The sequence below is a fragment of the Candidatus Flexicrinis affinis genome (genome assembly GCA_016716525.1).
In the GTDB taxonomy this organism is placed as follows: domain Bacteria; phylum Chloroflexota; class Anaerolineae; order Aggregatilineales; family Phototrophicaceae; genus Flexicrinis; species Flexicrinis affinis.
In genome coordinates, this window is sequence record JADJWE010000010.1 from 1 (window position 1) to 115,343 (window position 115,343).

At 64.3% G+C, this 115,343-nt stretch carries 96 protein-coding genes, 1 tRNA gene and 2 pseudogenes (1 of these 99 running past the window's edge); 51 read left to right on the plus strand and 48 right to left on the minus strand.

Annotation, left to right across the window (positions count from 1 at the left end; all coding sequences use genetic code 11):
* The 7 genes and pseudogenes from IPM16_22210 to IPM16_22240 all read left to right on the plus strand — a co-directional run.
* Positions 1-1,227: hypothetical protein (locus IPM16_22210; GenBank protein ID MBK9125821.1), on the plus strand; the 1,227-nt coding region annotated here is incomplete at its 5' end.
* A 257-nt stretch (positions 1,228-1,484) separates the two neighbouring features.
* Positions 1,485-3,448 (plus strand): annotated as a pseudogene (gene cadA, locus IPM16_22215) (cadmium-translocating P-type ATPase).
* A 228-nt stretch (positions 3,449-3,676) separates the two neighbouring features.
* On the plus strand, positions 3,677-4,138 hold the full coding sequence (locus IPM16_22220) for a hypothetical protein (protein ID MBK9125822.1): 462 nt from the start codon (positions 3,677-3,679) through the stop codon (positions 4,136-4,138).
* A 50-nt stretch (positions 4,139-4,188) separates the two neighbouring features.
* Positions 4,189-5,289: a hypothetical protein gene (locus IPM16_22225; protein MBK9125823.1), complete on the plus strand. Its 1,101-nt coding sequence runs from the start codon at positions 4,189-4,191 to the stop codon at positions 5,287-5,289.
* Positions 5,290-5,381: 92 nt separating this feature from the next.
* Positions 5,382-7,643 carry a peptidoglycan DD-metalloendopeptidase family protein gene (locus IPM16_22230; GenBank protein MBK9125824.1) on the plus strand — a complete coding sequence of 754 codons (2,262 nt, stop codon included), beginning with the start codon at positions 5,382-5,384 and terminating at the stop codon, positions 7,641-7,643.
* A 143-nt stretch (positions 7,644-7,786) separates the two neighbouring features.
* On the plus strand, positions 7,787-8,566 hold the full coding sequence (locus IPM16_22235; protein MBK9125825.1) for a hypothetical protein: 780 nt from the start codon (positions 7,787-7,789) through the stop codon (positions 8,564-8,566).
* Positions 8,567-9,237: 671 nt separating this feature from the next.
* Positions 9,238-10,521 carry a GAF domain-containing sensor histidine kinase gene (locus tag IPM16_22240; protein ID MBK9125826.1) on the plus strand — a complete coding sequence of 428 codons (1,284 nt, stop codon included), beginning with the start codon at positions 9,238-9,240 and terminating at the stop codon, positions 10,519-10,521.
* 257 nt (positions 10,522-10,778) lie between these two features.
* On the opposite strand, the gene IPM16_22245 is transcribed toward IPM16_22240, so the two are convergent.
* From IPM16_22245 to IPM16_22255, 3 genes are read right to left on the minus strand one after another with little or no spacing between them, the layout of a single operon-like run.
* Positions 10,779-12,044: an ABC transporter permease gene (locus IPM16_22245; protein ID MBK9125827.1), complete on the minus strand. Its 1,266-nt coding sequence runs from the start codon at positions 12,042-12,044 to the stop codon at positions 10,779-10,781.
* 2 nt (positions 12,045-12,046) lie between these two features.
* On the minus strand, positions 12,047-13,303 hold the full coding sequence (locus tag IPM16_22250) for an ABC transporter permease (protein MBK9125828.1): 1,257 nt from the start codon (positions 13,301-13,303) through the stop codon (positions 12,047-12,049).
* On the minus strand, positions 13,290-14,216 hold the full coding sequence (locus tag IPM16_22255; GenBank protein MBK9125829.1) for an ATP-binding cassette domain-containing protein: 927 nt from the start codon (positions 14,214-14,216) through the stop codon (positions 13,290-13,292). Before IPM16_22255 ends, IPM16_22250 begins: the two co-directional genes overlap by 14 nt.
* 430 nt (positions 14,217-14,646) lie before the next feature.
* On the opposite strand from IPM16_22255, the gene IPM16_22260 reads away from it, so the two are divergent.
* Positions 14,647-15,030, plus strand: coding sequence for a response regulator (locus IPM16_22260; GenBank protein MBK9125830.1), 384 nt, complete (start codon positions 14,647-14,649; stop codon positions 15,028-15,030).
* 160 nt (positions 15,031-15,190) lie between these two features.
* Here the strand turns inward: IPM16_22260 and IPM16_22265 are convergent, their stop codons facing one another.
* From IPM16_22265 to IPM16_22285, 5 genes are all read right to left on the minus strand, one after another.
* Positions 15,191-16,174, minus strand: coding sequence for a hypothetical protein (locus IPM16_22265; protein ID MBK9125831.1), 984 nt, complete (start codon positions 16,172-16,174; stop codon positions 15,191-15,193).
* Between the two features lie 206 nt (positions 16,175-16,380).
* A complete protein-coding gene (locus IPM16_22270) occupies positions 16,381-17,115 on the minus strand; it encodes a 1-acyl-sn-glycerol-3-phosphate acyltransferase (GenBank protein MBK9125832.1) in 735 nt (244 codons plus the stop codon).
* 220 nt (positions 17,116-17,335) lie between these two features.
* The gene (locus IPM16_22275) at positions 17,336-18,901 is read right to left on the minus strand and encodes a CotH kinase family protein (protein MBK9125833.1); all 1,566 of its coding nucleotides are present in this window, start codon (positions 18,899-18,901) and stop codon (positions 17,336-17,338) included.
* 39 nt (positions 18,902-18,940) lie between these two features.
* Entirely contained in the window at positions 18,941-19,576 is a 636-nt protein-coding gene (locus IPM16_22280; protein MBK9125834.1) for a DUF4956 domain-containing protein, read from the minus strand.
* On the minus strand, positions 19,560-20,366 hold the full coding sequence (locus tag IPM16_22285) for a polyphosphate polymerase domain-containing protein (GenBank protein MBK9125835.1): 807 nt from the start codon (positions 20,364-20,366) through the stop codon (positions 19,560-19,562). Before IPM16_22285 ends, IPM16_22280 begins: the two co-directional genes overlap by 17 nt.
* Before the next feature lie 195 nt (positions 20,367-20,561).
* Between IPM16_22285 and mgrA the strand changes: the two genes are divergently transcribed.
* A complete protein-coding gene (gene mgrA / locus IPM16_22290) occupies positions 20,562-21,557 on the plus strand; it encodes an L-glyceraldehyde 3-phosphate reductase (protein MBK9125836.1) in 996 nt (331 codons plus the stop codon).
* A 95-nt stretch (positions 21,558-21,652) separates the two neighbouring features.
* Here mgrA and IPM16_22295 read toward each other — a convergent pair.
* Positions 21,653-21,760 (minus strand): annotated as a pseudogene (locus IPM16_22295) (carbohydrate ABC transporter permease).
* Between IPM16_22295 and IPM16_22300 the strand changes: the two are divergent.
* Entirely contained in the window at positions 21,750-21,995 is a 246-nt protein-coding gene (locus tag IPM16_22300) for a substrate-binding domain-containing protein (GenBank protein ID MBK9125837.1), read from the plus strand. The pseudogene IPM16_22295 and the gene IPM16_22300 overlap by 11 nt on opposite strands.
* 5 nt (positions 21,996-22,000) lie before the next feature.
* Here IPM16_22300 and IPM16_22305 read toward each other — a convergent pair whose 3' ends face one another.
* From IPM16_22305 to IPM16_22315, 3 genes are all read right to left on the minus strand, one after another.
* Positions 22,001-23,158 carry an acyltransferase gene (locus IPM16_22305; GenBank protein MBK9125838.1) on the minus strand — a complete coding sequence of 386 codons (1,158 nt, stop codon included), beginning with the start codon at positions 23,156-23,158 and terminating at the stop codon, positions 22,001-22,003.
* Between the two features lie 133 nt (positions 23,159-23,291).
* Positions 23,292-23,747 carry a peroxiredoxin gene (locus tag IPM16_22310; protein ID MBK9125839.1) on the minus strand — a complete coding sequence of 152 codons (456 nt, stop codon included), beginning with the start codon at positions 23,745-23,747 and terminating at the stop codon, positions 23,292-23,294.
* 65 nt (positions 23,748-23,812) lie between these two features.
* Positions 23,813-26,764, minus strand: a complete 2,952-nt coding sequence (locus IPM16_22315; protein MBK9125840.1) for a cation-translocating P-type ATPase — start codon at positions 26,762-26,764, stop codon at positions 23,813-23,815.
* Positions 26,765-27,129: 365 nt separating this feature from the next.
* Between IPM16_22315 and IPM16_22320 the strand changes: the two genes are divergently transcribed.
* The gene (locus IPM16_22320; protein ID MBK9125841.1) at positions 27,130-28,128 is read left to right on the plus strand and encodes an SGNH/GDSL hydrolase family protein; all 999 of its coding nucleotides are present in this window, start codon (positions 27,130-27,132) and stop codon (positions 28,126-28,128) included.
* 1,024 nt (positions 28,129-29,152) lie between these two features.
* On the opposite strand, the gene IPM16_22325 is transcribed toward IPM16_22320, so the two are convergent.
* The 7 genes from IPM16_22325 to IPM16_22355 all read right to left on the minus strand — a co-directional run bounded on the left by IPM16_22325 (position 29,153) and on the right by IPM16_22355 (position 37,356).
* Positions 29,153-30,001 carry an NAD(P)-dependent oxidoreductase gene (locus IPM16_22325; protein ID MBK9125842.1) on the minus strand — a complete coding sequence of 283 codons (849 nt, stop codon included), beginning with the start codon at positions 29,999-30,001 and terminating at the stop codon, positions 29,153-29,155.
* A 34-nt stretch (positions 30,002-30,035) separates the two neighbouring features.
* The gene (locus tag IPM16_22330) at positions 30,036-31,070 is read right to left on the minus strand and encodes an SIS domain-containing protein (GenBank protein ID MBK9125843.1); all 1,035 of its coding nucleotides are present in this window, start codon (positions 31,068-31,070) and stop codon (positions 30,036-30,038) included.
* Positions 31,071-31,277: 207 nt separating this feature from the next.
* On the minus strand, positions 31,278-32,477 hold the full coding sequence (locus tag IPM16_22335) for a Gfo/Idh/MocA family oxidoreductase (protein MBK9125844.1): 1,200 nt from the start codon (positions 32,475-32,477) through the stop codon (positions 31,278-31,280).
* A gap of 188 nt (positions 32,478-32,665) precedes the next feature.
* Positions 32,666-33,625 carry an ABC transporter permease gene (locus tag IPM16_22340; GenBank protein MBK9125845.1) on the minus strand — a complete coding sequence of 320 codons (960 nt, stop codon included), beginning with the start codon at positions 33,623-33,625 and terminating at the stop codon, positions 32,666-32,668.
* Positions 33,622-34,641, minus strand: a complete 1,020-nt coding sequence (locus IPM16_22345) for an ABC transporter permease (GenBank protein MBK9125846.1) — start codon at positions 34,639-34,641, stop codon at positions 33,622-33,624. The genes IPM16_22340 and IPM16_22345 overlap by 4 nt, the downstream gene beginning before the upstream one ends.
* Before the next feature lie 23 nt (positions 34,642-34,664).
* Complete coding sequence (locus IPM16_22350) at positions 34,665-36,176, minus strand: sugar ABC transporter ATP-binding protein (protein ID MBK9125847.1); 1,512 nt, start codon at positions 36,174-36,176, stop codon at positions 34,665-34,667.
* A 4-nt stretch (positions 36,177-36,180) separates the two neighbouring features.
* Positions 36,181-37,356 carry a substrate-binding domain-containing protein gene (locus tag IPM16_22355; protein MBK9125848.1) on the minus strand — a complete coding sequence of 392 codons (1,176 nt, stop codon included), beginning with the start codon at positions 37,354-37,356 and terminating at the stop codon, positions 36,181-36,183.
* A 208-nt stretch (positions 37,357-37,564) separates the two neighbouring features.
* On the opposite strand from IPM16_22355, the gene IPM16_22360 reads away from it, so the two are divergent.
* The gene (locus tag IPM16_22360; GenBank protein ID MBK9125849.1) at positions 37,565-38,329 is read left to right on the plus strand and encodes a GntR family transcriptional regulator; all 765 of its coding nucleotides are present in this window, start codon (positions 37,565-37,567) and stop codon (positions 38,327-38,329) included.
* 26 nt (positions 38,330-38,355) lie between these two features.
* The gene (locus IPM16_22365; protein MBK9125850.1) at positions 38,356-39,480 is read left to right on the plus strand and encodes an aminopeptidase P family protein; all 1,125 of its coding nucleotides are present in this window, start codon (positions 38,356-38,358) and stop codon (positions 39,478-39,480) included.
* Between the two features lie 125 nt (positions 39,481-39,605).
* Here the strand turns inward: IPM16_22365 and IPM16_22370 are convergent, their stop codons facing one another.
* The 5 genes from IPM16_22370 to IPM16_22390 all read right to left on the minus strand — a co-directional run bounded on the left by IPM16_22370 (position 39,606) and on the right by IPM16_22390 (position 43,676).
* Entirely contained in the window at positions 39,606-39,935 is a 330-nt protein-coding gene (locus IPM16_22370; GenBank protein MBK9125851.1) for a hypothetical protein, read from the minus strand.
* Positions 39,936-40,033: 98 nt separating this feature from the next.
* On the minus strand, positions 40,034-41,224 hold the full coding sequence (locus IPM16_22375) for a tetratricopeptide repeat protein (GenBank protein ID MBK9125852.1): 1,191 nt from the start codon (positions 41,222-41,224) through the stop codon (positions 40,034-40,036).
* 144 nt (positions 41,225-41,368) lie between these two features.
* Positions 41,369-42,001, minus strand: a complete 633-nt coding sequence (locus IPM16_22380; protein MBK9125853.1) for a CoA pyrophosphatase — start codon at positions 41,999-42,001, stop codon at positions 41,369-41,371.
* A gap of 14 nt (positions 42,002-42,015) precedes the next feature.
* Entirely contained in the window at positions 42,016-42,663 is a 648-nt protein-coding gene (locus IPM16_22385) for a response regulator transcription factor (GenBank protein MBK9125854.1), read from the minus strand.
* On the minus strand, positions 42,660-43,676 hold the full coding sequence (locus tag IPM16_22390) for a response regulator (GenBank protein MBK9125855.1): 1,017 nt from the start codon (positions 43,674-43,676) through the stop codon (positions 42,660-42,662). The genes IPM16_22385 and IPM16_22390 overlap by 4 nt, the downstream gene beginning before the upstream one ends.
* Before the next feature lie 152 nt (positions 43,677-43,828).
* Between IPM16_22390 and IPM16_22395 the strand changes: the two genes are divergently transcribed.
* A complete protein-coding gene (locus IPM16_22395; protein MBK9125856.1) occupies positions 43,829-44,581 on the plus strand; it encodes an SDR family oxidoreductase in 753 nt (250 codons plus the stop codon).
* 203 nt (positions 44,582-44,784) lie between these two features.
* The gene (locus IPM16_22400; protein MBK9125857.1) at positions 44,785-45,366 is read left to right on the plus strand and encodes a hypothetical protein; all 582 of its coding nucleotides are present in this window, start codon (positions 44,785-44,787) and stop codon (positions 45,364-45,366) included.
* A gap of 168 nt (positions 45,367-45,534) precedes the next feature.
* On the opposite strand, the gene IPM16_22405 is transcribed toward IPM16_22400, so the two are convergent.
* Together IPM16_22405 and IPM16_22410 are read right to left on the minus strand one after the other, a co-directional pair.
* On the minus strand, positions 45,535-46,476 hold the full coding sequence (locus IPM16_22405; protein MBK9125858.1) for an NAD(P)-dependent alcohol dehydrogenase: 942 nt from the start codon (positions 46,474-46,476) through the stop codon (positions 45,535-45,537).
* A 203-nt stretch (positions 46,477-46,679) separates the two neighbouring features.
* Positions 46,680-48,995 carry a tetratricopeptide repeat protein gene (locus IPM16_22410; protein MBK9125859.1) on the minus strand — a complete coding sequence of 772 codons (2,316 nt, stop codon included), beginning with the start codon at positions 48,993-48,995 and terminating at the stop codon, positions 46,680-46,682.
* Between the two features lie 165 nt (positions 48,996-49,160).
* Between IPM16_22410 and IPM16_22415 the strand changes: the two genes are divergently transcribed.
* The 5 genes from IPM16_22415 (at position 49,161) to IPM16_22435 (ending at position 54,550) form a co-directional block, all read left to right on the plus strand.
* Complete coding sequence (locus IPM16_22415; protein ID MBK9125860.1) at positions 49,161-49,412, plus strand: hypothetical protein; 252 nt, start codon at positions 49,161-49,163, stop codon at positions 49,410-49,412.
* Positions 49,413-49,840: 428 nt separating this feature from the next.
* Positions 49,841-51,289: a circularly permuted type 2 ATP-grasp protein gene (locus IPM16_22420; GenBank protein MBK9125861.1), complete on the plus strand. Its 1,449-nt coding sequence runs from the start codon at positions 49,841-49,843 to the stop codon at positions 51,287-51,289.
* A gap of 10 nt (positions 51,290-51,299) precedes the next feature.
* Positions 51,300-52,244: an alpha-E domain-containing protein gene (locus IPM16_22425; protein ID MBK9125862.1), complete on the plus strand. Its 945-nt coding sequence runs from the start codon at positions 51,300-51,302 to the stop codon at positions 52,242-52,244.
* Positions 52,245-52,252: 8 nt separating this feature from the next.
* Entirely contained in the window at positions 52,253-53,209 is a 957-nt protein-coding gene (locus IPM16_22430) for a transglutaminase family protein (protein MBK9125863.1), read from the plus strand.
* 156 nt (positions 53,210-53,365) lie between these two features.
* Entirely contained in the window at positions 53,366-54,550 is a 1,185-nt protein-coding gene (locus tag IPM16_22435) for an amidohydrolase (protein ID MBK9125864.1), read from the plus strand.
* Between the two features lie 81 nt (positions 54,551-54,631).
* Here the strand turns inward: IPM16_22435 and IPM16_22440 are convergent, their stop codons facing one another.
* Together IPM16_22440 and IPM16_22445 are read right to left on the minus strand one after the other, a co-directional pair.
* Positions 54,632-54,982, minus strand: a complete 351-nt coding sequence (locus IPM16_22440) for a DUF86 domain-containing protein (GenBank protein ID MBK9125865.1) — start codon at positions 54,980-54,982, stop codon at positions 54,632-54,634.
* Positions 54,979-55,290: a nucleotidyltransferase family protein gene (locus IPM16_22445; GenBank protein ID MBK9125866.1), complete on the minus strand. Its 312-nt coding sequence runs from the start codon at positions 55,288-55,290 to the stop codon at positions 54,979-54,981. Before IPM16_22445 ends, IPM16_22440 begins: the two co-directional genes overlap by 4 nt.
* 94 nt (positions 55,291-55,384) lie before the next feature.
* On the opposite strand from IPM16_22445, the gene IPM16_22450 reads away from it, so the two are divergent.
* The 7 genes from IPM16_22450 (at position 55,385) to IPM16_22480 (ending at position 62,764) form a co-directional block, all read left to right on the plus strand.
* Positions 55,385-55,852 (plus strand): isoprenylcysteine carboxylmethyltransferase family protein, encoded by a 468-nt coding sequence (locus tag IPM16_22450; GenBank protein ID MBK9125867.1) that lies wholly within the window; start codon positions 55,385-55,387, stop codon positions 55,850-55,852.
* A 107-nt stretch (positions 55,853-55,959) separates the two neighbouring features.
* Positions 55,960-57,468, plus strand: coding sequence for an NAD(P)/FAD-dependent oxidoreductase (locus IPM16_22455; protein MBK9125868.1), 1,509 nt, complete (start codon positions 55,960-55,962; stop codon positions 57,466-57,468).
* Between the two features lie 284 nt (positions 57,469-57,752).
* Positions 57,753-58,589 (plus strand): GNAT family N-acetyltransferase, encoded by an 837-nt coding sequence (locus tag IPM16_22460; GenBank protein MBK9125869.1) that lies wholly within the window; start codon positions 57,753-57,755, stop codon positions 58,587-58,589.
* A gap of 148 nt (positions 58,590-58,737) precedes the next feature.
* Entirely contained in the window at positions 58,738-60,408 is a 1,671-nt protein-coding gene (locus IPM16_22465) for a HAMP domain-containing protein (GenBank protein ID MBK9125870.1), read from the plus strand.
* Positions 60,398-61,069 carry a response regulator transcription factor gene (locus tag IPM16_22470; GenBank protein ID MBK9125871.1) on the plus strand — a complete coding sequence of 224 codons (672 nt, stop codon included), beginning with the start codon at positions 60,398-60,400 and terminating at the stop codon, positions 61,067-61,069. Before IPM16_22465 ends, IPM16_22470 begins: the two co-directional genes overlap by 11 nt.
* Complete coding sequence (locus IPM16_22475) at positions 61,066-61,398, plus strand: hypothetical protein (protein MBK9125872.1); 333 nt, start codon at positions 61,066-61,068, stop codon at positions 61,396-61,398. Before IPM16_22470 ends, IPM16_22475 begins: the two co-directional genes overlap by 4 nt.
* On the plus strand, positions 61,376-62,764 hold the full coding sequence (locus tag IPM16_22480; GenBank protein ID MBK9125873.1) for a reductive dehalogenase: 1,389 nt from the start codon (positions 61,376-61,378) through the stop codon (positions 62,762-62,764). Before IPM16_22475 ends, IPM16_22480 begins: the two co-directional genes overlap by 23 nt.
* Before the next feature lie 38 nt (positions 62,765-62,802).
* Here IPM16_22480 and IPM16_22485 read toward each other — a convergent pair whose 3' ends face one another.
* Together IPM16_22485 and IPM16_22490 are read right to left on the minus strand one after the other, a co-directional pair.
* Positions 62,803-63,288: a formylglycine-generating enzyme family protein gene (locus tag IPM16_22485; protein ID MBK9125874.1), complete on the minus strand. Its 486-nt coding sequence runs from the start codon at positions 63,286-63,288 to the stop codon at positions 62,803-62,805.
* Complete coding sequence (locus tag IPM16_22490) at positions 63,261-64,049, minus strand: TIR domain-containing protein (protein ID MBK9125875.1); 789 nt, start codon at positions 64,047-64,049, stop codon at positions 63,261-63,263. The genes IPM16_22485 and IPM16_22490 overlap by 28 nt, the downstream gene beginning before the upstream one ends.
* Positions 64,050-64,469: 420 nt before the next feature.
* On the opposite strand from IPM16_22490, the gene IPM16_22495 reads away from it, so the two are divergent.
* From IPM16_22495 to IPM16_22520, 6 genes are all read left to right on the plus strand, one after another.
* On the plus strand, positions 64,470-66,338 hold the full coding sequence (locus IPM16_22495; GenBank protein MBK9125876.1) for an alpha/beta fold hydrolase: 1,869 nt from the start codon (positions 64,470-64,472) through the stop codon (positions 66,336-66,338).
* Positions 66,339-66,379: 41 nt separating this feature from the next.
* Positions 66,380-67,117: a bifunctional 4-hydroxy-2-oxoglutarate aldolase/2-dehydro-3-deoxy-phosphogluconate aldolase gene (locus IPM16_22500; GenBank protein MBK9125877.1), complete on the plus strand. Its 738-nt coding sequence runs from the start codon at positions 66,380-66,382 to the stop codon at positions 67,115-67,117.
* A gap of 2 nt (positions 67,118-67,119) precedes the next feature.
* Entirely contained in the window at positions 67,120-67,497 is a 378-nt protein-coding gene (locus IPM16_22505; GenBank protein MBK9125878.1) for a VOC family protein, read from the plus strand.
* A 188-nt stretch (positions 67,498-67,685) separates the two neighbouring features.
* Positions 67,686-69,011, plus strand: a complete 1,326-nt coding sequence (locus tag IPM16_22510) for a M20/M25/M40 family metallo-hydrolase (GenBank protein MBK9125879.1) — start codon at positions 67,686-67,688, stop codon at positions 69,009-69,011.
* A 373-nt stretch (positions 69,012-69,384) separates the two neighbouring features.
* Positions 69,385-70,026 (plus strand): histidine phosphatase family protein, encoded by a 642-nt coding sequence (locus IPM16_22515; GenBank protein MBK9125880.1) that lies wholly within the window; start codon positions 69,385-69,387, stop codon positions 70,024-70,026.
* 116 nt (positions 70,027-70,142) lie between these two features.
* Entirely contained in the window at positions 70,143-71,006 is an 864-nt protein-coding gene (locus IPM16_22520; GenBank protein ID MBK9125881.1) for a hypothetical protein, read from the plus strand.
* A 108-nt stretch (positions 71,007-71,114) separates the two neighbouring features.
* On the opposite strand, the gene IPM16_22525 is transcribed toward IPM16_22520, so the two are convergent.
* Entirely contained in the window at positions 71,115-73,184 is a 2,070-nt protein-coding gene (locus tag IPM16_22525; GenBank protein MBK9125882.1) for a CSLREA domain-containing protein, read from the minus strand.
* 152 nt (positions 73,185-73,336) lie between these two features.
* Between IPM16_22525 and IPM16_22530 the strand changes: the two genes are divergently transcribed.
* Positions 73,337-74,818: an SUMF1/EgtB/PvdO family nonheme iron enzyme gene (locus IPM16_22530; protein ID MBK9125883.1), complete on the plus strand. Its 1,482-nt coding sequence runs from the start codon at positions 73,337-73,339 to the stop codon at positions 74,816-74,818.
* Here IPM16_22530 and IPM16_22535 read toward each other — a convergent pair.
* Positions 74,815-75,714: a carbohydrate kinase family protein gene (locus tag IPM16_22535; protein ID MBK9125884.1), complete on the minus strand. Its 900-nt coding sequence runs from the start codon at positions 75,712-75,714 to the stop codon at positions 74,815-74,817. The two genes, IPM16_22530 and IPM16_22535, sit on opposite strands and share 4 nt — an antisense overlap.
* A 708-nt stretch (positions 75,715-76,422) precedes the next feature.
* On the opposite strand from IPM16_22535, the gene IPM16_22540 reads away from it, so the two are divergent.
* Together IPM16_22540 and IPM16_22545 are read left to right on the plus strand one after the other, a co-directional pair.
* Entirely contained in the window at positions 76,423-77,286 is an 864-nt protein-coding gene (locus IPM16_22540) for a serine/threonine protein kinase (GenBank protein ID MBK9125885.1), read from the plus strand.
* A gap of 3 nt (positions 77,287-77,289) precedes the next feature.
* Positions 77,290-78,432: a hypothetical protein gene (locus IPM16_22545; protein ID MBK9125886.1), complete on the plus strand. Its 1,143-nt coding sequence runs from the start codon at positions 77,290-77,292 to the stop codon at positions 78,430-78,432.
* 285 nt (positions 78,433-78,717) lie between these two features.
* Here IPM16_22545 and IPM16_22550 read toward each other — a convergent pair whose 3' ends face one another.
* The 10 genes from IPM16_22550 to rocD all read right to left on the minus strand — a co-directional run bounded on the left by IPM16_22550 (position 78,718) and on the right by rocD (position 91,511).
* On the minus strand, positions 78,718-80,181 hold the full coding sequence (locus tag IPM16_22550; protein MBK9125887.1) for an SUMF1/EgtB/PvdO family nonheme iron enzyme: 1,464 nt from the start codon (positions 80,179-80,181) through the stop codon (positions 78,718-78,720).
* Positions 80,182-80,254: 73 nt separating this feature from the next.
* Entirely contained in the window at positions 80,255-82,132 is a 1,878-nt protein-coding gene (locus IPM16_22555) for a cyclic nucleotide-binding domain-containing protein (protein MBK9125888.1), read from the minus strand.
* A 46-nt stretch (positions 82,133-82,178) separates the two neighbouring features.
* Positions 82,179-82,589 carry a DUF1917 domain-containing protein gene (locus IPM16_22560; protein ID MBK9125889.1) on the minus strand — a complete coding sequence of 137 codons (411 nt, stop codon included), beginning with the start codon at positions 82,587-82,589 and terminating at the stop codon, positions 82,179-82,181.
* 32 nt (positions 82,590-82,621) lie between these two features.
* Positions 82,622-83,479, minus strand: a complete 858-nt coding sequence (gene mutM, locus IPM16_22565; protein MBK9125890.1) for a bifunctional DNA-formamidopyrimidine glycosylase/DNA-(apurinic or apyrimidinic site) lyase — start codon at positions 83,477-83,479, stop codon at positions 82,622-82,624.
* Positions 83,480-83,626: 147 nt separating this feature from the next.
* Positions 83,627-84,493 (minus strand): J domain-containing protein, encoded by an 867-nt coding sequence (locus IPM16_22570; protein ID MBK9125891.1) that lies wholly within the window; start codon positions 84,491-84,493, stop codon positions 83,627-83,629.
* Positions 84,494-84,656: 163 nt separating this feature from the next.
* The gene (locus IPM16_22575) at positions 84,657-85,211 is read right to left on the minus strand and encodes a helix-turn-helix domain-containing protein (protein ID MBK9125892.1); all 555 of its coding nucleotides are present in this window, start codon (positions 85,209-85,211) and stop codon (positions 84,657-84,659) included.
* 70 nt (positions 85,212-85,281) lie between these two features.
* Positions 85,282-85,845 (minus strand): hypothetical protein, encoded by a 564-nt coding sequence (locus IPM16_22580; GenBank protein ID MBK9125893.1) that lies wholly within the window; start codon positions 85,843-85,845, stop codon positions 85,282-85,284.
* On the minus strand, positions 85,835-86,992 hold the full coding sequence (locus IPM16_22585) for an alpha/beta hydrolase (protein MBK9125894.1): 1,158 nt from the start codon (positions 86,990-86,992) through the stop codon (positions 85,835-85,837). The genes IPM16_22580 and IPM16_22585 overlap by 11 nt, the downstream gene beginning before the upstream one ends.
* Positions 86,993-87,286: 294 nt before the next feature.
* Entirely contained in the window at positions 87,287-89,986 is a 2,700-nt protein-coding gene (locus IPM16_22590) for a tetratricopeptide repeat protein (GenBank protein MBK9125895.1), read from the minus strand.
* A gap of 256 nt (positions 89,987-90,242) precedes the next feature.
* Positions 90,243-91,511 carry an ornithine--oxo-acid transaminase gene (rocD, locus tag IPM16_22595; protein MBK9125896.1) on the minus strand — a complete coding sequence of 423 codons (1,269 nt, stop codon included), beginning with the start codon at positions 91,509-91,511 and terminating at the stop codon, positions 90,243-90,245.
* Positions 91,512-91,599: 88 nt separating this feature from the next.
* Between rocD and IPM16_22600 the strand changes: the two genes are divergently transcribed.
* Together IPM16_22600 and IPM16_22605 are read left to right on the plus strand one after the other, a co-directional pair.
* Positions 91,600-91,684 (plus strand) — tRNA-Ser (locus IPM16_22600).
* Between the two features lie 190 nt (positions 91,685-91,874).
* Positions 91,875-92,513 (plus strand): TetR/AcrR family transcriptional regulator C-terminal domain-containing protein, encoded by a 639-nt coding sequence (locus IPM16_22605; protein ID MBK9125897.1) that lies wholly within the window; start codon positions 91,875-91,877, stop codon positions 92,511-92,513.
* Between the two features lie 4 nt (positions 92,514-92,517).
* Here the strand turns inward: IPM16_22605 and IPM16_22610 are convergent, their stop codons facing one another.
* Entirely contained in the window at positions 92,518-93,045 is a 528-nt protein-coding gene (locus IPM16_22610) for a tetratricopeptide repeat protein (GenBank protein ID MBK9125898.1), read from the minus strand.
* A gap of 97 nt (positions 93,046-93,142) precedes the next feature.
* On the opposite strand from IPM16_22610, the gene IPM16_22615 reads away from it, so the two are divergent.
* Positions 93,143-94,318 carry a glycine C-acetyltransferase gene (locus IPM16_22615; protein ID MBK9125899.1) on the plus strand — a complete coding sequence of 392 codons (1,176 nt, stop codon included), beginning with the start codon at positions 93,143-93,145 and terminating at the stop codon, positions 94,316-94,318.
* Between the two features lie 384 nt (positions 94,319-94,702).
* On the opposite strand, the gene carB is transcribed toward IPM16_22615, so the two are convergent.
* Positions 94,703-97,903: a carbamoyl-phosphate synthase large subunit gene (gene carB / locus IPM16_22620; GenBank protein ID MBK9125900.1), complete on the minus strand. Its 3,201-nt coding sequence runs from the start codon at positions 97,901-97,903 to the stop codon at positions 94,703-94,705.
* A gap of 659 nt (positions 97,904-98,562) precedes the next feature.
* On the opposite strand from carB, the gene IPM16_22625 reads away from it, so the two are divergent.
* Positions 98,563-99,345, plus strand: a complete 783-nt coding sequence (locus tag IPM16_22625) for a class I SAM-dependent methyltransferase (protein MBK9125901.1) — start codon at positions 98,563-98,565, stop codon at positions 99,343-99,345.
* Positions 99,346-99,439: 94 nt separating this feature from the next.
* On the opposite strand, the gene IPM16_22630 is transcribed toward IPM16_22625, so the two are convergent.
* Positions 99,440-100,309: an alpha/beta hydrolase gene (locus IPM16_22630; protein MBK9125902.1), complete on the minus strand. Its 870-nt coding sequence runs from the start codon at positions 100,307-100,309 to the stop codon at positions 99,440-99,442.
* Positions 100,310-100,400: 91 nt separating this feature from the next.
* On the opposite strand from IPM16_22630, the gene IPM16_22635 reads away from it, so the two are divergent.
* The 11 genes from IPM16_22635 (at position 100,401) to IPM16_22685 (ending at position 113,238) form a co-directional block, all read left to right on the plus strand.
* Positions 100,401-101,018: a TetR/AcrR family transcriptional regulator gene (locus IPM16_22635; GenBank protein MBK9125903.1), complete on the plus strand. Its 618-nt coding sequence runs from the start codon at positions 100,401-100,403 to the stop codon at positions 101,016-101,018.
* Positions 101,019-101,543: 525 nt separating this feature from the next.
* Positions 101,544-102,236, plus strand: a complete 693-nt coding sequence (locus tag IPM16_22640) for a hypothetical protein (GenBank protein ID MBK9125904.1) — start codon at positions 101,544-101,546, stop codon at positions 102,234-102,236.
* A complete protein-coding gene (locus IPM16_22645; GenBank protein ID MBK9125905.1) occupies positions 102,233-103,429 on the plus strand; it encodes a hypothetical protein in 1,197 nt (398 codons plus the stop codon). Before IPM16_22640 ends, IPM16_22645 begins: the two co-directional genes overlap by 4 nt.
* Entirely contained in the window at positions 103,426-103,677 is a 252-nt protein-coding gene (locus tag IPM16_22650) for a hypothetical protein (GenBank protein ID MBK9125906.1), read from the plus strand. The genes IPM16_22645 and IPM16_22650 overlap by 4 nt, the downstream gene beginning before the upstream one ends.
* Positions 103,678-103,893: 216 nt before the next feature.
* Positions 103,894-106,935: an error-prone DNA polymerase gene (locus IPM16_22655; protein ID MBK9125907.1), complete on the plus strand. Its 3,042-nt coding sequence runs from the start codon at positions 103,894-103,896 to the stop codon at positions 106,933-106,935.
* Between the two features lie 355 nt (positions 106,936-107,290).
* On the plus strand, positions 107,291-108,220 hold the full coding sequence (locus IPM16_22660) for an AEC family transporter (protein ID MBK9125908.1): 930 nt from the start codon (positions 107,291-107,293) through the stop codon (positions 108,218-108,220).
* A gap of 4 nt (positions 108,221-108,224) precedes the next feature.
* On the plus strand, positions 108,225-109,799 hold the full coding sequence (locus tag IPM16_22665; protein MBK9125909.1) for a c-type cytochrome: 1,575 nt from the start codon (positions 108,225-108,227) through the stop codon (positions 109,797-109,799).
* Positions 109,796-110,515 (plus strand): heme ABC exporter ATP-binding protein CcmA, encoded by a 720-nt coding sequence (gene ccmA / locus IPM16_22670; GenBank protein MBK9125910.1) that lies wholly within the window; start codon positions 109,796-109,798, stop codon positions 110,513-110,515. Before IPM16_22665 ends, ccmA begins: the two co-directional genes overlap by 4 nt.
* A gap of 64 nt (positions 110,516-110,579) precedes the next feature.
* Positions 110,580-110,930 carry a ribosome silencing factor gene (gene rsfS, locus IPM16_22675; GenBank protein MBK9125911.1) on the plus strand — a complete coding sequence of 117 codons (351 nt, stop codon included), beginning with the start codon at positions 110,580-110,582 and terminating at the stop codon, positions 110,928-110,930.
* Positions 110,931-110,981: 51 nt separating this feature from the next.
* Positions 110,982-112,139, plus strand: coding sequence for an FAD-binding oxidoreductase (locus IPM16_22680; protein ID MBK9125912.1), 1,158 nt, complete (start codon positions 110,982-110,984; stop codon positions 112,137-112,139).
* A gap of 289 nt (positions 112,140-112,428) precedes the next feature.
* A complete protein-coding gene (locus IPM16_22685; GenBank protein ID MBK9125913.1) occupies positions 112,429-113,238 on the plus strand; it encodes a MerR family transcriptional regulator in 810 nt (269 codons plus the stop codon).
* 197 nt (positions 113,239-113,435) lie between these two features.
* Here the strand turns inward: IPM16_22685 and IPM16_22690 are convergent, their stop codons facing one another.
* The 3 genes from IPM16_22690 to IPM16_22700 form a co-directional block, all read right to left on the minus strand.
* Complete coding sequence (locus tag IPM16_22690) at positions 113,436-114,122, minus strand: DUF2807 domain-containing protein (GenBank protein MBK9125914.1); 687 nt, start codon at positions 114,120-114,122, stop codon at positions 113,436-113,438.
* Positions 114,123-114,211: 89 nt separating this feature from the next.
* Complete coding sequence (locus IPM16_22695) at positions 114,212-114,886, minus strand: GntR family transcriptional regulator (protein ID MBK9125915.1); 675 nt, start codon at positions 114,884-114,886, stop codon at positions 114,212-114,214.
* Positions 114,874-115,343 carry the 3' end of a protein kinase gene (locus tag IPM16_22700; GenBank protein ID MBK9125916.1) on the minus strand. It continues 1,624 nt past the right edge of the window, so the window shows 470 of its 2,094 coding nt (coding positions 1,625-2,094); its start codon lies beyond the right edge, outside the window — the gene reads right to left on this strand; it ends in the stop codon at positions 114,874-114,876. Before IPM16_22700 ends, IPM16_22695 begins: the two co-directional genes overlap by 13 nt.

Genomic DNA, 115,343 nt, shown 5'->3' on the forward strand with positions numbered 1-115,343 from the left:
GAGACGGACTGGAGCAGTTGGTATCGGGTGTTCAGTCAAAGGCGGTTCCGCTACGAGGCAGCCAGTGAGGTGATGTTTGAGCAGACGCTGAGAGCGGTGTCGGCAGAGGAGCCGTATGTGGTGGCGGTGGATGGGACGCAGACGCCGCGCAGCAGCCGGAAACTGGAAGGGAGCGGGTGGTTACGCAACCTGCGCACCCCGCCGTTCAAGGTCGGGATCCACGCGGCCCAGCGTTGGTTCAATGGCAGTTGGCTGATGCCGGCTGAGGGTGGCTACAGTCGCGCGCTGCCGATCCGCTGGTTACCGGCCTTCACGGCCAAGTCACAGCCGCGGGTCCATGAAGCGAAGACCGAGAGTGAGGCGGCATACGACTTCTTGGTCTGGCTGCGGCAGGCGCTGACGCACTGTGGGCGGGCACGGCAGCAGGTGCTGTGTGTGGGAGATGGCACGTATGACAACGCGGCGTTGTGGCAGCGGCTGCCCGCAGGCGTGACGCTCCTGGCCCGCAGCGCCAGAAACCGGGTGCTGCACCACCTGCCGACCCCGCGTGAGCGCGGACGCGGACGGCAACCTCAGTATGGGCCGCGGGCGGCAACGCCGCAGGCGCTGTGGCGGCAACGGCGAGGGTGGCAGAAACTCACCTTGGATGTGCGTGGGCGGCAGCGCCACTTGCAGGTCAAAGTGCAAGGTGTCGTGCTGCGTCGCGGTGCCCCCGACTGTCCGCTGTTCCTGATTGTGGTGCGCGGCAAGGCCAATGCCCGCACCCAGCGCGACCCGCTGCCGTTTCTGGTCAATGCCCAGTGCGCCGCCGATGGGTCTTGGCACCTCCCGTTTCCGCTCGCCACGCTGCTGTTCTGGGCGTGGCAACGCTGGGAGATTGAGGTGTGCCACCGCGAGCTCAAGTCCAGTTTCGGGCTGGGTAACAAGCAGTGCTTCAATCCATATGCGGCCGTCGCTTCCGTCCAGTGGTCGGCCTGGGCTTATGCCGTGCTGCTGTTGGCAGGCTACCGGACCTTGGGCTTGACCCGTGCCAGCACCGTTCCCACCCGCTGGTGGCGCGGGTCCCAACGCTGGTCGCTGACCACGCTCTGGCGAACCTACCGCGCCGCCTTCTGGCAAACGCACGTTTTTCACCCCGTGATCTCCTCGACACCGCCTAACTCGCGTGAAAAACAGCACCTCGCACGCGCTTTACGCAACGCGGTCTTTGCCGCCGCCCGATCTTGACCCGATTGTTCCACCTTTTCGGGCCCGCTTCCCACAAAATAGCCGCTGTCTACCGACAACGACTCTCTTCAAAGTGCCAAAGTCAGGCCCCGGCCATGTTGGCCGGGGCGCTTTGATTCTCCCCAGTTTTGGGGTGGCAGTTGGCCTGCTTGGTTATATTGACAGACCGTTATAGCGTGAGTTAAACTAGGTTAAATTACGTTTTATCTTATTGATTGTCGTGTTTAACTCTGGTTAAAAGGTTCCACCGCATGATTATGGCCGAAGCACAACGGACAACCGATGCGCCCAGTTCGGCGCGCCCCGTGTGGCTCACTGCTGAATGGATTGAGCCGCGCCTCGTCGTCGTCACCCTCATTGCGCTGATCGTCGGCAGCATCCTTGAACGGACCGACGTCTCACACCTGCTCATCACGGTCGTCGCCGTGATCGCCTATCTGGCCGGCGGATGGTTCGGCACCCTCGGCGCGATTCGCAGCCTGCGCGAGCGGCGCATCGACGTCGACATGCTGATGATCCTCGCGGCGCTGGGCGCGGCAACGGTCGGGGCATGGATTGAGGGCGCGACGCTGCTGTTCCTGTTCTCTCTCTCCAACGTGCTGCAGGATTACGCCATCGGCCGCAGCAGGAAGGCGATCACCAGTCTATTCAAGCTGTACCCCGAGCAAGCGACGGTCGTACGCAACGGAAGCAAAGAAGTCGTCGGGCTGGACGCGCTTCGCATTGGCGACCTCGTGCTGATCGAGCCGGGCGAGCGTATCCCGGTCGATGGCGTCGTGCGCGACGGACGTTCCTCGGTCGATCAATCGCCGATCACCGGCGAGTCGATCCCCGTCGACAAGCTGCCGGGCGACACGGTATTTGCGGGGACCCTCAACAAGCAGGGGTGCTCGATGTCGAAGTCACCGCGCTGGCGTCGCAAAGCACACTGTCGCGCATCGTCCACATGGTCGAGCAGGCCAACGAGAATAAGGCACAGACCGAACGCTTCCTCGACAAGTTCGAAGAACGCCATGCGGTCGCGATCCTCGGCTTCATTGCACTGCTGATCGTCGTGCCGCCGCTGCTGGGCGCCGATTTCGGCGATAACTTCTACCGCGCCATGGTGGTGATGACCGTGGCCAGCCCGTGCGCGCTGGCGATCAGTGTACCGGCGTCGTTCATCGCGGCGATTGCGTCGGCGGCGCGCTCCGGCGTGCTGTTCAAGGGCGGTGCCTACCTCGAGCAGTTGGCGGACATTAAGGCAGTCGCATTTGACAAGACCGGCACCCTGACCGCCGGCAAGCCCGCCGTCACGGATATCGTGCCGCTGAACGGCGTAGATCGCGCCGACGTGCTCGCGATTGCTGGGGCCGTCGAAGCGCGCTCCGAGCACCCGTTGGCGAAGGCGATCACCGAAGCGGCCGACCCGGAAGTCACTGCGCGCATCACCGTGACCGATTTCGAGGCTGTACCCGGCCAAGGCTTGCATGCCGTCGCCGATGGGCAGGACATCTGGATCGGCAGCCCGCAGGCGATGGCCAAGCAGCTTCACGTGCCGGCCGAAGTTCACGCCGAGACGATGCGCCTTGAGGGCGAAGGCAAGACGGTTGTCGGGATTACTTGGGACGGGCACTGGCGCGGCCTGATCGCGCTGGCCGATCAACTGCGCCCTGAGGCCAAACACGCGGTCGACTCGCTGCGCAGCAGGGGGCTCACGACCGTGATGTTGACCGGTGACAACCCGCGTGTTGCGAACCTGATCGCCAAACAAGTCGGGATCGACGCGGTACATGCCGGGCTAATGCCGCAGGACAAGGCGTCGATTATCGAGACGCTGCGTGCGCAGTACGGCCCCATCGCGATGGTCGGTGACGGCGTCAACGATGCACCCGCTCTGGCGATTGCCGACCTCGGCGTGGCCATGGGCGCCGCGGGGACCGACGTTGCGCTCGAGACCGCCGACCTCGTGCTGATGGGTGACAAGGTCGAGCGCCTCGCCATCGCCATCGACCTGAGCCGCCGCGCGCGCCGTGTCGTATGGCAGAACATCATCTTCTCACTGTCAGTGATGGTCGGCCTCGTTATCGCCGCCTTCACCGTCGGTCTGGCGCTGCCGCTCGGTGTACTCGGCCACGAAGGCAGCACTGTGATCGTCGTCACCAACGGACTGGTGCAGCTTCTGCTGCTCCCCACCCTAAAGTCAGCCCAGGCCGGAACCCGCATGCCTGCTGCGTCGTGAATTGAGGCGCTGCCCCAAACCCCGGCAGGAGTCTGCACTTGCACCTCTTACTCGCGGAGTTGAGCCGCGTGCGGCTCAACCCGCAGATAAGGGGAGTCCAGTGGGCGCAAGCCCTTTGGAGGGGGTGAGGTAGATGCGAAGCCTCCGCAGCAATGACAAACCGCCGCTTGCTCGACTGGGTATGGATGTGCCTGTAACCGCGGCGTGCGATCGGGTAGGATTGTGCGCATGATCCATCGACCGTTCCGCCGACCACTCGCGATCTTGGCCGCCGTAATGCTGTGCGGGTGTACCTTGTCACAGGCGGCACCCACCGCCGTCCCGACGGCAACGACCTTCCAAGCGCAGATCGCGCTGGGGTCCCCGGTGCCGACACTCGCCCGCCCGGGCACGCCGTCGACCGCGACCAGCACCCCCGAGTCGACCGATGCACAGGCGACCGAGGCGGTCACGCCTGCCGCGGATGACACTACGCCCGACGGCTCGGACGTGACGCTTGGCGCGTTGGGCTGCGAGGTCCCCGACGACGCGCCGGCCACTGCCCACACCGTGTCTGCGACGATCGACTATGGCGAACGGGCCATCGAAGCGCGCCACCTCGTGCGGCACGTCAACCGCACCGGGACGGCCTCACAGCGATTTGGTCTTCAACATCGAGCCGAACTACTGGCTGAACGCGTTTCAGCCTGACGCCGTCAGCGGGGCAAGCGACTACGGGCCTGACCGGCCGGCGGCTGACGGTGCAGCTTGGCGAATCGCTTGAACCGGGCTGCGCGGTTCAGGTCGAGCTGACGTACAGCATGACCGTCCCGCCCATCGGCACCGGCGCGGCAAGCTTCCGCGGCTATTTCAGTTCGGGCGACCGGCAGATCAACCTCGGCCATTGGCTTCCGACGTTGGCGCTACGCGTGAGCGATGCGTGGATCACCCGTGAGGCGTTCTTCGCCGGCGAACAGAACGTGCTGGACATCGCAGACTGGGATGTCACGATCACGCTCACCAATGCCGACGACGTCATAGTCGCGGCGCCGGGCGATGTCGAGGACCTCGGCGACGGGCGCTATCGTGGGACACTGCAGCGCGCCCGTGACTACTCGCTCAGCTTGAGCGATCGGTTCGTGGTGGCCGAGCAGGAGTCGGTGACAGGCGTACAGGTCGCGCTGTACACGCTGGGCGACACCGAAATCCAGACGGCCGATGGGCCGGTCGACGCGGCGTATCATGCGCTGGCGATGGCAACGCGCAGCCTCGAACTGTTCACCGAACGCTTCGGGCCGTATCCGTACGATCGCTTCCTCGTGATACAGGGCGATTTCCCCGACGGCATGGAGTTTAGCGGGCTCGTGTTCGTCAGTTCGACGTGGTTCGAGCGTTACACCGGCAAGCCGGACGGCTACCTCACGCTGATCACCGTGCACGAAGTGGCACACCAGTGGTGGTATACGCGGGTCGGCAGCGACGCGGCGCTGTCGCCGTGGCTGGACGAGGCCCTTTCGACCTACAGCGAACACATCTTCCTCGAACAGTTCTATCCGAACCTGACGGACTGGTGGTGGCAGTTCCGCGTCGAGGATTACGCCCCGACCGGCTTTGTCGACAGCACGGTCTACGAGTTCACGTCGATCCGCGAATACATCAACGCGGTGTATCTCAACGGCGTGCGGATGCTCGGGCAGCTCCGCCGCGATTTGGGCGATGCGGCGTTCTTCGACCTGCTGGCGCGCTACGCCGCAACGTACGACGGGCAGGTGGTCGGGTCGAACGCGTTCTGGAGCCTGATGTCACCCGAGCAGCTCGAGGTGACACGCCAGACCCGCCAGCAGTTCCTACGCCGACCCTGACCGGCGGGTTCCCCGCGCCTTTCGCCGTGCCCGCCGGGTGACGGTATAATCCGCTAATCGTCACGTACGCATCAGCACTCTCAGGGGCGGTTATGGCACGCCAGTTCATGCAAGTTGTCGACGGTCCGCTCAACGTTCGCAGCGAGCCGGATACCGCAGCCCGCCGCTTGGGCGAGCTGGCGACCGGTGCGATTGTCGAGGTCGTGGCGGATAAGCGCCTCGAAGCGGACGGGTTCATTTGGGTGAAGCACCGCTTCGGCTGGTCGGTCGAGCGCAGCCTCGAAGAACACGCCGTCTTCATGCAGCTTGCTGCCGAGACCCTTGCGCTCAATGACCCCAGCGTCGTGCTGCTCCCCGCCGATGAGCCGGCCCCGTCCACGCAGCCGCAGTATTTCGAGGTCGTCGGCGGGCCGCTGGCGGTCCGGGCCGAGCCGAGCATCCACGCGGCGCGCGCCGGCGAACTGCCGCAAAACGCCGTGATCGCTGTCGATCCGGCAAGCCGCACGTTGGCCGATGGATTCGTGTGGTGGAAGCACGCCGCGGGCTGGACCGCCGACAGCGCCGACGGCGGTGGCGAAGTCACCCTCAAGCCGGTGGCTCCGCCCGCGCCCGACGAACCGACCGTGACCGAAGAAGAAGCCGAGTCGCAGACGATCGACGCGGTGCCCGACCCGATCGCGGTCGAACTGCCTGCGCTGGCCGAGTCGACCACTGTTCGCACCATGCAGGTTGTGCGTGGGCCGGTCTCCGTGCGCGAACGCCCCGACGTCACCAGCCGCAAACTGAGTGAACTGCCGCAAGGCGTCACGATCGAGGTCATCCCCGGTTCGCGCACGATCAACGGCGATTACGTGTACTGGCAGCACAGCGGCGGCTGGAGCGCGGAAGGCACGCTGGACGGCTCGCAGGTGTTTATGAAGGTCGTGAACCAGTCAGCGCCGCCGGTGGAAGTGCCGAAGCCTGACAACCCCGCGGTCGTGCCCAACGAAAACCGCTTCCTGAAGGTCGTTGACGGCCCGGTCAGCATCCGGTCGTACCCCGACCCGACCAGCCAGTGGCTCGGCGAGATAGCCAACGAGATGGTGATCGAGGTCGCGCCGGGATCGCGCACAATCGGCGGCGGTTATGCATATTACCGCCACAGCCGGGGCTGGTCGGCCGTCGGCACCGCAGACGGCAGCGAAGTCTACATGATCCCCAGCGACGTGATGATGCCAGATGTGGTCGTCACGATGCCGGATGTGCCTGTCGGCATCTTCAAGGTCGTCGCCGGTCCGATCACCATCCGTACCCATCCGTCCGCGTCGAGCGAAAAGATCGGCGAACTGCCGGAGAACGTCACCATCGAGGTCGACCCGAAGTCGATGACCATCGCCGACGAGTTCGTGTGGTGGCGCCATCACCTCGGCTGGTCGGTCGAGCGCCGCGTGGACAACCGCGGGCTGTTTATGGCGCGCGTCCCCGCGATGCTCAACCCGCCGCTGCCGCAGCCCGGCACATGGCCGGACGGCACGCCGTATCGCTTCTTCGAGGTTATCGACGGGCCAATTACCATCCGCAAGGATCCCGACGTCGCCGCCGAGCGCACCGGCACGCTGTTCAACGGCGAGCAGATCGTGATCGAGCCGGCGTCGCGGCAGGCGCGTGGCGGTATGGTGTGGTGGAAACACCCGCAGGGCTGGTCGGTCGAGCGCCCGATCGGCGGCACACGCATCTTCATGCAGCCGCTCAAAGCCCTCACGCGCAAGCCGTCCACCGGCGGTTTCAACCCGCTGCCGATCTTCACCCGTCACCCGCTTGCCCTCAGCGATACGCAGTGGATCCAGTACTTCGGCAACACGCGCTTCGCCTACAACCTGCGCATGCGCAAGTTGTACTGGTACAACTACTGTCAGGGACTGCACGGCGGGTTCGATTATGGCACCAACCGCGCGCTGCCAGTCGTCGCCGGCGTGCAGGGCACCGTGATCGACGTGCGTACCGACACGCAGGTATACGCGCCGAACTTCTGCCGTGTGCGCGTCGGTCCATTCATGGTGATCTACGGCCATTTGGCCGATCCGGTCCAGTTCGATCCGGGCGCGACCGTCCATCCGGATACCGTGCTGGGACGGATCGAAGCCGGCGGACAAAACCACGTCCATCTCGAGGTGCGCTACCGCAATCAGATCGTCAATCCGATGCTGCTGATGCCGGACGAAATGCGCAACCAGATCCTTGGACGCTGGAAGGACTACACGAAGCATTTCTACAGCAGTGTCGCGTGGGATCAGTGGAAGACGCCGTTCGATCAGCCGATTCTCGAGCTTCAGCAAAAGGGCCGCGAACAGCTCATCGGTCCGCACGCTACGTAGGTTGGGGCGCTGCCCCAAACCCCGCCAGAAGGCTTTCGCCCTCTGGACTCCCGATCCGCAGAGATGGGGTCAAAGGGTTTACACCCCTAGCGGAGGTCTGAAGGCGGAGCCTCCACAATCTGAGCCAAGGAGATGTCGCCGTGATGCCCATGCCCGAACTGAACGAGTGGACGGACACGAAGGACGCGCTTCATCGTGCGACGCAGGTGGTCGGGCTGTTTCGGAAGGCGGTCATGCCCAAGCTGCCCAACGCGCTGCATCTTCCGTTGTTCGTGCGCGAATTCGGCCTATCGACCGGTATCCTGTCGTTTGGCGCGCTGGAGCTGCACATCGAGCAAGCGGAAGTACGCTATGCTGCCGGCCAGCACTTGTGGGTGATTGAGCTTGCCGGGATGTCGCCGTCCGCCCTGCGCGCCAAGCTGCTCGACTTGATGCGGGAGGCTGGCCACGCGCTCGACGACTCGGTCGCGGCGGTCGAAGACGATGCGCCGCTCGCGTTCGACCTTACGTTGTGCGGCGAATACCGTGAGGCGCTGTGGCGGATCGCCGTGGCGATGATGCAGCTTCGCGCCGACTGGTTCGGGGCGGTGACGCCGCTGGTGGTGTGGCCGCACGGGTTCGACCTGTCTCAGTTGTTCTTTCCCAATCACACGCCGGACGAGCACAGCGAGCGCCATCTCAATTTCGGCTTTTCGCCGGGGAGCGCGGGGCTTCCACGGCCGTACGTCTACGCGTACGCGCACCCGATGCCGGACGGATTGCTGGGCGCGCCGCTGCCGTCGCTGGCGCATTGGCATACCGAAGGATGGACGGGCGTCGTGATCGACTACGACCAGCTCGTCGCGCGCGATTTTCCGGACGAGGACTTGCTCGAGACACTGCGCGGCGTGTTCCACACGCTGGAGCCGCAGCTCAAGGGGTGAGTCGGGCAGGGCGGAATCGCAAACGCGATTTCCCAAACGGCCGCGAGTCAAGAGTCGCTGCGCTTAACGTGCCGTTAAATTGAGGGCGCGCGTTAAGGCTTTATTTCCCAAACTGCGGGGTTTTCCCAATTTTCTTCCCGTGGCATATCCCAATGCCGTTTGGGATATTGCGTTATCTGCGAAATATATCGCAGAATCGGGGTCGGTTTATCCCAAGTCGAGTAGGGGAATTAGCGGCGGAAGTTGTCGACATGTCGACAACTCTGTCGATAACATGTCGATTGCTGTTGATAGGCTGTCGATACGACTCTGGGGCTGTGTCGACAACTTGACCGCAGCAGCACCGGTTGTCTACAGTCTGTCGAGAGTTGGCATGTCAGCCGACATGCGCTGTCGACAGATTTTCCCAAACCCACATGCCCGACTCTGCCGTCATTAGGGAAAAACCCTGTCGATAACCGGGGATAACTTGCGGGTTCTGTGATAACTGGTGATATATATCGCAGGGAAAAACGACCTGCGCTAAAGTTGTCGACATGTCGACAGTGCCTACTACGTACTACTAAAAGAAAACAAGATAAATTGCCTGAAGATGATATGGAATAACAAAGCGCATGTGATGCTGCACGATACACGCTAGAATTACGGCTTGAAGGACGGGCAGCTCCCAGATGGCATCCAATCCGAGCGATCTTGAAAATGAAGTGAAACGGCTGCGGACGCAGGTTGCATCGCTGCGTCAGCTGCTGGACGTAACGACATGGCTGAACGACACACTTCTCAGTCCCGATCCACAGCCCGAGCGTCTGCTGTCAACGATCATGGATGCGGCCGCGGGATTGACGGGCTGCGAATCCGCCGCGGTGCTGCTGTGGGATGAAAACCGCAACGAACTGTATTTCGCAAGTACCAACAGCAATAACCCAAATGCACCAACGTTGATCGGAACGGTCGTGCCGATGGAGAGCATCGCCGGAACCATATTCCAGACTCGGCTTCCGCATCGAGTCGACAATGTGGCTGGCGACATCCGGCATTACAAAGATGTCGACAAAGACATCGGGTTTCAAACGCGATCGTTGATGGGCGTCCCGATGATTGCGCGCGGTCGCGTGATCGGCGTGCTGGAAGTTGTCAACAAGAAACGGCCGCCATTCAGCCCGCGCGACGAACAAGTCTTGATGATGTTGGCGCAAGAGGCCGCGGTCGCCATCGAGGTGGCACGTCTGCTGATGGCACTCAGCACCGCCAACCGCGAGCTGTCTGAAGTCGACCGGCTCAAAGACACGTTTATCAGCATCGCAAGCCACGAACTTCGCACCCCGTTAGGTATTATCATTGGTTACGCAACATTTCTAAAAGAAGATGCGTCGAATTCAGAAACGGCCGAATACGCCGATACGGTCATGGGCAGTGCGCTGCATCTGCGGTCGATCCTGGACAGCATGGCGACGCTGCGCTATATGACCACCAACATCGCCGACATGAACCTCGAACCGATCGATCTGGCGACGCTGCGGCATGACCTTGCTGCCGAAGTTGCCTCAATGCCCGCTGCGGCGGTCCATGATGTCAAGCTGTACGAGCCCGTCGACGGCTTAGCGATCAAGGCCGATCGGGCCCGCCTGATGCTGGCGCTGAGCAACGTGCTCGACAACGCGGTGCGGTTCACCCCGGCGCCGGGCACAATCACCATCGACGCCAAGCCGCGCTCGCACGAAGTATGGATCAGCGTGCAAGACACCGGCGTGGGAATCACCGCCGAAAACATCGAGCGTGTGTTCGACGAGTTCTTTCAGGTCGAAGACCACATGACGCGCGCGCACGGCGGGTTGGGCATCGGTCTGAGCGTGGCGCGCACCGTCATCAAACTGTGCGGCGGGCGCATCTGGGCAGAAAGCCAAGGGCTGGGCCGCGGCTCGACACTCACGATCGCGCTGCCGCAGGCCACGTAAACGCTGAGTTGAGAGTGATGGGTGCTGAGTGATGAGAATCTGTCAGTTCCATCGCTCGTTGAACGCTGCTAAGCCATAGAAAGCGTGCGTGTCGACATTCGGGCTTGAGGGCAGGTTCGTTCCCTAGGGTGCTGCTCCATACCCCGCCAAAGGGCTTTCGCCATCTGGACTCCGGATCCGCGAAAACGGCACGTACACGTGCCGTTTTCGCGGTCTCAGGGTCAATGGGTGTAAACCCCTTGAAGTGATCTGGCGTACTACGCCCGGCCGAAGACGAGCCGAGGGATTTCGCGCAGCTTCGGCGTACGACCTGCAAGCAGGGTCTGCACGCGGAAGAAGCGCCCGGCCAGCCAGTAAATCCCAACCAGCGAGACGACGAGCAGGCCAATACTCAGCACAACTTCCAAGAACGGGACGTTGGTGAGCAGCATGCGCATCGGCATCCCCAGCGGCGCGGTGATCGGGAACAAGCTGCAGATCACCGCTACAGCGCTGTTCGGGTCGGCGAGGAACGCCGGCGCCGCAAACAGGGGGATCATCACCGGGATAATGATGACCGACGCGAGCTGCGGACCTTCCGTGGCCGAGTTGCTCAAGGCACCGACCATGCCGAAGAACGCCGCGAGCATGAAGTACCCGAGGAAGAAGTACACCAGCAGAATCGGAAGTGCTTCGACAGGGATCACGATTCCGGCGAGGAACCCTAGGTTCTGACGCAGGAAGTCGCCCTGCAGCATGAACAGGATGAGGCCCATTCCGATCCAGACAGCGATTTGCATCAGCGCCATGACCGCCTGTGCGAGCACCTTGCCGGCGAGCAGCTGACTGGCGCGTACGGACGTGATCAGCACCTCGATGACGCGCGTCTCCTTCTCCTCGATGACGCTCTGCATCAGGTAACCGCTGCCGGTAAAGATCGTGATGATGAACAGCATGGCGAATACGTAGATCACCGCGAAGTTCGCTTCTTCACGTTCTTCGGCCGACAAGTCCGACTGTGCGTTGCTGCCGCCGTTCTCGAGTTCGGTGAGGTTAATCTGCGTGATGACGCTCGGCTGACGTATGCGGTCGATTACGGCGGGATCAAGCTCGCCTTGCAGTTCCAGCACCGCCAACGAGCGCAGCGGCCCGGCACTGATTCCGTCCAGCGAGATGGTCGGGATGATCTGGCGCGCCATGCCGGTTTCCGCATAGTCTGCCGGCACGATGTACACGGTATCGAATTCGCCGGCATCCAGCGCGGCCCGGGCTTCTTCTTCGGTGGCGATGTACGTCACCTCGTCGATCTGGACATCGCTGAGCTGCCCGCTGAGGTCGACGACAGCAACACGCTCCGGACCGTCAAACTGAGCAGCGATCTGCTGGGTCTGGCGCACGATATCCGCCGGTGTCGGGGCGAGAAACTGCCAGAATTGCGAGAGCGCAAACAGGATCAGCGGCAGGCCGAACGTGCTGAATAGAAAGCCCTTGCGGCGCAGCGTGCGCCACATCTCGTAACGCATGACACGGAAGATGTTGGTCATGGCTAGGCGACCTCCGCTTTCGGCTGGCTCGGTGCAGGCGCGGGAGCGCGACCGAGGATGATTTGAACGATTCGACGCAAGTTCGGCATCTTGTTGGTGCTGAGCACGCCCCAGCGGAACATACGTGCCGAGAGCCACAACACGAACGCGTTAACGACGATCAAGCCGGCGATGCTCACGAGAATCTGCCACAGCGGAACAGTCGTGATGCCGACGCGCATCAGCACGGCCATAGGCGCGGTGACCGGGATCAACGACAGTGCCACCGGCAGCGCCCCGTTGGGATCCATCAGGAACGTGAAGAACGCCAAGTACGGGATCATCACCGGTAGGATGATGATGGCCGACAACTGACGCGACTCCTGTTCCGAGCCGACAATCGCGCCGATGCAGATGCTGATAGCGGCCAGCAGCACGTACGAGAGGAAGTAGTACACCAGCGCCAACACAGCCAAGTCGGGCGGCAGTTCGAAGCCGCTGAGTATGTTCTGCTGGTTGGCGATGCTGATACCCACGTAAGCGGCCACCAGCAGCGTTACGACTTGCAGCAGGCCCAGCACGCACATTCCGATCAGCTTGCCGACCAGCAGTTCCATCGGTTTCACCGACGTCACCAGAATCTCCATGATCCGGTTCGTCTTCTCCTCAACCAGCCCACTCATCAAGAAGCTGCTGGTCGTGACCGACGACAGGACGAGGAAGAAGCCGAAGATGATCGGCAGGAACGAGACGAAGAATATGCTGTCGCGGCTAAAGGTGCGATTACCGTCCAGCACCGTGACGTTGAAGTCGGGAGCCTGACGCACGAGGCTCAAGGCGGTCGGATTCGTCACACCGGCGGTCAAATGCGCAAGCATCAGCGAGTCGACGGCGTCGTACAGCGCATCCGGCGCGTTGAGACGTGTGTACAGGTTGATTCGCCCGGTCTGCATGTACAGCGGCGTGACTTCGATGAACGACTTGATCGTGCCGTTTTCCATGCCTTGATCGGCGGTGGTGCGGTCATCCAGATACACGAACGTGTCCGGGTTGTCTTCGAGCGTCAGGCGCGCGGCAAGGATCTGCGCGTCGGACGCGTCCACGACGCCAACGGGCGTGAAGGCCGAGATGTCGTTCTCGTTGCTGGTCAGACCAATGCTGAGAACCAACGAGATCGCGACGATCAGTGGCGTCCCGAACACAGCGAATAGGAACGCTGGCCGGCGTACGTTGTGGATGAACTCGCGCCGCGCGATCAGCAGGATCTTATTGATGTTCACGGCCGACCCCCATCTCCTCCACCACCTGAATGAAGATGTCGTTCAGGCGCGGCACGGCCAACGCGAACTTCTCGACGTTGACGCCCGGCGTTGCGGCCAGAGCCGCCAGCATATCGTTGGGCGTAACGTTCGGCTTCAGGTGCAGCGTGGCACCGCGACCGTTGCCGTTGTGGTCAATGCTGGCGACGCCCGGGACCGCGCTCCAGTCGCCGGTGCCTTCGATGTCGATGGCGTTGTCTGCGTACCGACGGCGGATTTCCTCGACCTCGCCGTACAGCGCCAATTCGCCTTTGTTGATCATCAGCAGGCGTTCGCACAGCTCCTCGACCTGTGACATCTGGTGCGTGCTCATCACGACGGTCGTCCCTTGATTGCGCATTTCACGCACGAGGTCCATCAGTACGCGTGTGTTGAGCGGATCGAGGCCGCTGAACGGCTCGTCCACGATCATCAGCTCGGGCCGGTGAATCACCGTCACGGCGAACTGGATCTTCTGGTGCATGCCCTTGCTCAGCTCGCTCACCTTCTTCTTGGCGACTTCGGACATCTCGAGGTGTTCGAGCAGTTCGAGCGCGCGCGCCTTCGCGTCGTGCGTCGACATCCCCTTGAGGCGACCGAGGTATGTCATCATCTCGAGCACACGCACATTGCGATACAGGCCGCGGTCTTCCGGCAGGTAGCCGATGCGATCTTTGGCCTTGTCCGTGAGCGGGTGGCCGAACACGCTGATGCTGCCGTTGTCCGGCTTGATGATGTCGAGAATCATGCGCATGGTCGTGGACTTGCCGGCGCCGTTGGGCCCAAGCATGGCGAAAATCTCGCCGCGCTTGACCTCGAACGTCAGGTCCGAAACGGCCCTGAACGTCCCGTACGACTTGAAAACGCGCTCTACACCAATAACGCTGTCCGTCATGAGATGTCCCTTTCGCTAGACCCCCACTCAGGGATGCAGGGCGACTGCTGCCCTGCCCCTTCTTCACGTGCAATCGCGCTAACCTAGGCTATACCCGGGCTGCGACGGTTGTCAAAATTGAACTGCGAGCTTGTGGCGCTGTCCCGACCCGTGCTTCGAACCTCACCTCTGCCTGTATGCACATCTCCATCCCGGAGAGAATGCGGAGGAGTCGAGGTCGTTGAGGGACGCTTGAATGTGCGCACCGCGCAGACATTCGCAGTTAGTAAGAATTGCGCTAAACTAAACCATCGACGCATCCCCAGCAGAAACGCCTGATTCTTATACTAGTTTCGAGGCGTTAGGGTTTCGTTGGGATTGAGCGAAATTGGTGGCCTGATCCCCAATCTGTGAGGGTTGGGATGGCCGGTGAACCACGAAGGACTCGCGCGTGACGGAACGACCGACGGTCTTGATCGTTGATGACGACTACAGCGCGCTTTCGCTGCTGGGCATCATGCTCGAACGCGAAGGCTTCGAACCAGTAAAGGTCTACGACGCCCACGAGGCCCTTGCCGCGCTGGGCCTGCGAACGCCGGACTTGATCATCCTCGATCTGATGATGCCGGGGATTGACGGCGTAAGGCTGGCGACGATCCTGCGCCAGCGGCGAGACACCTCGCGCACACCGATCCTCATGCTGTCATCGATGGCCGATCAGGACAACATCCGGCGCGGCCTTGACGCCGGCGCCAACGATTACCTCATCAAGCCCGTGCTCCACGCCGATTTGATCGCCAAAGTGCGCGCGTTGATCAAGGCTGCACGGTCCTAACGCCTAACGGTTTCCCGTCGGGGCGCTGCCCCAAGCCCCGGCAGGAGTTTGCACTCCTGCACCTCCTTACACGCGGATTGATGACGCGATTGCCATCAATTCGCAGTTATGGGAGTCCAGAAGGCGGTAGCCCTTTGGAAAAGAGCCCGGTTACGCCGGTCTATGGCGAGGTCGGCGTCGGAATGATGCCGAGGTCGCCGGGGTTGTCCCCGCTCGGCAGCGGCGTGATCTCCGGCGTTGGCGTCCACATCGGCGCCTGCGTCAGTATCCCTGCACGGTAATCCGCATACGATCCGTCCCAGAAGGGTGCCTGCGCCGGCGAGGCGAACTCGGCCGTCGCGTTGACCGTCTCCGGCCCGCCAGCGGTATACACCAGCGGCCTGAGCGCCTCGTCCAGCAGCGGTATGCCGCCTGCCGGGACGATGCCGGTGTCAAGCGGCACGTTGTCCTCCGGGATGGGGGCGGTGAGCAGGTCGAGCGGGTAATTCAGGCCGGCGGTGCGGCTGAAACCCGGCCACGGGCGCACACTGAAGGCGTTCTGCGCCAGTAGATCGGGCTGCCCGCCGCCCAGCACGTCACCGGCCAAGGCGAACGCCTCGCCCCAGTTCTGCGGCAGGTTGTAGAGCGCCACGGCCAGCGGCTCGAACATGAGCTGCAAGCTGCGCGCGACATCGTAGAGCTGCGTTTCCTTGAGCGGGATGACCGCGCGCACGTCGAGCGACACCGGCAGCGTGTCGTCCACCGTCACCGGCAGGTCGAGGGAGACAGGGAGCTGCAGCCCGACCGGCAGCGACAGTGAGACGCGCGCGTTGCTGAGCGTCAGGCTGGGCGCCTGAATTTGCGCGACGACCGTCAGCGGCACGGCCTCGGTGAGCGTGACGACGGTGTTCTGATTGATCGGGATGTCGAGGTTGACCGGCACGTCGGCGCGCACCGGGATCGTCCAGTCGATCGTCGCGTCCTCAAGGCCGACGAACGCGCTGTACAACCCACCCACCAGCGGCTCGGCGATGTTGTGTTTGATGTCGAACAGTGTCGTCGCCAGCACCAGCACGACCGCCACCAACACCAGATTGACGATGAAGCTGAAGATCACCATGAAGCGCCAGAACGAGCGCCCCATAAAGCGCAGAAACTTCCGCATATGCGTGTCCTCGACGGTATCTGCGAGCGTTTAGGTCAACCGGTCAGGATACGGCTAACGAGTCGATCCTGATTGACGGTCTAACGATACATCGGCCCGCGCAGGGCACGCAAAAAGAACCGCAGTCCGGCACGCCTCCACGTCTTTACCAAAGGGCTTACGCTGCTCCGGACTCCTGCCGGGTTTGGGGCAGCGCCCCATTCGTGTTACATCGCCTGCGGGTCGACGAACTCGAGCGTCTCAGTGGTGGCGGGCATATCGGCGTAGGCGCCGCGCAGGGTCGGGTCACGGATGGCGAGCGCGAGCTGAATCATCGACTCGCGGGTCATCATCGACAGTTCGTCGCGGGGGATGCGCGCCCGCCCGCCGGTCTTGAAGCGGAATGGGCGTCCGAAGTGAAGCTGCACGGGCGTACGCCGAGGAAAGTGGCGTTTGAAGTGCTGCGCTCCGCTGATGCCGGTGGGCAGGATGATCGCATCGGCTTTGGTCGCCACGTACGTCATACCGTCCTTGGGCTCCTGCAATCCGTGTGGAGAGCGCGTGCCCTCCGGGGCAATCAGGATCATCAGCCCGCTCTTGAGCAAGGCGATCGAGTTCATCAACGCCTCGCGGTCGACCTCGCCACGGCGCACCTTGTAAGCGCCGTACCACCACAGAAACGGCCCCCAGATGGGCGAACGAAAATTCTCGATCTTGCTCATCGGCACGACGTGGCGCGTCCGCACCGCCGCCATGCACAGCCCGGGGTCGATCCCGCTGATGTGATTCATCATCAGGATGGTCGGGCCGCGCGGCGGGATGTTCTCGATGCCCGTCACGTCGAAGTCGATCAGCACGCGCACGAGCAGGCGCAGCAGTCCGTTGAATGCCGTCCGGCGCCAGCCGAGGCTGGGCTGACGGGCGATGTAGTCGCGTACGGCAGGGGAAAGGGAGGAGTCCACAGCCAACCCGCTACTCCGTTGGGTGCAAGTCGTCCGGCGACAAGTGTAGCGCGTCTGAAGGTGAATGCAGAGGCTTCGCCTCCGTACCTTTACCAAAGGGCTTTCACCCTCTGGACTCCCTAATCTGCGATTATGTGCCGTGTGCGGCACATAATCGCGAGTAAGGAGGTGCAGGAGTGCAAACTCCTGCCGGGGTTTGGGGCAGCGCCCCAACGAGGCGTTAGTCTGCCGTGCGCTCCGCGGCCACGTACTCCTGAGCGAGCGTGAAGCGGGTTTGCGCGTGCTGGATCAACTGGTCGAGCGCAGCCGAGAACGCGTCGGACGAACTGAGATTAGAGTAGCCGGCCCGTTCGCCGTTCTCACCGACGACGTAGGGGGCGATCAACGCGTGCAGCGCCTCGTAAGTGGCCTGCATCTTGACCGGTTCGAAGGCACCCGTGCTGACCTGATCGACGTATTCGACATAGGTGTTGTGATACATCGGATCGTCCATCAGGAAGCGGATCAACGGCCACTGCTCGGTCACACCAGTCTTCTCGAATGACGCTGCGCCGTCGGCGGTGACGAGGCCGGGGCCGGCAGCGCGGAGCACCCGCCCTTCGCCGCCTTGATTGCCGGGAAATCCACCGCGGCCGCCACCCATGCCATCTCCCAGCGCCATGTTGTTATCCCACGGAATCCACGTGAGCAGGCCGGTGGCCGGGTCATTGTAGAGGTAGTAGTTGTGCGACATCTGGCCGTAGGTGTCCCAGTTCTGCGCGACGGTGTTGGCGGCCATCCACAGCAGGAAGCCGTCGACGTCGAACACCGCCTCCAACCCGGCGCGCCACGCCGCCGGGTCGCTCTGTCGTGTATCGGCGTGCAGCGCGTCGTACAGCGCGAGGATGTCGCTGTAGTCGGCTTCTTCCTCGTTCGTCTCCTTGTCGAAGCTGTCTTCGTCGAACGTGCCGGCGGCGAAGGTCGCGCCAGTACCTTCCGGCTTATAGACGTTGCCGTCGTTGTCCTCGAACTGCGTGTCGATAACGGTGTCTTCAATCACCTCGACGGCGGTATACAGGCCGAAGTAGACCGGGCCTTCGCCATAGTCGATATACACGGCGTAGAAGGCGGTCTGGGCGGCGGGTACGCCGGCCTCGCGGAAGACGTCGGCGGTGACCTTCTCGCGCAGCAGGGAATCGTCGCTCCAATTGCTGGAGAAGCTCAACTGCTTGAAGCCATAGAACCGCTGGTTATCGATCTCGGGATAGTCGTCCTCGAATTCATCGAAATCGAGCTTGAATGGCAGCTTGTAGATCCCACTGCCCCACGTGCTGGCAAGGCTGGAATTGCCCTTGAAGCGCATGCCGACGTTTGTCCACGTCTGGCCGTTATACTCGAGATTCACAGCAACCCATATTGGGTTCTCGTCAGCGAACGACATGCCGCGCACGCCGAAACCTCCGCCCGGGTCTTGCGGGCGCTGGACGTTGTCGGCCGGGGGTTGGCCGCCGGGTGGCTCACCCGGCTGAGCGCGATCGATCCTCGGACCGCCGACCTGCTGCCGCGCGCCGAACTCGCCGTACAACCCGGTCATGTCATCGAGCATGGCCTGCCACGTGTCGGGGTCGATCGTGATGGTGATCGTATTGACCGCGTCTTGCGGGAAGACCACCGCGTAGTCCGGATCGGTGTCATTGCTGTGAGAGTAGTCGTCCCAGCCTTCGGGCCGTTCGACATCCTGAGCCGCTGCGGGCACTGCCAAAACAGCGAGCGCGAGCAGGGCAGCGGCGGCGGTCTTTACGAGCATGGTCCTTCTCCTTCAGGTTCGATTGTTCAGGCGAACGTGTTAATCGTCGTCGGCGAAGTCGCCGTTGCGGCGGCTCGAAACGCGCACCTCGGACGTTTCAAGCTGGCGTGGATCGTAGTAGAGATAGATATCGGCGGTGTCGCGCAGAAAATTGAGGCGGCCGATCTCAATGCGTGTGATGGGTAGGCCGGTACGCTGCTGGATGTCCTCGATGAGCGCAGACCAGTTCTCGGGCCGGATCATTTCAATGCGCTCGTAGGTGATCTTCTTGTGCGCCTCGTAGCGGAAGCCCCACCCCTGCTCGAGAATATAGAGCACGCCCATCACCGCGAGGTTCGACACCACGAACGGGCCGAACGCCTGCTGCGCGATCAGAATCGAGTTCAGGACCGGCAGCGCGATCAGCACGAACAGGTACGTCATGTCATGAATGGGGATGGTATCGGTGCGGTAGCGTAGGATCGAAAAGATTGCGAACAACCCGAACCCGACGCCGAGGCTGAGTTCCGCACTGGCGAGCAGCCCCATGACGAAGTAGACGACCGTGTTCAGCGCGAAGAACGTAAACACGTACGTCTTTTCGCGGTGGTTGGGGAAGTAGATCACGCGGACGATGATGAATGCGATGAGCAGATTCAGCGCAAATCCTGCCGCCGATTCAAGCAACGCTGGCATTACGGCCTCCTTGTGCGAGCTTCTCGATGCGGCGAAGCATCGGTTTGAAGTTGTTCGATTTGACGTTGGGATACAGGCGCGCGACACCCGTGCAGTATTTGCTCATCGACGCGGGCCGCACGCCCAACCGGCGCATCTGCTGAATGAACGGCGACATGCGCGAGATGCGGGGCTGCTTGACCTCGGCGATGACGATGCCGTCGAGCAGCGTGCGCGAGGTACCCCACGCGAAGGCCACGTTCAGGTCGAGCGTCACGCGCTCGACGTGGCGCAAGCCGACCAGCGTGATGCGCAGGTAGTCGTTCCACAGCTTCGGTTCGAGGTCGCAGGCGTGATACAGCGAGTGTGAGTCCAGAAAGCTGTCCGCCGTGCCGTCCAGCGCATCGTCCACGTCGCCCAGCGGGATGCGCGACTTGATCGTGCGGTTGCGATTGGTGCGGTGCTTGATTTCAAAGAACGCCACATTCGTATCGACGTAGCGACGCGCGCGCACCTTGTAGCGATCCGACCAGCCGTTGTGATGCTGCATATAAATGTCAAAATCCGGTGTGTCGAAGTAGACGGTGCTGTATTGGCAGATGCGCGTCCCGTCGATGCTCAATACCCGGTAGTCGGACATCAAGCGGGCAAGCACGCTGTCCAGTTGATCGACGGTCATCGTGAACTTGGTGTCCACACGATCAAGCAGGGCGGCAGCGGTCATCTCGGCGAGAGAAACCGGCGCAAAGCGCTCGACGGCGGCGCGGACGCCGGTTAACGGAATGAAGGAGAGGCGGTCGGTGCTGTCCATGACGATGCTCAGTGTGGTTAACGTAACATGCCCATACTTTAAGAGCAGTTTATGAAGAACTTGTTCAGATCGTGTTGAAAGGCGTGCCCAACTGGCATGCGTGCTTCCGGCTCGTCGCTCGTGGGCTGATGTGGCCTTTGTGCAGCGCGCTACACTCTGTTGTTGAGTCGTCCTACACAGGCAAAGGGGCCAGCGATGAGCGCATACCGCGCGGATGAACAGCGTTACGAGAGGATCGGCTACCGGCGGACAGGCCGCAGTGGCATACGGCTTCCGCTGATCTCGCTGGGGCTGTGGCATAACTTCGGCGGGGTCGATATGTACGAGAACGGGCGGGCGATGGTGCTGCGTGCGTTCGATCTCGGTATTACGCACTTCGACCTCGCCAACAATTACGGTCCTCCACCCGGCTCGGCCGAGGAGAACTTCGGGCGCATGTTGGCGCGCGACCTCAAGCCGTACCGCGACGAGCTGATCATCTCGACCAAGGCGGGCTACCTGATGTGGCCGGGGCCGTACGGCGAGTGGGGCTCGCGCAAGTATTTGATCGCCAGCCTCGACCAAAGCCTCAAGCGCATGGGGCTCGACTACGTCGACATCTTCTACAGCCACCGCCCTGACCCGGACACGCCGTTCGAGGAAACCATGAGCGCGCTGGACTTCGCCGTGCGCTCCGGGCGCGCGCTATATGTCGGCCTGAGTAACTACAGCGCCGAGCAGACCCGCGCCGCCGCGCGCATCCTGAAAGACCTCGGCACGCCGTGCCTGATCCATCAGCCGCGCTACAACATGTTCGATCGCTGGGTCGAGGGTGGCCTGATCGACGTGCTAGATGACGAAGGAATCGGGGCGATTCCGTTCTCGCCGCTGGCGCAGGGCCTGCTCACGAACCGGTATCTGAACGGCATCCCGGCAGATTCGCGGGCGGCTAGCGACACGTCGCCGTTCCTGTCTGCGCGCGATGTCGACGCGACGCTCGTCAAGGTGCGTCGTCTCAACGAGATCGCCCATTCGCGCGGGCAGAACTTGTCGCAGATGGCTGTCAATTGGCTACTGCGCCTGCCGACGATCACATCGGTGCTGATCGGCGCGAGCAAAGTGTCGCAGGTCGAGGACATCGTCGGCGGGCTGTCCAACGCGCAGTTCAGCGTGCAGGAACTCAACGAGATCGAGCACGTGCTGGCGATGTAAGCGGATTGACGGCTGCGCTCGCCCCCACGACCAAGAATCGCGACAGCCCGGCGGGTTCCCCCAGACCGGGCTGTCAATCTACGCATCTCCGAAGGCTACTTGAGCCCGGTCGACGCGATACTGGCGATGAATGCCCGCTGCAGCGCCAGATATAAGATCAGCACGGGTATCGTGATGGCCGTCAGATAGGCCATGATCTCCCCGCAGGCCGCGATCAATGCGCGCGGCCTGCGCATTCCGGACGACGTAGCAGTGGTCGGTTTCGACAACATCCTCGACATTTCCGAGGGGTTGTGGCCGCAGCTCACGACCATCCAACTGCCGCACTTCGAGATGGGCCGCTTCGCGGTCGAAGACTTGTTCAGCAGCAAGCCCGGCCATCACGTGCCTATCCACCACAAGGTCGACTGCCCGCTGGTGATTCGCGCGTCGACTTGAATCGGTCATTGCGGCCGTCGACGCGGCGCGGTCATGAACGGCTTCTCCACAATGAAATGCAGCAGATACGCCGAAATCAGGGCGATTGCGGCCCCGACCGGAATCCACCCGGGATGCCGTGGCAGCGTGCCGTCGCCCGATTGAGCCATCAACCACGCTCCCATCAGCACGAATATCGGGAAGTGAATGACATATAGCGTGTAAGAGCTGTCGCCCAGAGGCTTCAGCCAGTGCCAGATTCGCCAATCGGCAATGCGATCCTGTCCATGGAGCAGCCACGCCAGCAAGCCGACAAATCCGCACGCCCACGCGATATCCAGCAGCGGCTCACCAATCACAGGTGCCAGCGGCGAGAGCTGCAGTATAGGCAGACCTGCAAGCAGGATAGCGAGCCAGCGCATACGTGCTAAAGGAATTGCCAGACGTCCGACGTAGCTTTCCGCGAGCAGCGCCCCGGCCCACCACGACGGCAGCGCGATGAATACCGCGCGAATCACGCCTCCCCCCTTGAAGACAAACGCATCCGCCAGAAAGGCAAGGGCGACGACGAGCGCCGTGAGGACGATATGGCGTCTCGCAAGCAGCCAAAGAATCGGATACAACGCGTAGAACCAGATTTCCAACCGAAGCGACCACAATGGTGTATTGGTGCCCCACGTTTGCAGCCCCGAACCCAGCAGGAAGTATCCGAGGCCCCGTCCCAGATCGTGGTCGTTAAAGATCAGCGCATTGATGTCGCTGTAGGGTGATGCCTTCGCGTAGAGCGCATAGGCCTGACTCGTCCCGATCAAATCGAGCGCCAGCGTGAGGACAAACGCCAGAATCAGGGCTGGGCCAAGCCGCCGAATGCGCCTGTAGTAGAAGCGGCCAACGTCGAGCCGGGCTTCGTCCTGCGACTCGTGCAGCGACCGCGCATAGCGCAGGTGGATGACGAACCCCGACAACACGAAAAAGAGGACGACCGCTTGATGCGCAAACGACAGCGAGATCGACGTGTAGGCAATTGTCCGCGAGAACGGATCCATTGCCTCGGCCGTCGCGCCGTTGTGAAATCCTTCAAACAGCAGTTCACGGGCGTGGTACAACATGACGTACAAGGCCGCGACGCCGCGTACGGCGTCCAAGAATTCTAGGCGCGACCTTTGCGATGATCCCGACGACATGCCCGTTTCTCCATGGGAATCTGAACGGCGTGAACTGTAACCTTCGATGGCTTCATTTCCCATATGCGGGCTATAACAAACGCGGCCGGGGAACCAGTCCCGGCCGCGCCATTCGCTGCTCGTTGTCTCGGCGTTAGCCGAGCAGGTCGTACGCCTTCTGGACGCTGTCTTCCGGCGTGATCTTGATCTGTTCGTCGAGGACGTTGCCGTTCTCGTCGATCACCCAGTGCGAGCGCACGATGCCCCAGTATTTCTTGCCGTACATCGACTTCTCCTGCCACACGCCGAGCGCTTCAAGATACGCGTGGTCGAGGTCGCTCAGCAGATCGTACTGCAAGCCTTCCTGATCCTTCCACTTCTTGAGGTCATTCTGCGGGTCGGCACTAATGCCGAACACCGTCGCGTTCTTGGTCAGGATATTGGCGAAACGGTCGCGGAACCCGCACGCCTGCGTGGTGCATCCGCTCGTGTTGGCCTTGGGGAAGGCGAACAACACCACGCGCTTGCCGCGCAGGTCGCTCAGCTTGACGACCTGCCCATCTTGATTGGGCAGTTCAAATTCGGGCATCGGTTGGCCTTTGGCCGGCATGACGTGCTCCTTGCGTGTAGATGACGGCGATCCCGCTAGGTTAGCAGAGTCCGCTGAGACATGGGTTAGGATTGTGCCTTCACGCCATTGGCTGGCTTATTGCGGCGGACGATAAAGACCTTGTCCATCTCGACGAACGCGTATGTGACGACCGCGAGGAACACGCAGATGACAAAGTCGATCGGCGGCAGCGGCACCGTCCCGAAGAAGTCCTGCAGGAACGGCACGTACAGCAGGCCGAGCTGCAAGGCGACCGTCAGGCCGATGGCGCCGATCACCGCCTTGTTGGTGCCATAGCCGATCTTCCAGATCGGGTAACGCTCGCTGCGGACGGCCAGCGCATGGCCCATCTGCACAAAGACCAGCGCGGTGAAGACCATCGTGCTCCACAGCGCGCTGCCGTACTCGGACGGCGCAGCGACCGCGAAACCCTGCGATGTCTGAACGAACTGACCGAAGTACGAGATGACCGTGCCGTCTACGCGCTGGACCGGCACAAGCGTGACCACCGCAAGGCCGAGCATACCGATCACGACACCGACGCGGATCAGGTACCAGCCCAAGCCGCGGCTGAAGATGCTCTCGCGCGGGTCGTGCGGCGGGCGCTGCATAGCGTCGGCCTCGCCCTTCTCAACGCTGAGCGCGAGCGCCGGCAGACCGTCGGTGACCAGGTTCATCCACAGGATTTGCAGCGTGTTGAGCGGCAGCGGCAGGCGCAGCAATTGGGTGACGAAAAGCACGCCGACCTCGCCGATGTTGCTGCCGAGGATGTACTTGATGAACTTGCGCACGTTGTCATAGATCGTGCGGCCTTCCTCGGCCGCGGCCACGATCGTGGCGAAGTTGTCGTCGAGGATGACCATCGACGAGGCTTCCTTACTGACCGCCGTGCCGGTGATGCCCATCGCCACGCCGATGTCGGCCTTCTTGAGCGCCGGCGCGTCATTGACGCCGTCACCGGTCATGCTCACGATGTGATTCTGTTCCTGCAGCGCCTGTACGATGTTGAGCTTGTGTTCCGGCGAGACACGGGCAAATACGGACGCGCGCTTGACCGCATCGCGCAGCTGGTCTTCGCTCATGATCGAGATTTCGCGGCCCGTGTAGATGTGTCCGGCCTTCTTGGCCGTCTCGTAGTCCGGGGCGTTGATGATCTGGAGTTCCTTGCCGATGGCGAAGGCTGTCGCCGGGTGGTCGCCGGTGATCATCACCGGGCGAATGCCGGCGGTGATGCAGCGCGCGACGGCGTCCATGACCTCGGGGCGCGGCGGGTCGATCATTGCCACGAAGCCGAGGAACGTGAAGCCGTGCTCGACCTGCTCGACATCGACCTTCTTCGGCAGCGTGTCGAGGTTCTTGTAGGCGATACCCAGCACACGCAGCCCTTCGGAGGCCTTTTCGGCATCCTTGGCGAGCACACGCTCGCGATAGGTCAGTCCGTCGGGGTTGTGCTCCGGATGCACGTGCACGGTGTCCATGCTGAAGATGTCGTTGTGGACGCGGATCGCGTCGCACACTTCTATCATCTGCTCGACGGCGCCCTTCATGAACGCCACGTACGGCGGGAATTGGCTGCCATCGTAGACCGGTATGACGCTGGTCTCGTACGGGTTGGCGTTATGTTCGACGGTCGCAAACGGCACCTTGCCGTTCACCGCATGAATCGTGGTCATGCGCTTACGCTCGGACGAGAACGGGACTTCCGCGATACGCGGCATGTGTTTTTCAAGCTCGGCCTTCAACAATCCGTGTACGCCGGCGGCGGCCAGCAGCGCCGCTTCGGTCGGATCGCCGAGGATGTGGAACGCGTTCTCGCTGGAGAACTGCGGAAGGGCATCGTTGCACAGGGCCGCGCCGGTCAGCAGCGTCGCCTCGACGTTCTCGCGCACGGGGCGGTAGTTGTACATCTTGCGGTCGGTGTCTAGGCGGAAGATGCTCGCGCCTTGCTGACGCAAGTTGACATCGATGACGTTGTCGCGGCCTTCTGCGAAGTAGATCGACTTGACCGTCATCAGGTTCTGTGTGAGCGTGCCCGTCTTATCCGAGCAGATAGTGGTCACCGAGCCGAGCGTTTCGACGGCGGGCAGCTTGCGGATGAGCGCACGGCGGCGCAGCATCCGCTGAGCGCCCAGCGCCAGCGCGATCGTGACGACTGCCGGCAGACCTTCCGGCACGACCGCCACAGCCATCGCCACACCATTGAGGAACGTCTCTTGAATCGTGCCGCCGTTGATGAGGCCGAGGATCGTGCCGATAGCGACAATGCCGAGCGAGAAGAAGAACAGCGCCTTGCCCAATTCCGCCATGCGGCGCTGCAGCGGGGTCGGTTCGGATTCGACGGTGGCGATCAGGTTTGCGATATGGCCCAGTTCGGTATGCATGCCCGTCGAAGTGATGACGGCGATGCCACGCCCGTAGGTGACCGACGTGCCCATGTACACCATGTTGTGCCGATCGCCGATGGGCGTAGTCGGGTTGACCAGCGCATCGGTGTTCTTTTCCACCGCCAGCGACTCGCCGGTGAGCGATGCCTCTTGCACGCTCATGTTTACCGATTCGATCACACGGCCGTCGGCGGGCACAATACTGCCGGCCTCAAGCACGACGATATCGCCCGGCACAAGCGTAGTCGGTGGTATCTCGCCTTCACGGCCATCGCGCCGGACGCGCACATTCGGTGCGCTCATCTTTTGCAGCGCGGCGATGGCCTGCTCTGCGCGGTACTCCTGCGACACGCCGAGCGCCGCGTTTGCGATAACGATCAAGGCGATCGCGATCACGCTCTTGGTTTCGCCCAGCAAAGCCGACACGACCGCCGCGCCGATCAGGATCATGACCAACGGATCGGTGAGCTGTGCCAGCAGGATCTTGAGCGGCGATTCGACGCCTTTTTCGGTAAGTGCGTTGGGGCCGTACTTGGCAGCGCGCTTCTCCGCTTCGGCCGTCGTCAGGCCGTAGGCCGGATCGACCGCGAGGCGGCCCAAGACGGTTTCTTTTTCGTGTAACCACGCTGCCAAGTCATCGGGTGCGACAGGGTGCTTCGATGCCTTGTCGTGTGGGGCGAGGTCTGTCTTGGCTAGTTCCACAGGTCAGAGATTCCTTGCTCAACGTACGGTATGAGAGGCAAGTCTAAGGAGTGATTTCCGCGTAGCGACCCTACAAATTGGGGGTCGCCCATCGGATCGCGCCCAACCCCCAATAGTTAGGGGCTGAACCTGATAATCCGGTGAGTGTGGGCGTACTGACGACTTATGGTTGTGCTGTGCAATCCGGCGTCTGTGTTCCCTTAGCGGTCCCTCGCTTGCCGCCTCAAACGCACTCGATCTTGTCACAGTGTACCGTTAGGCGGACAATGTCGCACGTCAATTCTGGGACGGGGAACATGCTGCCGGTTGTCGGACTCTACCTTGTCATTGGGGCTGGACTGCTGCTGATAAATCGGCGGGGGCATGGGCGCGCCGCGGCGGTTGCCAGCGGATTGATCGTGACATGGCTGACGGTCGGCGTGCTGGTCGGCGGGGCGGAACTGGCGCTGCGCTGCTGCTACGCGGCCAGCGATACCCCGATGCAGTGGACTCGCGCGGGCGAGAATTGGATCCGGCGCTATATGGCGTTCAACAGCCTCGGTTACCGTGATCGCGAGTGGACGGCCGAGGATTTCGCCGGCAAGACCGTGATCTTCGCTGTGGGCGACTCGTTCACCGAAGGCTGGGGCATCGAAGACCCCGCCCTGCGCTTCCCCGACCTGCTGCAAGCCCGACTCGGCAGCGACTACGCGGTCGTCAACCTTGGCCGCGGCGGGACGTCTACCCTGCACCAAACCCAAGCAGTAATCGACTATCCCTACGCCAAGCCGGACATCATCCTGTGGCAGTACCTGCTCAACGACATCGATGTTGCCGCCGTGAGCAATGGGCTTGGGTGGGAGTCGCCCATTCCGCTCGAACGCCCCGCGTTGATCGAGGAATCACACTTCGCCAACTTCATCTATTGGCGGCTGTTTCGGCAGGGCATGTTCCTCTCTCCGCAAGGCATCTCGCAGTGGGCATGGCTGTACGGCGCCTTCGACGACTCATACATCTGGTCGATCCACGCGCAGGAGATTGATCGCATGGCCGCGTATGCCGACTCGATCGGCGCGCGCTTGATCACAGTAATCTTCCCGAACATGGAAGATCCGGTCAGCAGCATCGCCTACGTCGACCGCGTGCAGCAGCACCTTGAGTCGCTCGGCCATCCCGACATCGTCAAGATGACCGATGCCGCCGCAGCCATGCCGATCGAGGAGCGCGTCGTCAGCCGCGCCGACGCCCATCCCTCCGCCGCGTTCAACGCCGCCGCCGCCGATCTCCTCTACCCCTTGCTCGCCGGCGAACCGTAAACATAAGCGTCTCCAAAGGGCTCGCCGCTCGGTGGCAAAAAGAGGGGGGGGGGCCAGGGAGGGGGGGGGGGGGGGGGGGGGGGGGGGGGGGGGGGGGGGGGCGCGGCGGGGGGGGGGGGGGGGGGGGGGGGGGGGGGGGTGGGGCCGGGTGGGGGGGGGGAGCGGGGGGACCGCCCCCCCCGCCCGCCGGGGGCGCAAAAGGGGGGGGGGGGGGCGGCCCCCCCCCCCCCGCCCCCCAGACCGGGCCGGGGGGGGGGGGGGGGGGGGGGGGGGGGGGGGGGGGGGGGGGGGGGGGGGGGGGGGGGGGGGGACCCCAGCCCCCCCCCACCCACAACAAAAAACCACACCCCCACCCCCCCCCCCCCCCCCCCCCCGGGGGGCGGGGGCGGGGGGGGGGGGGGGGAACCCCCGGGGCCGGCCCCCCCCCCCCGCACCCCCCCCCAAAACAAACGCGGACGGAGGCCCACCAGGGGGCCCCCGAGGGGGGCCGGGCAAGGGGGGGCGGGGGGGGGCGGGGGGGGGGGGGGGGGGGGGGGGGCGGGGGGGGGGGGGGGGGGGGGCCCCCCCCCCACCCCCCCCCCCCCCCCCCCCCGCCCGGGGGGGCGCCCCCCCCCCCCGCCCGCCAGGGGGGGGGGGGGGGGGGGGGGGGGGGGGGGGGGGGGGGGGGGGGGGGCCCGCGCACCCCCCCGGGCGCCCCCCCCCACCCCCCGGGGCCCCGGCAACCCCCGCCCGGGGGGGCGGGGGGGGGAGGGAGGGGGGGGGGCCGGGGACCCCCGAAGGCGGGGGGGGGGCGGGGGGCGCCCCGGGGGGGGGGGGGGGGGGCCGGGGCGGGGGGGGGGCCCCCGGCCCCCCCCCCCCCGCCCGGGCAAGGGGGAGGAGGCACCCCCCCGGGGACCCCCCCCCGCAGCTTTCGCCCTCTGGACTCCCGTTTCTGCGGTTTGATGCCGCGCGCGGCATCAAACCGCGAGTAACGAGGTGCAGGAGTGCAAACTCCTGCCGGGGTTTGGGGCAGCGCCCCAATTGCCTAGTGTGAAGCGAGGGTTTGAATCAGCGCGTCGAGGTCGCCGTGGGGAGCGTAGCCGAAAGCGGCGCGCGCCTTGTCGATGCTGACGTCCCAGTGGTTGGCTTCTTCGGGGTCGGGCTGCCCGCTGTACGTGACGTGCGAGCGTGAGCCGGTCAAGGCGATGCATCGCTCGGCCAGTTCGCGGTTGCTGATGCTGATGCCGGAGCCGAGGTTGAACACACCGGTGGGTTTCTGCGCGATGCAGCGCGCCACGGCGTCGGCGATGTCATCGACGTGTACATAATCCTGCCGCCTGCCGCCTTCGCCCGCGATCGTCAACGGTTCGCCTGCGGCGGCGCGGCGCGCAAACACAGGCAGGATCCGGTTGGCCGGCATGTCGACGCCGACCGGCGCGGTGAGCCGGAGCGCGCAGGCCCGCGCGGTGTTGAGGACAACGTGTTCGCCGAACAGCTTGGCAGCGTGATAAGTCGTGCGCGGGTGGGTCGGGTGATCTTCGGTGATCGGGTGGTGGTGCGGCGTTCCGATGACTTGAATGCTCGACAGGTATACGACGTACGCGCCCCACGTTTCCGCCCAGCGGGCGACGGTCTGCGCGCCGAGCGCGTTGACCCGCACGACGGCCGGATCGAACGGCGTCATGGCGATATGCGCGGCGGCGTGGACGATGACCTCGCAGGGGACGAGGTCGGACAGCGCCGCGTCGCAGGCGTCCGGATCGGCGAGGTCGAGGCGTAAGCCTCGCGCCGAATCGACCGAGCGCGCTGCCGGCACGACCGCATGCGCTGACCCGAGCGCGACGAACAGCGCCCTGCCGACGAAACCGGTGGCGCCGGTCAGCAGAACGCGCATGAACCGTTACCCCTGTTCCCTTTAACCTGTTCCCTCATTCTGCCATGGTGACCTTTTTGGAATAGCGGAACACGCCGGGCGTGAAGCCGCGTTTGGCGGCGAGGTGTGCTCCGAACAACTGCATCGGCACGATCTCGGCAATGGGCTGCACGAATGGATCGAGGCCTGCGGGCAGCGGAACACTGAGCATCCCGTCCGGGGCCGGCTCATGATCGACGAGCGCCACGCGTGCGCCGTATCCGCGCAGGTCGTTCGCCAGCGCGAGGGTCAGCGCCCGTTGCGGATCGCTCCCGGCGAACAGCACCGCGCCGATGCGCTCGTCCACCATCTCGATCGGGCCGTGGCGCACCTGCGCGGCGTTCATGCCCTCGGCGGGGAACTTGGCCGATTCTTTGACGACCAGCGCGCCGGTCAGGGCCGAGGCCAGCGACGCCCCGCGCCCCAGCACGAGGATCGATTGGGCGTCGTTCATCTGCTCGACCATCGCGCCTGCTGCCGAATTCCACACTGGCAGACCCGCCTCGATGGCATCGGCCGCGGCGGTCAACGCGGCGATATCCGGCGTGCTGCCGGCCAATACGCGGGCGACGGCATGCAGCGCGGCCAACGTGCAGGTGTACGTCTTGGACGAGACGGTCGCCTCGGCGCCAGCGTGGATGCGCACATGGACCGTGCTGCGCTGCGCCAGCGGACTATCGTCGCTGTTGCTAATGCCGAGAATGGGGACGCGCTTGGCAAGCAGGTCGAGCAGCTTGACGATCTCGACTGAATGGCCCGACTGCGACACCAGCACCAGCATCGTGCGCGCGTCGAACAGCCCCTGCTGATAGTGCAGCAGGTCGCTGGCCTCGACACAGTGCGCGACCAAGCCGAGGCGAATCAACATTTGCTGCGCGGGATGAGTCGCGAAGAACGACGCGCCCATGCCGCTCAGGATCACGCGCCGGATCGGGCCGCTGCGCAGTTGATCGGACAACTCGCGCACGCCGCCCATTTGCGCGGGCAGCGCGTCGCAGGTCGCTCGCAGCACCGCCGGCTGTTCGCCAATCTCGCTCAGGAATCCGTTCATGGGGTGATTTGCTCCCGCCGCCGATAAACATTCGCGTGCTGTCATCATACGCGAGTTCGGGCTGATACGCATACCGGGGAAGTCACGAAACCTTTCCCCCGCGCCCACGACCACCGGGAGCACCGAAGGTCAGGAGAGGGAAATACACACGCACGGGTTCGGAAGCCCCTCTCCTTGGGAGAGGGGTTTGGGGTGAGGTTGCGCCGCTTAGCCCGCTTCGATCACCTTCTGGACGATCTTGCCGCCGACCTTCTCCTTGAGCATGACCTTGAGCCGTCCGTCCGGCATCTTCTCCTCCTTGATGAGGAAGTGGTCGGCGTCGTAGTCGGTCATGAACATCTCCGACTCGACGTCCTCCTTGCCGCGCCACACCTCGAGCTGCACCGGCTCCCACTGCTTGCTCGCGGCGCTCTTGTAGGCGGCATCGAGGATCGCGTTGACCACGTATCCGTCGTAGAAATCTTCCTTGGGCTTCTCGCCGCGGTCGATGCTGTTGAACATGTCGTTGAACATCTCGGTGTAGCCCAGCCCGCCGACCTCGTCACCGACCGGGAACAGCCAACCTGTATTGCCCTCGGCCTTCTCGGACACGTAGCCGCCTTCGCCGACCGCCGTGAACATCTCGATGCCGGTGCGCAGCCAGTGGTTCAACCAGATCGTACCTTCGGTGCCGGTGATCTCGTCACGCAGGTCCATGCCGCCTCGGAACGTCCAGCTCACTTCGAACTGGCCGATCGCGCCGTTGGCATAGCGCACGAGGCCGATCGCGTGGTCTTCCGCGTCGATCGGGTGCACCTGCGTATCCGCCCAGCACATCACCTCGACGGGCCGGATGTCCTTGCCGATGAACACGCGCGCGATTTCGACGCAGTGACAGCCCAGATCGATGATCGCGCCGCCGCCGGACATCTCCTTGTCCCAGAACCACGAGCTGTGCGGGCCGGGGTGTGTCTCGCGCGAGCGCGCCCACAGCACCTTGCCGAGCGCGCCGTTGGCGACCGAATTCAGCGCCTTGAGCGTCTTGGGCGTGTATACGAGGTCTTCCAGATAACCGTGGAACACACCGGCCTTCTCGACCGCGTCGAGGATGCGCTTAGCTTCAGCCGCGGTGCGCGCCAGCGGCTTGGTGCACAACACGTTCTTGCCGGCCTGCGCCGCCATGATGCACGCTTCCTCGTGCAGGTTGTTCGGCAGGCCGACCACCACCGTATCCGTGTCTGGGTCCTCAATCGCCTTGCGCAGGTCGGTCGTGTAGCGCGGGATGTTCCAGTCCTTGGCGAACTTGCTGCCGCGCTCGTCGCTGCGCGAATACACGACCTCAACCTTGTCCCGGCTGCGGTTGCCGTGAATGGTCATCGTATAGAACAGACCGATCAGGCCTGTGCCTAACATCGTCACCTTGTGCATACCCTGTCCTCCTAGAACAACACGCGATCTTGTTATGCTTTTGCTGAGGCTTCGCCTCCGCACCTCCACAAGGGGTTTGCACCCCTTGACCCCGTCTCTGCCGATTTGGCCCGCTTGCGGGCCAAATCGGCGGGAAGGGAGTCCAGAGGGCGAAAGCCTTCTGGTGAGGTTCGGGGCAGCGCCCCGCGTCATTGTCGCAAGCGGCGCTGTCGGCCATAGATCGACAGCAGCGCGAGCAAGATACCGCCGAGGATCATGAGCTGGTAGGCTTCGGGGAGGTCCGCCGCGCGCAGCAGGCTGTTGATGAGCGTCAGCACCAGCGCGCCGGACATCGTGCCCCAATAGCTGCCCTTGCCGCCGGCCAGCACCGTACCGCCGACGACCACCGCCGCGATCGACGGGAACAGGTATTCGCCGCCGAGGTTGAGAAACACAGTCTGCGTGAATCCCAACAGCACCACGCCGCCCAGCGCCGACAGCATCCCGCTCATGGCGTAGGTGGCGATGACGACGCGCGGAACCTGCACGCCGGAGAGGCGCGCGGTGGTGCGGTTGACGCCGACGGCGAACAACTGCTTTCCGTACGTCGTGCGTTCGAGCAGGAGCCACATCAATCCGCCGAGCGCCAGCCACAAGAACACCACGCCGGGGATGCCAAGAATCAGCGGCTGCGAAATCAACTGCGACATGATTGGCGGTGTCGAGCCGATGAGCTGCCCCTGCGTGACAACCAGAATCGTGCCTTGGATGACGCCGGTCATGCCGAGCGTCATCACGAGCGGCGGGATGCCGACGGCGATCACGCCCAAACCGTTGATCACGCCGATGAGCGTGCCAGCGCCGAGCGCCAGCGCACCGGCGGGGATCAGCCCCAGCGCCTCGCCGCCGGAGAAGCGGAAGACGAGGATCGCCGCCAGCGTCACGACACCGCCGACGGACAGGTCGATGCCTTCGCCGCCGCTGATGATCACCAGTGTTTGGCCGGCCGCGATGATGCCGAGGAACGCCGCGAGGCGCACAATGTTGATGGCCTGATTGGTGTTGACGAAATCCGGGTTGATCAGCCCGCCGGCGAAGAACAGCGCGATTGCCAGCAGCAGCGCGAGCAGGGCGGGGTTCAGCCGCGTGAGTCGGCGCAGAAGAGTCATCGGCCGCTCCTTCGCGCCTGAATTGCGCGGATGATGCCCGGCGCGGCCAGCGCCACGAGGATGATCAGCGCGTTGACCAGCGTCTGCCACCACGAGGGGACGTTTGCAAACGAGACGATGTTCCCGAACAGCCTGAGGATGACGACGCCGATGATCGTACCGATCACGCCGCCCTGCCCGCCCGCAAGCCGCGTGCCTCCCAGCACGACGGCGACGACCGTCGGAAGGGTCATTTCATCGCCGCTGCGGGGGCTGCCGCTGCCGGTCAGCATGGTGTAGGCCAACGCCGCCGCTGCCGCGAACAGACCGCACAGCACGTAGGTCGAGAAGCGAATGCGGTTGACCGGCACGCCGGTCGTATACGCGGCCTCGGCCTTGCCGCCAGTGGCGTACAGGAACTGGGCCCAACGCGTCGAGCGCAGGATCAACCAGATCACGATCAGCCCGCCGATCACGTACACCGCGAACGGGATGTCGAGCGGGGTCGAACGGTACAGGTCTTGCAGCGAATCGGAAATATCGCCGCCCGGCCTCGGCAAGATCAACAGTGCAAGTCCGGCGAATAAGAAGCTCGTGGCATATGTCGTGACGATCGGCTGCAGGCGCAAATAGGCGACGGCGAAGCCGTTGATCGCCCCTGCCGCGATCCCTGCCCCGGCGCCGACCATCAGTGCGCCGACGATCTCCGGCCCGGTGCTCTCCTGCGTGATCAGCACGGTGAGGATCGCGTTGATCATCGACACCATCGCGCCGACGGATAGGTCGACGCCACCGCCGATGATCACGATCGTCTGGCCGACGGCGAGGATGATGGCCGGCAGGAAAGTGCGCAGGTTGCGGTTGAGGCTGCGCAGGTCGAACAGGTTGTCCTGCAGCGCCCGGTTGATGAGCGCCGTGACGATCAGCAGCAGCAGCGCAACGACAAACGGATTCTTCGAAACGAAGCGCCGGACGGCCTGCAGCACGCTTGCGGGCGGGCTGGTTGCATCCGGTGGCGCTGGTGTGTCTGCCAGCATGAAATCTCTACCTTATAGTTCGGTCACTGCTGCGGCTGAACGGCAGGGCGCCCGCCCATGCTGGCCGTGATCAGATTGGCGCGCGTGACTTGATCGCCGGCGAGTTCGGCGGTCAAGCGGCCATCGTGGAACACCAGCACCCGGTCGCACAAGCCGAGCAGTTCGTCGTCATCACTGCTGTAAAAGATAATTGCGGTGCCGGACTGACGCAGCCTGTCCAGCAAATGATAGAACTCGCCTTTGGCGCCGACATCGACGCCTTTGGTCGGGTCGTTGAGCAGCAGCAGCTTGGGCGAGCGCAGCAGCCACTTGCCGATTACGACCTTCTGCGCGTTGCCGCCGCTCAGGCTGCTGGCTGGCGCATCGAGAGACTCTGCGATCAACTGCATTTCCTCGGCGCTGCTGCGGGCTTCCGCCCGCGCGCGGTCCATCTTGAGCGGCGTGCCGAACTTGGTCCACGAGGGCAGATGCAGGTTCTCGAGGATCGATCGGCTGAGCAGCAGACCCTCGGTGGCGCGATCGCCCGGCACGAACGCGACGTCGCGCGCCATGGCCTGCCGCGGATGCCGGAAGTGTACCGTTTCGCCGGACAGCACGACCGACCCGTTGAACGGCATAGCCCCGAACAGCGCCAGCAGCAGCTCGCTTTGGCCCTGCCCGTGCAGGCCGCCGATGCCCAGCAGTTCGCCGTCGCGCACCTCGAAGCTGATGTCGCGAAGCCGCCCAGCCCGCAGTCCAGAGACCTTGAGGCGCACCGGGGCGTCATTCGGCAGCGGGGCATGAGCGCGCTCACCGAGCTGCACCGCCCCCTCGATCATCAGCTCGACCAGTTCCTGATCGGTCGTGTCCGCAAGGTCGCGCGTGCCGACGCTGCGCCCGTTGCGCAGCACCGTCGCACGGTCGGCGAACAGCCGGATTTCCTCCATGCGGTGCGACACGAACACGATCGCCATGCCGCGCGCCTTCCAGCCCTGCACCAGCTCGTGCAGGCGCTGCACCTGCTGCGAGTCGAGGCTGGCGGTCGCTTCATCGAGGATGATCAGGCGCGGCTCATGGCTGAGCGCCTTGCAGATTTCTACGATTTGGCGTTCGTCGGGGGGCAGGTCTTTGACCAGCGCGTCGGGGATCAAGCCGGCGCTGTTCGTACCGTCGAACAGCGCCAGCAGATCGCGCGTGTTGCGGCGCATCGCCGCCTTGTCGACCCACCACAGCGTGCGCGGCTCATGCGTGAGCCAGATGTTCTCCATCACCGTCATGTCGGGGATCAGGCTGAGTTCCTGATACACCGCGGCGATGCCGACCTTGCGCGCGTCGCTGGGCGAGTTGAACGCGATCTGCTTGCCATCCAGGTGCAGCTGCCCCTCGTTGGGGGCAACTACACCTGTGATGATCTTGCTCAACGTGCTTTTGCCGCTCCCGTTCGCGCCAAGCAGGGCGAGCACTTCGCCGGCTTTGACGTCGAGGTTGCCGTCGGCAAGGGCGACGACGCCGCCGTAGCGCTTGACGACCTGCTTGGCGGAAAGGGAGACCGACACCGTTTTACATTTCTTCCATCATGGCCAGCGATTCGAGCAGTTCGGCCAGCGCCGCAAGCTGCTCTTCGTCCAGCACCTGCCAACCGGGCAGCAGGGTCGCCACCTCGAGCGCAGGCTCGCCGTCAACCATGAACGAAGCCGCCTGTTCCTGCGTGATCAAGCCGTCGAGCGTGAAGCTGTCCGGCGCATCCTGATAGATCTCGTAGAACGCGGCGAAGTGTTCGCTGTCGATGACGTACGGGATGGGTACGTAGAAGGTGTTGCCGAACGGGCCGGCGAACTGGCTCTCATCCGGCGTGCCGCCCAGCAGAATTTCCATGGCGACGCGCAGACCGTCCGCGCCGACGCCCGGCGGGTTGACCACGCCGATGGACTCGAAGTCCGGGTTCTCGGCCAGCGTCTCGTTCCACATGGTCAGGTAGCCCGCGCGGGCCTCACCGGAGACGAGCGGCTTGCTCTCGAGTTCGGCGGTGTTGACGGCCGTCAGCGCGCCCATCGCCATACCGTCCTGCGTCCAGATCGCGTCGATGTCAGGCACCGAGGCGAGGAAGTCGCTGGCGACCTGCTGGCCCGTGGCCTGATCCCAACTGCCGGTCTCACGGCCGACGACCTCGATGCCGGGGTATTCGGCCAGTACTTCGGCGACGCCTTCCATGCGGGCTTCATTGGCCGGATGGCCGACGAACCCTTCGATCAACACCAAACGGCCTTCGCCGCCGAGCTTCTCGGCGACCCATTGGGCGCTGATCATCGCCCATTCCTTCTGGTTGATGGTGACGTTGATCACGCCTTCCGCGCCGATCTCCTGATCGACCGCGATGACGACCACGCCTTCCTCGACCGCTTCCTCAAGCGCCGAGTTCAAGCCGGAGACGTCACCCGGGTTGACGATGATCGCGTCGACGCCGCGGTTGAGCAGGTTCTGAATCTGCTGAATCTGGCCGGGAACGTCCGTGTCGGCGCTCTCGACGACCACTTCCATCTCACAACCGGCCTCGCGGAACAGCTCGGCGGTCTGTTCGATGTTGGCAACCATCTGCGTGCGCCATTCGCTTCCGACGAAGCTGTTGGAGACGCCGATTGTCCATGAGCCGCAATCCTCGATCTGCGCGCTGGCCCCGAAGGTGAGCGACAGCACGAGCGCGACGAGTGCGAAAGAAACGATGGTTCTGCTACGCATAGTTCACCTCATTAAACCTCGTATGCTCCGGTCGAAATATCCGGTATCGGCGGCACACGAGCAGGATTGACGCTATACTACGGGTGTCGCGTGTGATAGTCCGAATGTCCGGATATTTCTCATGGCGGATTATAACGAGCCCACCCGGCCTGTCAAACACGACATGGGTCCAAGATTGAGCGAATTTCTTGCGTAAGAGATGTGTGCGATGCCCAGTTCAGTCCCCCCGACAAACCTCCCCATTCAGCCCGTTGACCCCAACAGCCCGGTGCCGCTGTACCATCAGGTCGAAATCGACCTGCAGATGCTGATTCGTTCAGGCGCGCTTGCGCCGGATGACTTGCTGCCGCCGGAAGTCGAGCTGTCGAAGCTGTATGGCGTCGGCCGACAAACCATCCGTATGGCCCTCTCGCGCCTCGTCGCCGAGAAGCTGATCGAGCGTCGTGCCGGGCGCGGCACGATGGTGCTTTCCGAACCCGATCGCAAGAGTTTCTACCTTGATCGCAGCTTCACCCGTCAGATGGCCGACCTCGGCATGACCGCCAGCTCGCAAGTGCTGCACGCCGCCCGCGGCGTGGTCGGTGCGAACGCCCCTAAAGACCTGCGTGACAGCCATGGCCGCCCGTGCTTCTATCTGGTGCGCCTGCGCTACGGCGGCGACCAGCCTATCGGCTTGCAGTACACGACCGTGCTGACTCAGCGCTGCGCCGACATCGACCGCTTTGACTTCAATACCGAGTCGTTGTACAGCGTTCTGTCGAGCCACTATCACCTCGTGATTCACTCGATCACGCACCGCATCACCGCGCTTGCCGCCGACGAGTCGCAGGCCGACCTGCTGGCCGTTAAGCCCGGCGACGCGCTGCTGCAAGTCGGCTGTGTCGCCTATCTGGACGACCACGAGATCATCGAGTCGAGCGTGAGTTACTATCGGACGGACAAATACGAGTTCACGATCACCGAGAAGCCGTAACCCGTCCGAAAGAAGGAGCGCCCGCCATGCTGACACTCACCGCCGAGGGCTGCGCCGTGCGCCGCCAGCGCCTGTGCGCCGTCGTCGAGGCCGACCTGCACATCCTCACCAACCCGCATCACATCTACTATTTCAGCGGGGTTTGGCTCAGCCCGCTATCGCTTGGCTCGAACGGTGCGCACGCCCTGTTGATCGACCGCACCAGCACGTGCACGCTGCTCACCCATAACATGATGGCCAATCAGGCGCGCGCCGGGTTTGCCGACGAAGTCGCCGTCTACCCGTCGTACAGCCCCGAGCCGCCGAGCCTCGGCAGTGCCGACTTGTACGGCGCGTACACGGACGCGCTCAACCGGTACGTCGAAATCCACGGCGCCAAGACCATCGGTTACGAGCGCGGTTTGCTGCCGCAAGGGATCGCCGCCGAGCGCCGCATCGACCTCAACGCGACGCTTCTGCACATGCGCCGCCGTAAGGACGCCGACGAACTCGCGCTGATCCGCCAAGCCGTGATCGCCGTTGAGGCCGGTCATGCCGCCCTGCGCGCCGCCGTTCGCCCCGGCATCACCGAGATCGACGCGTTCATGGCCGCGCAGGATGCGATCACCCGGGCCATCTCCGGGCCGGTTCACATGCTCGGCGATTTCGTCAGCGGGCCGCGCGCCGAACACATCGGCGGGCCGCCGACCCCGCGCGCGCTGCTCCCCGGCGACGTGATGATCGCCGACATCTTCCCGGTCATCGCCGGCTATCGCGCCGACTTCACCGCCACCCTCGCGGTCGGCGGCACCCTTAGTCCCGTCCAGCAGCGCCTCGACGACGCCCTCCACGGCGCGCTCCACGCCGGCGAGGCGTTGCTCAAAGCCGGCACGCGCGCCGCAGACGTCTATCACGCCGTGCACCGCGCCCTCGATGCGCACGGATTCGGCGCGCACTTCCCCCACCACGCCGGGCACGGCCTCGGCCTCGGCCATCCCGAACCGCCGTACTTCGTCCCCAACAGCGACGAGATTCTCGTCGCCGGCGATGTCGTTACGCTCGAACCGGGCGCCTACGGCAGCGGGTTCGCCGGCCGCATCGAACACAATTACCTCGTCACCGAAACCGGCGCCGAACGCCTCACCAACCACCTCACCCACATGGTCGGGTGATACTGATGGGGTTCCGCCCCAAGCCCCTTGCGGAGGCATGGAGGCAGCGCCTCTCCATACTGCGAACGCAAAACACCGCCGCCGCGATGTCATCGCGGCGGCGGTGTGTGTGGTGCTAGTGGGTGTTAGAACTCGACGATGTCGTCGTTGGGGAGCGCTTCGTCGTTCTTGCGCTTGGGCTTCTCGTCGGTGGTACGGGAGGCGCTGAACAGGCCGTACTGACAGGCGATGCTCAGCAAGATGGCGAGGACCACCCAATTGGACGGCAGCCACCACAGGAGCAGACCGAAAAGGATGAGGTGGCCGATGCCGATCGAGAACGTGCGGCCGTTGGGCAGGCGCACCTCGAACAGGCTGTGGCCGCCTTGGCCGAAGTTCGCGCTCCACTGCTGTTTCCGTTCGTTGCGGTGCGCGTCGCCGTTCTCTGAATGGGTGTGAATGGTCGGGTTGGTCATGATTGGATGCTCCAAGATTTGATATGTCGGTATGAGCAGTATACGGAGAATTTGGATTGGAGTTGCACGCGGGAGCGATGACCCTCAGCAAGTGGGGGCTAGCGTGGCGGCGTGGGTGTGGCGCGCGGGCAGTTGGGCGGGCCTTCCGGCGGATAGACCCAAGTTTGCGCGAGGGGACCGCCGAGCGCCATGAGTTGAAACTCGCGGTAGGTGGCCCACAGGGCATCGCAGTCGTTGTTGAGCGCGGCGGCTTGGCCTTGCAGGTACCAGCACTCGAAGGTGCGCTCGGCCGGGGCGACGTTTTGCATGGACTCCAGTGTCGAGCAGCGGTTGAGTGCGGCTTGCGCCGAGGGGAAGTCGCCGAGCAGGAAGTATTCGCGGCCCAAGCGATGCCAGCCCGCCGGCCAATCCGGCGCGCGTTCGGTGACCTCGGTGCAGGTGCGGATGGCCTGATCGAACTCGCGCAGCGTCGAGTGCAGCTCGCACAACCGCAGGCGCGCCTTGACATTCTCGCTGTCGAGCGCCAGCACGCGCAGGTATGACGTACTGGCTGTGCCGCCGTCGCCGATTTGAAGCGCGTAGAGCGCACGCTCGAAATGCAGCGGGATCAGCCCCCAATTGAGCGCGATGGCTTTGTCGACAGTGTCGGCGGCGTCGCGGTAGCGGCCTGCGTCGGACTGGACGACGGCCAGTGCGCGCAGGGCGTCGACCTGATAGTCGGTCGCCTTCACGGCTTGTTGAAGCTGAACCAGCGCTCGGTCGAAGCTGCCGAGGCCGGCGTAGGCGAGGCCGTAGACGACGCGCGCCATGGTGTGTGTGGGTTGGATTTGCAGCGCGCGTTCGCCCGCGTTGAACGCGGCGAGGCGTTGTCCATCGGCATGCAGGGCGAAAGCATAGGCGGCTTGAGCGTCCGCGGACTCCGGCGCTCGGTTGACCGCCGCCCGTGCGACATCCAGCGCACGCTTGCGGTCGGCCGCGCGATCCCAGTCGGTGTAGCTGCGATAGATTAGCGCGCGCACCATCATCAACGCGGCATCGGGTTGGCCCGGCGCCCCGGCGAGTACGCGTTCGGCGGCTTCAACGGCCCCGTCGAGGTCGCCGCCGGCAAACGCGCGCTGGGCATCGCCGAGGCCGCTGAGGTCGGGCTGGGGCTTAGGCGTGAGCGCGCCGCCGAGCCAGCCGAGTGCCAGCACGAGGATCCCGGCGAGTGCGCCGGTCAATAGGGTCAGGGGTGCACCGAAGCGTCGGCGGGAGCGGCGCGCCGACCACGGACGACGGTTGATCAACATGGAAGCAACAGGCCTTTCGGCACTGGTTGGTTGCATTGGTGTTCGCAAATGCTAACCAATCGCACGGGGAAATGCACGCGATTATGTGGGAAATCAGTGGATATTGCTGGATTTTAACGAAGTGCAAGCGCACCCGTAACGCCGCTACCCCGTGCCGTTGAGCACCGTGCGCAGGCGCACTTCCAGCTCGCACAGCATGACGGCGGTAGCGCCCCACACGACCTGCCCGCCCAGCACGTAGGCCGGGACGACGCGCGTGCCGGTCACCGTCTCGATCTCCGTGACGATGCGGTTGGCCGGATCGAAGAGATCGGCCAGCGCGACCGGGTACACTGCCGCGACCTCGTCCGGGTTCGGCACCAGCGGCGGCAGCCTGTGTTGATAGCCGACGTACGGGAAGACGTCGAAGTGGCTGGGCGGGATGTAGATCGGCGTCAGCGCGCCGAGCACGTCGACGCCCGACGTGTCGATGCCCAGTTCCTCGCCGGTCTCGCGCAGGGCGGTATGGGCAAAGTCGCGGTCGCCGTCGTCGCGCCGCCCGCCGGGGAAACTCATTTGCCCGCGGTGGCCGTTGAGCCGGTCGGTGCGGCGCGTCAACACCACCCGAAGGTCGCCGTCTTCGCCGGTGAGGAGCGCCAGCACGCCGGCCTGCTTGGGCGGTGGATCGGCCTGTCGCTCGATGCGTCCCCGCGGGGACATTTCGCGCCATGCCGCTTCGACGTCGAACGGCGCAAGGTTCAAGGCAGCACGGATGGTGTCGAGCGTGGGGGGCGTCATGCAGGGCGAATTTCCTAGTCGAGTAAGTTGTGCTCAAGCGCCGCGCGCGCCGCCTCGACACGATTCGTGACGTCAAGTTTGTTGAAGATGCTGCTGATGTGGAATTTGACGGTCGATATGCTGATAACGAGCATGGCGGCGATCTCGGAATTGTTCTTGCCGGCCACCACCTGCTTGAGGATTTCGCGCTCGCGCTGGGTAAGGCCGAAATCTGTGCTGGAGCGTGCGCGTGTGTCGTCCGCTGGCGCGGGTGTGTTGAGCAGCATACTGACAAATTCCGCCGACAGTACGATCGTGCCGGCATGCGCGGCGCGGATCGTGTGCGCGAGGTCGTCGATCGTCGCGTTCTTCAACACATAGCCCACGGCGCCAGCTTTGATCATCGCCTTGACGCTTTCGGTGTCCTGAAAGCTGCTCAGCGCGAGAACCTTGATCGACGGGAAGCGGCTGTGGATCCGCTGTGTCGCTTCGATGCCGTCCATCACCGGCATGATGACGTCCATCAGCACGACGTCGGGCCGCAGTTGGGCGACCAGTTCGATCGCCTCGCCGCCGTTGCTGGCATGGCCGACGATTGTCAGATCGTCGAACACGTCCTCCAGCGCCTCCAAGCCCTGATGCACGCGGAAATGGTCGTCTACCACGATCAAGCGAATACTCAAAGCGTCATCCTCACGGTGGTGCCAACGCCGACTTGGGTCGTCACCGTCAACACGGCGGCGATGCTCTCGGCGCGTTCCTTCATGATGCGCAGGCCGAAGTGATCGCTGGGCACGTCGTCCGGGTCGAAGCCGCGGCCGTCGTCGCGGATCACCAGCTCGGCGCCTTCGGGCAGCTTGCGCAGCGAAATGCGGACGAAATGCGCTTGCGCGTGGCGGGCGATGTTGTTGAACGCCTCCTGCGCGACCCGATAGAAGACCGTTTTCTGCTCGGCCGTCAACGGGATACCGGACATCAGGTCGTGGCGCACTTGCAGGCTGCTGTTGGCGGCAAAGATGCCGGTCAACTGCATCAGCGAGTCGGCGAGGTCGGTGCCGGTTAGCGCTTCGGGCCGCAGTTCGAGCAGCAGGGCGCGCATCTCGGCCTGTGCGCTGCGCGTAATGCCCGCAAGCTGCGTCGCGTATTTCATGGCGCGGTCGGGGTTCTTGGTCAGAATGCGTGGCAGTGCTTCGGCGATCGAGTTGATCGAGAACAGGCTTTGGCTGAGCGAGTCGTGCAGGTCGCGGGCGATCCGCTGACGTTCGTGGAGCGCGGCCAATTCGCTCGCCTGCGCGTACAGCTTCTCGATTTCAAGCCGCTGCTGATACAGCGTGAGATGTGTCCGCACGCGCACCAGCACCTCGTCCATGTCGATCGGCTTGGTCACGTAGTCGACCCCGCCGACGCTGAACCCGCGCACCTTGTCGACCGTCTCGTGCAGCGCGCTCATGAAGATTACCGGAATGTCGCGCGTGCGTGGATCGGCCTTGAGTTCGGCGCAGAAATCGAAGCCGTTGACCTTCGGCATCAGGATGTCGAGCAGGATCAAGTCCGGCAGCGAGTCCTTGAGCAAGTCGCGGGCCGCCTCGGCGCTCAGGGCCGTCAGCGTCTGATAACCCTTTTGCCCGAGGCCGATGCGCAGGACTTCGTTGTTGAGGGGTATGTCGTCAACCAGCAGAATGGTGGCGGCGGGCATGACCGAACCGTGACCCGGAAGCGTCGGCGTATCCGCTCAGTATAACCCGGAACGGTGCGCGGTCTCCGTAGTCCTGCCATCAGAGACCCGCACCTTAATGACCGTCGCGCCCTCTGCTACAATCGCGGCATTCACACATGAGGAGTTACACCGTGACCCGTACGGTACTCATCACCGGCGTGGCGGGCGGCATCGGCAGCGCCGCGGCACACGCCTTTCAGCAGGCCGGTTTCACTGTCGTCGGGGTGGATCGCAACCATCGCCCGGGGTTGGATGTCGACCATTTCATTCAGGCCGACATCGCCGACGAGGCCGACAACGAACGTATCTTCGATCAGGTCGCGCGCGAGGTCGCGTACCTCAACGTGCTGGTCAACAACGCCGCTGTGCAGATCACCAAACCGCTTGTGGATACCACGCCCGACGAGTGGGACTGGGTGATGAACAACAACCTGCGCGCGGTGTATCTGGCGATCCGGCGCGCCCACCCGCTGATGATCGGCGCTCCCGGCGGCGCGTCGATCGTCAACGTCAGCAGCGTGCACGCCGTCCAGACGTCGGCCAATATCGCTGCTTACGCAGCCAGCAAAGGCGCGATGCTGGCGCTGACCCGCGCGCTGGCGATCGAGCTGGCCCCGGCCAATATCCGCGTCAATGCCGTGCTGCCCGGCGCGGTCGATACGCACATGCTGCGCGCCGGCCTCAACCGCGATCATGCCGGTGGCGGCACGCTTGAACAGCGCCTCGAGACGCTGGCCTCCAAGACGGTCATCGGCCGTATCGGCCAGCCCGACGAGATCGCGCAAGCCATCGTGTACTTGGCCGACAACGAGCGCGCGTCGTTCGTCACCGGGCAGGCGCTGGTGATCGACGGCGGCGCGACGGCGCGCCTGAGCACCGAGTAATGCGCACGCTCGCCCGCCAAGTCCCGGGCGCGATCGGCACGGTCAACTTCGCGCGGCGGGTCGCCAATAACCCGGAGTGGTTCTTCAGCCCGCGCCGCTGGCATAGCGCCTATCGTATGCGCCGCTTCCGCAACCTCCACCGCGGCAAGCGCGCGTTCGTCATCGGCAACGGCCCGAGCCTCAACCAGATGGACTTGTCGCTGCTGAAGGACGAGATCACGTTCGGCGCCAACCGCATCTACCTGCTGTTCCCGCGCGCCGGTTTCAGCACCACGTACCTGAGCTGTGTCAACCCGACCGTGACCGAGCAGTTCGGCGCGGAGATGGGTGCCCAGCCCATGCCGAAGTTCTTCGGGTGGGCGTGCCGCGATCACGTGCCGTTCACGCCGGATACCGTGCTGCTCGCCCCGCCGAGCCGCCGGCCGCACTTCTCCACCGGCCCGACCCACACACTGTGGGAAGGCGCGACCGTGACCTTCGTCGCCATGCAGCTCGCGTTCTACATGGGCATCAGCGAGGTTATCCTGATCGGCGTGGATCACAACTTTGTCGACAAAGGCGCGGCCAACGAGAAGATCACCGCCGAGACCGACGACGCCAACCATTTCGATCCGAACTACTGGGGCAAGGGTGTGAAGTGGAACCTGCCCGACCTCGAAACCTCGGAGATCGCTTACGGGTTCGCCAGGGCGTACTTTCAGGCCAATGGACGGCGCATTGTCGACGCCACCGTCGGCGGTAAATTGACCGTGTTCGAGAAGGTCGATTACACGTCGCTGTTCTAGGGTTGCTGCTTTTTCCAAAGGGGCTTTCTCTGGACTCCAGAAAAGATGGCGCACGCGCCATCTTTTCGCGAGTAAGGAGGTGCAGGAGTGCAAACTCCTGCCGCGGTTTGGGGCAGCGCCCCAAGACACCGGCACACGCCCGATGCTGACGGGGTCGCAGTCGCGAATCTAGTTTTCGGCTTCCGAACTGCGGCTGACGGTGATGACGACGTTCCCCTTCTTGCGCCCGGTATCGACATAGCGGTGCGCTTCGACGATCTGCTCCAGCGGGTAGCAGCGGTCGATCACAGGGCGAACCGCGCCAGCCTCGACCAAGTCGACGATGGCATCCAGTTCTTCGAGACGCTCAGGCCCGTCGGAGTCGGTGAGGACGTTGAGATACGTGCCGCCGTGCTTCAAGGCCCGCTTGGCAAGCGCTGGCTGCAATTTGTCGACGGCGTCGAACACCACATTGAAGGCGCGTTCGGGCAGGGCGAACCCCGGCTGGGTGTAGTCGATGACGGTTTCCGCCCCGAGCGAACGCACGAGATCGAGATTAGCCGTGCTGCACACGCCGGTCACCGTGGCCCCGAAATGCTTGGCGATCTGTACGGCATACGTGCCGACCGCGCCCGACGCGCCGTAGATCAGTACGGACTGCCCCGGCTTGATGCTACCTTTGCGCAGGCAGCGGAGCGCCGTCATTCCCGCGCCCGGGATTGCGGCGGCCTGCTCAAACGAGATCTTCGCCGGTTTCTTAAGAATTATGCCGTCTTGGGGGAAGCACTTGTACTCGGCATAGCCCCCGAAGTTGACGCCGAACGTGGACGCCAGCACCGCGTCACTGACTTTGAACCGCGTGACATCGCGCCCTACCGCGTCGATGACGCCGGCTACCTCCATGCCGAGGACAGGACGTTTCGGCTTGCGTATGCCGAGGTAGGCCCGTGCGAACAGGCGCTGCAAACGCGGGCCGGGAATCCGCAAGCTGCGCATGACGGTGTCGCCGATGGTGACAGTCGTGGTGACGATCTTTACGCGGACCTCGTCCTGCCGCGGGGCTGGCGTGGCGACTTCCGCGAGTCGAAGGACATCGGGCGATCCGTAGCTTTCGTACACCACTGCTCTCATGAGCTGCCTCCGCGAACTATCGCTTTCCACGCCCGCCATGGGCCAGAGCAAGTGTAAGGGACACACTCCATCAGATCGCTGTAACGGCAGACGACAAGTGCGTCCTAGTCTCTATAGTACGACGTAATGACGTGATTTTGGTCACGCTGTCTGTGCTTCAGTTGTCACCTCAAGCGACATGCCGCAGCGCAAAGCGCGTGCAGCTATTCCAGGCGTTCTTTCCCCAAGCGTTTCAGTTCATCCAGCGCGAAGGCGACCGCGTCTTCCAGCGACAGCGCCCGGCCGGCCTCGTATTCGGCGCGGAACTCCGCCTCGCTCAAGCTGCTGCGCACACGCGTCACGACCGGTTCGACCTGCATGCTGTAATTCGGTTGATGGCGGATGTTCAACGATTCCTGTTTGGCGATGCTGGCGCCCAGCGCGCGAGCCGCGCTGTGTGGCCGGCCGATGCCGACGAGGGCTGCCGGCACCGTATATCCGAGCTGTAGCACGGTCATATAGCGAAACCCGACCTGCCACGCGAGCTGCAGCGCGGCATACGCGAGCCGCTGCGCGCGGTCGTACTCCTCAAGGTCGTAGGCGACTTCGGCGAGGTTCGCGTACGACATCGTCTCCCGGCGGCGTTCGCCCGTCTTTAGGACAATGCGAAGGCATGCCTCATAAGTGTCTTTCGCAAGCGTGTACTCGCCGTGCGCATGATATATGTTGGCCAGAATATTCAGAGCCTGTGCAATTCCGGGTTGGTCGTCCAGCGCTTCAACCAGCGACAAGCTCTCTTTGCACAACGTGAGTGCTGTCTGGTATGCGTTCCGATCGCCGGGCGCCGCATCGTACGTGCTCATCGCGTGGAACATGAGCGCCCATGCCGCGATGTGGCGATCGCCGGATTCGCGGGCTTGCTCCACGGCTCGTCCGTAGAACTCTCTCCCCTGTGCCGAGTCCTGCCGGCCTGCTGACATCGAACCCGCCGTCATCAGCACGGTGGCGCCTACGCTAGCGTCGACATCGTCAAGGTGTTCAAGCGCCTGATGCGCCCAGTGCAACCCCTCGACATGAAACCCTTCGTAAAACCAGAAATCGCGGAGCGCGCCGACAATGCGCGCGCCGATGCCGGCATCGCCCCCCGAGAGCGCCCACGCCAGCGCCGTACGGATGTTGTCGTGTTCGACCGAAAGCCGTGGATACCAGTACTCGCCTTCACGTTGGCGCAGAAACGGCTGCGCGCGCTCGACCAACTCGGCGACGTACGCAGCATGGCGGCGTTGCACGTCGACCGCGTCTCCGCTGTCGTCCAATCGTTCCCGTGCGTATGCCTGAATCGTCTCAAGCATAAAGAAACGCGGCTCGCCGTTGAAGTCTTCGGCCTGCCGGATCATGTTCTTGTCGACCAGCGCCGCCAGCGTGTCGAGGACATCGCTGTCCAGCCCGTCGCCGCATACCGCCTCGATTGCGCCCAACGACCGCCCGCCGCGGAACACCGACAGTCGCGCAAACAGCGCCTTCTCTGCAGGGCTGAGCAGGTTGTAACTCCAGTCGATAGTCTTACGCAGCGTCTGCTGGCGTGCCGGCGCGTCGCGCGCCCCGCCCTTGAGCGTGTCGAGGCGCTGCGCAAGCCGGGCGAGGATCGCCTCGGGAGTCAGGAACCGCGAGAGCGTCGCGGCCAGTTCGATCGCCAGCGGCATCCCGTCCAGTTGACGGCAGATGTCCGCCACGGTTTCGCGCGTGAACGGGTCGAGGTGGAAGTTCGGTTTGACGGCCTGCGCGCGCTGCACGAACAGCGCCACGGATTCGGGCTCGCCCCCGTTGTCGGCGAGGCTGAGCGGCGGAACGGGATAGACCTGTTCACCGGATACGCGCAGTGCCTCGCGGCTCGTCACCAAGATTCGCGGATGTTCGGTACCGGCCAACAGCTCGCGGACGACCACCGCCGCGTCGATGACCTGTTCGAAGTTGTCGAGGATCAACAGCATCTTGCGCAGGCTAATCGCCTGTTGAAGGGTTTCGATCATCGGCTGATCGCAGCAGTCGGCAACGCCGAGCGCCTGCGCGATCGCCGGCGCCACCATGGTCGGGTCGGTGATCGCTGCCAGGTCGACGAAGCACGTGCCGTCAGGAAACCGATCGGCGTGCTGGCTGGCAAAGCGGATGCCGAGGCGCGTTTTGCCCGTGCCCCCCGGGCCGGTCAACGTCAGCAGGCGGCTGTCGTGCAGCAGGGCCGCCACCTCTTCGATCTCGCGTTCTCTGCCGATGAACGACGTGAGCTGCGCCGGCAGCATGTGGCGTGGTTGAACCTGCGGATACTCGCCGGTCTTGAGGGCAAGCAGACCGAGTTCGCGCGCCTTGTCGGCGGCTTCGTCGCGGCCCGGCACGTCCAGCTTGCTGTAGATCTGCTTGGCGTACCAGCGTACCGTCTCCACGCCAATGAACAGGCGATCGGCAATCTCGCGATTGGACTGCCCGTCCGCCATAAGCTGAAGGATCTCGATTTCGCGTGGTTTGAAGGTGCCCAGCGGCTCCACGATTACCCCCGGTTATCGTGATATCAGTGTAATGCAGACGCGGCGAATGTGTATATCGCCATACCCCCGCAAAGGGCGGGTTTTTTCCACCCACCCCGGGTGATGACGGCCACCCCCCACCGGGCGTATTGTATGAATGTACGAGGGAACAGAGGAATACACATCATGTACAACAATCCGTGGATGCAGTACGAGACGATCGATAACCACGGTCGTGAGCTGCGCAAGAAGGCCGACGCCTACCGCTTGGCGAGACTGACGCGCCGTGACCGCTATGGCCCAATGCAGCGCGTGGCCTCGGCCGTCGCCGCGCTGTTCAGCCGGACACCGGCCCAGCGCGCCGCGCCGATCACGCAGACCCGCGAGGTTGAGCGCATTCGCTCGCCGCAGGCCGACCTGCTGAACAGGGCTGCGTGATGCGGTTCCATAACCGGGTAACCGGAAGACATCGACGAAACGCCGTGGAGGTCACATCCCCCACGGCGTTTCATTTTCGAGTGGCGAAACCTCAACTCCACAAGGGGCGCACGCCTTTTGGCGGGGTTTGGGGCGGCGCCCTAACGCATCGCTTAGGCGAACCGCTGCTTGTGCTGCCACGGCCATTGGCCGACGGTGATGTTCCACGCCTCGAGCCCCAACACGGTGACACCGGTCATACGCCGCCGGTCACGAACGTCACGGGCTGGGCATCCCGCCCGACTCGCACCGCACCCGACCACACGGTAAACTCGACAGTCAACGCGCCGCAGAGTTCGTGGGAATTGCTCAGGCGGCATATTCAACCATCTGCCAGAATAGACGAGACGAGTTAGACCTCTGGCGCCGCGCGGCGCCCCTGACCGGTTATGTCGACGCTCTCCTTCCTGCTGGACCATTACCCGCTCCACGCGGACGCCTACGACGAGACATTCGAGTCCGATGGATCGCCGCGTGCGCCGTATCGCGCGCTGGTCGAAAAGCTCTCCGAACTGTCGGCGGAGGAGTTGGCCTTCCGTCAGCGCGCCGCCGACCTGACCTTCCTCAATCAGGGCATCACGTTCACGGTCTACGGCGACACGCAGGGGACCGAGCGCACCTTCCCGTTCGATCTGCTTCCGCGCATCCTCAGCGGCAAGGAATGGGCGCACATCGAGGCCGGCCTCACCCAGCGCCTGACCGCGCTCAACCTGTTCCTGCACGACATCTACCACGATGGCAAGATCTTCAAGGACAAGGTCGTGCCGTATCCGCTGATCGCCAGCAGCAAGCATTACCGGCGCGAAATGCGCGGCGTGGCCGTACCGCACGGGGCCTACGTCAATATCTGTGGCACCGACCTCGTCAGGCTTCCCGGCGGCGAATTCGCCGTGCTGGAGGATAACCTGCGCGTGCCGAGCGGCGTCAGCTACATGCTGGCCAATCGTCAGGTCGCCAAGAACGTGTTCCCGCGTGTGTTCCGCAACTACGGCGTGCGCCCGGTCGATCACTACGGCCAAGCCCTGCTCACGACGCTGCAGTCGCTGGTGCCGCAAGTCGAGTCGCCGAACATCGTGCTGCTCAGCCCCGGCGTGTTCAACTCCGCCTACTACGAGCACACCTTCCTCGCCCGCCAGATGGGCATTCAGTTGGTCGAGGGGCGCGACCTGCTCGTGCACGATAACGTTGTCTATATGCGCACGACCAGCGGCTTGCAGCGCGTCGACGTGATCTACCGCCGCATCGATGACGATTTCCTCGACCCGCTGACCTTCCGCGCCGACTCGGGGCTGGGTGTCAACGGGCTGTTCAACGCCTACCGCGCCGGATCGGTGGCGCTCGCCAATGCGGTCGGCACCGGCATCGCCGACGACAAGGCGGTTTACGCCTACGTCCCCCAGATCATCAAGTACTACCTCGGCGAGGAGCCGCTGCTGCCCAACATCGAGACGTTCATCCTAGACGACCCGGCCCAGCGCCAGCACGTGATCGGCCACATCGACAAAATGGTCGTCAAGGCGGTGGGTGAAGCCGGCGGATACGGCATGTTGATCGGCCCACACAGCACAACCGCCGAACAACAACAGTTCGTCACGGCGATCAACGCCAACCCGCGCAACTACGTCGCTCAGCCAACGCTGGCGCTGTCGACCGCGCCGTGCTTCATCGAGGGCAACATCGAGCCGCGGCACATCGACCTGCGCCCGTTCGTGCTGTTCGGAAAGAACGTCACGATCGTCCCCGGCGGCCTCACGCGCGTCGCCCTGCGCCGGGGGTCGCTGGTCGTCAATTCGTCGCAGGGCGGCGGCAGCAAAGATACGTGGGTGCTCGATGAGTGACGCGAGCGCGATGCTGTCGCGGGTGGCCGACAGCCTGTACTGGATGAGCCGCTACCTCGAACGCGCCGAAAACACGGCCCGTCTGATCGACGTCTACATGAACATCAGCCTCGACGTGCCGGACGCCTACGAGCGCGAGCGCGTCCGCCGCTTGCAGCAGGCGTTCTCGATCGAACCCGCTGACGAGCCCGATGTCGACAAGCTGCTGCAGCAGCTCACCTTCGACGCGACCCTCGGCCCGTCGATCATCGCCAACATCACCCATGCCCGCGAGAACGCGCGGCAGGTGCGCGAACAGATCAGCAGCGAGATGTGGACGCAGATCAACACGCTGTATCTGGACGTGCGCTACGCCAAAGTTGACGGCATCTGGCAGGACGCGCCGCACAGCTTCTACAACAAGGTCAAGGAAGGGTCGCACCTGTTTCAAGGCATCACCGACGCAACCATGAACCACAATCAGGGCTGGCACTTCATCCAGCTTGGCCGGTCGATCGAGCGTGTCATCAACCTGCTGCGGCTGATGTCCGTCCACTTTGACGATCACGTGCTGACGACGCACATCGACTTCGCCACCACGCGCTACTTCGAGCTGGTGTCGGTGCTCAAGTCGGTCAGCGCGTTCGAGGCGTACTGTAAGGTGTACAACGCCAACCTGCAAACCGGTTGGATCACCGAGTTTCTGCTGTTCAACCGCGAGTTTCCGCGCTCGCTGCGGTTCGGCGTCGACAAGATACAGGCATCGCTGACGACCATCGCCGACCTGACCGGGCGCAACAAAGGGACCCGCCTTTACCGCCTTGCCGGGCGCTTGCAGTCGATGTTGAGTTACGATGAGTTGGGCGACATCGGCGATCTGCACGACTACCTCGACGCCGTCACCGAGCAGATCGCGGAGATTCACAACCTGCTGTTCGACACGTTCATCACCTATTCGATCGACACGGCCCTGTAGACGCGCGCATGATCTACGCTATCACGCACCTGACTCTCTACACTTACAGCGAACCGGTCACCGACAGTGTGATGGAGGTCCGCAAGCAGCCCCGCAGCGAAGGCCCGCAGCGCAGCTTGCGCTTCACGCTCGACGTGCGCCCGCGCGCCAAGCTGTTCCACTATCGTGACGAGTTCGGCAACGTCGTGCACACGTTTGACCTGCCAGCCCCGCATGACCGCCTCGCCGTCAAATCGGAGGCAGTGGTCGAGGTTAAGCCGCTGCCCGCGCTGCCGGACAGCCTGCCCGAGTCGGCATGGGACGAGATCGACGCGATAACGCTCGAGCCGGCATTCTACGACCTGCTGCTGCCGGGGCCGTTCACGCACCCGACACCGCTGCTGGCCGGGTTCGCCCAAGAGATCGGGTTCCGGCGCGGCCCCGACCCGCTGACGACCGTCCGCACGCTGAGCACTGCCCTGTACAAAGCCATCGCGTACGATCAGAACGTCACACAGGTCGACTCGCCGATCGACGACGCGCTTGAGGCGCGGCGCGGCGTATGCCAAGATTACTCGCACATCATGTTGACGCTGCTGCGCGAGGCGGGTATCCCGTCGCGCTATGTCAGCGGCTACCTTTTCCACCGCCGCGAAGATCACGACCGGTCGCAGGCCGATGCGTCGCACGCGTGGGTCGAGGTTTGGCTCCCGTCGTTGGGGTGGGTGGGCTTCGACCCGACCAACAACCTGATCGTCGGGGAACGGCACGTGCGCGTGTGCGTGGCCCGCGACTATTTCCACGCCTCGCCGGCGCGCGGGGTGTTCCGTGGCACCGCCGAGACCGAGCTGGACGTCCGCGTGAAGGTCGCGCTGATGGACGAGCTGCCGGTGGACGAGCGCGAGCTTGCGCCGGAGATCGCGCTGCCGCAATACGAGATGCAGAGCACACTGCTCCACCAGCAGGCGCAACAACAGCAGCAGTGACCCGCAAGGACATTCCGCAGGTGCGCTCCGCCGGGCCGTACCTGTGATAATGTGCGGGCTTTCCCCTGACAACTGACTCCTGACAGCGCCCACCTGCTATACTCATCGCACTTTGGGCGCAAGATCCGCCCCGCATAGACCTGAGGGGAACGAACGATGGACGTGAAGACGATTCAGCAGCAGGCCGAGTCAATGCAGGACACGCTGGTCAATTGGCGCCGGCACATCCACATGTATCCAGAACTCAGCTTTCAGGAATACAAGACGGCGCAGTTCGTCGCCAATACGCTGCGCGACATGGGCCTCGAGGTCGAGACCGGCGTGGGCAAGACCGGCGTGGTGGCGCGCTTGGGCGAAGGATCGCCGGTGGTCGGCATCCGCGCCGACATGGACGCGCTGCCCATCGACGAGGCCAACGATGTGCCGTACAAGTCGCAGAACCCGGGTGTGATGCACGCCTGCGGGCACGACGCGCATACCGCCATGCTGCTCGGCGCGGCCAAGATCTTGAGCGAGATGCCCGACCGCCCCGCCGGCGAAATCCGCTTCTTCTTCCAGCCCAGCGAGGAGAATCAGGATGTCGAGGGCAAGAGCGGCGCGATGCGCATGGTCGAGGAAGGCATCATGAACGGCGTCGACAAGGTGATCGCCTTGCACGTCGACAGCGCCATGGAGTCGCGCAAGGTGGCGGTCAACGACGGATGGGCGTCGGCGGCGGTCGACTCGTTCGAGGCGACCATCATCGGCAAGGGATGCCACGGGGCGTATCCGCACACCGGCGTCGACCCGATCTACCTGTTCGCACAGGTCGTCAACGCCATTCAGGGCGTGCGCGCCCGCCGTGTGAACCCGACCCGCGGCGCGGTGATCTCGATCGGTTCGGTGCATGCCGGCGCGGCCAACAACGTGATCCCCAACGAGGTGCAGATCACCGGCACGATCCGCAGCTTTGACGACGAGACGCGCGACGAGCTGTGGAGTGGGCTGGAGTCGGCGATGGAGGTGGCGCGTGCGCTGGGCGGCGATTACCGGCTCAAGTTTGAGCGCGGCTACCCGGCCATGTACAACGCCGCCGAAGTGTCGGACGTGATTCGCGATGTGACCAAGACGGGTTACGGCGACGACGGCCTGATCGACCACGAGGTCGGCATGGGCGCGGAGGACTTCAGCTACATGCTGCAGGCTGCCCCGGGCGCGATGTTCAACCTCGGCGCCAAGTACGACGACAAGGACCGGCCGCACCACAGCCCGGTGTTCAACATCGCCGAGGACATGCTGCCGGTGGGCGTCACCGTGCTGGCGAGCGCGGCGCTCAAGCTGCTGGAGAACGGCGAGGCGTAACAGAGGCGGTTCAGGTTAGAAGACATACGACGCGGGGAGGTGTTTAGCCTCCCCGCGTTTGTGTGGTGGCAGCAATCCCGTTTACTCATCTTCGGGCGGTAGGCTCGCCAGCAAGGCCTCGACGGCGTGCTGCACATCCGAGATTCGCTCAACTGCATCCCAAACAATGACGGTATCCACCGCGTCATACTGATGAATCAGCACATCACGGAAACCCTTCACTGCGCGCCAGTCCACCGAAGCCTGCTGATCCAACAGCGCATCGGGCAACCGCTTTGCGACTTCGCCGATGACTTCAAACGCGCGAATCACGGCAAGCTGTGTCTTGCGATCTCTGCCGAAAGCAACACTGTCCATACCCGCAGTAAAGGCTCGTATGTCATTTACAGAGCCGGCCATATCCAGTAGGTAGTCGCGCGTAGACTTCTTCACAGTGGAACGACGTCATCTGCGATACGCTGGCGAAAACGCTCGTTCATACCGCCCTCGCTAACGACGTTCACCTCGCGGTCGAGCAGATCCTGCAAGTCCTGCCACAAGGCTGACAAATCGAACAGACTCGCGCCGGGCCGGAACGCGACCAGCACGTCGATGTCGCTTTCGGGGGTCGCGTCGCCGCGCGCCACGCTGCCGAAGACGCGCACGTTGTACGCGCGGTGACGCCGTGCTAGCTCAAGGATTTCGTCGCGTCGAGCGCGCAGGTCGTCAAGGGAGGGAACGGTCTTGGCAGGATCAGTCAACGTGATGACTCCGCGTGTTTGTCTCGATTATAGCAGTGTTCGTGCCGTCACCCGCGCTACAATCGGCCTACCCCTCGCTGACCGGGAGGCCGATATGTTCGCGCGGGCGATCGCCGCGTTTCTAATGCTGCCGGGCGTGTTCATGTTTGCCGTGCCGGTCGTGCTCGCTGCCGCCACCGGCCCCGCGCAGATCGTCCAACCCTTCGGCCTGATTCCGGTCGTCGTGGGCACCGCCGGGGCGCTGTGGTGCGCCCGCGACTTCTACGTGCGCGGCAAGGGCACGCCCGCGCCGTGGATGCCGCCGACCGCGCTTGTGATCGCCGGGCTGTACCGCTACACACGCAACCCGATGTATGGCTCCGGCGTGCTGATCGTCACGGGCTGGGCGATCGCGTTCGGGTCGCTGGTCGTGGCGGGGTACGCGGCGCTGATTGCTGTCGCATTTCATCTGCGCCTCGTGCAGTACGAGGAGCCGGTGCTGGCGCGGACGTTCGGCCCGGCGTGGGAGGACTACAAGCGCCGCGTCCCGCGCTGGTTGGGACGGCACACGCCCATCTCGTGATCCTTCGCGCCCGTAAGAGTGCTAAATATCACGTCGTGCGCGGACAACCCCGTGCCACAATGAATCCGAAGGCTTGCGCAGCGCTTTAATCCTGTGAGGATTGCATCGTGGCTGAGACTCAGGTTGACGTGGTGGTCATCGGCGGGGGAATTGCCGGGCTTTCGGCGGCAGCCCACTTGGCCGAAGCCGGCAAGCGCGTCGTGCTGTTCGAGCAGCACGACAAGCCCGGCGGATACTACACGTCGTTCGTGCGCCGCGGCATCATCTTCGACATCACCGCCCACTGGACGGTCGCCCCGGCGGACGTCAACAAGATGCTCGCGGACCTCAACGCGCCGGGCATCGACTTTGTGCACCATCCGTTCATCGGGCAGTACTTCGGCCCCGATTCCAAGCACGGCATCTGGCTCGGCAACGACCGCGAGCGCTTCGTGCGCTCGATCATGCACGCGTATCCAAGCGCTAGCCGAGACTCGATCGATACGCTGATCGATCTGTCGCTCAAGGTCGAAGCCGAGATTGCGGGCGCGCACTTCGCCAGCCCCGAGCTGATGTCTCCGCTGGGCAAGATCGGGATGTTGGTGCAGGTTCCCCTCAAGCTCAGGCGCGTCATGAAGTACGGCAGCATGCCGGCCGAAGAACTCTTGACGTCGCTGTTCCCCGGGGACGCGCTGGCGGGCCTGCGCGCGGCGATGTACATGCTCGCGCCGATCAAAGACTTCAACGCGATCGGGATTCTCCTGTACATAGGCTTCGCGCTGCGGGGCAAAGCGTATCAGCCGCGCGGCGGTGCGATCGCGGCGGCACAGGCGTTCGCTGAAGCGGCACACCACAACGGCGCCCAACTGCGATGCGGCGAAACCGTCACGCAAATCCTCGTCGAAGATCGGCGCGTGCGCGGCGTCGTGCTGCAAAGCGGCGAGGTGGTGAAGGCGGACTGTGTAGTGTCCGCCGCGGACATCCGGCAGACGTTCTTCAACCTCATGGATCGCAACCTCGTCCCGGCAGAGTATCAAGTCAAACTCGAAACGACGCCGATCTCCAGCACGTTTGTCATCGTTTCGCTGGTGGTCGACGCGAAGCCGGCGGACTTCGGCTTCGAGCACATGGACGCCTTTTACACCGATACGGCGGACATCGCGCAGGCGCTGACCCCGGACGACCCCGCCCGATCGCTCGTCTCGATCCAGTTCCCGGAATTCCGGGACGAAACAGCCGATCTATCGCACTACGGCGTACAACTGGTCGCGCTGGCCTCGTTCGACTTCCGCGAGCAGTGGGCCTCCGGTGACGGCCACGCCCGCACCGAGTCGTATCGTGCGATGAAGGAGAAGATTGCGGCGGAACTGATCGCCCGCGCAGAGAAATACTGGCCGGGTCTGCGCGATCACATCGTCGAGATGGACATCGCCACCCCGCTGACGATGCATGCCTACACGCGCAACGATCAAGGCGCGTCGGTCGGGTGGAGCTACACGAGCAAGGAGCGCTGGACACAGCGAGTACCGTTCGTGGAGGGCCTCTATCTTGCCGGGCACTGGGTCGGGCCGTCGGGCGTCTACAACGTGGCGAAGTCCGGCAAGAACGCCGCCGAACTCATCTTGAAAGGCCGATAATCTGGCTCGGCGCGCGACACGCCCTCGCGCCGCGATCCTCAAGCCCATGAAACGCGGACGATCGACACGCGCTGACATAACCATGATCCACACCGAAACGGTCGGCACCGCGCTGCCGGTCGAGCAAATCGATTAGCGTCTCAGGCTGCTCACAGACGATCCGGCGCGCTGAAACGCACCGTGGAGCGCCTTTCAGGCTTATACTGCAACCATGTGGCCGCCGCTGCGCCTTGGCTTCGGTTACCGCTTCGTCTTCGAGCTGCGACAGGAGGGGGTCATTCGCCATGAGCAACTCAACCGTCGAACTAAGCCCGCGAGAACGCGCCATCATCGTGGAAACAGCCGAGCAGGCGATGTGGAGGTCAAGCTGGAACGGCACCCCTGCACAGCTTCGTGAGCAGCTCGACATGCATCTTTACGAGGTGGGAGGGGCATCTGCGACAGTCATCGGCACGTTCCCGGTCGCCTTCTTCAACCGTGTACTTGGCCTCGGGATTCACGAGCCCGCCACGGAGTCGTTGGTGGATGAACTCATCGCCATTTACAGCCAATACGACGTGCCGCGGTCGATCTCGCTCAGCCCGCTCGCGCAGCCATCCGGCGTGGCGGACTGGCTGACAGCTCGCGGATTCAAGCACACGTCAAGCCACGCCAAGGTGCTGCGCGGTCGGGAAGATCCTCCCACCATAGCAACCGACCTCCGGATTGAGCGCGTCGGTCCGCACAACGCGGCGGTGTTTGCACAGGTCAATCGGCACGCGTTCGGAATGCCGGACTGGTACGAGATCATGGCGGAACGCTTGTTTGATCAGGCCAATTTCCACGGCTATATCGCGTATGACGGCGATACGCCTGCCGGTTCGGGCCTTCTGTACGTGTCGGGAGACGTAGGCGGTCTCTACAGCGGCGCCACCCTGCCGGAGTACCGGCGGCGCGGCGCGCAGGGTGCCATCATGGCCCAGCGTATTCGTGACGGTATCGATCTCGGCTGTCGCTGGTTCACAACAGAAACCGATGTGGAGACACCAGACGCCCCCAACCCGTCGTATCACAATATGCTGCGCACCGGCTTTGAGCTCGTCTACGAGCGCCCGACCTACGAGTATCAGCCCGGGGACTAAGCCCTTCGGGCCACATCTGCCGGCCTGTGCTCATGTCACGGTACGCCGTCTACGCCATGCGGATGTCATGATCGCAACGCCGAAACCGGGACAAACGTCACTACACCCATGCCGCGCAGGACAGATACAGTAGAGGCAAGGGAAAAGCGTGGGCACGGCGTTGAGACAGTTCACCGTATGGGGCGCGTTCTGGTCGTGGGCCGGGCGGGTTCCGCTTCGTCAGAAAATCATGGGGATCATCGTCGCCCCGTTGTTGATTCTGGGTCTCACCATCGCATGGTGGGTGTCCAATCAACTGGGCGGATGGTTGTCCTACCTCCTCAGCGAGGAGCGGGTCGCGCAGGCGATGGGCGTCGGCATGCGGTCGGTCGCCCTGATTACGTTCGCCGCGGCGCTGCTGGGCCTCGGGATCGGTTCGTTCCTGACGTGGTTTCTCACGCGCCCGCTGCTCGACATGACGTTCGTCGCCCGCAAGGTCAAAGACGGCGATCTGTCTATTCGCGCGCCGGTGTGGGCCTCCGACGAAATCGGCGAATTGGGCCGCGCCTTCAACGATATGATTGCGAGCCTCGACGCGTCCTACCGCGAGCTTGAGCGCTCCAACACCGAACTCGTACACCGCAATCAAGAACTCGCCGTCCTCTATCAGCTGGCCGACATGGCAAGCAAGTCGTTTGCCATCGACGACGTCGCGTCCGCCGGTCTCCGTCAGGCCATGACCAACGTTGGCGCGTCGGCTGGGCTGATCGTGCTGTTTGCGGGGGAAGATCTCTCGCTGTGCGCGAGCCAAGGCTTGCCCGACGAGTTTGTCGACGCGGCGCGCGAGTGCCTGCCGACCTACGAGTTCGAGCATGACGACCGGTCGCTCGACTGGGGCGGCCTCGTCGTCGTGGCCGTCGAGCAGCAGACCCACCGCGCACCGGAGCTTGCCGAACAGAGCCGCAAGCTGGGCAAGCAAACGCTGCTGCTGGCCCCGATCCACGCGCAAGCCGGCCGCCTCGGCATGCTGGTCCTGCTCCACGACGATCCGTACCGCGCGTCGCAGCTGCACCGGCAGCTCGTCAGCGGTATCTGCAACCAGATCGGCGTGACGGTTCAGAATTATCAACTGTGGGAAGAACTGCGGCGTAAGGAACGCCTGCGCCTTCAACTGCTCAACAAAGTCGTGTCAGCGCAGGAGGAAGAGCGCCAGCGCATCAGCCGCGAGCTGCACGACGAGACCGGTCAGGCGCTCACGTCGCTGCTCGTACAGCTCAAGATCCTCGAGCAAAGCGGCGATGTCACGGACATCCATGCGCGCGTGAGCCGCATCCGGCAGTTGACCCAACAGACGTTGCAAGAAGTCCGGCGGCTGGCAGCGGCGCTGCGGCCGGCGGCGCTCGACGACCTCGGGCTGGTCTCTGCGCTGGAGGGTTACATCTACGACTATGCCGGAAAGTCCAGCATCGCGGTTGACTTCCAGACGCATCACATGGACGACGTTCGTCTGCCCCGCGATATGGAGATCGTGTTATATCGCGTGATTCAGGAATCATTGACGAACGTACTGCGCCATGCCGAAGCCAAGCACGTCGACGTGATGATCGCGCGCGAGGGCAGCACGGTTCGCGCGTCGGTGAAGGACGACGGGCGCGGGTTCGACGCGGATACCGTGATGTCCGGCAAAGAGCGCGGGTTGGGCCTGTTGGGCATGCAGGAGCGCATCGAGCTGCTGGGCGGGCGCTTCCACCTCCAGTCCGGGCGTGGTCGCGGCACGCGAATCGACGTGGAACTGGACGTTCCTGAAGGAGAGTTGGTGGAGAGTCGCCATGTCGGATAAGACGATACGCATTGTCTTGGCAGACGATCATGCCGTGCTGCGGGCGGGGCTGCGCGTCCTGCTTAACGCCGAGCCGGACATTACCGTCGTCGGCGAGGCAGGCGACGGGGCCGAGGCCCTCGCAATCGTCGATCAGCAGACGCCGGATATTCTCGTGCTCGACCTGATGATGCCCAACGTCAAGGGCATCGACATCATCGAGCAGGTCATCCGCAAACACCCTAAGACGCGCGTACTGGTGTTGACGATGCACGCGGAATCGCAGTACATCCGGCATGTCGTCAAGGCTGGCGTGGCCGGCTATGTGCTCAAAAGCAGCGCCGACACCGAACTGATCAAGGCGATCCGCGCCGTGGCATCCGGCCAAAATTACCTGACGCCGGAAGCCACGCAAGTGCTCATGCACGACTACCGCGAATTGGATCGCGACGACGCCGGGGCGGCTCCGCCGTCCGGCCTCGACCTCTTGAGCGAACGCGAGCGCGAAGTCATGGTGATGACGGCACTGGGTTACAGCAGCAGGGAGATCGGCGAGCTGCTGTTCATCAGCCCGAAGTCGGTCGACACTTACCGGCAGCGCCTGATGGACAAACTGCAGCTAGAGAGCCGCGCCGAGCTGGTTCAATACGCGCTCAAGAACGGGATGCTGGAGTCGAAATGAGCGTGCCGCATCCCCCGCAAGCGAACCACCACGTTGTCCGCGTGCGCCGGCGCAGCCTCGCCGAGTGGATGGGGCTGGCGATTTGGGTTGTTCTGCTGGCGATCCTTTTCGAGTACACCGTTGCCAGCATTGGCGAACTTGAATCGCAGGCCGCGGTCGTCGTAGGAGCGCTGTTTCTCGGCTTGCTGTCCGGCGGGATCGTCGTGCAGGTGATGCGCGGGGCGGACGCGCGCAACCGCTACCGTGACGAAAACTACCGGCCTTCAGCCGCGACGACGACCGACCGGGACGTGAAGGAGCAGGACGATGACAGCCGGCAGCAACTCTAGATTAAGCCGTCGCAGCTTCCTCAAGAACATCGGCATGACTGGCGCGGCGATCGGCGTCGCCGGAGTGTCCGGACTCACCGCAGCGGGCAAAACGCTCGGGACGACGATGTCGGGGGGCGTGACGCGCCGTCCGTGGTGGGTACGTCAGGTGAGCGAGCCGACGACCAGCATCGATTGGGACGCCATTCAGCCCTTCAACGCGGCGTCGAATAATCTTGCTACCGACGGGCTGGGCCGCTACGCCAGCGCCGATGAGAACGGGCGGCTCGAAGCGTTGTCGGACGCCAATGCGTTGGCCCGGATGATCGCTGACGAGCCGGGGTATACGCATAAGGACATCGCGCTCTCCAACGCGTTTCGGAATGCGCGCGATCTGACGCCGCGTAGTTTTCTGGGCCCGCGCAGCTCGCCGCGCCCGGAAGATATGGGGGTCGAGCGCTGGCACGGCACGCCGGAGGAGAATACCCGTATCCTCAAGGTCGCCATGCAGCAGATGGGGGCGGCCCTCGTCGGCGTCGTGGAGCTCAACGACCGCACCCGCAAGCTGATCTACGGGGTCGACAACGACGGCAAGCGGATCGAGTTCGAGAACGTCGAACAGGCGTATGAGGACGACGAGAAGCGTGTCATTCCTTACAGCGCGCGCTGGGCCGTCGTGTACGCCGTGCAGATGTCGGAGATCGCGCTGCGCCGCGCGCCGACAAAGATCGCCCAAATGTCCACGGCCGAAGCGTATCAGCGCGGCCTGACGATCCAGAATAACACGCAGGAATTCCTGCGCGGGTTGGGTTATCAGGGCTTGGGCGAGGCTCGGCTAAACGGTCTCGGCATTGCACCGGCGTTTGCCGTACTGGCCGGCTTGGGCGAGCTGTCCCGCCTGAACCGGGTCATCACGCCGGAGTTCGGGCCGATGGTGCGGCTGTTCAAGCTGGTCACCGACCTGCCGCTCGTGCCGGATACCCCCATCGACGCCGGGATCGCACGCTTCTGCCGCGTGTGCAAGAAGTGCGCAGAAGCCTGTCCGCCCAGCGCGCTCAGCTTCGAGACCGACCCGACGTGGGAGCCTGCCGGCGAGTGGAACAGCCGTGGCCATCAGGCGTGGTTCGAGGATTCGCTGCGCTGCAAGCGCTACTGGCTCGAGGAACTCGGCACCAACTGCGGGATCTGCTTCTCCGTCTGCCCCTTCTCCAAGGCCAACCGCAGCTTCATGCACGATCTCGTGCGGATGCAGATCGCCGCGTATCCCGAGCTCGACAACCTCACCCGCAACCTCGACGACGCCTTCGGCTACGGGATTCAGAAAGACCCGGCAAGCTGGTGGGATATCGATCTGCCGGAGTTCGGGATCGACACGCACAAGGACTGAGGACGTGCGGTGGTCACCCCACACAGCGACGTGGCGGACTACCCCGCTGGCCCGCCGGATCGGCAGACGCGGAATCCGTTGAAGTAACTGCGCAGGTTCGGGCCGAAGCGGTTGCGGTGATCGCAGCGGAAAATCTCCGGCTTGCCGTCGTCCCATGAGCCGCCCCGCAGGATGCGCGTTTTGGCCTCGGCGTGAGGATCGCCGCTGTTGGAGTCGTAGTCGGTGACGGTCCACTCCCATACGTTGCCGGCCATATCGACCACCCCGAACGGGCTGTCGCCCTTGCCTTCGTACGCGGTGACGATCGACGCGGCGTCGGACTCGCACGGCGCGACCGAATTCCGGCACCTGCCGCAGTCCCACGCATCGCCCCACGGATAAGCACGGCCGTCGTCGCCCTGCGCGGCGTACTGCCACTGCGGGTCGGTCGGCAGCATGATCGACTCGCCGGTCGTGCTGCTCAGCCAGAGACAGAACGCGACTGCCTCGTACCAGCTCACGCCCACCACCGGCTGATCGGGCACCGACCACTCCGGTTCATGCCAGAAGCGCGGACCGCTCCACTTTTCGGCGGCGCGCGCCTGCCATCCGGCGTTCGTCCACCAGTCATCCTGTTGTATCCGCCGGCTTCCACGAACAACTGGTACTGCGCATTGGTGACCGGATACTTGGCGATCGCGAACGGCTCGCCCGTCCACGCCTTGCCGGAGTCGCCGGGGACCGGCACCCACAGAAACGGCGCCGGCAGCACCATGATGCTGGTCTCGCGCGTCTCGCGGTCGACATCGTCCAGGCGGCGGCGAACCTCGTCCTCGTCTTCGCTGGGGACGGCCGTGATCTCGATGTCGGCGTCGGTTTTGAGGAAGCGTGTGCGCAGCGCTTCCATCGTCGCTTCGAAGTAGTAATGCGAGAACGGCGGGCCGTTCTTGCGGCGGATGATCTCGCGCAGGTCGTCCGGCAGATAGCGCAGCTCGCGCTCGAGGTCGGCGCCTTCGTCGAGGATCGGCACGATATTGCGCCCGAGCCGCACCGCCTCGGCGATCTCGCGCCGGAGCCAGTCGTCGGGGTTAGTGCAGCGCTCCATGGCGCCGGCCGACACCAGCAGTACGAAGTGCGCCCGCGCGCCGATCTGGTTGAGGATGATGCGGTCGAAATCGCCGCTGTCGATGGTGTTGACGTCGAGGAACGCGTCCCAGCCGTTCATCTTGAGGTCTTGATAGATCGACCGTGCCAGATGTTTGCTGGCGGAGCGGCGGTAAGAGATGAAGACCGTTTTCTGATCCACGATCGGGCACCGGAAGGTCGGGGTTCGGATACTCCGATGGTAGTGTAGAGTCGCATTACGCGCTACTTGCGCGGGCGCGAAGGTGGAAGAGCAGGGATTGAACGACAGAGGATGCGGAGGACACAGAGGGGGTGTTGGGGGGGCGGGGGTTCGGCCCGTTTGCGCAATCTCCGCGCGTGTTGTAGGGACGCGATACATCGCGTCCGCCGGGGCGTCCGGAGTTCATCGCACGCGGACAGGATGTATCCTGTCCCTAACCACACCGCGACGATATGCGACCTGTTACGACCGCGACGATATGCGCGACTCTGGGACAACGCGTACATTGTCCGGGGCCATGTTACCCCCCACCATGCCCGCAACCCCCAGACGCGATAGAATAGACGGACTCGTCCGGCGCACCGGAAGGCACGATCGATCATGAAACTCCGCGCATCCTACGGCACATGGCAAAGCCCGGTCACCACCGCGCTGGTCGCCAATGCCGCGCGCCTCAACGACGTGATGTGGGCCGGCGACACGCTCGTGTGGCACATCCAGAACGGCGCGCAGCACAGCCTGTACGCCCAACGCGGCGCCGACGCCCCGCTCGAGATCGGCGGTGGCAAGATGGCGTCCGGCAAGATCGCCTACGGCGGCGGCGCGCTGGCGACGCACGCGAACGGCACGGTCGTATTCGCCGGCACGGGCGGGCGGCTGTATCGCACCACCGTGGACGGCGGCGCGGTGCGCACGGTCACGCCCGGCTTCGGCGGCCCCGGCGGCCTCGCCCTCTCCCCGGATGGCGAGACGGTCGCTTACGGCTTCACCTACGAGAACGGCGACGCGCTCGTGCTGGCCGATCTGGCCGCGCAGCAGTTCCCGCGCAAGCTGTACGCCCCCGGCGACTTCGTGATGAACCCGGTCTGGCACCCGGACGGGCAGCGCATTGCGCTCATGACGTGGGATCAGCCCAACATGCCGTGGGACGGGTGTGAAATCCACCTGCTCACGCTCAACGATCGGCTCGAGATGGACGACGTGCGCACCATCGCCGGCGGACCGGAGATCTCCGCTATTCAGCCCACGTTCTCGCCCGATGGCCGCCTGTTGGCGTACATCAGCGACGAGACCGGATGGTGGCACATCTACGTGCACGACCTCGCAACTGGCGCGACCCGGCGCGTCACCGGCGGCGAGGCCGAATACGGCGGCCCGCAGTGGGTCAGCGGCCTGCGCTATTTCGCCTTCACGCCGGACAGCCGGGCGATCATCGCGCGGCGCAGCGTCGACGTCCGGCACAGCCTGTGGCGCATCGAACTCGACGGCGGCGGCGAAACGCGCCTGCTGGAGAACTCGCCGTACGTCTACTTCGAGCAGATCGGCGTGGGCGCGAGCGGGCGGGTTGCGGCCATCGCCAGCGGGCCGGAGCACCCGAACGTCGTCATCTCGTGCGACCTCGAGGGCGGCGATCTGCGCATCCACGAGCGCACCATGCACACCGTGTTCGCACCGGGGGCGCTTAGCGTGCCGGACCACCTCACGTTCCCAACCCGCGACGGCGAGGAGAGCCACGCGCTGTTCTACCCGCCGACGAACCTGCGCTACGAGTCGCCCGGCCTGCCGCCGGTGATCGTGCTGATGCACGGCGGGCCGACCTCGGCCGTTCAGCCGCGTTTCGAGGCACAGACGCAGTTCTTCGCCACGCGCGGGTTCGCCGTGCTGGCGCTCAACTTCCGCGGCGGGGTCGGCTACGGCCGCGAGTACATGAACATGCTGCGCCACCGGTGGGGCGACATCGACCTGACCGACGCGCTCGACGGGTTGGCGTTCGTGGCACAGCAGGGCCGCGCCGACGCGGACAAGGCGATCATTCTCGGCGGCAGCGCGGGCGGATACGCCGTCTTGCAGGCGTTGGTCGATTATCCGGGCACGTTCAAGGCCGGCGTCAACCTGTACGGCGTCAGCGATCAATTCGCGCTGGTCAAGGATACGCACAAGTTCGAGGCGCGCTATTCCGACTTCCTGCTCGGCCCGCTGCCGGAGTCGGCGGCGCGCTACCGCGACCGCTCGCCCCTGTTCCACGCCGACAAGATCCACGACGCGCTGATCGTGTTTCAGGGCGCGGACGACACCGTCGTGCCGCAGAATCAGTCCGACAAGATGGTCGACATCCTGCGCGCGCGCGGCGTGCCGGTCGAGTATCATATCTACGCTGGCGAAGGTCACGGCTTCCGCAAGCCGGAGACCATCGATCATTACTTGAAGGCCGTACTGGCATTTCTGGAACGCACCGTCATTTACGCATGAGCCGCGCGGCCCCGCCGCACTGGAAAACTGGGAGAGAATCGATGGCGCGCTTTGAACGACTTCATGTGTATCAAACGATGTTGAACGATGGCTTGCTGCCGCTGTTCTACCATGCCTCGCCGGACGTCACGCTCAAGGTGGTCGAGGCGCTCTACCGCGCCGGATGTCGCACGTTCGAGTTCACCCATCGGCTCGACGGCGCGGTGGACGTGTTCAGCGTGTTGATGAGCAAAGCGGCCGAAACGTGCCCCGAGATGATCATCGGCGTCGGCGCGGTCGAAGACCCGGAGATGGCCGCACTGTACCTCTCGCGCGGGGCCAACTTCGTTGACGGTCCGTCGGTCAGCATCGAGACCGCGCGCCTGTGCAACCGGCGCAAGGTCGCCTATATCCCCGGCTGCGGCAGCGTCACCGAGATCGCGCTGGCCGAGGAATACGGCGCGGAGATCGTCAAGGTCTTCCCCGGCAACGCCGTGGGCGGGCCGGACTTCATTCAGGCGGTGCTGGCGCCGCGCCCGTGGTCGAAGATGATGCCGTCCGGCGGCATCGGCGTCGACCGCGACAGCCTGACAGCGTGGTTCCGCGCCGGCGCGGCATTGGTCGGCATGGGCAGTGCGCTCACGCCCAAGATGTGGGTCGAACGTGGCGACTTCGACTCGATCACCAACGCGGCCGCGCAGGCGCTAGCCCACATCCGCAGCGTGCGCCGGCCAACCGGTCTGCTCAACAACGCCAGTTCGACAAGCACTGTCCCGACCGTCAAGCCAACGGGGAACTGATTATGGAGAAAGTACTCGGATTCGGCGGATTCTTCTTCCGCGCAGACAAACCGGCCGACCTCATGCGCTGGTACCACGACAATCTCGGCATCGACTACCCGCCGCGCGATTACGACCAACAGCCGTGGCGGCAGACCGCCGGCACCACCATCTTCGAGCCGTTCGAACGTGACAACACCGACTTTGTCGGCTCGACCGCGCCGTTCATGTTCAACTTCCGCGTGCGCGACCTCGACGCGATGGTCGCTCAACTACGTGCGAACGGGAACACCGTCACCGTCGATGAAAACGAGTATCCCAACGGGCGCTTCGCCCAACTGAACGACCCGGAGGGCAACCCGATCCAACTGTGGCAGCCCGGCGGCGTCGACTCGCCGTAGCAGAATCTTGGGGCGCTGCCCCAAACCCCGCCAGAAGGCTTTCGCCCTCTGGACTCCCCTTCCGCGAATTCGGCATGCCCGCCGGCATGCCGAATTCGCAGTAACGGGGTCAAGGGGTGCAAACCCCTTGTGGAGGTGCGGAGGCGAAGCCTCCGCGTATGCATTTGATCTCTTAAGAAAGAGCCACCATGAACGACCTCTACACGCGCCCGGAAGAACTGCTGCAGCACCTGATCCGCTTCGACACGACCAATCCGCCCGGCAACGAGGCGGCGTTGATCGAATGGGTCGCCGATTTGCTTCAAGCCAACGGTGTCGAGTCGACCATCGTCAGCAAGACGCCGGGGCGCGCCAACCTCGTCGCGCGGCTGAAAGGCCGGGGCGAGGCGCCGCCGCTGCTGCTCTACGGGCACGTCGACGTCGTGACGACCGAGGGGCAGACGTGGACACATCCGCCGTTCGCCGCCGAAGTTCACGACGGGTACATCTGGGGCCGTGGCGCGCTGGACATGAAGGGCGGCGATGCAATGATGATCGCGGCCTTTCTGCGCGCCCACGCCGAACAGCGCGACCTGCGCGGCGACCTGATCCTGTGCCTCGCGTCGGACGAAGAGGTCGGTGGTGAAGCGGGCGCCAAGTTCCTCGTGCGCGAGCATCCCGAGCTGATCGGTGATGCGGCCTACTGCCTGAGCGAGTTCGGCGCGTTCCCGATGGACTTTGGTGGGCACCGCTTCTACCCGATCATGCTGACCGAGCGCTACGTCCACACCTTGCGCGCGACGATCCGCGGCCCGGGCGGGCATGGCGCGCAGCGGTACCTCGGCACGGCCATGAGCAAGCTCGGGCGCATCCTCAGCCGTATGGACGGCGCGCGCCTGCCGGTGCACATCACGCCGGTCGTTCAGGCGATGATCGAGGCAATGGCGGCGCACGTCGGCGAGCCGATGGGCGGTGCGCTGCGCGGCTTGCTTGACCCGGTACGCACCGACGCACTGCTCGATCAGCTCGACCCGCGCATCAGCCGCGTGCTCGACTCGATGCTGCACAACACCGTGAATCCGACCATCGTCAGCGGCGGAAGCAAGATCAACGTGATCCCGTCGGAGATCACGCTGCGGATGGATGGGCGCGTGCTGCCCGGCGTGTCGCCGGAGACGTTCGAGGCCGAGGTACGCGCGCTGATCGGCGACGATACGGTCGAACTGGTGCCGGATATGTCCGAACCGTCGACCGTGCTGGGCGACCCCGACCTGACGCACTTCGAGACGCTGGCGCAGGTGCTGCGCGACGCTGAACCCGGCGCGGTGCCGGTGCCGTACATGGTCAGCGGCGCGACCGACGGGCGCATTCTGGCCCAGCTCGGCATCCAGACCTACGGCTTTCTGCCCATGAACCTGCCGGCCGATTTCAACTTCTCGGCCACTATCCACGCCGCCGATGAGCGCATCCCGGTCGGCGCGGTGACGTTCGGCGCCAACGCGATAAACGAGGCCGTCAAGCGCATCGTGGGGTGAGGAAAAAGTGCTGGGTGATGAGGAAGTACAGGCACCGATCACACAGAGATGGGTCGTAGGGGCGACCCAGCGGGTCGCCCTTTTGCATTGCTGCCTGACCGCACCCCTAAATCCCTACCTCCGAAACCGCATCCCAAACCCCTCTCCCTCAGGGCGAGGGGCTTTCACGTGCGCCGCATACTGTGCGAATGGACACGGCACCGCCGCGTCCGGGAAATCCACGTCGATGCCGCCGGTAGGGGCGACCCAGCGGGCCGCCCGGTATGCCGTTTGCGGGGATGCGAGGCTCGTTACGCCTTAACCGGACTGGGTCTTGCAGCAAGGCGGTCTTGGTTGCAACAATGCTATCCAGCATCGAGAGGATAGACTGCTCATGATCGAAATGCCGCCCGCCACGCGTACGTTCTACCTTGTCCGCCACGGCCAAACCGACTGGAACGCCCAGTTCCGGTGGCAGGGCCACACCGACATCCCGTTGAACGACATCGGGCGCGAGCAGGCGCGGCTGTTGGCCGGCGCCCTGCGTGACATCCCGTTCGACCGTGCTGTGAGCAGCGACAGCATCCGGGCCGTTGAGACGGTCAAGATTGCGCTTGGCGGCAGGCCGATCGAGGTCGAGACCGATCCGAACCTGCGCGAATTCAACGCCGGCGTCTTCGAGGGACTGACGTGGGACGAAATTCGCGCGCAGTATCCCGACGCAGTGACCGGCATGAACACCGACTGGTTCGGCTTCGTGTTCCCGGGCGGAGAGTCGCGCGGGCAGATGGCAGAGCGCGCGGCGGGCGCCGTCCAGCGCCTGCTCGACGACGGCCGTGGGACGCACATTCTGGTCGGCGCGCACGGTATGAGCGTGCGTGGTATCCTGCATCACCACTTCCCGCAGGTCGTTGCACATCCGATGGACTTACAGTGGATCGAGAACACCAGCGTCACCATCTTCCGGCAGGTGGGCGCGTACCTCGAAATGGTGCAGCTTGCCGATGCGGCGCACCTCCAAGCCGCCGCGGATTAGTACGGAGTACGACGCGGTCAACACGCCCGACCCCATATTAGTTGCGCCGTAAACTCAGTTCGAATGTACAATGGCAGGATCGCTCGGGTAATACTTATTCTCGAGGAGTTTGGGGCATGTCCAGATTCAGAGTCTTGGCTGTCGTTTTCCTCGCAATCCTCGGTCTTGCCGTGTCAACTGCCGCGCAAGAGACCACCGCAACACCCGAACCCACAACCACCGCACCTGAGACAACGGCTACAGCCACATCCGAGCCGCGCGAACTGACGTGCTTCGTCAGCACCGACACGGCGCGCTCCGTCACGGTGCGCGTCGGCCCCGGCGAGAACCGTACGGCCATTCTGTTCCTGCGGGTCGGCGAGGAATTCGCAGTCGTCGGCGCGACGACCCTAGAGGATGGATCCGTCTGGTTCAAACTGGACAAGGAGGCGGTCGATCCCGGCACCAGCGCGGCCGAGCTCTGGATTGCGGCGGATGATGCTGACCAGAGCGGCGACTGCGAGGCGGTGGCGGCAGCCATTGCCCCGCCGCTCATTCCCATTCTGAACAGTGCGGCGGCGGCAAACGCCGAAGTGACGACGACGGTCGCTGGCGGCGCATGGCGCATCTACTTCGCAGAGAAGTTCATCTACTCGTGCGTCACGCCTGCGTTCGTGACTTCGACGTTCGAGGATCAGACGCTCGAGATCATGGACAAGCTCTCGTGGGACGTAAACCTCGCGTTCGCCTCGAACCAGCGCTCATTCACCATGACGGGCGAGTGGGTCGAGTATTCGGTGGACGAGAACGGCTCTATCGACTTCGTGCTGACGGGCGACAACCGTTACACCGCGGCGGCTACGCAGCCCGACGGGCGCAACTTCTCCTATCACGTGACGGCGATCTCCCCGGATTTGCTCGCGGGTGAGACGCGTTTCCACTTCGGCAACGAGACCGTGAAGTGCAGCGAGACGATCAAGTTCGAGCTGCGCCGCGGCTAGGCCAACTCGACACATGCGGAGGATCGTGAACGCCACGATCCTCCGCAGGGTGAATACGCAAGTTCCGAACGGGGCGCACCGGCACGCAGCACGCCCCGCCTCGATGATCTAGTTGTTCCCGCGGAAGCCATCGGGTGCGGCGGGCGGCGGCAGGATCGCGCCACGTTCCATCGTGGCGCGCGGCACCGGGCCGAGCGCTGGCCAGACCCATACCGCGTCGACGTACATCTTGCCGCTGTCTTCGCCGTACTTGACGATCACCTTGATCTCGCTGATGTCGGTGCCAATCGACGTGGTCGCCTTGATCACCTCATAGCCGTAGGTCGGGCTTTCCGGCTCAAGGTGTGCTTTGAACAACGTGTCGCCGGCGGCATCTTTGGCCGTAATCTTGACCGGCTTGGAGACGAGAGTCGAGCCGGTGTCGATCAGCGCGCCGAACTCCAGCGCGCCCGTATATGCGACGGGCAGCGTGACCGTCTGCTTGAGCTTGCCGGTAGAATCCTTGAACCGCATCGCGCATGCGTCGAGCACCGCGAAGGTCTTGTCAACTTTGTTGCATTTGACCTTGTCGCCGCTTAGGTCGCTTCCCGTCCACCCATCCGGCACGCCGTCGTCATCGCCGTCCTCCATGCTGCCGTTGACTAGCGGTGTGACGGCCATCCCTTCGACAGCGCCGACATCGCACGGATTCGCTCCGTTGTTCGGACGGGCAAGCTGGCGTTGATCGATATTCAGGCAGGTCGCATTGTCTCCGGCGTTGCTGGCCGCACCGGCGGGCTGCGGTGCATAGATCGCAGCGAGACCGGTCGGGGCGTCGAGGATCACCGGGTTGAGCTGGGGATCGGTCACGCCGGTGGTGTCGCTAAGCTGCGCGGCAAACGTGCACGTCGCGTCGGAGGTCGGCAGCAGGTTGCCGCCCATGCTGGTCAGCGTGCCGATGCACTCGCGCGATCCGTTGCCGGCAAGGATCGTGTTATACAGCGTGAGCGTGCCGTCGCGCAGGAACTCGGCGTCGATGCCGCCCGCTTCGTCCACTGCGCCGCCTGTGATCGTGTTCGAATAGATTGTGCTGTTCAGGAGCCCAAACGACTTCGTCTCAGTGGGCGGGTTTTGGATAAAGATCGCGCCGCCGGCGGTGGCCGAGTTGCGCGCGATGGTCGAGTTGATGACGGCGACATCGCTGAAGCTGGCATGCAAACCGCCGCCGTTCGCGGCTACGCTGTCCAAAATGCTCACCCGGGCCAAGCTGACTGAACTGCTGCCCACGTAGATCGAGCCGCCGTTGATGGCCGTCGTATTGTGGGTAAACAGCGCATCGACGATCTGGACGTCCGAGTTGTACAGTTCAATTCCGCCCGCGTGATTTTGCGATGTGTTTCCGGTGACGAGCAGGTCGGTTGCGGTCATTAGCGTGGTATCGGCGCGGAGGCCGCCCCCGTCGAACACAGCCGTATTGCCGTCGAGGGTGAGCCGGTTGATGTTGGCTTGTACGCCGAACAGCGACGCGCCTCCGCTGGAGCCCTCGGACGTGTTGTCCGCAATAACGACCGTATCTGCGAACAGCAAGCTGCTTTCGACGTATAACCCGCCGCCGCCGCCGGTCACCGTGTTCTTGTACAGGCGCACGCCTTGCAGCGTGAGACCGCCGCACGAAATGCACTTGACGCCGCCCCCTTCGCCGGCCGTGTTTCCCGTCAGAACGACGCTCGTGAGGGAGGTCACGCTCTCGGTGAGGATGCCGCCGCCGTTGTCAACGACGTTGCCGCCGGTGATCGTCAGGTTGACGAGCGACACGGCCAAGGCCGCGTCGATGTGGACGGCGCGATCGGGCGTCGTTAATCCGCTGGCGTCGATGATCGTCGTCGCCGGGTCGTCGCCGGTGATGGTCACGCCGTCGGTGATGTCGAGATCGCCGCCGGTTTCGTCAGACGCATCCTTGGTCAGCAGATACGTGCCGGCCGGCAGCGTGATCTGATCGTCACCGGCCAGCGCGTTGGCCTCCATGATGGCGGCGCGTAGGGTACACCGGCCTTTCGAGTCGGCACAGGTGCCGTCGCCGGGATTGTCGTCCGCTTTGTCCTTGGTCGAATCGACCACGAACACCACGCGCGGCGATTGTCCGGCCACGGGTACGACCAGCGAGAGAAGCAGCAGCCAGACGAGGATGGCGGAACGCATAACAAAACCCCTTACGTGATCAGGTGCTATGGACACAATAAGCGCATTTCCATTTCCGCGCTAGCGCCTGCCGTAAGTAGGCGAACGCCCGCCCGACTCGCCGAAGACGAGTATACTGGAAACAACGGACGATGACTCACGGGTGGTGCGGCATGGCACAGTTCTTTGTGAGCTACAGCCGGGTGGACGAGACGTTCACGAAAGAGTTTGTCTCGCTCCTGCAGAACGACCTTGCTCCAGCACCGACTCATTACGTGTGGTACGACCGATACCTGACCGGCACGCAGGTATGGTGGCAGGAGATCCTCAGGCAGATCGCCGCGGCGGACGTGTTCATCTACCTGCTCTCCAACGAGTCGGTGACGTCGCCGTATTGTCAGGCGGAATTTGAGGAAGCGCGCCGCCTGCAGAAGATCGTCCTGACCGTGCAAGTGCGCGACCGCACGCGGCTGTCCGACGAGCTGGCCGACTTGCAGTACGTGGACATGAAGCAGGGCATCATGCACGGGCCGTCCGTGGCGCGCCTTGCCGCCGCCGTGAACCTCGCGCTGGCGAACGCCGCCGCACATACCGAACCGCCACCGCCGCTGTGGGACCACGCCACCCCCAAGCCAGACATCCCTGACGAACCGCCGCGCCCGACCGACACGCAGGACGTCGAGACGCCCCAACTCGAGGCCAAACGCACCGGGACGCACGCGCAGGTCGCCGTCGAGCCAGCGCCGCCGGAACAAGCGCGCGCTGAACCGCACCCGGTTGAAGCGTCACGCCGGGGTGGCTGGCTGATGTTCGCGTTCCTCGCCGTGATCGTGCTGGTCGTCGCCGTCGAGACGGTCAGGCAGAACCCGGACCTGCTGGCGTCGCTCGGACTGGCCGGCGGTGAGCCGCAGCCCGAACACCCCGGCGAATTCCCGGAGATGACGTTCGCCGGCGTGGCACGCAATCGCGAGTGGGAGCCGATCATCCGCGAGATCGACGGCGTGCCGATGGCGCTTGTGCCGGTGGGATGCTTCGAGATGGGCATGGAAGGTTTCTATGAGGACGAAGTCCCCATCACGCCGGTGTGCTTCGATACCCCGTTCTGGATTGACGTCACGGAGGTGACGCAGGAGCAATTCGGTGCGTGGGGTGGCGAACAGGAAGAACCGCCTGCCTTCGGCGGCGAGATACGCCCGGTCGAACAGATTTCGTGGTATGAGGCGGTCGAGTTCTGCGAGATGCGCGATGCACGCCTGCCCACCGAGGCCGAGTGGGAATACGCCGCGCGCGGGCCGGAAAGCTGGGTGTTCCCGTGGGGTAACGAGTTCGTCCCGGAGCTGGTCATCTTTGCCGAGACGTCCGGCGACCGCACGGCGCCGGTCGGGACCCGGCCAGAAGGCGCGTCGTGGGTCGGGGCGCTCGACATGGCGGGAAACGTATGGGAGTGGACGTATACCCTGCATTGGGAGTATCCGTACGACCGCGACGATGGCCGGGAAACCGATTCGGACGACGATCCGCACGGTTCGCGAACGAAACGCGGCGGGTCGTGGCAGGACGGCTCGCCGGAGGATTTGCGTGCGGCGATCCGCTACGGCGAGGACCCGTTCAGCTATGAGAATACGGTCGGCTTCCGCTGCGTGCGCGACTTCTAGCCGCACAGCCTGTCCAGCGCCGGCGCGTCGAGAAAGCCGTCCGCGGCCCCGGCCACGCCGATCTTGTACGACGCGAACACCACCGCCTTGCGCAGCGCCGTGAGCGGATCGCTCCCCCTGACCACGCCGTGTATGAACGCCGAGAACAGCGCATCCCCGGCGCCGATGGTGTTGACCACCGGGCGGGTCGTCACCGCCGGCACGTGCGCGATCTGCCGAGACTCCAGCACGCCGAGCAGCGCGCCGTCCGCCCCCATGCCGACGACCGCCAGCGGCGTGCGATAATGCGCCCACAGCCGTTCGATCCATGCCCCCGGCGAACACGGCAGATTCTCGTGGCTTTGGAACAGGACCGACGCGGCGGCCATGTAGTCGCGGTTGTAGGCGTCGTCGAGGTCGCCGATGGCGTGCACGTCGGTGGCGACCGGCACGCCGAGCGCCCGCGCCTGCGCCAGCATCGGCCGCGTGAAGTTGACGTTGCACAGCACGGCCAGCCCCGCGCCCGTCAGCGCCGACGCCGCCGGTTCTGCCGGATACGCGCGCTCCTGAATGTCTTTCAGATCGACGAAGATCGAGCGCTTGCCCTCGGAGTCGTAGAGGATGACCGACTGTGGCGTGGCGTCGAGGTCGGCGCGGACGTGCGCCCCGTCGATGCCAGCCTGCGCCAGCGCCCCGCGCACGAGTTCGCCGGCGGCGTCCCGCCCGATCAGCGCGAGGAACGTGACCGGATGCCCGAGCGTGGTGAGCGCCTTAGCGACGTTGTAGCCCACGCCGGAGACGCTGCTGCCGACGCCGAAGAACGGGTAGCGCGCCGGGGCGTACTCGACCGGGAACCGCTCGACCCGCAGCGTCGTCTCGATGTTGATCAGGCCGGCGAGGGGGATGTGGGATCCGATAAGTTGACTCACGATGCCTCTAGCTAGTTGTATTGAAGTGATTCGAGTATTTGGACATGTGCTATAGCTGACGGTAGTATCGCAGTCAATTCGATGTCTTTTTCGGGATGAGTCTGCTGTTCAAGTGTTGATTCTGTGTTGTGTGTCGACTGGGCATTTGATGGAGCGACTCGCCATTCTTTATGCTTGAATCTGATCAAACGTTTACAATTGATTGAATGATACATATGACGTGTCAACCGTAGATAAGCGAGCAATATATGTTCACGGATTCTCTCGAGTATCGCTATGAGTCAGACCTGCAGTCAGCGCTAGTAGAAGCACTGGATCGCGCCAATTCACCAACATGGAAGTGTGTATCTGTGCTAGATGAGTTCAACTATGTTCGTGGGAAGACCGATGTTGTCGCACTTAACATGGACGGGCATGTATTGGCATTCGAAGCGAAACTCTCTCGATGGAAGATTGCGTTGCATCAGGCCTACAGAAACACTTGCTTTGCACACTATTCCTTTGTAGTAGTCCCCAAGGGTGTTGCCAAAAGGATATTTGACTATCAGCACTATTTTGCCATGCATTCCGTCGGATTGTGTTATATTAATTCGCGAAATGAGCTTGAGTGCTTGATTGAGGCAACCTATGGTGTTCCAATTCAGCCCCGGCTCACTCAAAAGGTGGTCTCACTACTACTAGAGGAAACGATTGGGAATGGAAGCACAACATGAACTTCGGGGCGTTGCCCAAATCGTTTGCGAGCAACTCGGGCTCAGACTTGACAAGTATATAGCAAAGGGCGCCTTTAAGGAGACTTATTCAGTATATTCCTCGCGTGGTGAGCACTTCGCATTGAAAGTCTACATGAATGAGGCTCGCTCGGAACGGGAAGAGCGGGAAGTTGAAGCAATGCAGCGCTGTGATCATCCGAACATCGCTAAGTGCACAAAGATCGGCCAAGTCTCACAGTATGGCAGGTTATACTCGTATCTACTTGAAGACTTCATAGATGGTGGCCGGCTGACAGACAGGATTGCGAAGGCCTATCTCTCAGTTAATGAACTTATAGAGATTGGTGTTCCGTTAATTGATGCACTAGGACATATTGCCTCACACAATCTGGTTCATCGCGATCTCAAACCAGACAATATTCTGTTCGGCTCAGATGGTCAATCTCCAGTCATAACTGATTTCGGTCTCGTGCGCGACCTCAGCGCGACGTCACTGACTCACACCTGGTACAATCGCGGGCCTGGAACACCGTATTATGCCTCCCCGGAACAGCTCAATAACGAAAAGCATATGCTTGATTGGAGATCAGATCAGTTTGGGCTAGGTGTAACACTCACCATGTGCGCCACTGGTGTACATCCTTACGGCGAAGCGGGAGACACTAGCATGTCAGCAGTTGTTGACCTAGTGTCCCAAAGACGCGGGCCAAGTCAGACGTTTATGGACTGGACACAGAGGACTGGTCTAGACGCTTTGGCCAAGATGGTTTCGCCTTATCCCGCAGATAGGTTCCGCAGGGCCGCTGACCTTTCGATCGCTTGGCTGAAACAGCAAAAGGCGAGATGACTTATGGTTGCATATCACCAGATGGGACATCAATCCGATAACCTTGTTGACGCAACTGAGCTGGCAAGTTTCGGTGGCGCCATACTGAGTCCTGTGAATTACTCTAGGAGCCAGATTGAGACATTCATCAAGCAGAATCGTAAGCGCGAGGGATTTGAGCTAATCTTCGACCCCCAACTCTATTATCCCAGAACGCCAAAGGAGAAGCTGAGAAGTTGGTCGTATTTCCCGAACGAATTTGAAACAACAGATTATACTGCGCCTTCAGGTTGGTCATCGCTCATAGATACCTTGGCGCAGACCGTGACGTCACTTGAACCGCATGCGGTCTGCACACCGGCGATTGTGCCACGGCGTTATACCGATGAGTATTTCGGTCTCGGAAACGAGATTGCTGAAATGCTTATTCGCGCTACAAAAGGTTTTGAGGTGAGTGTACTTCAGACCGTAGTAGTTGCTCTTGGTGACCTCACAGATTTCAGCCATGTGAAATCAATAAGCTCTATCATCACTGCGTCGCGGGCTGATCGGGTGTACCTAGTCTTTGGGTCATCGGCGGCTAATCCGCGACGAGAATTGACATCTACAGAAGAACTAAAAGGTGCGATGCTCCTCATTGACAGTCTTCAGACCAATGGGGTCGATACTCTAGTCGGGTTTTGTAGCAGCGAGTTGATATTGTGGAAAGCAGCAGGAGCCACGTCTTGTGCGACAGGTAAGTTCTGGAACACGCGTCGCTTCAATGAGGGTCGTTGGGCAGCTGACGCAGATCAGGGTAGTGGACAGGTTGCGTATTTCTTTGAAGAGTCCCTTCTCGCGTTCTTGCGTGAATCGGATATCCTCCGCACTACCTTCGCGCTTTCTGACGCGAGTCTCAGAAATCCGTATTATGAGGAAATCAAGAACAGGATAGCTGAAGGCCAAGCTTGGGTAGGCCATGGGTGGCGGCAGTATCTGTACTGGTTTGCGGATATCGAGAGAAGACTTAGCAGCGGGGAAACGGACGCCACGACATTGCTAAAATCCGCCGATAACATGTGGGGGCGTGTGGAAGAGGAACAGGTCATCTTGGAAGAGCGGGGAAACAACGGAGGGTGGATTAGGCCTTGGCTTCGCTCCGTCCTAGAATACAGGACACCATGGTGACCATAAAGAAATGCTCTGCGCTGTGATTGAGTTGAACGCCTGACCGAAAATCACATTAATCGGGTTCTTCGGGCAAGATCGATCTACCTCGATCCAGGTGAATGGAGTTCCAAATACTTATCTCTGTGCCTGCTTCTCCCCGTCGCTGCACACCCATGCAGCCACCCGTATAAGCCCCTCTCCCCGCTTGCGAGGGAGAGGGGTTGGGGTGAGGGGCAACGCAAAAGGGCGACCAATCCGGCCGCCCTTCCCTTAAACCTGACTCCTGATTCCTGACTCCTGCCCCTACGGCTGCGCCGTCACCGCAAGCGTGGGCTGAGCGCCGGTGGTGGTGTCGCCGATGCTGCCCAAGCTGGCCGGATCGACCGTGCCGACCGGCTGGAACGGCTGAACGGTCGCAACCGGATTGGGCTGCGTGGTGACCGCCGCGCCAAAGCCAACGCTGTCAAGGCTGGCGCCGTTGGCGTCGGCCGCACAGCGGAAGCCCGAGTACGCCAGCTTCTGATCCGGCGCGCGGTTCAGGCGGTGCACGGCGCGGGCGAAGAACGGCCGGAACGCGAACGATCCGCCGCGCAGCACGCGCTCGACACCGGTCAGCGGACCGGTCGGGTTGGACGTGCCGCCCGACTGCCCGTAGTACGTCGGCGAATACCAGTCGGACACCCACTCGGCGGCGTTGCCGGCCATATTGTATACGCCGAAGGCACTGCGTCCGCCCGGATACGACTGCACGTCGACCGGCACGTTGGGCGCATCCGTCGAGCCGGACGTGTTGGCGTTGTCCGGGTTCCACTCGTTGCCCCACGGGTACAGCGTATTGCTGACGCCGCGCGCGGCGCGTTCCCACTCGGCCTCGGTCGGCAGACGGCGGCCCAAGGCGCGGCAGTAGGAATCCGCGCCGTACCATGTCACGTACACGACCGGCGTATTGGCGATCAGGTCGATGCTGAGGAAGTAGTTGGCCGGATCGGACGTGATGTACGTGTTGGCGTTCTCTTCCTGTGTGTCGGTGCAGCGCTGCGGGACGGTCGTGCCGCACCCGTTGCGATGATCGCGGCCCTGCGAGCGCAGGTAATTGAGGAATGCGACGTACTGCGCGTAGCTCACCTCGGTCGCTTCGATCAGGAAGCTGTCGACGGTGACGTCGTGCGCCGGCAGCGAGTCGTCGGCGTCGCTGGTCTGGCATGCGCCGCCCTGATCGCCGCACTCGCGCACCGCTTGCGCCACTTCGGCCGGGAACGTCCCCATCGTGAACGTACCGCCTTCGACGGGCACAAGCTGCGAAGCGACGGCGGCCAACTGCGGCGGCACACCGCCTTCCAACGGCGCGCTGGTCGCGGCGGGGTCGGTCGTCCCGCCGGTCGACTGCTGCGTTTCGGGCGAGGCCTGCGTCGTCGGGGCGGGGGCTAACGTATCGGTGGCGACCGGCGCGAGCGTATCGGTCGGGAACAGCACGCCCGACGGCAGCGTCGCGATCGAGCTGATGTCCGGCGTGGCGGTGATGATGAACGGCGTCTGGCTTGGCACTGCGGCTTGGGCGTTGGGGTCGGGCGAGGCCGTGATGATGAACGGAGTCTGCGACGGGCGCGCCGCAACCGCCTGACCGCTGAAATCGAGCGCCAGCACGCCCAGCGTCAGGCCGGCCAGCACAAGCACGACCGCGCAGCCGAACCCGAGCACGAGGCCGATGATCGTCCACTGCCACGCGCCGCCGCCGCGCCGCCGCCCTGAGTATTGATAGCGTGACATACCCGTGGGGTCTCCAATGGGTTAACAAACACGGCGGTTAGGGTAAAAGAGATTCACCCACCGCGCAAGATCGTTAGACTCGGCGGCGGGGAATCGGCGGAGTCTGGCTCCTCATCGGCGGTTGACCGGACGGTGACGCCGGAGGCTGCTGCGGGTTTGGGTTCGCCGGCTGCTGCGCGCCGCCTTGCTGCTGCTGTGGCAGCATCCCCTGCTCGCGCATGCGGTTCATCAACGACTCCATCCGCCGCTGCTCATCGACCTGCTGCTCGATCTCTTTGGCGATACGCTGGCGGCGGCTGATCTCCTCGCGCACGCCGACCGGCCCCGGCACGTCGCGGAAAACCTTCGGCGTTTCGTCGCCCAGCAGCAGCAAGCGCACGTCGCCGTAATCGAGCAAGCTGCGCAGCAGGCCGGTCGTCTCCGCCTCGATGTTGTGGATGCGCTGGATGAGGATCTGGTCTTCGCGGAACTGCAGCAGCAGCGGGCTGCGTGAGAGCAGCGTAATCACCTGATCGCCGATGATGTACAGGTCGTTGCGCCAGTCCCAGTCTGCCAAGTACAGCCAGATCGCGCCGATCACCAGCCCGATGAATCCGCCGATCGACGCGATGACGCCGAGGTCGGCCAACGCCTCGATGCGTCCGCCGAAGAACAGCACGAACAGGCAGCCGAGGATGAACAGGATCGGCCAGAAAATATGGCGCGCCCACACCATCAGATGCCGCCGGTACACCTGCTCGCCGCGCTGATTGACGTACTGCATCGAGAACAGTCCGCCGCCGGTGACCGCCGGCGTAATGCGGCGTCCGGTGTCGTCCGGCGGGAACGTCAGCGGGTCATTGTGGTCGACCTGCTGCTGGCCCGGCAGCGTGACGCCGGCCTGCACCGCCTTCATGTCGCGCTGGCGGAACAGGTAGTCTTTGACGCGGCCCGGGTTAGGCACGAAGTCCATGCTGATGTTGCCGGCGCTGCCTGCCGTGCTGATGATGACGTCACCGTAGCGCAGGACGCGCGAGACCGGGTCGCCGGGGCGCAGCGTCGCCAGCACGGCCTGCACGCTCAGCAAGCCGACCTCTTTGGTCTCCACGCTGAAGCGCGCCACCTGCTGCTCCACGCGCAGCACGCGCTCGTCGGTGATGACGAGCCAATCGTTGCGCCAGTCGAAGTAGATGTAGATCAGCAGGCCGCCGGGGATGACCACAGCGAGGCCGACCAACACGATCGAGACCACCGGCACCGGGCTGAGGATCGCGCCGACGATCATTGCGGCGAGGATGAGCGCGGGCAGAAAGGCCGCCCGCACCATCACCCACCAGTGACGGTGGATCATCAGGCGGAGCGTCTCGCCGGGGTTGAGCCACGTCGGGCGCTTCTCCTGAAACCGGGTCGGGACGGTCGAACGGTTCGGGCTGGGTTCCGGCGGGCGGGTCACCGGGCTTTGATTCGGCGGCTGGGCCGGCTGCTGCTGCGCCGAAGGCATGGGGTTGAACGGACGATCTTGCTGTGGTGGCGTGCTCGACGGCGCAGGGGCCGCCGGCGGATTGCTGCGAGAGACGTTGGGCGAGGGTATCGGCGCTTGCGGCTGTGGGGCACCGGTCGGCAGCGCCCTATATGCCTCGCGTGGGATGTGCAGCAGCACCGACGTCTGCACGATCACGAACGTCGCCTGCTCGACCAACTCCTGCGTCAGCGCCGCATCGTTGAAGAACTGATTGGGCTGCACGTTCGCCAAAACGCGCTGGCCGCCGTCCTGCCCCTGCTGGATGAGCTGGCCGGCACCGGAGAGCAGCATATAAAACCCGCGCGCGACTTCCCACTGCCGGAAGATGATGTCGCCGGGGTTGTGGCGCGTGATATGGGCAATCCCCGCCACCCGCGCTAACTGGTAGTCGGGCAGGCTGGAGAAAATCGGCAGCCGCTGCAGCGCCGCGATAAGCTGTGGATCACGCATGGCGGAATCCCTTCAACGTCGAGACCCGCCGATTATAACGCGCCGTTCATTCGTATCGGAGAGGTGCCAGCCCCAGCCCTTCAAGGGCATCGCGCACGCGGGCGCAGTCGGCAGAGTCGGCGCGGTCGGCCGTGCACACGAGGATCACGCGGTTGGTCGAATCGCGCTCGCCCTTGCGCGAGGCCGTCGACACCTTCGACTTGTAGCCGAGTTGTCCCGCGCGCGTGGCACGCTTCACCGTGTCCCACGCGGCGTCGACAGATGTGACGTCGCTCTCGATGACCCATGCGCCGGCGCGCGGCGTGGGTGCAGCAGTCGGCACGTCCGCCTTACATTCGATCCAATACACCGCCGCGACCTCGCTCGGTACGGCGTCGGCGTCGTGCTGCATGCGCGCCCGCTGCACCATCTGGATCAGATCGAGGTTGGGGGCTTGCGGTTTCTTGTCGTCTGGCATGAGGATCATCCTCCTGTCTTCGGACGGTGCGGTCACCGCGCGGCGCGGCGTTTGCGCGGGCGTTTCTCGGGCTGACAGGTCGGGCAGTAGTGCGTGCCGCGCTGCGCCACGCGAATCTTGCGCAGCGGCGTCCCGCACACAAGGCACGGCTCGCCGTCTCGCCCATAAGCGTAGAAGTGCTCGTGCGCCTCGCCGGTCGTGCCGTCCGGCTTGCGATACCAGTTGACCGACGCGCCCTCGTAGTCGATGCCTTCACGCAGCACCGCCTGCACCGTCGCGTGCAGCGCCGCGGCCTCCGCTTTTGTCAGCGTGTCGGCACGGCGCAGCGGGTGAAGTTTGGCGCGGAACAGCGCTTCGTCCGCATAGATGTTGCCCACGCCCGCCACGAACGATTGATCGAGCAGCAGCGCCTTGAGCGCGGTCGAGCGCCCCTTCATGCGCGCACGGAATACGTCCGCCGTAAAGGCACCGTCCAGCGGCTCCGGCCCCAATGCCGCCGCGCCGGGCGTGATGCTGGCGAACTCGCCGGTCAGGAACACCTTGCCGAATTTGCGCGAGTCGCTGAAGCGCAGCTCGTTGCCGTCGCTCAGTCCCAACTTGACATGCACCCAACGGTCGGCCTCGTGCGCCACATCCGGCCGCGCGACATACAGCCGTCCGGTCATCTTGAGGTGGACGATCAGCAGGTCGTGGTCAAGCGTGCATACGATGTACTTGGCGCGGCGGTCGATCGACTGCACGGTCTGGCCGACCACGCGCGCCGCGAACGAGTCCGGGTCGGGCGCGCCGATCGTGCGCGGCCAGTCGTTCCAGAACGATGTGATTGTCCGGCCGACCAGCGGCCCGCGCAGTCCGCGTACTACCGTCTCGACTTCAGGCAGTTCAGGCATCTCACTCTCACTTTGTCATTTTGGGGCGCTGCCCCAAACCCCGGCAGGAGTTTGCACTCCTGCACCTCCTTACTCGCGGAATTGAGCCGCGCGCGGCTCAATTCCGCAGATAAGGGAGTCCAGAGGGTGTAAACCCTTTGGTTATCTCTAGCTCAGGCTGTCGCGCAGTTTTTCGACCAGTGTGCGCTGTTCGTCGGTGAGGGTTTCGGGCACGGTGATCAGGACGCGGGCGTACAGGTCGCCGGGCTTGCCCTTGCCGCCGGGCATACCGCGCCCGGACAGGCGGAATTTGCGCCCGCTTTGCGTGCCGGGCGGAATGGTCATTTTGGCGCTGCCGGTGACGAGCGGGACGGTCACTTGTCCGCCGAGCATGGCGGTAATCATATCGACCTTGACCTCGGTGGTCAGGTCTTTTTCGTCGCGCACGAACTGCGGATCGGGCTCGACCGTGATAACGAGGAACAGATCGCCGGGGGCGCTGCGGCCCGGTTCGCCCTCGCCGCGCAGTCGCACGCGCGTGCCGTCGGTCACGCCGGCCGGAATGTCCGCGCGGACGCGCCGGTCGCCGCGGGTAATGTAACGGGTGGTGCCTTCGAACGCCTCGCGCAATGTCACGCTGACAGGATGCTCGATGTCTTGCCCTTTTTCCGGCTGGGCGCGGCGGCGGCGCGGGCCGAATCCGGCATCGCCACCGAGACCGCCGAAGAAGCTGGACATCAGGTCTTCGAACGCGGACGGGTCGATGGTCTGGGCGTACGGGCCGCCGCCTGAGGGGCCCGCGCCCTGACGGTAGTTCTCGAAGTCCGGCCCGAAGCGGTCGTACATCTTCCGGCGCTCGGGATCGCTCAGGACTTCGTACGCCTGATTGATTTCTTTGAACCGCGCTTCCGCGTTCGGATCGTTTTTGTTCACGTCGGGATGGTGCTGCTTAGCCTGCCGGTGAAAGGCGCGCTTGATTTCTTTCTCGTCCGCGCCTCGATCCACCCCGAGGATCTCGTAGTAGTCACGTGCCATAGTTATCTGTCGACCTCTTGATACTGGGTGTGCGCCGACACCCCGCCTTAACTGGAAAAGGCGCCCAATGCGCACACTTCTATTGTACCCGCGTTGCTTGCCCGCACGGTGCGTGCGGCGTCAATTCTAAGAAAGAATCTACAGAGCATGTGCGAGGGCGTGTCTAGGCGCCGTTATCAGCGTCTGTGACACCGGGATACCCCGCTATGGCGACCTTGCGCGGCACGCGGCCCGCTGTGTGCGACTGCGCTTCGGCGGATTGCAGCAGGCTCCAGATTTGTTTCCACAAGGCGTCGTATTCGTCCGGCGTGGCTAGGAACGTGAACTCGGCGCAGCCCAGCCGATCACGCTTCCAGTCCGGGTCGGGCGTGGCGTCAAGATAGGCCTGAAAGCTGGTCAGGATCATGCCCGTGAGCAGCGAGAACGCCTGCTGCAGGCCGGCTTTGTCAAGCCCTTCGAAATCGTGGTCGGCGAGCAGGGCGGGCTTGGAGTCGCTGAGCCGGTAGGTCTTCTCTTCGATGCCGTTGACCGACCGCGTGCTGGCGATTTCGATGTAGCCGCCTTCGAGCAGCAGACGCAAGTAACGGTACAGCGACGATACCGGCACATCCGGCAGCGCCTCGGCAATCTGGTGTGTCGTGCGTTCGCGCCGGACGAGCGCCTGAATGATGCGCAGGCGAACGGGATGAACGATCAGCGCGAGGGCTTTGCTGGGCATGAGTCTCTCTTCCGCTGCGTGGTTCAGGGGATGCCGCGTAAAAGGATACCACGTCCCGCCGTGCTGCGGCTTACGTGCCGCTGGCGAAAAACGGTGCGGTCGCGCGGAACAATCCGCGCACGGCGTCGAGCAAGGTTGCGCCGCGCCCAGCCACTGCCACATCGCCGCTGCGGGCGATCAACCGGCTGTTGACGCGCTGGTCGGGCTGTTGGACGGGGTGATACGTGAACAACACCGCCCAATCGCTGCCGAACACGTCGGCGGCGACCGTGAGCATGCGGTTGAGCGCCTCCAGCGTATCGTGGTCGAGCCACTCGTCCGGGCCGTAAAGGGCTGGCCCCCGCTTGCCCATGTCGCCCTCGTACATCCAGTGATGGTTGCTGACCTCTTGCCAGAGGGTTGCCAGCGCCTCGCCGAGCGACGGCTGATCGGTCACGCGCTCCTGATTCGGCCCCCACTCGACTTCCGCGGCCCACGTCACCGCGCCGTCAACGCCGGATGCCTCGACACGGATGTGCGCGTCGGGGTGGCCGCGGCTGACCAGATCGCCGACGACCGCCTGCCAGCTCAGCCATCCGTTGGCGTGACGGAAGACCAGCGGCTCGATCCCGCGCGTGCGGAAGTCATCGTTCATGGTACAGGCTCCATGCGAGGAAGCGGTCGATATGATACTGCGCGAGCTGCGTACCCAAGCCGCCGGGCGGCCCGTCGAAGGCGTGATGGCCCCACGGGATGCGCAGCAGCGCGACCGGCACGCCGTGGCGACGCAACGTCCAACGCAGCGTTTCGCTGTTGATGGCGTACACCAACCCGTCTTTCTGGCCGTGGACGAGCAGCGTCGGCGGCGACTCCGGCCCGGCATGCGTAAGCGGGCTGGCGTCGACGTACTGCTCCGGTACCGCGTCGAGGCCGCCACCCATGAGCTTTTCCACACGCGGGTCGACCTTCTCACCGACCATGGCGAGGTTGGACGGTGCATAAACGGCGATCACGGCGCTTACGCTCGTGTCGGCGTGGTCGCCCGACGCGCGGAACGCAGTCGACAGTGCGATATGCCCGCCGCTGCTGCGGCCCCACAGCGCAATGCGCTTCGGATCGACGCCAAGCTGTGCGGCGTTGCGGCGCACCCAGCGAATCGCCTCGCGACAGTCGTCCATCTGGCCGGGCCATCCGGTCTCGTCGATGAAGCGGTACTGGATATCGATCACGACGTAGCCGGACTGCGCCAGCGTCATGTCGTGCGGCGTGAAGACCCAGCTCTTGTCGCCGCTCGACCACGCGCCGGGGTGAAGCACGATGATCGCTGGCAGCGGGCCGTGATCGGGCGCGACCCATGCCGGCCGATAGATGTCGGCCTTGAGCGCGCGGGTCGGGCGTTCGCAGTACACCACGTCGCGGTCGACGGTGACCATGTACTGGCCCACGCGATGCGCGTTGAACGTCCGGCGCAGCGACCACGGATATTTCTGGCAGCGGGCAAGCGCCGCGGGCTGGATGTGCGTCTCGTAGCGCCGGCCGAGCATCGCCTGCATTTCCGCCTTCATGTTGCGGTGGGCGTTGCGGACGTGCCGCAGCGGATGCGCCGACATCAATGCGCCGGCAGCGCCGAACATATACGCGGACTGCACGCGGGCGCGCCACCCCGCCAGCGCCACCAACCCGCCGACCCCGATCGGCACGGCAGGGAACTCGCTGAGGGCCATCTGGGGTAGCCACGTACGCGCACTCAAGCGCGGCATGAGCGATAGGAGGCCCATACCGGCGCTGGTCAACCCCAGCACAGAAAGTCCGTAGCGGAAAGCGTGACGCATAGATGAGTGAGGATGCTCTTCATCCGATGGTCTCTCTATTGTACACGCGTCTGTGCAGCATGGGGCTCAAAATAGTAATCAGGCGGCGCGAATCCCCCACGAGGCACGAAGACTTAGCCGGATTTACAGACCGTATGCTATGGGCGCTGCCCCAATCCCCGGCAGGAGTTTGCACTCCTGCACCTCCTTACTCGCGGATTTGAGCCGCGTGCGGCTCAAACCCGCAGAGAAGGGAGACCAGAGGGCTTACGCCCTTTGGTCCTCTCAGTTCTGCGGCGTCGGCGTCCGGGTGATCGTCGGCGTGCGCGTGATGGTTGGCGTGCGTGACGGCGTCGCGGTCGGCGCGCGGGCCGTTTGTGTCGCGATGGCGTTGGCGGTCGCCTGTTCGCGGGCCTCTTGTGTCGCCGTGAGCTGTGCCTGACGGGTCAGCGTGCGCTCCACTATCGCCGTCGCTGTGACCGCCGTGGCCGTCGCGGTGGACGAGATCGACACGCGTTCGAGGCCGGCGCGGGCGTACAGCGCCAAGTTCTCGTCGGTGTCCTGCACACGATCGAGCACGCGCTGGTAATCGGTGCGCGCGTTGCCGAGCGAGCCTTGCGCCTCCCACCCTTGTGCGCGCAGCAGGCGAATCTCCGGCGAGTCAAACTCGGCCAGCGCCTGGGTTGCCGCTTCGACGGCATCCGCCGGGAACCCGCGCTCGAGCAGGACGCGCGTGCGCACTTCGCCGTACGCCAGTCGCTGATCGCGCGTGAGGCTGCTTTCGGCCACACGCTGCAGCGCGCTGTTGGCGTCTGCGATGGCTTCCGTGCGCGCCTCCTCGTCCGATACGACCGTACCGGCGACCAGCGCGCGCGCTTCCATCAGGTAGAACACCGAGTCCGGCGCAGCCCGACTGCCCCTCAGCGCATCGGCATCAGCCAGCGCCGTGATGTAATCGCCCGCGGCGAAGGCGGCCTCCATGCGAAGCACCTGCAAGTCGAGTCGTTCGGGCACGATCGACAGCGCAGTGTTGAGGTCTTCCAGCGCGCGCGCATTCTCGCCCTGTTCGAGGTAGAGCGTCGCGCGTTCGGCCAGAATGTCCGCCGATTCGACACCCGGCACGCCGTCGTCGCGCAGGTCGGCATCAAGGGCCGCGGCATACGAGCCGAGCGCCAAGTCCGGGTTGCCTTCTTCGGCGCGCGCGTCGCCCAACCGGCGCAGTGCGCGCGGATCGTCCGGGAAGTACAGGCGGTACGTATCGTTCGCCAGCACCGCGTCGCCCGGCTTGCCGAGCGCCAGCGCGATGTCCATGCGCAGTTCGTGCGCGCGCCGCTCGTACGGGTTGATGTACAGCGCGTAGAATGCCTCGTAATCGGCGGCTTCGTAGTCGCCGCGCGCAGCAGTCCCGCCGCCAGTCGCCTCGGCGCGTGCGAAATAGATTTCGGCACGCAGCATGACGAGGTCGGTATTGAGCGCGAACTCGGGGATACGCTCGGTCAGCGTGCGCGGAATTTCAAGCGTATCGAGCGCGTCCTGATACAGCCCTTGCGCCAAATACGACCGCGCGATGATCAGATAGCCCTGTGCATAACGCGGGTCGAAGTCCAGCGCGGCTTGTGCGCGTTCGCGTGCGACCTCGAAATTCGCGCCACCCCCGCCCCCGCGCGACAATCCACGCAGCAGTTCGGCCTCAGCGAATCCGAGGTCGATCAGCGCCTTGAACTGCGGCCGGTCCGAGGCGGTCGTGTCGGCTTCGAGACGCTCCTCGCCTTCGTTCAGCACGTTGAACGCCTCGTCGAATTTGCCAGCGCGGGCCAGCGCGATGGCGTTGAAGTAGTACTGGTTTGGGCTGTAGTTCCCGCGCGAGACCAGCGCGCGTTCGGCGTCCAGCGTGGGGAGCGCCTCATCGATCATCCCGCGGTCGAGCATCGCCACGGCGTTGGGCATGCCGCCGTCCAACGGGACGGGGAGGTACCGCTGCGTGGGCCGCGGCGTGACGTTGGGTTGTCCCACTGGCGAGATGGTCAGCGGCAGCGTGGGGCTGGGCGTAAACGTCGGGAGGCGCGTGACGTCACGTGTGGCGGTCGGCGTCGGCGTGAAGCCGGGCGTATAGGTCGGCGTATTGGTCGGCGTGCGGCTTGGCACGATGGTGCGCCGGCCGAGGATGATGCGCTGCGCGTCCGGGTTGGTCGCCAGTATGTAGACGGCGATGAACGCCAACGTCAGCACGAAGCCGGCGACCGCGCCCCAAATCTGCGCGCGCAGGCGCCACACGTCGGCCTCGCCAGCACGCCCGCGGCTTTTGACCGTCCACTGCGCGGAAAGCGCCGCGGCGGGCCGTTCTTGCAGGAGGCGCTGGGCGAGAAACTCGGCATCGGCGGCGGCCTTCTCGACAAACGCGCTGTCGGGCACCGGCACGCCGGGGACGTTCGGGTTGATCGCGGGCGGCGTTCCGGCCGGTGCGGGTGTCGGTGCGGCCGGCGGCGGAGCCTCAACCGGGCGCGGCGCGGGCCGGTCGGCCAGCGATTGCAGGCGCTTGACCGAACCTGTTGTGGTCGGTGTGGCGGGCGGTGGTTCGGCGGGTGGCTGATCGCTGAACAGCGCGTCGAGTTCGGCGTCGGTCGGTTTCGGTCCCAGCTTACGGATTCCGCCGGTGGTCGTCGGTGTCGCGGGCGGAAGATCGGGGGCCGGGGCGGGCGGCGCAGGCGGCGAATCGCCATGCGCGGTCGCCATGAGTTTGGCCGGGTCGACACCCAATGCCTTGACGGCCTGCAAGGCGAGCGTGTTGTTCGGCTCGATCTCCAGCGCGCGCCGCAGCGAGAGCAGACGCGCCTTCTTGTCGTCGGTCACGCTGGCGAGAAACAGGAGCGCCTGCACGTCGCGCGGGTTGGCTTGAATCGCCTGCGTCAACAGCCGGCGCGCCTCGTCGAAATTGCGGGCTTTCGCCGCTGCTATGCCTTGTTCGCGCAGTTCGTCGCCGGACATGCCGCCCTCATCGTGCGAGTGTCTCCGCGATTCAGTATAGCCGATCCGCGACCGACGCGAAAATTAAGGCAGAGCCTGCGGAGGCTTCGCCTGTACTCCTCTACAAGGGGCACGCACCCCTTCTCTACCTCACCCCCCAAACCCCCTCTCCATGGCCATGGAGAGGGGGAGTCGAGCAGCGCGAGACGGGGGTGAGGTAATTGGAGCCGGTCATCTGACAACTGACAACTGACCCCTGACGACTGCCCTTTAGCGGCTAGTCCGCCATCAGCACCTTTTCGATGCGATCGAACGCCCAGTCGATGTCGTCTTTGGTGATCGTCAGCGGCGGGGCGAAGCGGATGACATTGTCGTGCGTCTCTTTGCACAGCAGACCCTCGTCCTTGAGAGCCTCGCAGAAGCGCCGCGCGCCGCCCGCCGAGTCGTGCAGTTCGACGCCGATCAGCAGGCCGCGGCCGCGCACTTCTTTGATGTGCGGCGACTCGATCCGGCGCAGGCGGCCCATCAGGTATTCGCCCTGAACGGCGGCGTTCTCGATCAGGTTTTCCTCGACCAGCACCTTGAGCGCGGCGCGGGCGACGGCGGCGGCCAGCGGGTTGCCGCCGAAGGTCGAGCCGTGGTCGCCGGGGTTGAAGACATCCATCACGGCCTTGTCGGCCAGCATCGCGCTCACCGGGTAGAAACCACCCGACAGCGCCTTGCCGATGGTCACGATGTCGGCACGGACGCCGTCGTACTGCTGTGCGAACAGCTTGCCGGTACGGCCGAGGCCGCTCTGCACCTCGTCGGTGACCAGCAGCACGTTGTTGGCCGTGCAGATTTCGCGCACGCGCTTCAGGTAGCCATCGGGCGGGACGATCACACCGCCTTCGCCCTGAATCGGCTCGACGATGAAGGCGACCGTGTTCGGGGTAATGGCCGCGGCGAGCGCATCGGCGTCGCCGAATAGGATCATCTTGAAGCCGGGCGTGAACGGCCCGAAGCCGTCCTTGTACTGCGCTTCCGGCGAGAAGCTGATAATGGAGATGGTGCGGCCAGCAAAGTTGCCATCGCACACGATGATCTCAGCCTGCCCCTCGGGCACGCCCTTGACCTTATAGCCCCACTTGCGGGCGGCCTTGAGCGCCGTCTCGACAGCCTCCGCGCCGCTGTTCATCGGCAACATCTTCTCGTACCCGGTCAGTTCGCACAGTTCCTTCGCCATCAACGGGTACTGATCGTTGCGGAAGGCGCGGCTGGTCAGCGGGAGTTTGGCAGCTTGATCGGTCAGCGCCTTGAGAATCGTCGGATGCGCGTGGCCCTGATTGACGGCCGAATAGGCGCTCAGAAAGTCGAGATAACGTCGGCCTTCGACATCCCACACCCAGATCCCCTGGCCGCGCTCAAGCACGACGTTCAGCGGCTTGTAGTTCTTGGCCCCGTATTTGGCTTCGAGGTCGATGTAGTCCTGCGTATTCACTGCCGATCCTTTGCGTATTGAGACGGTCGGGATGCCCGGGTCTTGGACAGGCGGGTATTGTAGCATGAGCCGCGGGTGAATCGTCAGGGCGCACCCCCGCCGTAAGTTGACCGCTGAACGACGCCGCGATGTTCTGCTATAATGCGAACGCAGGGGAGAGGTCGCATAGTGGACTAGTGCGCTCGCCTGGAACGCGAGTATGGGTAACACCATCGCGGGTTCGAATCCCGCCCTCTCCGCACTTGAATGACGTGACGAGTGTCGAGTCCCGAGTGATCAGGGGCCAGCACTCGTTTTGTTTTCAAGCGCATTAACCGCCCGATCTGCGGCATCGCAGAGTCTGCGTCATAATAGGACCATCGGATTTACACACTGTGGAATTGCGCCGCATCCACCCTATGCGACGGGATACGCAGCGAGGGTTGAGCCATGACTCCTTTATCGCGCGAGCACATCACCCGCGAAGCCCTGCGCCTGATCGACGCCGAGGGCCTCGACGCGCTGTCGATGCGCAAACTCGGCAAGGCGATGGGCGTCGACGCCAAAGCGATGTACTACTACTTCCCCCACAAAGAGGCCCTGATCGCCGGCGTATTGGAGTCGGCGTTCGCGCAGATGGACTTGCCGCCGGTCCTGCAGGGGTCCTGGAAATCACAGCTGCGGCAGATCGCCATCGCGTATGCCAAGCTGGTCGGAGAACATCCGAATCTGCTGCCGTTCCTGATGACGCTCGACGGCTCGATCCCGGTCGTGTTTCAGATTGTCGAACGGATCGTCGCCGCGCTCAAGGACACCGGCCTGAAAGCGCGCAGCATCTTCCAGATCGTCGATCTGTTTGCCAGCTTCGTTCCGACGTTCACGTTGTCGGTACAGCGCGAGGTCAGCACGGCCGAGCAGGTCTATGCGCGGGTCATGGCCTTACCCACAGGCGAGTTCTCTGCCGTGCAATCGCTGCTGAAGGGGTTGTCGATCGAGGAACTGGACGAGGATTTCGAGTATCAGCTCGAGACCGTGCTGCTGGGGATCGAAGAGCGCATCCGCAAGGAAACGATCATCATGCGGAGCTGACGCACTACGCCGTCCCGCTGTCCGGCTTGAGCAGCGCGCGGGCGGCGTCCAGCGCGGCGCGTGACGACTCGATCAACTCCGGGTTGCCGCCGGCGATGCGCTTGCGGAGCGCCGCTTCGAAATACGGGACGGCCTCGGCCACCTCGCCGCGCTCGACCAGAAATTTGCCCCAGTGCTGATAGGCGTAGTCCTCGTACACTCGGTAGCGTTCGCACAGGCTGAGCGCCATCTGCAGCACGTCCTCGGCGTCCTGAATCTGCCCTGCATACTGCAGCGCGATCCCGAGTCGCAGCGTATTGACTGCCTCCAGCTTGCGCAAATTCGCCGAGCGGCACAGCTCGACCGCCTGCTTGAAATACGGGATCGCCCGCGCCGGGTCGGACGACTGCCGGTAGTAGGTGCCGATCTGCGCCAGCATGCGCACCTTACCCTCCGGCGTGCGCAGCGCGGCGAGCTGGTTCTCCGCCAGTTCGATGTGCGGAATAAGGGTGTCGTCGTTGACGATCGGGTCGCGCTGGAAGGGTACGAGCATCGGGGCGGCCTCCCATGGGGTCTCGGTGTCCCACTAGACTACCGCGAATCGCGCCAATGGATGCAGTACAATCGGCGGCATTCACGGAGGACGACTTATGGCGACGCTCGACTTCTTGACCGAACAGCTTGACGATTTGCGCGCGCAGGGGTTGTACAACACCATCCGCACCATCGACAGCCCGATGGATGGCCGGATTGTGGTGGATGGCAAGCCGGTGCTCAACTTCTGCGCGAACAACTACCTCGGCCTCGCGAACCATCCGCGCCTGCGCGAGGCGGCCAAACGCGCCATCGACGCCTACGGCATCGGGCCGGGGGCGGTGCGCACCATCGCCGGCACGATGAGCCTACACGTCCAGCTTGAGCAGCGCCTCGCCGAGTTCAAAGGGGCCGAGGCAGTCATCACGCTGCAAAGCGGATTTACCGCCAACCTCGCCGCGATTCCCTCGCTGGTCGGCAAAGGCGACGTGATCTTCAGCGATGCGCTCAACCACGCCAGCATCATCGACGGGTGCCGCCTCAGCCGCGCACAGATCGTCGCCTATGCGCACAACGACGTGGACGACTTGCGCCGCAAGATCGCCGAGACGACCGAGTATGGCCGGCGGTTGATCGTCAGTGACGGCGTGTTCAGCATGGACGGCGACATCGCGCCGCTGCCGGCGCTGGTCGAGGTCGCCCGCGAGCACGACATTCTGCTGATGGTGGACGACGCCCACGGCGAAGGCGTGCTGGGTCGCGGCGGGCGCGGCATCGTGGATCACTTCGGCCTGCACGGTCAGGTCGACATCGAGGTCGGCACGATGTCGAAGGCGTTCGGCGTGATGGGCGGCATCGTGGCGGGCCGGCGCGAGATCGTCGAGTGGCTGCGGCAGCGGGCGCGCCCGTTCCTGTTTAGCAGCGCGGTGACCGTGCCGGACGCCGCGGCGTGCCTCGAAGCCGTCGATCTGCTCGAAGAATCCGACGAGTTGGTGCAGCGCTTGTGGGCGAACGCCGCGTTCCTCAAAGACGCGCTGAAGGGCATGGGCTTCGACACGGGCCGCAGCCAAACGCCGATTATCCCGGTCATGCTGGGCGAGGCGCCGCTGGCGCAGCAGTTCAGCCGCGCGTTGTTCGAACACGGCGTGTTCGCGATGGCGATCGGCTTCCCGACGGTCGCACGGGGTGCGGCGCGCATCCGCGTGATGAACACCGCGGCGCACACGCAGACCGATCTCGAAGAGGCGCTGGCGGCGTTCGAGGCCGTGGGCAAGCAGCTCGGCGTCATTTAGGGACGTGATGAGTCTTGAGTGCTGCGTGCTGAGGAAGCGCAGAAGCCGCCACAGAGAACGCGCGAGCGCACAAAGACGGCTGATAAGGGCGACCCGCCGCGCCCCCTGACGAACTGTACGTCAAACCCCAACGGAAAGAAACCTCACCCCAAACCCCTCTCCCGAAGAGAGGGGTTTTCGGAATCCTGCGCGTGTCTTGCTCCGCTCTCCTCGGGAGAGGGGCCGGGGGTGAGGTTGGTTTCGGGCCGATGGCGACGGCGGGATTGTGTTGAAATTCCCCGCGTCACCGGACGGGGCATGCCTCGTCCCTGGCACACCGCGACGATGTGCGATGCGCCAAATACCCGCTCTGCTAACTGACGACTGACTGCTGACGACTTTCTCTCACGCCGGCTGATGATGACGCTGCAAACTGCGGACTTTGAGCGGCTTGTTCTTGAGCGCTTTCATGCCTTGCACGCTGGCCGCCGCCGCGCTCATGGTCGTAATGATCGGGATGTTGAGCGACACCGCCGCCGCGCGGATCACCGCGCCTTCTTCGTGCGCCTGACCGCCCAACGGCGTGTTGATCAGCAGGTCGATCCGGCCGTCCGCCATCATATCGACGACATGCGGCGAACCGTCCGCGATCTTGTTGACGCGCTCCACCGGCAGGCCGACGTGCTGCAGATAATTCGCCGTGCCTTCGGTCGCCATGAGCTTGAACCCGAGCAGGTGCAAATCGCGCGCGATCTTGGCGCCCGCGCCCTTGTCGTAATCGTTGACCGAGATCATCACCGTGCCGGACAGCGGCAGCGAGACGTTGGTCGACATCTGCGCTTTGACGAACGCATGGCCGAAGTTACTGGCGTGGCCCATGACCTCGCCGGTCGAGCGCATTTCCGGCCCTAAGCGTGCATCGACGCCAGGGAACTTCTGGAACGGCAGCACGGCCTCTTTGACGAAGAAGCCATCGACGCGCGGCTCTTCGGTGAAGCCGATCTCCTTGAGCGTCTTGCCGGCGGCGATCATCGCGGCGTAGCGAGCCAGCGGGTGACCGGTCGCCTTGCTGACGAACGGCACGGTGCGGCTTGCGCGCGGGTTGACTTCCAGCACGTAGACCACGTCGTCCTTGACGGCGAACTGGATGTTGAAGCATCCCCGTACGCCCAGCGCCAGGCCGATCCGGCGCGTGTCTTCGCGGATGATCTCGAGGTGATACTGGCTGATCTTGTAGGGCGGCAGCACGCACGCGCTGTCGCCGCTGTGGACGCCCGCCTCTTCGATGTGCTGCATGATGCCGCCGATGGTGACCTGCTGCCCGTCGCACAGCGCGTCGACGTCGACCTCGAAGGCGTCATCGAGGAACTGGTCGATCAGCACCGGATGCTCGCCCCACGTAATATGCCGGTCGAGCCAGTCCACGAGCGACGCATCGTCGAACACGATGCCCATCCCGCGCCCGCCGAGGACGTAGCTGGGCCGCACCAGCACCGGATAGCCGATGTCGTTGGCGGCGGCGAGCGCCTCCTCGACGCTGTTGGCCGTGGCGCCAAGCGGTTGGGTGATGTCCAGATCGGCCATCAGCTTGTTGAAGCGCTTGCGGTCTTCGGCGAGGTCGATGGTGTCGACCGACGTGCCCCAGATCGGCGCGCCGGCGTCGGCCAGCTTATCGGCGATGTTAAGCGGTGTTTGCCCGCCGAACTGCACCAGCACGCCATCCGGTTTTTCGCGGTCGATGATATTGAGCACGTCCTCGGCCGTCAGCGGCTCGAAGTACAGGCGGTCGGCGGTGTCGTAGTCGGTGCTGACCGTCTCCGGGTTGCAGTTGACCATGATGGTCTCGAAACCCATCTCCGAGAGCGCGAAGCACGCATGCACGCAGCAGTAATCGAACTCAATGCCCTGCCCGATGCGGTTCGGCCCGCCGCCCAACACGACGACCTTGCGCCGGTCGGTCGGGAACGCTTCGTCGTCTTCCTCGTAGGTCGAATACAGGTAGGGCGTGTGCGCCTCGAACTCGGCCGCGCACGTGTCGACGCGGTAGAAGTTCGCCACGACGCCGAGCGCCTTGCGCCGGTCGCGCACGGCACGCTCGGTCGCGCCGACGATCTGCGCGATGTAGGCGTCGGCAAACCCCATGCGCTTGAGCTGCTGGAAGTCGGCGGCGGTGAGGGTGTCGAGCGTTGCGCCGCGCGCCACCAACGACCGGTGCAGTTCGACGCTGTCGACCATCTGGCGCACGAACCACGGGTCGAAGCGGGTCTGCGCGATGACCTCGTCGGGCGACGTGCCGTCGATCAACGCGGCGGCGACCTGAAACAAGCGGCGCGCGGTCGGGACGCGGAGCGCGGCGGGCGGCACGCGGTCGAGCTTGCTGCCGAAGCCGTCGATCTTGATGTCGAGCGCGCGCACAGCCTTCTGCAGCGCCTCGGGGAAGGTGCGGCCGATCGACATGACTTCGCCCACGGCTTTCATTTGCGGGCCGAGCACGGTGTCCGCGCCCTGGAACTTCTCGAAGTCCCAGCGCGGAATCTTGACGATCACGTAATCCAACGACGGCTCGAAGCTGGCCGGCGTCACGCGGGTGATGTCGTTGGGGATCTCGTCCAGCGTGTAGCCGACCGCCACCAGCGCGGCGATTTTGGCGATCGGGAAGCCCGTGGCCTTGCTGGCCAGTGCCGATGAACGCGACACGCGCGGGTTCATCTCGATTACGTACACTTCGCCGTCGTCCGGGCCGATGGCGAACTGGACGTTCGCGCCGCCTGTTGCCAGACCGACCCGATCGAAGATCATGCGGGCCATGTCGCGCAGGCGCTGGAGTTCCTTGTCGGTCAGGGTTTGCGCCGGCGCCACGGTGATCGAGTCGCCGGTGTGCACGCCCATCGGGTCGAGGTTTTCGATGGCGCATACGATCACGAAGTTGCCCTTCGCGTCGCGCATGACCTCGAGCTCGTATTCTTTCCAGCCGATCAGGCTGAAGTCGATCAGCACCGAATGAACGGGGCTGGCCTTCAGGCCGCGCTCGGCCACCTGCCGCAGTTCGTCGGGCGTATGGGCCACGCCGCCGCCCGACCCGCCGAGCGTGAAACTTGGCCGCACCAGCACCGGATAGCCGATGACATCGGCCGCGCGCAGGGCGTCCGGCACGGTCTTGACGACTTCCGAGGCCGGCGACTTCAGGCCGATCTCGGTCATGGCGTCTTTGAACAACTGGCGGTCTTCGGCAAGCTGGATGCTGGTCATCGACGCGCCGATCAGCTCGACGTTGTGGCGCTCCAGCACGCCGGCTTCGGACAGCGCCAGCGCGAGGTTGAGCGCGGTCTGCCCGCCGACGGTCGGCAGCAGGGCGTCAGGCTTCTCGACGGCGATGATCTGCTCGCAGATCTCCGGCGTCAGCGGTTCGATGTAGGTGGCGTCGGCGAACTCCGGGTCGGTCATGATCGTCGCCGGGTTACTGTTGACGAGGATGATGCGGTACCCCTGCGCGCGCAGTGCCTTGCAGGCCTGTACGCCGCTGTAGTCGAATTCGCAGCCCTGCCCGATGACGATCGGGCCGGAGCCGATGATCATGATGCTCTGGATATCGGTGCGTTTTGGCATGGGCGGGTGGATGTCCCTCGGTGGTTTTCCGGGGGCGATTCTCGCACAGAGTCGGGCGAGGGTCAATTGCCCTCACCGTTCGCGCGGCGGCGTGCCGTGTCGGTCGCTGCGAAGAAATGAACGCTTGAACCACGGAGGACACAGAGCTCACAGAGGGAAAGGAGCGCACAGAGAGGACCGGCTGCTTGCGCGTTTTCCGCATGTGTCGTGGCGATGTCGTCGGGACAGGGCGCGTGTCGTGCGATGTAGGACGGTGACCCCGAACACGGCACCGCCGTGTCCCTGCTCACACGCGCGGAATGACGCGTTGGCGAGGATCCGCGCGCGGCGGACGCGATGTGATGTATTGCGTCCCAACCACCCTGCGGTGATACGCGCGTAGATCACGACGGGCGACCCGCCGCGTCGCCCCTACAGACCGTCTCTGTGATCTCCCCGTTCTCCGTGGCCTCTGTGCCCGCTTTTGCCCTTCCCTCATCCCTCCACTTTTGGGGAGTAGCCGCGCACCCGCCGGCGCGCTATGCTGATGCGATGTGTCCATGATGGGAGAGGGAGGTGCAGCCATGTCCATTCACGCTCAGCATCGTATCGACGACCGCCCGCGGATGCACCGCACCCGCCTCACACAGTAACGACACGACACGAGGACAAAACTCCACATGGCTTACTTTGACGAAGCCGAGCTGTACTCTGGATTTGCGGCCGAGATGTGGGCCGCGTACGACGAAAAAGGCTGGGATCACGCCTACTACAAGGCGGCCATCCTCGCCAACGGCGGCCCCGCGCTCGACATCGGGTGCGGCACCGGCCGGCTGTTGCGCAGCTATCTTCAGGCCGGTATGGACGTCGACGGAGTCGACATCTCCGCCGACATGCTCGCTCACTGCAAGCGGCTCGCTGCCGCGCAAGGCCTGCGCGAGCCGACCCTCTATCATCAGCCGATGCAGGCGCTAGACATCCCGCGCCGCTATGCGACGATCTACATCCCGTGCGGCAGCCTCGCCTGCGTGATGGAGCGCGACGAAGTGCGCGAGACTCTGCGCCGGTTCCGCCAGCATCTCGAACCCGGCGGCGAGCTGGTGTTCAACCTGTTCATCGAGGAAGAGCAGACGGCCGGCAAGACGTTCCCGTCCGAGTGGGTGAGCTGGACGAAGGCCGACCTGCCGGACGGGCGCAAGCTGCAGGTCGACCGCCGCGTGATGAAGGCCGATCGTATCGATCAGGCCGTGACCGAACACCGGCGCTACCGCATCTACGACGGCGACACGCTCGTCCACGAGGAGACGCGCACCGGCGGTTATCGCTGGTACACGCACAACGAGGCGCTGTGGATGCTGGAGGCCAACGGCTTTCGCGTCGAGAAGGTCAACGGCGACTACAAAGACGAGCCGTTCAGCGAGAAGCACACCGGCACGATGGTGATCCACGCGCGGCCGGTGTAAACAGACAGTACGCCACCGACGAGATAACGTTTGAAGCGGGCGATCGGTCAGGTCGCCCGCTTCAAACGTCTGCACGTTGTGAGAGCCGCCGCGGTCAGCTCAGGTCCTCCGCCCAGCGGCGCACCGCGTCGGCATAGGCGTCGGAGGCTTCGAGCGGCAGCCAATGGCTGTTTTCGGCAAAGTGCTGAACCTGCGCCTTGCCCCACCGTTCGGCGTATGCCGGGGTGATGAACGGGTCCTTGTCTCCCCACAGCACCAGCGCGGGTGTCTCCTGAAGCAGGGCAACCAGTTTGTCGTCCCACCCGATGAAGTGCTCCGGGTTGCGCTCGCGGTACATGCGCAGGACCGCCTTGCGGACGGCCTTCGAGCCGAAGCCCGCGGCGTAGCTTTCCTCGATGTAGCGGTCGGGCAGGGCCGGCGCAAAGCGCTTGATGGACGACTTCATGGTCTTGGGCGGGGTGGTGCCCAACATCAGCTCGCCCAGCAGCGGCACGCGGTACAGTTTGGCGAACGAATGCCACTGATAATCGCGGAAGAACGCCGTGTTGGAGATCACCATGCCGCGCACGCGCTGCGGATGGGTGACCGCGAAGGCGCCGGCGTAGTGCCCGCCAAAGTCGGTCATGGCGAGGATCACCGGCTCGGTGATTCCCAGCGCGTCGAGCAGATCGGCGACGAATGCGGCATAGTTCTCGAGCGTGAGGGGGAACGCGCGCGGCAGTGTCGTTGCGCCGAACCCGGGCAGGTCGATGGCAATATGGTGGTAGCCGCCGCCGAGGCGTTCGATGACCGGCAGCCACATGGCGTGCGTGTCCGGCGAGCCGTGCAGGTACAAAATCGGTGTGCCCTGCCCGGACTGGCGGACGAACACGTCTGCGCCGCGGATCGTCAGGCGGCGTTCGGTGGGGATGGCAGATTGGGTGTTGTTGGCGCGCTCGATGTCGGGCGCGAATTGGACGTTCATGTTCGATAGCCTCCATGTTATAATGCGAATGCGACGTCGTGTTCGTATTTTAGTCTATGCAGATTTCTACGTTTGTCAACGGGGGTGATTTATGGACAGCGATGCACTGCGGGCGGCACCCAAGCAGCGCCGTGGGCGCGAGCGCGTCGAGGCGATCCTCAACGCCGCGTCCGAGGTAATTGCGGAGGTGGGCTACGAGCAGGCGACCATCGGCGCGATTGCGGCGCGCTCGAATACCGCGACCGGATCGCTCTACCAGTTCTTCGCCAACAAGGAGGCGATTCTAAAGGCGCTGGTCGACCGCTACGTCGCGCGGGCGAGCGCCGTGTTCGCCGCGATGGAGGTCGAGTCGTACCCGGTGATGACGCTTCAGGACGGCATCCGGGCGATGCTCGTCCCGCTCAAGGCGTTCATCCGTGACAACCGCGACTTTCAGGCGATCTTTTCCAGTTCGACCGGGTCCGCCATCGTGGCGGAGTCGATCCGCGCGATGGACGAGGGCTTTCTGGCGCGCAACGACGCGGCGCTCGCCGCCGCCCGCCCGAACCTCGACGCGCACGACCGTCGCAAGTACGGCCTCGTGTGCATGATGATTATGAAGGGCCTCCTCGGGTTGGCGCATCCCGGTGGCGAGCTGACGCTCGACGAGGTGTTCGAGGAGATGGAAGCGGTCTTTCTGCGGTACCTCCTGCCGGTCGTCGGCGAGTAGTTTTCTCCCGGACACGGCGTCGGACGCGATGAATCGCGTCCCTACCGGACCGCGACAGTTTGCGCAAAGACCACGGCGGGCGACCCGCCGGGTCGCCCCTACGGCCCTCTCTATGTGTCCTGTGTATGCTTACGAACCGTACGCCGTCGGTATTTTCCCCTCTCCTCGGGAGAGGGGTTTGGGGTGAGGTCTCGGTGGGAGAGGGGTTTTGGGTGAGGTCGGGCGGGGCTGCCCCATCCGTCGATTGCCGGACGCGATGTATCGCGTCCCTACCACACCGCGACGGTTTGCGGCGTAATACGCGGTGGGCGACCTGACCGATCGCCCCTTCAAACCGCCTCCGCGTGCTCTCTTGTTCTCCGTGGCCTTCGTGCCCGCTTTTGCCCTTCCTCAACACTCAGCACTTCTCTTTCCCCTTTCCCCTCTCCCCTCGATTACACACGTGCTGTTCCATTTACAGAGTACGAACATCTGTGCTATATTCCCGAAAACGGGTTGTAACAGGATTCAAACGCAAAGTTCAGAATGGCCGACGATCGTACCGATGTCTTGCAGCGCACGCTCGCCCAGCTTCAAGCTCGCTGGGGCGATCGCATCATCGCGCCTGCCCGCCGCGCCGAACTCACACCGCTACCCACCGGCTTCGCCGACCTCGACGCGCAGATCGGCGGCGGGTTGTGGCCGGGGCGGCTGAGCGTGCTGCTCGGTCAACCGACCTCCGGCGCGACCTCTTTGGCGCTGCGGGCGTTGGCGAATGCGCAGGGCGGCGGCGGGCCGGTCATGGCGGTCGATCTGGCCCGTCAGTTCGACCCGCATCTGGCCGGACGAATCGGTGTGGACGCCGGCCTGCTGGTGCTCTCGCGCCCGCCGGATGCCGACACGGCGTTGGCGATCGTGCGCGAGGCGTTGGGGAACGCGGCGCTCGGCGCAGTGTTGCTGGACGCCAGCGAGAGCAAGCTCGCCGCCAGCTCGGCCGACGTGCGTCGGCTCAGTCAGGCGCTGATGGGCTCGCCGGCGCCGCTGATCGTATTGGCGCAAGGGGTGCCGTCCACGTTCGACAGCCTGACCGATCTGCGCCTGCGGGTCGAACGGTTAGCGTGGGTGCGGCGAGGGCCGGATGTCGCCGGATTAACTACGCGCGTGCGGATCGACAAGGATCACGCCGGCGGCGGCGGACGGGCGGTGCAAATCGAAGTGCGGTATGGGGAGGACACGTGAGTACCAGCATTGCGTGTGTCGTGATCGAGGACTTTGCCGCGGCGGCGCAGGGGATCGCAGGGGCGCTGCCGTCCGTGCTGGTCGATTACCGGCAGCGGCGGGCGAAGGTCGTGGCGGCATCGGCGGCGGCGCGGGCGGCGGGGGTCGCCCCCGGCATGAGCCTGACGCGCGCCCGTGCCTTATGCCCTAAGCTGACGCCGCATCCGCTTAAGCTGGATCGCGTCGAGCAGATGCGCGAACGGACGCTCAACGCCTTGTGGACGTTCACCAACCGCATCGAACAAGCCGAAGACCGCATGCCGCAGACGGCGGTGCTGTGGCTCGACCTCGGCCCGACGCAGGACGACGACGCGGCCCGCATCGGCGTGCAGATCGGCACGGTGCTGGGGCGGATGGGCCTGACGGCGTCGGTCGGGTTGGCGCGCGGCAAGTTCACGGCATTGGCCGCGGCGGGGCAGGCGGGGTGCGGTGTGCAGATGATCGCGCGCGGGTCGGAAGGCGGCTTTCTCGCGCCGCTGCCGGTCGGGCTGCTGCCGCTGGAACGCGAAGACGCCCGCAAGCTTGACCTGCTCGGCGTGCGAACGCTCGGCCAGTTCGCCGCGCTGCCGCGCTCGGCTGTCTCGGCGCAGTTCGGGCGGCGCGGGCGGCTGTGGCATCTGCTCGCCAGCGGACGCGACACCCGCCGCGTCAAGCCAACCCGCATGCCGGATTTCGAGCGCGCCGGTTTCGACTTCGAGGACGCGGTCGCCGATATGGTGACGCTCGACAACGTGCTGAGCACGCTGGCGGTCACGCTGTCACGCCGGTTGGAGTCGCGTGCGTCGGCAGCCCACGAAATCGCGCTGACGGTGCATTTCGAGCGCGGCGCGACCCGCACCGAGCGCATCCAGCGCGTGCAGCCCTACAGCGACTGCGGCGACCTGCGGCGGGCGCTGTTCAGCCTGCTCGACAAGGCGGACATCGCGGAACCGGTCGGCGCGCTGAGCATTTCGCTCAACCGCCTGAGCGCCGCCATCCCGCGCCAGTTGGAGATGTTCACACAGCGCCCGCGCAAACAAGCGGTGCTGGATCTGGCCGCCGAGTTGAGCAAACGTTACGGGCCGTGCTTCTTCACCGCCGAACTGCGCGACGACGCCCTGCTGCCCGAGCGCCGCTTCACGCTGATCGCCGTGCAGGCCGAGGACGCATCGTGACGCGCTTGCTGCTGCCGGCCGAGCGCATCACGGTCGATCTCGAAGACGGCGCGCCGGTGCGCTTCATGTGGCGCGGGCGCAATCACCGCGTGCTGTACCTCGCCAACCGCTGGCGTGCCGATGCCGAATGGTGGCGCGTCCGCCAATGGCGCGAGCACTACAAGCTGGTCACCGACAGCGGCCTGCTGTTGGTGATCTATCACGATTTGAACCGCGAGGCATGGTATGTGCAGCGGGTGTATGACTGAGACCGCACCCTCCGGCCTCTCTCCAATTTGGAGAGGAGGAGTCGAGCATCGCGAAACGGGGGTGAGGTTCTCTGGGGCGCTGCCCCAAACCCCGGCAGGGACTTACGCCCCTGCACCCCTTCTTTGCATTTGCGCAACGCGCAAATGCAGGAATGGGGTCAAGGGGTGCAAACCCCTTGTAGAGGTGCGGAGGCGAAGCCTCTGCAAACATCCTAAATGACCGCGGAATACGTCGAACTGCACGCCCATTCGTGCTTCAGCCTGTTGGATGGCGCGTCGTACCCCGAGGCATTGGCAGCGCAGGCCGCGGCGCAGGGCATGCCGGCGCTGGCGCTCACCGACCACGACGCGGTGTACGGCGCGGTGCCGTTTACCAAAGCCGCGCGCGAGGCCGGCATCAAGCCGATTCTGGGCGCGGAGCTGACGGTGGCGCGGGGCGAGGACTCGCATCATCTAACGGTGCTCGTGCAGAACGCGGCGGGATGGGCGAATCTGTGCGCGCTGATCACCGCGGCGCGGCACAATACGCCGAAGGGCGAGGCGCTGCTGGAGGCGCATCTGCTCGACGCGCACCGCGACGGCCTGATCGTGCTGTCGGGGTGCCGGCACGGCGAAATTGCGACGGCGCTGCGGCGCGGCGACCGTGACGCGGCAGTGCGCGCGGCCCGCCGGTATCGCACGCTGTACGGAAGCCGTTTCTACATCGAGCTGCAGCGCCATCATCTGCCGGACGATCAGCACCTGACCGCCGAACTGATTGCGCTGGCCCGCGAGCTCAAATTGCCGGTGGTCGCGACCAACAACGTGCATTACGCCGAGCGCGACGGTCACCGCCTGCAAGACGTGCTGACCTGCATCCGGCACAACACCACGCTTGACGACGCGTGCGCGCTGCTGCGCCCGAATTCGGAGTATTCCCTCAAGTCCGCCGCCGAGATGGCTATGTTATTCGCCGACGTGCCGGACGCGCTGATCAACACCGTGCGCATCGCCGAGCAGTGCGACTTCGCGCTGGAGTTTGGCTTGCAGGAACTGCCGGTGTATCCGACGCCGGACGGCCTCAGCGCGTGCGACCTGCTGCGGGCGCTGTGCCGCGAGGGGCTGACGGTGCGCGGCCTTGAGCCGACCGACGCCATCGCGCGGCAGTTGGAGCACGAGCTGGCGGTCATCACGCGCAGCGGCCTGAGCAATTACTTCCTGATCGTGTGGGACATCGTGCGCTGGTCGCGCGAGCACGGCATTTTGTGTCAGGGGCGCGGGTCGGCGGCGAATTCGCTGGTCGCCTACCTGCTGATGATATCGCCGATCAATCCGCTGGAGCACGATCTCGTGTTCGAACGGTTCCTGAGCGAGGAGCGCCGCGCCACGCCGGACATCGACATCGACTTCGACGCCGCCCGCCGCGAGGAGGTGATCCAGTACGTGTACCAGCGTTACGGGCATGCCCACGCGGCGATGGCTTGCACGTTCATCACGTTTCGCGCGCGCTCGGCCATGCGCGATATTGGCAAGGCGCTCGGCCTGCCGCTGGACGTGCTCAACCGCGCCAGCCGCATCATCGACACGTATCGCAGCGGGCGCATCGCCGAGGCCGACGGGCTGAGCGACCTGATCGCGCCGGAGACACTGGCGCTGATCGTCGAGCTCAGCCAGCAGATCGACGGCTTCCCGCGCCACCTCGGCATCCACAACGGCGGCATGATCCTGACCGGCGCGCCGTTGAGCCACCGCCTGCCGACCGAGCCGGCGACGATGGCCGACCGGTACATCGTGCAGTGGGACAAGGACAGCCTCGAAGACGCCGGCATCTGCAAGATCGACATCCTCGGCCTGCGCATGCTGTCGGCCGTGGCCGAGGCCAGCGCGATCACCGGCGCCGATCTCGACGCGCTGACCTTCGACGACGCGACCGTCTACGACATGGTGACGGCGGCCGACACGGTGGGCGTGTTTCAAGTCGAAAGCCGCGCGCAAGCGCAGGTGCTGCCGCGTCTTCAGCCGCGCCAGTTCAACGACCTGATCATCTCGATCTCGCTCATCCGGCCGGGGCCGATCCAAGGCAACATGGTGCATCCGTACCTGCGCCGCCGCTTGGGTGAAGAGCCGGTCAAGTATCCGCATCCGCGCCTTGAGCCGGCGCTGGCCGAGACGCTCGGCGTGGTGCTGTTTCAGGAGCAGGTGCTCAAGGTCGCGCGCGATCTGGCCGGGTTCACCGGCGGGCAAGGCGAGCTGCTGCGCCGCGCGTTGGGCAGCAAGCGCGCTTACGAGCAGATTGAAAAGCTGCATGACGCGTTCGTCGAAGGGGCGGCGGAGCTGGACGTGACGAACGCCGTGGCCGAAGCGGTGTTCGACGCGCTGCGCAGCTTCGGCGGCTACTCGTTCCCCAAGAGTCACGCGGCGGCGTTCGCCGTGCTGGTGTACAAGAGCGCGTGGCTCAAGCGCTATCACCCGGCGGCATTCGCCTGCGCGCTGCTCAACAACCAGCCGATGGGCTTCTGGTCGCCGGCGGTGATCGTCAACGACGCGCGGCGGCACGGGGTGCGCGTGCTGCCGGTCGACCTGCGCCACAGCGCGGCGATCTGCACGGTCGAGGACGGCGCGGTGCGGCTGGGGTTCCGGCAGGTGCGCGGCATCGGCGAAGAGGCCGCCGACCGGATCGCCGCGGCACGCGACGAATCACCGTTCGTCAGCCTGCGCGATTTTTGCCGCCGGACGCGCCTGCCGCACCGCCTGACCGAAAACCTGATCCTCGCCGGCGCGATGGATCACTTCGGCAGCACCCGGCGCGAGCAGGTGTGGGTGCTGGCGAACCTGCTGGACGAGCCCGGCATGCTCGACCTCGACATGGCCGACGATCCGCTGCAGTTCCCGTCCGCCAGCCGCGGCGAGATTATGGCCGTCGAATACGACCTGACCGGCGTCATGCTGCGCGAACATCCGCTGGCGCTGTACCGCGACTGGCTGGACGAGATGGGCGTGTTCAACAGCGCCGAGCTGGCCGAGCTGCCGGAAGACAGCCGCGTGCGTGTGGCGGGGCTGGCGGTCGTGCATCAGGCTCCGCCGACCGCCAAGGGCCATCACTTCATCACGCTTGAAGACGAGGACGGGTTCATCAACGTGGTCGTGCGGCCGAAGGTGTACCCCAAATATCGCACCATCCTGCGCACCTCCCCGCTGCTGGTGATCGAAGGCGAGGTGCAGCGGCAGGGCGCGGTCGTCAATGTGGTGTTGTCGGATGCGCGCACGCTCGGGACATAGGGAAAGTGATGAGTCTTGAGTGACGAGTGATGAGAGAAGGACAAAAGCGGGCACAGAGACCACAGAGGGCGAGAGAGCACACAGAGGGAATGTAGGGGCGACCCGGCGGGTCGCCCGTCGCCCAGCCTTACCCCAAACCCCTCTCCCATCGAGACCTCACCCCGCGTCGCTCTCGCTCCGCCGCCCCTCTCCCGAGGCGAGGGGCCAATACCCACGGCGCGCGGTTCTGTGCGTAGGGACACGCCACCGCCGTGTCCGCGAAACACACGCCGGATACTGAAGCGTCCCTCTCCCCTAGCGCAAGCAGGACAACCGCCGTACACTGACGCTTTCTCCTCCACGACGGCGGCCCAGCGTGTCCGAACTGTTTCAAATCTTCATCGACGTGATCACCCCGATTTTCCTGATCGTCGGGGTGGCGTTTTGGGTTGGCCGGCGATTCAACCCTGACATCCGCAGCCTGTCGACCATCCTGATCTACCTGTTTATCCCGGCGCTCTCGTTTCGCACGATGATCCGACTGCCGATCGATGGCGTACAAGACATCATCACGGGCGAGTTTGGCCGCGCCTTCGCGCAGGTCGCGCTGCTGGTGGCGATCATGTGGATCGTCGCGGCGGTGGTGGGGCGGGTGCTCAGGCTCGACCGGCGCACGGGAAGCGCGTTCACGCTCTCGATCACGCAGATCAACGCCGGCAACCTCGGCATCCCGCTCAATACGTTCGCCTTCGGGGCGGTCGGCGGCGAGCTGGCGCTGTTGTACTACGTGTCGAGCGCGATGATCGGCGCAGTGACCGGCGTGTTCATCGCGTCGCGCGGGCAGAAATCGGTGGCGGGCGCGTTGTGGAACGTCGTGCGCGTGCCGGCCAGCACATCGGCGTTGTTGGGCCTTGCGCTGAACGTGTTCGACGTCACGGTGCCGCTGCCGATCGACCGGGCGATTTCGCTGCTCGGCGACGGCACGATCCCGGGGATGATCGTGCTGCTTGGCCTGCTCATCAGCCGCATTCGCATTCGCCGCGCGCCGTGGAAGCTGGTGACGCTGGCGGCGTCCATTCGCCTGTTAGGCGGCGCGGCGGTCGGCGTGGTGCTGGCGAATCTGATCGGCGTGACCGGCGTGCAGTACAACGTCGCCGTGCTGCAAAGCGCGGTCCCGACCGCGGTGATGGCGAACGCGCTGGCGGCCGAGTTCGGCAGCGATGCCGAGTTTACGTCCGCCGCCACGCTCGTGAGCACGCTTGCGAGTATTGGTACACTTACGCTCTGGATCGCATTGTTGAGATAACGGCATGCGTAGACTGCTTTTCCTGATCGCCGTGCTGAGCCTGGGCGCGACGGCATGTACCGGCCTCGGCGGGGAACCGGCAGTGGTCGCCACCCTGCCTCCGCCGGCGACACTGGTGCTGACCGCACCGCCCAACACCGATCGCGGTATTCCCGCATCCCCGCCCGATCTGGCGCGCGGCGCGCAAATCTTCGCCGAGCGGTGTTCGGCCTGTCACGGCGTCGACGGGCGCGGCGATGGCCCGGTCGTGCAAGCCAATCCCGGCATGCAGCCCGGCGATTTCCGCGATCCGGCCACCGCGCGAGGGCAAACCCCGCACGAGTGGTTCTCGACCATCACAAACGGCCGTATCGACCTGATGATGCCGCCGTGGATCGGCGCGCTCACCGAACAGGAACGATGGGATGTCGCGCTCTACACCTACACCATGCACTACGATCCCGAGGCGCTCTGGCTCGGGAGCCGCATGTACGAGGACTGTGCCGAATGTCACGGCGAGTTGGGGCGCGGCGACGGACCTGAAGCTGCGAATCTCACGGCCGACGTTAAAGACCTGACCGACCAGTCTGCGATGGTCACGCTCAGCGACGAGTCGATCTTCCGCATGGTGACGCAGGGCTTCGAGGACGTCATGCCGGCATACACCGAACTGAGCGAGGATGAACGCTGGGCCGTCGCGTCGTATGCGCGCACGCTCTCGCTGCAAGGCGTCGAGCAGTTCGAGACGCAGCCTGCGCCGGTCGATTTCACCGACTCGCTCACCGACCTGACCGGCGTCGCGTTCCTTGTGCAGATACACGCGATCGGTGATGCGCTGCAAGTCACGCAGGCGCTTCAGATGCGCAACCTCTCCGAAACGCGCACGTTCAGCCAGCAGACCGTGCTGGACGACGGTACGATCGCCGCGCTGGCGCTGACCCTACCCGATGGCGCGATCCTCGACTCGACCGCCGGCATCGGTGCGGTGAGCGCGGACGGCCGCACGGCATATGTCACCGAACCGCTTGCGCCGCGGTCGGACGGGTTGGCTGTGCTGAGTTATCTGCTGCCGTACGAGCCGGGCGCGTCGTTGTCGATCCCGCTGGATATCGTGATCGCCGGGCCGGTGCGCGTGCTGACCCGCCCGCTGACCGTGCGCGTGGACGGCGATCTGCTGCCGAGCTTGGGCGAGCAAACAGTCGGCAGCGAGCTGTACAACGGCTACGGCGACCAGTTGGCGTTAGCGGCAGGCAGCACACTCGAGTTTGCGATCACCGGAGAAGCCGACCCGGCCCCGGTCGAGGCGCTCGCCACGAGCGAACCCGCGCCTGAATCGGCCGAGCCCGCCGGTATCCCGGCCAGCACGCTCGCGCCGCTGATCGTGATCGCCGTCGCGGTAGGGGTTGTCGGGGGCGCCGTGATCGTCTTGCGCCGCCGGCCTGCCGAACGTGACAGCAGCGACATCGACGCGCTGGTTGCGCAGATCGCGGCGCTGGATTTGGCGCACGACCGCGGCCAGCTCAACCACGACCTTTGGCACCGCCAGCGCGCCGAACTCAAAGCACGCCTCGCCGAATTGATGGGACAAGACGAATCGTGAACAGTAGTACGCCGTTGCTCTCCGCCCGTGATCTGACCAAGACGTTCGGCTACCGGACCGTCTTGCGCGGTCTGACGCTCGATGTCCCCGCCGGACAGGCGCTTGCGCTGATGGGCCCCAACGGCTCCGGCAAGTCCACCTTGCTGCGGCTGATCTGCGGGCTGACGCGGCCCGACAAAGGCACGGTCACGGTCGGCGGATGGTCGATCCCGCACGAGGCCGACCGCGTGCGCTCGCATCTGGGTCTGGTTGCGCATCGCCCGCTGATCTACGAAGGACTGACCGCCCGCGAGAACCTGCGCTTCTACGGCAAGCTGCACGGCTTGCGCGGCGCCGCGCTCGACGCTCGGATCGGCGAGATGCTCGATCAAGTCGGGCTGGGCAAGCGCGGCGACGATCTGGTGCGCGGATTCTCGCGCGGGATGATGCAGCGGTTGAGCATCGCGCGGGCCGTGCTGCACAAGCCTGACATCCTGCTGCTGGACGAACCGTTCACCGGCCTTGACCCGGCCGCCAAGGTGATGCTCTCGGCGCTGATTCACGACGTGCGCGGGCAGGGCGGCACCCTGATCATGACCTCGCACGAGCCGGCCGACAGCGTCGCATTGGCCGACCGCGCCGTGATCCTTGTCGGCGGCACGCTGGTGTACGACCAGCCGACCTCGGAGCTCACCTCCGAGCGCCTCGCCGCCGACTACGCCGCAGCGACAGCCTAACCTGTGGCGCTCATCGCTTTGTGCTAAAATTACGCTAAACACAGACGTCAGAAAGGACACTGCTCTGGACTCTCTAGAATTGGCCCGTCTCATTGCCGAGTTGTTGGAAGACAAGAAAGCGGAGGACATCCTCGTCCTCGACCTTCGCCCCGACCGCGTGATTGCCGACTTCTTTGTGATCGCCACCGGCACCAGCGACCGAAATCTCAAAGCCCTCGCCCAGCACGTCCGGGTAGAACTCAAAGACAAGCACGGGATTATGCCGGCTTCGATGGAAGGCATCGCGGAGTCGGGCTGGGTGCTGCTCGACTACGGCGAGATCGTCGTGCACATCTTCCTCGAGGACAAGCGGCAGTACTACGACCTCGAAGGCCTGTGGCGGGCCGAGAGCAAGGTCATTTTGAGCATCAAGTAAGGCGCGGGCGCACCGCCCCGCGCGAATGCATCTCGAAGGAGCACAATTCACATGACCGTGTCGATCTGGCAGGCGGAAGGGCGTGAACCGATCCGCGAAGTTGACGTTTTGGTGGTCGGGGCGGGGCTGGCCGGCTGCGCCGCCGCGATGTTCCTGTATCAGGCCGGCCACGAGGACGACCTCGTCGTGACCGAGATGCGCGATGTTGGCTTGGGCGCCAGCGGCCGCAATGCCGGATTCATGATCACCGGTCTCGATCTCTACTACCACCACGCCGTCGAGAAATACGGCGTGGAAGTGACGCGCGAGGTCTATGCCCTTTCGGAACGTACACACGCGATCTGGCGCGGGCTGATCGGCAAGCATGCCGTGCGGTTCAACGGAATCGGCAGTATGCTGCTGGCCGAAAGCGATGCCGAAGCCGAGGAGCTGCGCAAGGCATACGCCGCCATGCAGGCCGAAGGCATCAGCGCGATCTTCCACGACGGCGACCCACTGGGCCGTGGCTACTGCGCCGCCATCGAACAGCCGCAGGACGGCGCGGTTCAGCCTGTCGAGTTGGCGCGCGCCGCGCTGACCGAAAGCGAAGCCGAGCTGATCGACAACAACGAAATCTACAGCATTGCCCAGGTCGCCCCCGGCAAGGTGATCGTCCACACCCGCAAGGTCACGTTCCATGCGCGCAAGGTGCTGCTGGCGACCAACGCCTACTCGGTCAGCCTGCACCCCTACTTCGCCGGCAAGATCATCCCGACCCGCGCGCAGGTGATGGTCACCGCGCCGCTGGCCAAGCCGGTGCTCAACACCTGCGGCTACAGCGACTACGGCTTCATGTACTACCGCATGACGTTCGACAACCGGCTCCTGATCGGCGGCGGACGCAAGCTGTACAAGGACTTGGAGAACGACACGCTTGAAGACCGCGTGACCACGCCGGTACAGTCCTACATCGACGCCTATCTCGCCCAACGCTTCCCGGATGTCAAAGCGCCGGTCGAGCGGCGCTGGGCGGGCATCATGGGCTTCACGCCGGACGGCATGCCGCTGGTCGGCCCCCTGCCCGACGCGCCAGATGTCGTGTTCTGCGTCGGGTTCAACGGGCACGGGCTGGCGCTGGCCGCCGCCGCCGCCGAACGTGCGGTCAACCTGCTGCTGCACGGCACCCACCCGGGCGCGTTCTCGCCCGACCGTCCGACCCTCAAACACTAGAGCGTACCAAAGGGCTTGCGCCCTCTGGACTCCCATACCTGCGGATTTGAGCCGCACGCGGCTCAAATCCGCGAATTCGGACGTGCAGGAGTGCAAACGCAAACTCCTGCAGGGGTTTGCATCCCTTGAGCCCGTTGCGGCGAATTGGAAGCGTACGCGCTTCCAAATTCGCGGAAAAGGGAGTCCAGAGGGCGTAAGCCTTCTGGCGGGGATTTGGGGCAGCGCCCCAAGACTTGACTCTGACGCCGCGTTAGGGTTTACGATGGGGCGGATGGAGGAGAACCGCCGCATGTACACCGTCAAACAGGTCGCGGAACTGGCCGGCGTCAGCGTGCGCACGCTGCACCACTACGACCAGATCGGTTTACTCAAGCCGACGCAGATCGGGGCCAACGGCTACCGGTATTATGATGACGACGCGCTGCTGCGCTTGCAGCAAATCCTGTTCTACCGCGAATTAGGGCTGGAACTGGCGCAGATCAACGACGTGCTGAACAGCCCGGACTTCGACGTGCTGAGCGCGCTCAAGGCGCACCGAACGGCGCTGATCGAACGCGGGCGGCGCATCAACGAGCTTCTCGACACCATCGACGATACGATCAAGCATCTCAGCGGAGAGACCGACATGAGCCGCGCAAAACTGTTCAAGGGATTCAGCGACGAGCAGCAGAAGCAGTACGAGCGTGAGGCGCGCCTGCAGTGGGATCCGCAGATCGTCAACAGCTCGATCAAGCGCTGGAACAACTACACGCAGCAGGAACGCGACGCCATTGCCGACGAGGGCAACGCCGTCTACAGCGCGATCGCTGACGCCATCGACGCGGGTCTGACCGCCGAGAGCGACGAGGTACAGGCGCTCATGCGCCGCTGGCATCAGCACATCCGCTACTTCTACGAACCGACGCTCGAGATCCTGCGCGGTCTGGGCGAGGGATACAACACGCATCCCGACTTCATCGCGAATTTTGCGAGGGTTCATCCGCAGCTTGCTGGCTTCATGCGAACGGCGATCAACCAGTACGTCGACGACCTCGAACACGCCGAGATCGTGCGCCTGCTCGCCGAAGACGAGCAGCAGTCAGGCAGCAGTAGTCAGTAGTCAGTCGTCAGTCGTCAGAGGTCAGTTGGCGAGGCCGGGACGCGATACAGCGCGTCCCTTCCAGACAGCGACATCGTGCGCACAGATCGCGGCGGACGACCCTGCATACCACGGCGTAGCGCGAAGCCCCTCTCCCCGCTTGCGACGACCAACGGGAGCACCGAAGGTCGGGAGAGGAGCCCCACGCCCCCGTCTCTCTACCGCGCGACCACCTGCCCCTGTCCGGTGATGTTCTCCGTGACGTCCGGGCTGCCGGCGTAGGTGACGGTCCCCGATCCGCTGATCGTCACATCCAGCGAGTCGCTCACGTTGACGTCGACATTGCCCATGCCGGTAATCGTGACGGTCGCACGCGTGCCGGTCAGTTCTGTTGCGTTGACGAAGCCTGACCCGTTAATCGAGTACGACTGCGTCTGCGCCGTGCCGGTCAACGTGAAATTGGATGACCCGCTGACCGTCACCGCGAACGAGTCTTCGTCGATCCCTGTCGCAGTGACCGGCCCCCCGCCGTTCACTTTGACTTCCTGAAGGCGCGGCACGGTGATGGTGTAGACCAGCGGCCGGGTCGGGCTGAGTGATTTGTTCTGCTCGTGGCTGATCACCAGCCATCCCGACCGGACCTCGGTCTTGATGAGCGGCATGAAGTTATCTTCGGCGCTGATCGTCAGCGATTCGGCGTCACCGACTCGCACGACGATTTCGCCGCCGGAGGACATCTCGATTCGGCTGAACCCGCTAACCTCGCGAGTTTCTGTGGTTACGTTTCCCGACCCGGTAACGGTTTCGATCGGGCCGTTGTCAGTGGTGCAGGCAGCACCGACAAGCAGGACGAAAAGTGCGGCGGCAAAGATCAGCCGTCGTTGAAACAAGAGATTGTGCGTCATGGTGTGGTGTCTCCTGAGGTGCAACCTCAGCGTAAGACCGCCCAATGTGAGGCAATAGTGACAAATAGCACAATCTTACGAAACGACCGTCACGATACCAGCGCCAGCCAGCGCACGATGGGCCGGCCATCGGCGAGGATCCGGCGGCGCAGTGCGGCTTCCGCCTCGCCGGGTGGCGCAAATTTGAGCATGCCGAGCAAGTGGACATAGCCGCCAACCTGATCGGAGGTCAGCGATTGGCCGGGGCCGCGTGTGTCGTGGCCGGTTGTCAACAGATAGGCGTGGTTATGCAGCACTTTGAGGGCCGACTGCGTGTGCGGCCGGTCGCTCAGGGCCGCCAGCGTGCGATGAAACGCGAACAGCGCGTCACGCCCTGCGGCCAGCTCGCCGGAGACGCAGGCCGTGTTGAGCGCCTCGACATGCGGCTGGAGGGCCGTCCGCAATTGGGCGCGCCCCTGTGCTTCGAACGCCCACGTCAGCGCCAGACCCTCGACCGCGGCCATCAGCGCGAAAACCTCCTCGGCCTCGCCGGCGGTGAAGTCTCGCACGCGCACACCCCGCCGCGGCGAATAGCGCACCCAGCCCTCGGTCTCCAACTGGCGCAGCGCATCGCGCACGGTGTTCTGGCTAACTTGCAGCGACTGCGCGATCGCCAGCTCGACCAACCGCTCGCCGCATACGTAGCGCCCTGTCCGGATGTTCTCGCGCAGCAGATGCGCGACCTCCTGCGCCAACGTCGTCCGCGAGTCGCTCACGGCGCCCATGCCGCCTCCGGCGCGTAGCCGATCTCCAGCGGTTCGGTTGTGCGGTCGGACGGGTCGAAGATCACGACGTCGGCCGCCGGGTCTTCGGCCGCGCCTTCCTGCAGCATCAGCAGTTCGCCGCTGGGGCTTGCCCGCAAGCCGCTGATGTACAAGTCGGTCTCGTAGATCGCGTCGGCCTCGCCGCTGGTCGTTTGCCGGTACAGTGTCGATGCGCCGTCGACCGTGCTCACCCAATACAGCACACCCGATCGGCTGTAGACCGGCAGGCCGTCGCGCACCTCGTCGTCGGTGACGTCCGGTAACAGTTGGCGAGTCGCGAGGTCCAGCCGCGCGATCTCCCATGTGCGGGCGTCACGCGGGCCGCCCAGCACGAATGCGACGGTCGTGCCGTCCGGTGATACCGCCGGCGATCCGGCGCGTAAGGCGTTGTCGGCGTACAGCACTTCGAACGCGCCGG

Bases quoted from the DNA above. Each gene is read 5' to 3' on its own strand.
- IPM16_22320 (MBK9125841.1), top strand. From the start codon at position 27,130: ATGCTGCCGGTTGTCGGACTCTACCTTGTCATTGGGGCTGGACTGCTG.
- IPM16_22575 (MBK9125892.1), bottom strand. From the start codon at position 85,211: ATGCCCAGCAAAGCCCTCGCGCTGATCGTTCATCCCGTTCGCCTGCGC.
- IPM16_22310 (MBK9125839.1), bottom strand. From the start codon at position 23,747: ATGCCGGCCAAAGGCCAACCGATGCCCGAATTTGAACTGCCCAATCAA.
- mgrA (MBK9125836.1), top strand. From the start codon at position 20,562: ATGAGCGCATACCGCGCGGATGAACAGCGTTACGAGAGGATCGGCTAC.
- IPM16_22655 (MBK9125907.1), top strand. From the start codon at position 103,894: ATGACCGCGGAATACGTCGAACTGCACGCCCATTCGTGCTTCAGCCTG.
- IPM16_22415 (MBK9125860.1), top strand. From the start codon at position 49,161: ATGTACAACAATCCGTGGATGCAGTACGAGACGATCGATAACCACGGT.
- IPM16_22325 (MBK9125842.1), bottom strand. From the start codon at position 30,001: ATGCGCGTTCTGCTGACCGGCGCCACCGGTTTCGTCGGCAGGGCGCTG.
- IPM16_22625 (MBK9125901.1), top strand. From the start codon at position 98,563: ATGGCTTACTTTGACGAAGCCGAGCTGTACTCTGGATTTGCGGCCGAG.
- IPM16_22345 (MBK9125846.1), bottom strand. From the start codon at position 34,641: ATGCTGGCAGACACACCAGCGCCACCGGATGCAACCAGCCCGCCCGCA.
- IPM16_22280 (MBK9125834.1), bottom strand. From the start codon at position 19,576: ATGCCAGCGTTGCTTGAATCGGCGGCAGGATTTGCGCTGAATCTGCTC.
- IPM16_22335 (MBK9125844.1), bottom strand. From the start codon at position 32,477: ATGCACAAGGTGACGATGTTAGGCACAGGCCTGATCGGTCTGTTCTAT.
- IPM16_22370 (MBK9125851.1), bottom strand. From the start codon at position 39,935: ATGACCAACCCGACCATTCACACCCATTCAGAGAACGGCGACGCGCAC.
- IPM16_22420 (MBK9125861.1), top strand. From the start codon at position 49,841: ATGTCGACGCTCTCCTTCCTGCTGGACCATTACCCGCTCCACGCGGAC.
- IPM16_22570 (MBK9125891.1), bottom strand. From the start codon at position 84,493: ATGGCACGTGACTACTACGAGATCCTCGGGGTGGATCGAGGCGCGGAC.
- IPM16_22580 (MBK9125893.1), bottom strand. From the start codon at position 85,845: ATGAACGATGACTTCCGCACGCGCGGGATCGAGCCGCTGGTCTTCCGT.
- IPM16_22300 (MBK9125837.1), top strand. From the start codon at position 21,750: ATGATCTCCCCGCAGGCCGCGATCAATGCGCGCGGCCTGCGCATTCCG.
- IPM16_22685 (MBK9125913.1), top strand. From the start codon at position 112,429: ATGTACACCGTCAAACAGGTCGCGGAACTGGCCGGCGTCAGCGTGCGC.
- IPM16_22680 (MBK9125912.1), top strand. From the start codon at position 110,982: ATGACCGTGTCGATCTGGCAGGCGGAAGGGCGTGAACCGATCCGCGAA.
- IPM16_22245 (MBK9125827.1), bottom strand. From the start codon at position 12,044: ATGACCAACATCTTCCGTGTCATGCGTTACGAGATGTGGCGCACGCTG.
- IPM16_22545 (MBK9125886.1), top strand. From the start codon at position 77,290: ATGGTTGCATATCACCAGATGGGACATCAATCCGATAACCTTGTTGAC.
- IPM16_22525 (MBK9125882.1), bottom strand. From the start codon at position 73,184: ATGCGTTCCGCCATCCTCGTCTGGCTGCTGCTTCTCTCGCTGGTCGTA.
- IPM16_22555 (MBK9125888.1), bottom strand. From the start codon at position 82,132: ATGCGTGATCCACAGCTTATCGCGGCGCTGCAGCGGCTGCCGATTTTC.
- IPM16_22510 (MBK9125879.1), top strand. From the start codon at position 67,686: ATGAACGACCTCTACACGCGCCCGGAAGAACTGCTGCAGCACCTGATC.
- IPM16_22430 (MBK9125863.1), top strand. From the start codon at position 52,253: ATGATCTACGCTATCACGCACCTGACTCTCTACACTTACAGCGAACCG.
- IPM16_22255 (MBK9125829.1), bottom strand. From the start codon at position 14,216: ATGACGGACAGCGTTATTGGTGTAGAGCGCGTTTTCAAGTCGTACGGG.
- IPM16_22450 (MBK9125867.1), top strand. From the start codon at position 55,385: ATGTTCGCGCGGGCGATCGCCGCGTTTCTAATGCTGCCGGGCGTGTTC.
- IPM16_22235 (MBK9125825.1), top strand. From the start codon at position 7,787: ATGCCCATGCCCGAACTGAACGAGTGGACGGACACGAAGGACGCGCTT.
- IPM16_22560 (MBK9125889.1), bottom strand. From the start codon at position 82,589: ATGCCAGACGACAAGAAACCGCAAGCCCCCAACCTCGATCTGATCCAG.
- IPM16_22265 (MBK9125831.1), bottom strand. From the start codon at position 16,174: ATGCGGAAGTTTCTGCGCTTTATGGGGCGCTCGTTCTGGCGCTTCATG.
- IPM16_22330 (MBK9125843.1), bottom strand. From the start codon at position 31,070: ATGAACGGATTCCTGAGCGAGATTGGCGAACAGCCGGCGGTGCTGCGA.
- IPM16_22240 (MBK9125826.1), top strand. From the start codon at position 9,238: ATGGCATCCAATCCGAGCGATCTTGAAAATGAAGTGAAACGGCTGCGG.
- IPM16_22380 (MBK9125853.1), bottom strand. From the start codon at position 42,001: ATGACGCCCCCCACGCTCGACACCATCCGTGCTGCCTTGAACCTTGCG.
- IPM16_22540 (MBK9125885.1), top strand. From the start codon at position 76,423: ATGGAAGCACAACATGAACTTCGGGGCGTTGCCCAAATCGTTTGCGAG.
- IPM16_22390 (MBK9125855.1), bottom strand. From the start codon at position 43,676: ATGCCCGCCGCCACCATTCTGCTGGTTGACGACATACCCCTCAACAAC.
- IPM16_22550 (MBK9125887.1), bottom strand. From the start codon at position 80,181: ATGTCACGCTATCAATACTCAGGGCGGCGGCGCGGCGGCGGCGCGTGG.
- rocD (MBK9125896.1), bottom strand. From the start codon at position 91,511: ATGCTACAATACCCGCCTGTCCAAGACCCGGGCATCCCGACCGTCTCA.
- carB (MBK9125900.1), bottom strand. From the start codon at position 97,903: ATGCCAAAACGCACCGATATCCAGAGCATCATGATCATCGGCTCCGGC.
- IPM16_22425 (MBK9125862.1), top strand. From the start codon at position 51,300: ATGCTGTCGCGGGTGGCCGACAGCCTGTACTGGATGAGCCGCTACCTC.
- IPM16_22305 (MBK9125838.1), bottom strand. From the start codon at position 23,158: ATGTCGTCGGGATCATCGCAAAGGTCGCGCCTAGAATTCTTGGACGCC.
- IPM16_22505 (MBK9125878.1), top strand. From the start codon at position 67,120: ATGGAGAAAGTACTCGGATTCGGCGGATTCTTCTTCCGCGCAGACAAA.
- IPM16_22480 (MBK9125873.1), top strand. From the start codon at position 61,376: ATGACAGCCGGCAGCAACTCTAGATTAAGCCGTCGCAGCTTCCTCAAG.
- IPM16_22605 (MBK9125897.1), top strand. From the start codon at position 91,875: ATGACTCCTTTATCGCGCGAGCACATCACCCGCGAAGCCCTGCGCCTG.
- IPM16_22285 (MBK9125835.1), bottom strand. From the start codon at position 20,366: ATGGACAGCACCGACCGCCTCTCCTTCATTCCGTTAACCGGCGTCCGC.
- IPM16_22230 (MBK9125824.1), top strand. From the start codon at position 5,382: ATGGCACGCCAGTTCATGCAAGTTGTCGACGGTCCGCTCAACGTTCGC.
- IPM16_22635 (MBK9125903.1), top strand. From the start codon at position 100,401: ATGGACAGCGATGCACTGCGGGCGGCACCCAAGCAGCGCCGTGGGCGC.
- IPM16_22610 (MBK9125898.1), bottom strand. From the start codon at position 93,045: ATGCTCGTACCCTTCCAGCGCGACCCGATCGTCAACGACGACACCCTT.
- IPM16_22630 (MBK9125902.1), bottom strand. From the start codon at position 100,309: ATGAACGTCCAATTCGCGCCCGACATCGAGCGCGCCAACAACACCCAA.
- IPM16_22515 (MBK9125880.1), top strand. From the start codon at position 69,385: ATGATCGAAATGCCGCCCGCCACGCGTACGTTCTACCTTGTCCGCCAC.
- IPM16_22220 (MBK9125822.1), top strand. From the start codon at position 3,677: ATGATCCATCGACCGTTCCGCCGACCACTCGCGATCTTGGCCGCCGTA.
- mutM (MBK9125890.1), bottom strand. From the start codon at position 83,479: ATGCCTGAACTGCCTGAAGTCGAGACGGTAGTACGCGGACTGCGCGGG.
- IPM16_22690 (MBK9125914.1), bottom strand. From the start codon at position 114,122: ATGACGCACAATCTCTTGTTTCAACGACGGCTGATCTTTGCCGCCGCA.
- IPM16_22460 (MBK9125869.1), top strand. From the start codon at position 57,753: ATGAGCAACTCAACCGTCGAACTAAGCCCGCGAGAACGCGCCATCATC.
- IPM16_22275 (MBK9125833.1), bottom strand. From the start codon at position 18,901: ATGCTCGTAAAGACCGCCGCCGCTGCCCTGCTCGCGCTCGCTGTTTTG.
- IPM16_22695 (MBK9125915.1), bottom strand. From the start codon at position 114,886: ATGGGCGCCGTGAGCGACTCGCGGACGACGTTGGCGCAGGAGGTCGCG.
- IPM16_22615 (MBK9125899.1), top strand. From the start codon at position 93,143: ATGGCGACGCTCGACTTCTTGACCGAACAGCTTGACGATTTGCGCGCG.
- IPM16_22520 (MBK9125881.1), top strand. From the start codon at position 70,143: ATGTCCAGATTCAGAGTCTTGGCTGTCGTTTTCCTCGCAATCCTCGGT.
- IPM16_22365 (MBK9125850.1), top strand. From the start codon at position 38,356: ATGCTGACACTCACCGCCGAGGGCTGCGCCGTGCGCCGCCAGCGCCTG.
- IPM16_22360 (MBK9125849.1), top strand. From the start codon at position 37,565: ATGCCCAGTTCAGTCCCCCCGACAAACCTCCCCATTCAGCCCGTTGAC.
- IPM16_22500 (MBK9125877.1), top strand. From the start codon at position 66,380: ATGGCGCGCTTTGAACGACTTCATGTGTATCAAACGATGTTGAACGAT.
- IPM16_22495 (MBK9125876.1), top strand. From the start codon at position 64,470: ATGAAACTCCGCGCATCCTACGGCACATGGCAAAGCCCGGTCACCACC.
- IPM16_22355 (MBK9125848.1), bottom strand. From the start codon at position 37,356: ATGCGTAGCAGAACCATCGTTTCTTTCGCACTCGTCGCGCTCGTGCTG.
- IPM16_22665 (MBK9125909.1), top strand. From the start codon at position 108,225: ATGCGTAGACTGCTTTTCCTGATCGCCGTGCTGAGCCTGGGCGCGACG.
- IPM16_22375 (MBK9125852.1), bottom strand. From the start codon at position 41,224: ATGTTGATCAACCGTCGTCCGTGGTCGGCGCGCCGCTCCCGCCGACGC.
- IPM16_22340 (MBK9125845.1), bottom strand. From the start codon at position 33,625: ATGACTCTTCTGCGCCGACTCACGCGGCTGAACCCCGCCCTGCTCGCG.
- IPM16_22640 (MBK9125904.1), top strand. From the start codon at position 101,544: ATGGCCGACGATCGTACCGATGTCTTGCAGCGCACGCTCGCCCAGCTT.
- IPM16_22590 (MBK9125895.1), bottom strand. From the start codon at position 89,986: ATGTCCGGCGACGAACTGCGCGAACAAGGCATAGCAGCGGCGAAAGCC.
- IPM16_22470 (MBK9125871.1), top strand. From the start codon at position 60,398: ATGTCGGATAAGACGATACGCATTGTCTTGGCAGACGATCATGCCGTG.
- IPM16_22475 (MBK9125872.1), top strand. From the start codon at position 61,066: ATGAGCGTGCCGCATCCCCCGCAAGCGAACCACCACGTTGTCCGCGTG.
- IPM16_22530 (MBK9125883.1), top strand. From the start codon at position 73,337: ATGGCACAGTTCTTTGTGAGCTACAGCCGGGTGGACGAGACGTTCACG.
- IPM16_22405 (MBK9125858.1), bottom strand. From the start codon at position 46,476: ATGAGAGCAGTGGTGTACGAAAGCTACGGATCGCCCGATGTCCTTCGA.
- IPM16_22435 (MBK9125864.1), top strand. From the start codon at position 53,366: ATGGACGTGAAGACGATTCAGCAGCAGGCCGAGTCAATGCAGGACACG.